The organism is Gammaproteobacteria bacterium, assembly GCA_015709635.1.
Taxonomy (GTDB): domain Bacteria; phylum Pseudomonadota; class Gammaproteobacteria; order Burkholderiales; family Nitrosomonadaceae; genus Nitrosomonas.
The window spans coordinates 3,113,208-3,216,784 of record CP054180.1 but is presented as its reverse complement, the minus strand read 5'-3'; the positions used below and the strand labels follow the sequence as shown (position 1 = coordinate 3,216,784).

Below are 103,577 nucleotides of genomic sequence, written 5' to 3'. Positions count from 1 at the left end.
CATTTTTTGTTCTTCGTCTGTCTGGTTTGGAAAGGCGGTCATCATGCAATGCGAGTTAAAAAAATTGTTGCTAAATTTCCAGATTATCGATTAATCGCGTGTTACCGAGCCAGGCTGCGGCTAAAACGACCAAATCCTGGTCCGGGGGTTGTGCAAGCCGTAAGGAATTACGTTCATGCACACTGATGTAATCAACGTTCCAGCCGCGTTGCGCTAGGTTGCGCGAGGCGTTTTCCTGTAACGTCTGAAAGTCCTGGCAGCCGGAGATGATTTCCTGCTTGATCTGTTGCAATGTTTGGTAAAGATGGCAAGCTTCCGCACGTTGTGCGCTGTTCAGGTATTGGTTGCGCGAGCTTAATGCCAACCCATCCGCGGCGCGGACAGTCTCGCCGGCCACAATGTTAATGGGTAAGTTTAATTGCCGCACCATTTCACGCACTATATGCAACTGCTGATAATCCTTTTTGCCAAAGACAGCGAGGTCAGGTTGAATAATATTGAATAATTTCAATACGATTGTTGCAACACCACGAAAAAAACCCGGACGAAATTTTCCTTCCAGGGTATCTGCTACAGGCGGTAATGCTAACAAGAATTCTTGCGGTGTTGGGAAAAGAATTTTTTCATTGGGTGCGAAAACGGTCTTGACATTCAGCGCAGACAGCGCCTGGCAATCTTCTTCCAAAGTGCGCGGATAGCGGTCGAAATCCTCATGTGGCAGGAATTGCAAGCGGTTGACAAAAATGCTGACCACCATGCAGTCGGATAACTGCTTTGCTTGCTTTATCAGCGCGAGATGACCTTCATGCAGATTGCCCATGGTGGGAACGAACGCAATGTTTTTTTCGCCGCGGAGACTTTCCCGTACGGCGGCAATGTCGCTCAGTGTGTTCATAAACTTCCGGGTATCAGAATACGTGTTCGTTACCGGGAAACTGCCCGGATTTTACAGCTTGAACATATTGAGCCACCGCTTCCGGGATGCTTTTGGCGTCTTGCATAAAATCCTTGACGAAGCGGGGTTTTTTACCTTGGGATATTCCCAGCATGTCGTGCAGCACCAGAACCTGCCCCGAGCAATCAGGGCCTGCGCCGATGCCGATGGTCGGAATGGATAACGCTTGGGTGATCTTTTTCGCCAACTTGGCTGGTACTACTTCCATGACCAGCATGCCAGCGCCGGATTTTTCCAGACTTTTTGCGTCATCGAGCAATTGTTTCGCCGATTTTTCCGTATCACCTTGTAATTTGTATCCGCCGAGCTGATGAACCGATTGCGGCGTCAAGCCAATATGCGCGCACACCGGAATGCCACGTTGTGTCAGGAACTGAATTGTGTCCGCCATGATGTGGCCACCCTCGATTTTAACCATCTGCGCACCGGCGGCAATGATCCTGGCGGCATTTTCAAACGCCTGTTCGGGAGAAACCTGATAACTGCCGAACGGCATATCGGTGATGATGAACGCCTTGTTGGCGCTGCGCGCCACGCAACGTGTGTGGTAAATCATCTCATCCAATGTCACGGTCAAGGTCGTATCGCCGCCCTGCAATACATTGCCTAGTGAATCACCCACCAGCAGCATATCCACCCCGGCATTTTCCAGCACGGCTGCAAAAGTTGCATCGTAACAAGTCAGAACTGCAAGTTTCTCATGATTTTCAATCATTTTTTGCAGTGTGGTTCGGGTAATTTTCATATTTCCTTGCATCGATTTCTGATCGGGACTTTTGCCGTTGCGCAACCATGATAGCGCATTTGGCTCATTCCAATGGACGTTTCAAGGCGCATAACAGATGTGCGTGCAAGTGGTTTCTTGGCATTGCTAGGACCTAATTTGAACTTGAAATTCCCTGTGATCTTGCCGCGGAGTTGTTTATTCTAAATTTGTTCCAGTTTTTGTTCATGACATGCCGCAAGCAGTGGCGCAATGTCGCCGTGACCCGGGATGTTACATTCCGGGGCGATTTCCAGCAGCGGCATCAATACGAACGCGCGTTGCGTCATACGCGGGTGCGGCAAAGTTAAATCCGCATCCTGAAAGTGCAGTGTATCGTACAGCAGAATGTCGAGGTCCAGCGTGCGCGGCGCATTCAGCGATTCGCGCACACGTCCGTGGCGTTGTTCGATCGCCAATAAGGCCTTCAGCAAATCGTGCGGCGCCAGATGGGTTTCGATCAGTGCCACCGCGTTGACGAAATCGGGCTGATCCAATTTTCCGACCGGCGCGCTGCGGTAAAGCGACGAGCGGCGGATCAATTGCGTGCCGGGCAGTTGTTTCAATTCGTCGAATGCTTGCTGAACCTGAGAAACAGGGTTTTCCAGATTGCTGCCCAGAGCGATGAAGGCCTGGCTTGGTTTTTTACTCATGCAGTGAGGGAATTAAAAACTTTCCGGGTTGTTTGAATTGTCCGGCTGCGCTGTAGAACCGGGCGACGGTTTTTTGCGGCTGCGTCTTCTCCTGGGTTTCTTGCCGGCAGTCTGCTTCGGCAGCATTTTTTCCCGTTCCTCGCTGCCGGCGGAAAGAAAAGCTTTCCACCATTCACCCAATTCCGGGCTTAATTCGCCGCTCTCGCAGCGCAGCAGCATGAAATCGAAAGCCGCGCGGAAACGCGGGTGGGAAATCAGGCGAAACGGTTTGCGTCCGCTGCGCACTTCAAAGCGCGGCTGCATTGACCATATTTCCTGGATGACCGCATCGAAGCGGCGCGGGATAGCGAGTTTTTCATGCTGCAGCGAGAGCACTTGATCCATCGCCCTGAATAAAGCGGGCATGGGTTTTTCTCCCGATGCCTGCAAGCTGCTCCAGTTTGATAGCACTTCATGCCACAACAAAATGGCAAACAGAAATCCGGGTGAAACCGGTTTGTTTTGTTGGATCCGATCGTCGGTATTTTTCAGTGCGATGGTGATAAAACGCTCGCCCAGCGGCTGCTCCAGGATCACATCGAGCATCGGCAGAAGGCCGTGGTGCAGCCCGCGTGCACGCAATTCCACGACGCAGGACAGCGAATGCCCCGATAGCAGCAGCTTGAGCATTTCATCGAATAAGCGGGACGGCGGGACGTTTTGCAATAAAGAAGCCAGATCGCCGATCGGTTGCGCGGTTTGCGCATCGATTTGCATGCCGAGTTTCGACGCCAGCCGCACCGCGCGCAACAAACGCACCGGATCTTCGCGGTAGCGCTGCACCGGATCACCGATGATCCGCAGTTTTTTTTCTTTGATATCCTCGTAACCGTTCAGGTAGTCCAGAATTTCTTCCTTGACCGGATCGTAAAACAGCGCATTCACGGTGAAGTCGCGCCGCACGGCGTCTTCTTCCTGGCTGCCGAACACATTATCGTGCAACAGGCGGCCATGCGCATCGGTTGATGGCGTTACTGCGGAATCTTCCTCATCGTCCGGTGAAGGGCCGCGGAAAGTGGATACTTCCACGGTTTCTGCCCCGCACATCACATGCACCAAGCGGAAACGGCGTCCGATGATGCGGGAACGGCGGAACAGCTTGTGGATTTCTTCCGGAGTGGCGTTGGTCGCCACGTCGAAATCCTTCGGCGTCAGTCCCAGCAGTAAATCGCGTACCGCGCCGCCGACGATGTAGGCGGAAAACCCGGCCTGTTGCAGATTGGTGGCGATTTTTAATGCGCATGGGTTAATCAGGTTACGCCGGATGCCATGGCGCGTATTCGGAATAGTATTCAACTGTGCAGTCGATTTGGAAACAGGGGTTTTGCGGCTGAATACCTTGCGGAGAAATTTACGGATCATTGCGGATTACATAAGGTATTAAACGCTCGTTATGTTTTTTCACGATGATTGCAATTAAATCCGGATCAGTCAAATTAAAATTTTGTGAAGCCAGCCGGTAAGCCGGGTTCTGTCGTGGACAGTCATTCCTCTAGATGCACGGTTACCCGTGCATTCAAGCAACCTACCCGCAGGCTCTGCGAGCAACATCATCGCCTGCCTATTTGGTCTTGCTCCGGATGGAGGTTACCGCGTTTCACCGTAACTGAATACGCTCGTCTCTGTGGCCCTATTCCTCGCCTCACGGCGGACGGCCGTTAACCGTCATCCTGCTCTGTGGAGCCCGGACTTTCCTCTCCCTGTGTTCATTGAGAACACAGGCAGCGACTGCCTGGCCAACTTCGCCGGGTATTCTATCAACATATTTTATGGTAAGAAGGATAAATTTATGAGTTACGCCTGATACACCCATAAATTTTGGTGTAATGGGTGACTGATACAACTCTCTGTCATTGGCATTGGTACTGATATTCACCGGAAAGCCGGAAATGCAAGTGTGAGTAATGCACTGAAGTGTGCTAAGTTCTCACAACCCGATCCTAAAGTCTGTATTCATTTTTACCATCACAATTTATCCCATGTTGCATATGTTCCGGTTCAATGACAAAGCGCTGCTTTTTTTCTTTTGGTTCAATTGCATCCTGGCGCTCGTACTGCTGCCGGGTACCGCATACCCGAAAGGCGAGCCATCGGTATTCAAGGCCATCGATACTGCACGTGCGGCGATCGATCGCAGCAAAATGGGCGACAGTCAGCGGCAGGCGGCGCTGGACTATCTGGAGGCCGCCCGCGCGGACGAGCGCGAAGTACAGACTTTGAAAGAGCGCCTGATCGAGCTGCGGGCTGAAACGGCCGATCACCCGAAACGCATGGATCAGCTACAAAAAGCGTTGGCGGTGAACCATGAACAGGAATTGCACGAATGGTCCAAGCGTTTGCCGACCAATGCCGACGGTGAAACACTGGAACAAATTCTGGAGCGGGAGCGCACCATCATTGCCGATCTGCGTGTGCAAATCCAATCGACCGGTGAAGATCTGGCACTGACCTTATCGCGGCCGGCCCAGGCCGAAGAGGAGATTGCCACACTGCATCGCCGCATCGAAGAATTATCCGTGCCATTGGTCGTGTCCAAGGATGAGCCTGCGGCATTGCATGAAGCACGAAGCTTGCGCCGCAGCAGCGAGCAGCGGCGGTTGCAGGCATTGCTGGAATTGCGTTTGGCCGAACAGGACACAGCCACGCAGCGGCAAAGCCAGAATGAACTGGTATTGCACGAATTGCGTTATCGCGCCGGATTGCACGAAAAGCGTGTGGAACTTCTGCAACAGCGCATAACCAGCCGGGGCCGGCGCGAGCTGGAGGTGTTGAATGAACAGTTGTTGCAACGGGAACAGGAATTGGCGCAAGCGGGCATGGTCTTTTCTTCGGCGGCAAAGGCCAATCGCGCTATCGGTGAAGAGTTGATCCAGCACAACGAGCTGTTGGCGCGCGACCGGGAAGCCCTGACTGTCAACGAACAGGACCGGGAGCAGATCGCGGTCAATTTGCAGGACAGCCGTACCCGGCTGGATATGGGAAGTGCCAATGAGCGTATTGGCCGGTGGCTTTGGAGCGAGCGGCGGCGGTTGAAACCGATTGCCCATTTTCAGCAGCGCTTGAAGCTGATTCGCACTGATCTGGCTGAGCTGCGCTTGGAACGGATCGTGCTCAACGAGCAGCAGAGGGATTTGCTGGATATCGACACGGTCTCGCAGGCGCTGATCGATGCGCATTTCGATGCCGCGCATGAACGCCAGACTGAAGAAAGCGTTAAGAAGCAGTTGTTGCCGTTGCTGCAGAAACGTGTCGAATTGCTGTTTCTGCTGGAATCCCTGTTGCAGCGGCGGATTGCAACCCTGGAGAGAAGCGAGCAGGCCATACAGGAGCAGATCCAGTTTTCTCAGGAATTGCAACAACTGCTGGACCGCCGTTTATTGTGGATTCCGGGTCATAGCGTCGTCAATGGCGATTGGTTGCAGCGTTTGCCGGATGGTATGCAGGATTTGATCAAATTCTCGCGCTTTGTCAACTTGGGTGAGCTGGGTTTGCAAAATTTCTCGCAGCAACCCGTGCCGTGGTTGATCAGCTTATTGTTCGTAGTGGTCATGCTGCAACTGCGCTATCGCGCTCGTGCACGCATCGAGGCACTGGCGATGGATACCTACCAGATCCGCAAGGATAGCTATCAGATGACGGTGAAAGCTTTGGGATGGACTTTTTTGGCAGCGCTACCTCTGCCGGCTTTGTTCGCTTTATCCGGGCAATTGCTGCAGCAAGTGGGCAGCCCGGGACGATTCAGTCATTCTTTCGGTGAGGTCTGCCTGCTCATGGTATTGCCGCTACTGGCGGTGCAATTTCTGCGCTGGACCTGTATCGAGCGAGGTCTGGGGCACGCGCATTTCCGTTGGACCAAGCAGCGCCGCACGGCACTGCGCCATTGGCTGTCCATTGCGATGAGCGTATTGCCGTTGTATTTCATCAGTTCTCTGGCATTCATCCGCAAGCATGATCTGGCCGTCGATGTGCAGGCGCGATTGGCCATCGTGCTCAGTTGCGTAATTTTGGCCTGGGTGCTGTGGCGATTGCTGGATGTGGGGCGATTGTGGGTGATTCGCGGCATAGCAAGTGAACCGTCACTGCTGCGTAAAGCCCTGCGTTTCACGCTGCCGGCTATGTTGCTGACGGTGGCTGGGCTGGCGTTGGCGGGCTATGTTTTTTCCGCAGGCATGATTCTGCAATCGATGCTGGCCAGCTTCATTGTGATTGTCGTGGTGGCGATTGCCATGGGCATGCTGGGACGCTGGTTTTTACTCGGGGAACGGCGTCTGGCGTTGCGCCGGTTGGAAGAACACCGGCAGGCCGAAGTGCAGGCTGCCGGTGAGTCCGGAGAAGTGATGCTCGAGCCCGACGAAAATATCACCCTGGAGCAGGTCAATACCCAGACGCAGCGGTTGTTGCGGGCTTTGCGCCTGAGTCTGCTGGCCGTGGGATTGATCGCGGTATGGGTAACCCTATTGCCGGCCATGACGCGTCTCGATGAAATCGTGTTATGGCATATCAGCGATACCGGTGCCGATGGCGCCACCACGCAGCAGCCGGTGACGCTGATGGTCGTGCTGCTGGGTATTTTTACCCTGGCACTGACAACGGCTGCGGCGCGCAACCTGCCCGGATTGATCGAAATCAGCCTGTTGTCGCATATCCGTATCGATGCAGCGTCGCGTTACGCCATCACCAGCGTGCTGCGGTACGCGATCGTGATCGGCGGCACCTTGGTGGGGCTGAGTTTGCTCGGCATGCGCTGGTCGCAACTGCAATGGATGGCGGCCGCTTTGTCGGTGGGATTGGGATTTGGTTTGCAGGAAATTTTTGCCAATTTTGTGTCCGGCATCATTTTGTTATTCGAGCGCCCCTTCCGGGTCGGCGATGTGATTACCGTCGGAGGCTTTTCCGGCCGCGTCACGAAGATTCGTACCCGTGCCACAACGGTGCTGGATTTTGACAACAAGGAAATCGTCATCCCCAACAAAACTTTCATTACCGGGCAATTGACCAATTGGACCCTGACCGACACGATCACGCGCATCGTCATCAAGGTGGGGGTAGCCTATGGCACCGATGCCGATACCGTGCGCACACTGTTGCTGCAGGCGGCCAAAAAGGATCAGCGGGTATTGGCGGAACCGGAGCCTTCGTGCTGGTTCGTGGCTTTCGGCAAGGAATCGCTGGAGTTTGAGTTGCGGGTTTATGTGGGCACAGTGGGCGAGCGCATGGAAGTTCAAAATGCGCTCAATACGCGGATCACCGCGCTCTTTGCCGAGCATGGCATCGAAATGGGAGTAGTTGCCAACAGCTGATCAACTGGTGCTGACGTCAAGCAGCCGGTTTGTTTAGCACACGATCATTTGATCAGCATCGCATTGATTTCCGTCAGCGTGTCTTCATCCAGCTCACCGGCTTCCGCGCTCAAACGCAACCGGGACATCAAATAACTGTGGTAAGCCTTGGCCAGATCACGCTTGGCAGCGAACATTTGCTGCTGGGCATTGAGCACGTCGACCTCGGTGCGCACACCGATGTGGATTGTGATAAGCACTGGATTAATTATTGCTGGCGTTGATTTGTTGTTCGGTGCGGTTGGCCGGTAGCGTCACATTCGAGAGAAAACCAGCGCTATCTTGCCCAGTTTTTCCTGCATGGCTTGATAAGCCGCACGTGCCGGACGGTTATTTATCGATATTCCACGGTGGAGAAGAGAATAATTTGAGATCGAAAGAATTTATGAGACTAAAAATAGCGAGGATGCCTTGCAATTCCCATGAGGAAATTGCAAGACAAACAATGTCGATCCAATGAAAGAAGGACACTAATTTTTTGTATCTGACGTTCCTAGTAGCGGAGTGTATTCGGTCATTTCGGTTATTGTAAGACAGATGACCGAAGAACCCAATGGAGGCTGTAGTACAGAATTTCCGATTTCCCAAATAAGGTTAAACCGGTTACTGCTCAGCATTTCGTCGAAGGATACCTGCGCCGTTTCCGACTCGGACCGTAAGCCATAGCCGACCCATAATTCTCCGTCTCCCACATACGGACTGACATCAATAGGTTGAGGGGAGATTGAAATCGGAATCACCGGCTGGAGTTGGCCGAATGGAATTTGTGCAAAATTATAAAAGAATTCCGGTATTTTTTCTTTTTCTTGCTTGATCCAGCTTACCCCTCCGTTATAGAGCCACAATACATCCGGTTGGCTCTTCAAACGGAAGCTGACAAACACATCGCCGGTTTTGAAATGATCTTCCTTGCGGACGATCAGATAGTGATTCAGCATGACACTCTTGAAATTGTCGGTTTCAGCGTATAAGTAGGTCTGTAGGAAACATATTTTTCCCGGTGAGGCGAATTTGGTATTAATTTCAGAATCATTTGCTAATACTGTTGATGTAAAAAGCAGACCAATACCGGTAAGAAATGATATAAAAATGTAGCGTTTCATAGGGTTTTCTCCTGTCAAGAGTTAGAAGTTCGGTGCGCGAACGCGGCGAAAGACTTGATTACCAACTGGCAATGGCAAGTTGATCGTGACCGGAATGCTGCCGACGGTAGCGATCCAGGCCGTGGCGTTCGCGACTGAGGTGCCGGGCGTTGCGGCCTTGATGGCGGCATAAAAGCCCGCTACATGTGGGGCTGCTTGAGAGGTTCCTGACATTGGAACAGTCGCAATGGTATTTGCGAAATGTGCGGAAACAACCCCGGTTCCGCCGTCTTCGCCGCCCGGTGCAAGCAGAATCGGCCCCGAAAAAGTGGATTGACTGATGATGTTTGCAAAATTACTCAACGTCGTGCCCGTTGAATCGTTTTTAACCGAGCTTACTTTAATAACGAGAGGGGTGCATGCGGGTGAGCTGATAGCTCCTTTGTTAGAATTATTTCCTGTCGAAGCAATGACCGGAATCCCTTTAGAGTTAAGATTACTCACCTGAGAGTTATAAAAAGCAGGACAACTAGAACTATAAAGTGTCGGACTACTTATGCTCAGGTTTACAGTGTGTGGACTGTATGTTCCAACTGTATTCTGGTCGATTGCACCAAGTGCGGCTTGTATGTCGCTAGTAAATGCCGATCCTTGCGGAGGATTAGCACTGTAAGAAAAAATCTGAACTGAAATGATCGAGGCATCCGGTGCCACTCCTTGCAAGTTTGATGGGGACAAAACAGGATTTTGGCGCCCGGCGGCGATTCCGGCAACGTGCGTGCCGTGCGAACAATCATGATTAGGTGCAGAGTTGCAGACGGTGAGGTTGGAATAAGGCGCTCCCGATCCGGCAAGACCTAACGGACTGTCGCCAAAGCTGTCGGGGCTAGGGCAGATCGACGAATAGGTGACTCCACCGGGACCTACTCCATTCGTGCCAAAACAGGCTTCATAGGTAACCCGGGAGGTGCTGCCGGTGGTGAAAAAGGCGTGGTTTTTGCGCACGCCGGTATCGATAATAACGATATTTTGCCCCGCGGCGCGATAACCTTTATTCCATGCTTGCGGCAGATTCATCAAATTCGTGCTGTTGGTCAGCGAAGTCCAGGCAACGGGTTTATTCAATTCAACGCTGAGAATCCTTTCGTCCTTGCTGTCGTACAATTTGGCCAAAGCCTCGAAAGGCAGCCGCATGTGCAATACGCCGATATTCGCGCCCGATAGCGATTCCTCGGCGGGATCAAGCGCGCCGGTCTGGGCGATGATATCTTTTAAAGCCCGTTTGATTGGCTGCAACTTGGGATTTGATAGCTGTTTCCGATAGGTAGCCGGTTTTGGGCGTAAATAAATCCCCGCCACGTAAGGTAATCATTACTTCCGCTTCGCCAAATTGCTTGGCGGCTTCCAGGACTTCGTCCGGCCATTGCGCAACGCGCGGATCCGCATAGTTAATGGGACGGATCGCGCGAATGTCGTCGCGCTCGATCAAGGCATGGAAAGCGGTCCGGTCGATATTCGCACGCATGACCGGCCGCGCCGAAAAATCATCTTCCAGGTTTTTGATTCCGTTTGCATGATTCTCCTTGAGGATAGCGCTTTTGATTGTTTGCGCCTGCGTTGACATTGCCGCGGAAGGACTTAGCACGGTTTTTCCTGAACGGTCGATGTCGTAATCAACTGCATCGACGTTGAGAAAAATTTCAACATCCGCGGAGCCGTTGGCGATGATCATCTTTTCAACAGCATCAAGACTACCATCGGCATCAGCCGCTTTGATACGGTATGGATGCGTGATGTCGCGGACAAAAGAAATTGCTTGATCGCTTGCGGCTAAAATATGGAGGCCGCTTTCGTTAACGTACGCGCCCATTTGGCCGATGCCGTTGTTCCAGTAGCCGGATGGCAGGGCATTTTGTCCCAGTTCCGAGAGAACTTTTTGAGCTTTTTCTTCCAGTATCGTGCTTAATGAATCCTGCTCATCTGTCATGCGTTCGAGCGTGACGGTATCATCCAGTAAAATTAATACCCGGACAAAGCCTTTTGAATTAGCTTCGCCAAGCAAATTTTCGTAGTCGTTCGCCTCATACCGGGCTGCCCATGGCGATGTGGATAAAAAGAGAATCGAAACAAGAAAGATTAGAATTAATTGATGCTTGATGCTTGATGCCTGATGCCTGATTTTGTTGTTTCATTATTATTCCTTCATAAGGAGTTAAGGAAACGCTGATTAATTCGGCGAACGAGATGAAGCACGAGGCGCGCGGAACACAGCAACCGGGACATATCAACAAGATAGGCGAGGAAGCGAGTGCCGAGCAACGAAGTGATCCGCTCGTATAGTCAATTAACCAGTGCTTCCTTAAGAATCCGGGATTTTAAACACTTACTTTGTTCAGGAACTGCGATTGCTTGCGCAAGGAAAGGGTTAGTAGGATGAAATTAATCTGCTAAAGGACATTTCATTGCTGATGAAATTATCTTTCAAATAATATTGGTTTGCAATGTGATCGTGCAAGAAAAATGCACTACCTCTTTTTAGCAAAGAGATACTTGGTATCGACTACTTAACCAGCATCGCATTGATTTCCGTCAGCGTGTCTTCATCCAGCTCGCCGGCTTCCGCGCTCAAACGCAACCGGGACATCAGATAGCTGTGGTAGGCCTTGGCCAGGTCACGCTTGGCGGCATACATCTGCTGCTGGGCGTTGAGTACATCGACTTCGGTTCTGACGCCTACTTGTAACCCTAGAATGGTGGAATCCAGTTGGCTTTGACTGGAAACCAAGGCTTGCTTCAGCGCTTTGACCTGGGCAATACCGTTGGTTACGTTCAGATACTGCTGGCGTGCCTGTATCGTGATGTTACGGCGGGTGTTTTCCAGATCGTGCAACGCCTTGTTTTGCAGCGCCATCGCCTCGCGCACTTGGGATTGCACGGAAAAGCCCTGAAATAGGGGCATGTTGAGCTGCAAACCGATGGATTGGGAAGTGAGATCGATCCCGCGGCCGGTAATCGTCGCACCGACACCGGTCTGCGTACTATGCTGGGCTACCAGATCCAGTGTCGGGTAATGCTGCGCCCAGATTTTTTTAACGTTTTGATGCGCTGATTCATAAGCGGCTTGCTGGGTTTTCAGTGTAAAGTTTTTGTCTTCCGCGGCATGTACCCATTCATCCATGCTGCCGTATTTTAATGTGGCCAAGTTGTTGGCAATTTCCCTGGCGCCGGTAAGATTCTCCGGGAGGCGATCAATAATGCCTTGCAAGGCACGCCGTTTGATTTCCAATACATTACGTGCGGCGATTTCCTGCGACAGCGTCAGATCATAGCGCGCTTGTGCTTCATTGGTATCGATGATGGTCGAAACACCCACTTCAAAGTTGCGCTTGGCTTGCTCGAGCTGGATCAGAATGGCCTTTTTCTGCGCTTCGTTGACTTCGACATCGATCTGCGCGTCCAGCACGTCGAAATAGGCTTGCGCCACGCGCAAAATGAGATCCTGCCCGGCAACGATGAATTGTGATTCGGCTTTGCTGACTTCAATTTTCGATTGCTGATAAATGACGATATTTTGCATGCGGAAGATCGGTTGCGTTGCGGTTATCGTTACACCGCCGCTTTGGATGGTATGCGGCGAAGGATTGGTTGTTATGCCGGCACTGGTTGTTTTTCCTACATCAACTTCCTGCACCTGACGCGTGGCGGCCAAGGTGATGTTTGGCAAAAAACCGGCCCTGCCTTGCGGTACTTTCTCCTGCGCCGCTTCATAGGCGGCTCGCGCAGACTTGAACTGGGCATCTTGTGCCAGCGCTTCCTGATAGATACCCATCAGATCGGCAGCCTGCAACACGGAATGCGCGAGCATGCCGACACTCACAGCAATAACGAATGGCACGAATTTCATAGTGATTTCCGGCAATAGCCCGGAGCCGGTGATGCTTCAGCTATACGTTGATTGCTGCGGGAAATGACACGCGGACTTGCTTGAATACTCAAAAGGTAAACCTTACCGGTTGCTGCGCATTGATGAGTGGCGCCGTGCTGGTTTCAAACAGCGTGGTGGTGGTGAATTCGCCGGGTGCTGTGCAGGTGACCAATACCGCTTCCATGACGGGATCTTCACCGACTATGGCGAACAAACGGCCGCCCGGATTCAGGCTGTTTTGGAAAGCATCCGGCAAAACCGGTGTCGATGCGGTCAACACGATTACGTCGTATGGTTCATGCTTGGCCCAGCCGCGCGCGGCATCGCCTTGTTCGATGGTGACATTGGTAATGTTATGCGCTTTCAGATTGTTTTCCGCCATGGTTTTCAGTTCGGGTATGATTTCGACGCTGTACACATGCGCGCCGCGATCGGCCAGCAACGCGGTCATGTAGCCGCTGCCGCTGCCGACTTCAAGAATTTTGTCGGTCTTTTTGATATGAAGTTCCTGCAGAATGCGCGCTTCCATTTTCGGCGTCAGCATCACTTGATCGTGACCGAGCGGAATCTCCATATCGACAAAAGCCACCGTGCGGTTTTCTGCGAGCACGAATTCTTCACGTTTTACTTTGTATAATAAATCCAGCACGTTATCATCCAATACATACCATGTCCGAATTTGCTGTGCCACCATATTAAACCGGGTTTGTTCAATATTCATTTCCAATCCATATTCCTAATTGAAGTTAGACTTGCAATTATTTCACATTTCCATTAGCTTCACAGCATCAGCTAGGGGTCCGTTTTCAGAATTCTCTGATAATTTGGTGAGAAAGTCCCTTATTACCTGACGCGGATAATCCCGCCGTAGGGAAGCTGGGATTCATCCTCCCGCTCTTTATGGCATTTATTTAAGGAGCACTCTATGAGTATTACAGTTTTAAACCAGAAAAGTTTTTCCAGTGCCACAGCCGAAGTCGATGCCGCCGCGATAAAGCCGCTGCCGAATTCGCGCAAAATCTACGTGCAAGGCTCGCGCCCCGATATCCGCGTGCCGATGCGCGAAATTGCTCAGACCGATACCCATACCCGTTCGGGCGGCGAAAAGAATCCACCGATCTGGGTGTACGATACTTCCGGTCCCTATACCGACCCTGCGGTCAAAATCGACATCCGTTCTGGTTTGCCAGCGTTGCGCGAACAGTGGATTGCCGAGCGCAATGATACTGAAATCCTGGCGAGCCATAACTCCGCTTACAGCCAAGCACGTCTGAATGATCCAAAATTAGCCGACATGCGCTTCAACTTGCAGCGCCAGCCGCGCCGCGCCAAGGCCGGACTGAATGTCTCGCAAATGCACTATGCCCGCCGTGGCATCATCACGCCGGAAATGGAATACATCGCCATCCGGGAAAATCAGCGCGCGGAAGCGTTGGGTGCGCAGCATCATGAGTTGCTGACGCGCCAGCACCCGGGGCAGGATTTCGGTGCTGCATTGCCGCGGATGATCACGCCGGAATTCGTGCGCGACGAAGTGGCGCGCGGGCGCGCCATCATCCCGGCCAACATCAATCACCCGGAATCGGAACCGATGATCATCGGACGCAATTTCCTGGTGAAAATCAACGCCAATATCGGCAATTCCGCGTTGGGATCGAGCATCCAGGAAGAAGTGGAAAAAATGACCTGGGCGATCCGCTGGGGCGGCGATACGGTGATGGATTTATCCACGGGTAAAAACATTCATGAAACGCGCGAATGGATCATCCGTAACAGCCCGGTGCCGATCGGCACCGTGCCGATTTATCAGGCATTGGAAAAAGTCGACGGTAAGTCGGAAGAACTGACTTGGGAAATTTTCCGTGACACGCTGATCGAGCAAGCCGAACAAGGCGTGGATTACTTCACCATTCATGCCGGTGTGCGTCTGGCGTACGTGCCGATGACCGCGAAGCGCATGACCGGCATCGTGTCGCGCGGCGGTTCGATCATGGCGAAATGGTGCCTGGCGCACCACAAGGAAAGTTTCCTGTATACGCATTTCGAAGAAATCTGCGAGATCATGAAGGCGTACGATGTCAGCTTCTCGCTCGGCGATGGGCTGCGCCCCGGCTCGATCTATGACGCCAACGACGAAGCGCAATTTGCCGAACTGAGAACACTCGGCGAATTAACGAAAATTGCCTGGAAACACGATGTGCAGACGATGATCGAAGGCCCGGGCCATGTGCCGATGCACCTGATCAAGGAAAACATGGAATTGCAGTTGAAACATTGCGACGAAGCGCCTTTTTATACATTAGGGCCGCTGACCACCGACATCGCGCCGGGTTACGATCACATCACTTCTGCCATCGGCGCGGCAATGATCGGCTGGTACGGCACGGCGATGCTGTGTTATGTGACGCCGAAGGAACACTTGGGATTGCCGGACAAGGACGATGTCAAGGACGGCATCATCACATATAAGATTGCCGCGCATGCCGCCGATCTGGCGAAAGGCCATCCCGGTGCACAGATCCGCGATAACGCGTTATCCAAGGCACGCTTCGAATTCCGCTGGGAGGATCAGTTCAACCTGAGTCTCGATCCCGACAAAGCGCAGCAATTCCACGATGAAACCCTGCCGCAGGAAGGTGCCAAGGTGGCGCATTTTTGTTCCATGTGTGGCCCGCACTTCTGTTCGATGAAAATTACCCAGGATGTGCGCGACTATGCCGCCAATCAAGGGGTTGCCGAGGATGAAGCGCTGACCGTGGGCATGGCGCAGAAATCGGCGGAATTCAAGGAAAAGGGTGCCGAGATCTACAGCAAGTTGTGATTTTCAATTTTATAAAGACTTAACAAGAACGCTATGGATTTGGTTCTACTGCTAAAAGCGCTGATCCTCGGCGTTGTTGAGGGATTGACCGAGTTTCTGCCGGTTTCATCCACCGGACATTTGATTTTATTCGGTGATTTGCTCGGTTTCACCGGCGAGCGCGCCAAGGTTTTCACCATTGCGATTCAGCTCGGTGCAATCCTGGCGGTTTGCTGGGAATATCGTGGCAAGGTGGTGGAAGTGGTTCGTGGCATTGGCCGCAGTGCGGCTGCGAACCGCTTCGTCGTTAACTTGATGATCGCATTCCTGCCGGCTGCAATTCTCGGTTTGCTGTTCATCAAGACGATCAAGTCCTATTTGTTTCATCCCATACCGGTGGCGCTGGCGCTGATCATCGGCGGTTTGCTGATTTTATGGGCGGAGCGCAGAGCGCATGTTGTCGAAGTTGAACGAGTCGATGACATGGATTGGAAACACGCACTGAAGATTGGATTGGCGCAATGCCTGGCCCTGATTCCGGGCACTTCGCGCTCGGGTGCCACGATCATCGGCGGTTTGTTTTTCGGTCTGTCGCGCAAAGCGGCTGCGGAATTTTCGTTTTTTCTGGCGATACCGACCATGTTCGCCGCCACTTTTTACGATCTCTATAAAAACCGTGAATTGCTGGATTGGAATGATTTGACGCTCATTGCGGCAGGTTTCATTGCCGCCTTCTTTAGCGCTCTACTGGCCGTGCGCGGTTTGCTGCGATTCGTCAGCAATCATGATTTCACCGTTTTTGCCTGGTACCGGATTGTTTTTGGCGTGGTAATTTTGGTCACGGCGTATACCGGCGTGATCGGCTGGTCGGAGATGTGAGTAAAAATTCATTCTTAAAATTAACCGGTTAAATTCTTTTATTTGCTCTCATCGAGTACCAGCCCGGCGATGTTGAAATCACCGGACAATTCGTTTGACTGCCTATTTGACTTTCAGTACATTTCTCCTTGGGAAAATATATTTTTTCCTATAACTCGGAGATAAAAATCATGAATATCCATAAATTACTTTTAGGCTTCTTTGTTTTTATCAGTGCAACGCTACCGGTTGCAGCACACGAGGCGAAATATGCCGCACCTTTGCTCGGTAGCAGTGAGGTGCCCGCGAATGCGTCACCCGCAACCGGCTCGGTGCTGGTTACGATCGACTTTGACTTGGTGACGATGCGGGTCGAGGCCAATTTCAGCGGTCTGCTGGGAAATGTGACAGCGGCGCATATCCACTGCTGCACGGATCCGGGAACCAATGTCGGTGTTGCAACCCAACTGCCATCCTTCATCGGTTTTCCTTTGGGCGTAACAGCGGGCGCATACGATCATACCTTCGATATGGCGTTAGCTTCCAGTTACAATCCGGCTTTTATCACCAACCATGGCGGCACCGTCAGTTCGGCGTTCAACGATCTGGTGCTCGGTCTTGATGCGGGAAAGGCTTACTTTAACATTCATACCAATTTGTTCCCGGGAGGCGAGATACGTGGATTGTTGAGCCCGGTGCCGGAGCCCGAAAGCTATGCATTATTGCTGGTCGGTCTGGGCGTTTTGACAATCTTTGCGCGTCGCACCCGGCGTGAAACCGTTTGAACTTGCGATTCCCCGTGGTCTTGCCACGGGGAGCATTATAGTTTTTGTGTTTTTGAAGTCAGCGTAGCGCGCCGTTTTTGGTTTTCTGCGCCGTAATACCCCGCGGTCTTGCCGCGGGGATAGGTGCAGGGCGCGTGGAGCAAATTTATTGAATATAGGCAAGAGCCTCTCATGAGGCTCTTGTTTTATCGCCGTTACTAACTTTGCACCCACGGCAAACCGGCGACCTTCCAGCCGGATGCTTTACCGCGATGGCCCTGTTCATCGCGATCGCCTTCAAATCCTTCCAGAATGTTGTAGCACTCGGCAAAGTCCATGTCCGTGGCCATTGCCGCTGCTTGGTTTGAGCGCGCGCCGCTGCGGCAGATAAACAAAACAGGCAGGTTTTTGTCGACTTGCTCCGAGAGTTGATCGAGGAAATCAGGGTTGGGTTGCATGCCGGGGTACGAGCGCAGTTCGATTTCCGCTGCACCGGGAATACGTCCGACCCAATCCAGCTCGGCGCGTGAGCGCACATCGACCAATTGTGCTTGCGAGTGTTCCTGTAACATACGGTAAGCTTCCATCGGCAGCAGTGCGCCTTTGTACGGAAGCCCCAATTCTTGCGCGCGTTGCTGCGCTTTTTCCAGTATTGCTGCGAGTGTTTCCATAAATAGTCCTAACGATGTAATTTTAAACGATCGGGCGATTACCTTTATAATGCCGGTAATGCCTCCTTCTCATCCCTTTTCTTTCCAATATTATAGCGCTTCATGGAAAAAATCCGCTTATCCAAACTGATGTCGGAACAAGGCATCTGCTCGCGCCGCGAAGCGGACCGGTTTATCGAGCTCGGCTGGGTGTTCGTCGACGGCGAGCGGATTTCCGAGCTCGGCACCAAAATTTTTCCGACGCAGAAAATCACGCTGAATAAAGCCGCGCAAATACAACAGACCGGCTTGGTGACGATCCTGCTCAACAAACCGGTCGGTTACGTGTCCGGGCAGCCGGAGCCGGGCTATCAACCCGCCGTGGTGCTGATCAAACCGGAAAACCTGTTTTCTTCCAAGCAGCCGGGCAAGCGTTTTCAACCGTCACACCTGAAAAATCTGGCACCTGCCGGCCGCCTCGACATCGATTCGCAAGGCTTGCTGGTATTGACGCAGGATGGCCGCATCGCCAAGCAATTGATCGGCGAGGATTCCAATATTGAAAAGGAATATCTGGTGCGAGTCGAAGGCGGTTTACCACCCACCAAACTGGCGTTGCTGAACCATGGCCTGAGCCTCGACGGTCAGGCATTGAAACCGGCGCAGGTAAGCTGGCAAAACCGCGATCAATTGCGCTTTATTCTGCGCGAAGGTAAAAAACGCCAAATCCGCCGCATGTGTGAATTGGTCGATCTTAAAGTGACCGGTCTGAAGCGCGTGCGCATCGGCAAAGTGAAATTGGGCAATCTGCTCGAAGGGCAATGGCGTTATCTGGAAGAAGGCGAGAAGTTTTAATGGCGTTTTGAGGTCATCGCATGCATCAACGCGTCCATGTCGTGCTGAAAATCCCGGCGCACCGGTTAGAGTTTTATTACCAAGGTGTTGTCGATACGGTGGCTGCGGAAACCACCGATGGCCGCATCGTGCATTTTCCAGCCAATGTGCTGCGCTCGGTGGTGCAGAGTCATGGTGTGTACGGCACGTTTGAACTGGTGTTCGATGAAAACAATAAGTTCGTGTCGATCACGCGTACCGGCAATTGAGCAAATTCCTGCCCCCCGGCTTTCATTGCCAGGTGGCGTACGATAAACTTTCCATCTATTCATTTTTTCCAATCAAACAAAAAGTAAACTCATGGCTCAATATGTAATGTCGATGCTCCGCGTGAGCAAAATGGTTCCACCGAAACGTCAGATTATCAAAGACATATCGCTCAGCTTCTTTCCCGGCGCCAAGATCGGCCTGCTCGGTTTGAACGGTTCCGGCAAATCCACCGTGCTGCGCATCATGGCCGGTGCCGACAAGGATTTTGACGGCGAAGTACAGCGTTTGCCGAATATCCGCATTGGTTACTTGCCGCAAGAGCCGCAACTGAATCCCGAGCACACCGTGCGCCAGGAAGTCGAGGAAGGCATGGGCGAAGTGATGCAGGCGCAGAAAAAGCTGGAGGAAGTGTACGCGGCGTATGCCGAAGAAGGCGCCGATTTCGATGCGTTGGCGGAAGAGCAAGCGCGGCTGGAAGCGATCATCGCCACTTCGGGCAGCGACACCGCCAATCAAATGGAAATCGCCGCCGACGCGTTGCGTTTACCACCATGGGATGCCGTGGTTAAAAACCTGTCCGGCGGGGAAAAACGCCGCGTGGCATTGTGTAAGCTGCTGCTGGAAAAGCCGGACATGTTGCTGCTCGACGAGCCGACCAACCATTTGGACGCCGAATCGGTCGAATGGCTGGAGCAATTCCTGGTGCGCTTCCCCGGCACTGTCGTCGCGGTGACGCATGACCGCTACTTCCTCGACAACGCCGCCGAGTGGATTCTCGAGCTCGATCGCGGTCACGGCATCCCGTGGAAGGGCAATTATTCGAACTGGCTAGAGCAAAAAGAAGCGCGTCTGGAGCAGGAGCAAAAACAAATCGACGCGCACATGAAGTCGATGAAGCAGGAACTGGAATGGGTGCGGCAAAATCCCAAAGGCCGCCAAGCCAAGTCGAAAGCGCGTCTGGCCCGTTTTGAGGAACTCAGTTCGCAGGAATACCAGAAACGCAACGAAACGCAGGAAATTTTTATCCCGGTCGGCGACCGGCTCGGTAACGACGTCATCGATTTCGACGGCGTATCGAAATCCTACGGCGACCGGCTGCTGATCGACAATCTCAGCTTCAAAATCCCGCCAGGTGCGATCGTCGGTATCATCGGTCCGAACGGCGCCGGTAAGTCGACGCTGTTCAAGCTGATCACCGGCAAGGAGCAGCCCGATACCGGTAATGTCAAAATAGGCCCGACCGTCAAAATCGCCCATGTCGACCAGGCGCGCGACACACTGGAAAACGACAAGACCGTGTTCGATGCCATTTCCGGCGGTAACGATCTGCTCGCCGTGGGCAAATACACCACCCCGGCGCGCGCGTATCTTGGTCGATTCAACTTCAAGGGCAGCGACCAGCAAAAAGTCGTCGGCCAGCTCTCCGGTGGCGAGCGTGGCCGCTTGCATCTGGCGCAAACGCTGATTGCCGGTGGCAATGTACTGTTGCTGGATGAGCCGTCCAACGACCTCGACGTGGAAACGCTGCGAGCGCTGGAAGATGCGCTGCTGGAATTTGCCGGTTGCGTACTCGTTATCTCGCACGACCGCTGGTTCTTAGACCGCATCGCCACCCACATCCTCGCCGCCGAAGGCGACTCGCAATGGACCTTCTTCAACGGCAATTACCAGGAATACGAAGCCGACAAGAAAAAACGCTTGGGTGAAGAAGGCGCCAAACCGAAACGGATACGGTTTAGGCCGATTAGCCGGTAACTAAAAACTTTCTTCCGCACAGGAACAGTATGCCGATGATCAGTCAGTTTTTTTGGAATCGTGATTCAAATGTTCTGGCGCGAACATGCGCCACCATATTTTCATGCACTGTACGCGGAATATGAAGCTTTAATCGATCCGGACTTTGGAAATTATAAAAGGAAGTTTGCCGAAACGAACTCTGGCAATGGTGTTGGAATGGACAGTACAGCATCGCACTGAATTGAGTGTGCTGACATGGCCGAATGGTACGGATATCGATCCGGCTTGGTTGTATGAGGAAATTGGGAAAACTGGTATTTGGCGTATTCCGATATAGATATGAATGAATAATGACAAAAGAAAATTTTCCTATCGAAAGTTGGTTGCTTCAACTCCCATTGTACAAACCTGTAACAACAATAAACACGGAAATTGAGAACGCAATTCGAGCTATCCTTCTGTTTGAGGGAATACTAGATAGTCATCCCTGCAAAACACTTAGAGCCTGCATGAACTGCAGGAATCATCAAATTTTAGACGGCATTGATCCCTGAGAATTTATACTATTCGCATCAAAACACTGAGAGAATCAAGAGGAACTGAAATGCCGACCGATGATTTTTTCCGAGCGCGTCTCGATCAGATAATTGATCTGCGTCATCCCCTGGCAGTGCTGTCGAATCGACTGCCGTGGGCTGATATTGAAGCAGCACTTGTCCCTGCTTTTGAGCGTAAAAACCGTCAGGGTGAAGTGTTGGAGATCAACGATCTTTTTGGCACAACATTGGCGATTGCCAGTGGGGGCGTGAGCACTGCGGGTCGCCCCCGCTTGCCGATCCGGTTGATGGCATCGTTGCTGTATCTGAAGCATGCGTTCAACCTCAGTGACGAAGAGCTGGTGGTTCGCTGGTCGGAGAATGTGGTGTGGCAGTATTTCAGCGGCGAGGAATATTACACATCGAAGTTGCCGTGTGATGCCACCCAGATTGGCCGTTTCCGCACCGCCATTGGTGAAGCTGGTGTTGAGAAGCTGCTGAAGGCAACGATTGACACTGCGGTGCACACCAAGGCGGTCAAACCGGCTGAATTCAAACGAGTGATTGTTGACACGACAATTCAGGAAAAGGCAATTGCGCATCCGGTGGATAGCCGGTTACTGGAAATTGCTCGCGGCAAGATTGTGCAAGCAGCCAGACGGGCTGGCATCACCTTGAAGCAAACCTACGCCAAAGAAGGCAAGGCGCTGCGCCGAAGGGCAGGCGGCTATGCCCACGCCAGGCAATTGCGGCGTCTGCACAAAACCGTTAAACGCCAACGCACGATCCTTGGTATCGTGCTGCGGGAGATCCAGCGCAAACTGGCAACCGTGACGACGGTCTGTGCCGCATCGCTGCAGCAATTGACCACGCTATTGGAACGGGCAGGACGGATTCATAAGCAGCAACCCAAGGACAACAACAAACTCTATGCATTGCACGCACCGGAAGCCGAATGCATCGGCAAGGGCAAAGCACGCAAACCTTACGAGTTCGGAGTTAAAGCCGGCATTGCTGTTACGCACAAAAGCGGCCTGATAGTCGGTGCCAGAACCTTTCCTGGCAATCCCTACGATGGTCATATTCTCCACCAACAGCTCGAACAAACGCACAGGCTACTCGAAGATACCGGATCAATACCGAAGCAGGTTATTGCCGATCTCGGGTTCCGGGGAGTGGATGCTGACAATCCGGCAGTGGAAATCATCCATCGCGGCAAGTACAAGTCGCTGACGAAACCGCAGCGGCGCTGGCTCAAGCGCCGGCAGGCCGTGGAACCTGCAATCGGGCATCTGAAGTCGGATCACCGAATGGATCGCTGCTGGTTACCAGGTCAGTTGGGTGATGCACTGCACGCTGTGTTATGTGCGGCTGGCTACAATCTGCGCTGGCTGATGAGAGCTATACACCGTTTGGGCATCAAGAATTCTTTATTGCGACTTGCGCTGCTGCAACTGATCAACACCTTTTACACAAAACGTTCGTTTGTCGGCATGACTGTGTGAATTTTGCAGGGGCGACTAGATAGCTTTTGTCCTAAATGCCAGCAAAGCGCAACATTTCATGCTGAAATTTCAGGATCTTCCCAAAAACTTATGAGAGAAATGATCCTTAGTAGAGCAGTCGTTGCTCCAGTAAAAAATACAGGGTTTTCATCTACGAAAAGCAATCCGTGGAAATTGCCCGTATTTTCGAATAGCATCGGTGGCAAGACACCAGCTTTACTACTCGCCGGCAAATCCGATTTAAATCGTACCGGAGAGAAACTTATTTCCGATTGGTGACTCTGTGGAGTAGCACGCCATTGCTGCCTTCAGCATGGCCAATAAGTTTGACATCACCCCAAAATCTATGTGATTCTGATCGTTCTCGATTCTTTGGGAAGTGCAGACCGATTTCCCGTACGCATATGAAACACTATCATCCTTGGTTACGTAAAATTCTAGTCCTGCCTATTCTGCTGCTGACGGCCTGCGCGGTGGGGCCGGATTATATCCGTCCGCCCGTCGATGTCGCCGAGAAATTCCGCATGGAGCCGATGGAGGGGGAATCGGTTGCTAATTTGCGCTGGTGGGAATTGTTGCAGGATGAGACGCTGCAGCAACTGATCCGGCAGGCATTGCAGGAAAATAAGAACCTCAAGCAAGCGGTGGCTACCGTGGAGGAGTTTGAAGCGCGCCTAAATAGTGCACGCATGGGATTTATTCCCAATATGGGGGCCGATGCCAACGCACCGGCTTTCGGCACGCTGGGCGGTTTCTTGCGTCCCGGATTTGCCACGCCGTTCAATTATTACGGGCAAACCTCGCTGAATTGGGAGTTGGACATCTGGGGTAGAATCCGCCGTTCCAACGAAGCGGCGCGCGCCGATTTGCTGGCGCAGGAGGAAAACCGGCATGCCGTGATTTTGACGCTGGTCAGTGCAGTGGCGCAGTCTTATTTCGATCTGCTGCAACTGGATATGCAGCGTGAGATTGCGCAACGCGCATTGAATTCCTGGGAGGAGTCGGTCGCCATTGCGCAGGCGCAGCTGCAAGGCGGCATTATTCCCCGCCTTGACTTTGATCAATTCCACGCTGAACGCGCCAATGCCGCCGCCCGTATTGCCGAGCTGGAACGGCAAATGCGGCAAAAGGAAAACGAACTCAGCGTGCTACTAGGAAGAAATCCGGCGCTGGTTGCGCGCGGCCAAACCTTGATCGAGCAACTGATGCCGCCGGAAGTACCTGCCGGATTGCCGTCGGAATTGCTGCAACGGCGTCCCGATATTGTGCGTTCCGAGCACATGCTGGCTGCAGCGACGGCAAAAATCGGCGTGGCCAAAGCGGCGCGCTTTCCTAAGATTTCGATTACCGGTTTTCTCGGCGTGGCCAGTCCGGCGCTCTCCAATCTGCTGCTTTCCGGCAGCGAATTCGGCGCCGGCGGACTGGGTTTGGCCGTGCCTTTGCTGAACGCGCAAAGCCTGGGATTTGAACAGCGCGCAGCGGAAGCGCAAGCGCGGCAAGCGTTGGCGCAATACGAACAGACCATTCTGGTGGCATTCCAGGAAGTTGAGGATGCGCTGGTGGCGGTGCGGACTGCTAACGATCAGCGCAAGGCGCAACAAGAACAAGTGGATGCGCTGCGTTCCGCCTTGCAAGTGGCGGATCTGCGTTATCATGGCGGCATTACCAGCTATGTCGACGTGCTGCTCGCCAAACGCAACTTGTTCGACGCGGAATTCGCGCTGATGGCGACACACCGTCTGCATTTGGTGTCGATCGTGCAGCTCTACAAAGCGTTGGGCGGCGGATGGACGCAGTTGTAGCACCGGTGTGCAGGGACAGGCGCTCTTGCGCAGCCTGTCGATGGCGTGAGGTCATAGTTGGAACTTACGTACGCGCCGGTTGACTTATGCTTTGGAATTCCGGCAGCGATGATTAGGGAAGCTCTGAAAAAGGTAGTGAGTGATGGCCAAACAAGGCGAAATCAGGTGAAAAAGCGCAGTTTACAAGGTGTAAATGAGCATTTTGAACGTGATTTCAACGCAGTATGGCCGAGCGCAGCTGTTTTTCAGAGCTTCCTTAGGATATTTTTCCTGACTACCATCCCCTTTCAATAATCAGAATAACCCAGAGTCGAAGCTATGCAGAGAATATTTCAATGGATCATTGCCGATGCGGCTTACCGTTTACCGGTTTTGTTGCTGGCACTGCTCGCGGCCTGCTCAGGCCAACCGCCGGAAAGTCCGGTACCGCCGCCACCGCAAGTCGAAGTCATCACCGTGACGCCGCAAACGGTTGACGATCAGCCGGAGTTCATCGGACAGACCGAGGCTTTCCGTCCGGTCGAGATTCGTCCGCAAGTCAGCGGCATTATCAAAAAAATTCATTTCACCGAAGGGCGTAACGTCAAAAAAGGCGACAAGCTGTACCTGATCGATCCGGTGCCCTTCAAGGCCATTTACCTCAGCAGCAAAGCGAAAGTTGCGCAATCCCAAGCACGCCTGACTCAAGCTAAGCAGGACCTGGCGCGTGTCAAACCGTTGCTGGAAAAGCAAGCGGTCAGCAAGAAAGACGTCGATGACGCCGAAGCCGGAATGCTGGCCGCCCAAGCGACGCTGGAAGCGGCGCAGAACGATCTGATCAAGGCCAAATTCGATCTCGATAACACACTGATCACCGCGCCGGTCAACGGCCGCATCGGCCGCAGCCAATTTTACGAGGGCCGGCTGGTTTCCGCGCAGGAATCGCTGCTGGCGACCATCGACCAGCTCGATCCGATGTATGTCAATGTCAATGTACCGGAAAGCTATTTGCTGCGCCGCCGCCGCGAGTTAGCCGCGAATAAAGTGGAACGCCCCGACATCTTCAAATTGCGCGGTGTGATGACGTTCTCCGACGGCAGCGTGTATCCGCACGAAGGCATACTGGATTTCGCCGATGTCACGATACGACCGCAAAGCGGATCGTTGCAAGGGCGTTTCAAATTTCCCAATCCGGAAGGCGGCATGGCGCCGGGGGATTCTTACTTTTATCCCGGCCAGTTTGTCAGAGTCCGCATCAAGGGTTATATCCGCAATAATGCCGTGCTGATTCCGCAACGCGCGGTGCAACAAGGTCCCAGCGGTTCGTTCGTGTACGTGATCGACGCGCAGGAAACCGCGCAACTGCGTCCGGTGCAAGCCAGCGCCTGGCGCGGCACGGAGTGGCTGATCGAAAGCGGTTTGCAACCGGGAGAACGCGTGGTGGTGGAAGGATTCTTCCGCATCCTGCCGGGGGTAAAAGTACATGCGGTTGCGCAACAGCAGCAGGAAAACGCTGCCGCTCAGCCATCCGATGAACCGGTTCAGCAGGTTGCGCCATGAAGTCGCATTTTTTTATTGACCGGCCTATTTTCGCATCGGTACTGTCGATCATCATCGTCGTTCTTGGCTTGGTTGCATTACAGAAATTGCCGGTTGCGCAATTCCCGCAAATTACCCCGCCGATGGTGCAGATCGATGCGGATTATCCCGGCGCCAGCGCGGAAGTCGTCGCCGAAGCGGTGGCGCGTCCGATCGAAGTGCAGCTGCCCGGTATCGACAATCTGTTGTATTACGAATCGGTCAGCACTAATGATGGTCACATGATGCTGCGTTTAACCTTCGAGATCGGCACGGATATCGATATCGCGCAAGTGCAGACACAGAACCGCCAGCGCCTGGCAGAACCACAGCTGCCGGATGAGGTGATACGCCAAGGCGTGACGGTGAAAAAAACCTCACCCGATTTGCTGGCCGTGGTCATCTTGAGTTCGACCGATCCCAAACATGACAACGTTTTTCTGTCGAATTACGCGCTGCTGCGTATCCTCGATAATGTCAAACGCCTGCCCGGCGTAGGCGATGCCGTCATTTTCGGCGGCCAGAACTATTCAATGCGGCTTATTCTCGATCCTGTGCGTATGGCGCAACTGAACCTGACGCCGAGCGAAATCGCCGCGGTGGTGCGTGAACAAAACCGCGATTTTCCGGCCGGAAGGATTGGGCGCGAGCCCACGCCGGGGGGCACGGAAATGACCATTCCGGTGATTACGCATGGGCGCATGAGCGAAGTCGAGGAATTCGAGAACATGATCGTGCGTGCTTATCCGGATGGCTCAATGGTGCGGCTGCGCGACGTAGCGCGCATCGAACTGGGCGCACAATCGTACGATCTGGAGGGACGCTGGAATGGGAAGCCAAATACCTTCTTGCTGACTTTTCTGTCACCCGGTGCCAATGCGCTCGAGACCGTGCGGGGTATCCGCGCCGAAATGCAGCGTTTGAGCAAGAGCTTCCCGGCCGGGGTATCGTACGATATCCCATACGACACGACCACGTTCATCGACGTTTCCATTAAAGAGGTGTTGAAAACGCTGGTGGAAGCGACCTTGCTGGTGATTCTGGTGGTTTTTTTGTTTTTGCAAAGCTGGCGCGCTACCTTGATTCCCGCCGTGGCTGTTCCGGTTTCCTTGATCGGCACGCTGATCGGAATGGAAGTGCTGGGATTTTCCATCAATACGCTGACACTGTTTGGCATGGTGCTGGCGATTGGCATCGTCGTCGACGATGCCATCGTGGTAGTGGAGAACGTCGAGCGGCACATGACCCAGGGCGGTTTATCTCCCAAGGATGCGGCAAAACGCGCCATGGAAGAAGTATCCGGACCGGTGATCGCAATCGTGCTGGTGCTGGCTGCGGTGTTTTTGCCAGTGGCTTTCCTCGGTGGCATTACCGGCGAATTGTACAAGCAATTTGCCATCACCATTGCGCTGTCGGTCGCGATATCCGGTTTCGTCGCGCTGACCTTGAGCCCCGCTTTGTGCGCGCTGGTGCTGAAACCCGCTCATCAAGCGCCGAAAGGATTCTGGCTGCTGTTTAATCGCTCGTTTGACTGGATGCAGACTCGCTATACCGGCGCTGTTGCAACGATCATACGGCGCTCGGTGATTGCGCTGATACTTTTTGCGGTACTAATTGCCGGTATTATCGGCTTGTTCAAAATTCTGCCGGGCAGCTTTCTGCCGGAAGAAGATCAAGGTTATTTCATCACCGTGGTGCAGCTGCCGGACGGTGCTTCGATGACGCGCACGCGGGAAGTGTTGAGAAAAATCGAACAATATTTTCTAGCGAACCCGGCCGTGCACTCCACCGATGCGCTGGCGGGTCAGAATTTTGTATTCAATACGCGCGGCGCCAATCAGGCCACCATGTTCGTTCCACTGGATCACTGGGATACGCGCCCGAATCCCGAACAGAAAGTGCAAGGCTTGATAGGTGCGGCTTTTCAGGAGTTTGCCAAAATTCCTGAAGCGCTGATTCTGGCATTCAATGCCCCTACGATCAGCGGACTAGGGTCTACCGGTGGATTTTCAGCACAGATACAAGATCCCAGCGGCGGCGATTTCGCCGAGTTTGCCGCGGTTGCGCAGGAATTTACCGCCAAGGCCATGGAGAATCCGGCGATTGCCATGGCCAGCACCAATTTCCGGGTCAGCGCACCGAGGTTGTATGCCACGGTAGATCGCGAACGCGCCAAAGCACTGGGAGTACCGATTTCGGAAATTTTCGATACCATGCAGGCCTATTTCGGCAATCTATATATCAACGATTTCGTCAAGTTCGGCCGCGTTTATCGGGTGCAAACCGAAGCGTTACCGGAATACCGATCCAATCCCGACGATATCAGCAAAATTTATGTGCGCGCGCAGAGTGGCGCGACGTCGACCATGATTCCGCTGGATTCTGTCGTTAATACAGTATTCAACAGCGGCCCCGATCCGGTGACGCACTTCAACGGCGCCAATTCCGCTCTAGTGTTGGGAGGTGCAGCGCCAGGATACAGCTCAGGAGAGGCCTTGGCGGCATTGGAGCAAACCGCCGATGAAATTTTGCTACCGCGCGGCTACGCACTCGATTGGAGTGGTATTTCGCTGCAGGAGCGCAAAGCGGGTGGGCAATCGGTGATAGCGTTTGCATTTGCGATGCTGATGGTGTTTCTGGTACTGGCAGCCTTGTATGAGAGCTGGTCGATTCCGATGGCGGTGATTCTGGCGATTCCTTTCGGCATACTCGGCGCGCTGCTGGCGATATGGGCGCGCGGTTTGAGCAACGACATTTATTTCCAGATCGGCCTGGTGACTTTGATTGGCCTGGCGGCTAAAAATGCCATCTTGATCGTCGAATTCGCCAATCAGCGCCACGCCGCCGGTGAAACGCTCACCGATGCCGCGCTGGATGCGGCGCGGCTGCGTTTCCGGCCGATCATCATGACCTCGATGGCATTCATACTCGGCGTGTTTCCCTTGGTGGTCGCATCCGGCGCCGGTGCCGCCAGCCGCCACTCGATCGGCACCGGTGTATTCGGCGGTATGCTGGCGGCGACATTCCTGGCAATCTTTTTCGTGCCGCTGTTTTTTGTGCTGATCGGCAAGTTTACGCAGCGCACCAGGCAAGCGGCAGCCCAAACTGTGCCATCCGGCGCAAAGCAACTCGCTGCGTCGGCGGAACAACAGGACGGTAACACACCTAGCGCTGAGCAGCCAAAAGAATGAGCGGTAATCCCGTCATTCATTGGTACGAGACAGGCATAGAAAAATCCGCCCGCTGGCGAAACGAAAAGGGTTTGCCGCCGCCGCAGCGGGTTCAGATCACCGACGATCGCATGCCTGCCGATACGGCTTACCGCTTGGCGTGCGAAGGAACCGCATTGCTGTGGCGCGGTGATTTTCAGAACGCCAAATTGTTGCTGCAAGCGATTGCGCGGCGCATCGACAAAAAACCGGAACGTAGAAAAAAGCCGGAAGACCTATCGCCTGCGGAAGTATTTCACCGGCACCGCTTGGCGCAATCGCAGCGCGCTCGCACGCTGGAAAAATTGCTGATTCCGTTCAATCCCGATCACACGATTCCATTGCGCCGCGCGCCGGATGTGTACGCGGCTTGCTTGGAAGCATACGGCGCTTGTACCGAACCTTATGTCGCTGCGCTGCGTGGGTTGCTGGGATTGATCGGTGCGCATGAATGGCGCAAAAACGGAATCGAAATTCCGGCATTGGATATTACGATACATCCGCATTACGGCGTGTTTGCACCGGTCCGCAGCGAGTATATAAAACTGGCCGCGCAAGCACCGCCGCCCAAGCTGCTGGCGGAACAATCCATCGCTTTCGATATCGGCACCGGTACCGGTGTTTTGGCTGCTGCATTGGCATTCCGTGGTATCCAGCATATTGTTGCGACCGATCACGATCCGCGCGCGCTGGCTTGCGCACGCGATAACTTAACCCGATTGAATTTGATCCATCAGGTGGAATTGGTGCAAGCCGATCTCTTTCCCGAAGGGCAAGCGGCATTGATCGTATGCAATCCGCCGTGGATTCCGGCGCGCCCCAGTTCGCCGCTGGAGCATGCCATTTTCGATCCGGAAAGCCGCATGCTGCGCGGATTTCTGCATGGGCTGAGTACCCATCTGCTGCCCGACGGCGAAGGCTGGCTGATTTTGTCCGATTTGGCCGAGCATCTGGGATTACGCACCCGGGAGCAGTTGCTGCAGATGATCGAAGCTGCCGGTTTGAAGGTACTGAGCAAGATCGATACCAAACCGCACCATCCGCGTGTTTCGGACGTCAGCGATGCGCTGCACGCCGCTCGCGCGGCGGAGTCGACGTCATTGTGGCGCTTAGCAGTAAAGTGACGAAAACATTTCCAGATGTATACCGTTACAACTCGGTATATTTTTTTGGGTTGCCTTTGGCTTTTTCGACCGGATACTTCAACGCATTTTTTTGCATTTTCTCCAGCACGATCTGCTTCACATCCAAATCGTATTTTTCCGCCAACAGTAAAGCAAACGTGAATACATCAGCCAGTTCCTCCTTGATCTTGCCGGTATCCGCCTGCTCCGGAGATTTCCACAGAAAAATTTCGAGCAGCTCGCCGGCTTCGATATTCAACGCCAGCGCAAGGTCCTTGGCATTATGAAATTGCGCCCAATCCCGCTCATCGCGGAATTTGCGCAAAGCCTGGGTAATTTCTTCAATATCGTTCACGTACACTAAGTTCTGATCGTTGGTATTTAGGGAAACTCTGAAAAACTACTGTGCTCGACCATTCTACGTTGAAATCAGGTTCAAAATGCTTATTTACCCCTTGTAGATTACGCTTTTCACTTGATTCCGCCTTGCCTGGCCGTCGCTCGCTACCTTTTTCAGAGCTTCCTTAGAGAATGATTTTTGGGTTTTTAATCGCATGGCAGCATAGCACCTTTTCGTGAGGAAATGCGTCATGCCCGGCTGAGATGGATTTGCGTTATATTAATGACTGTTGCTCCTGGAAACGCTAATTAATTCGGCGGACGAGATGAAGCACGAGTCGTACGGAACGTAGCAACCGGGACCTATCAACAAGATAGGCGAGAGCGGGTACCGCGTAACGAAGTGATTCGCTCGTATCGTCAATTAATCAGCGTTTCCCTAATCCCAGTTAGACCATACTTTAATCATCAACAGAGGCGTTAAATGACAAAACCATATAAAAAACCGCGAGTGATCATCTCGTCACTCGACACCGAGCGGCTTGAGCAGCTTATTGAATCGCTATCGAGCATGTCCTTTCCCGGCAAGGACGATCTTGAAGCCGAACTGGCCCGGGCGGAAATCGTAGAACCGGAGGATGTTCCCGCGACGGTAGTCACGATGAATTCCACGGTGAGATTTGAAGTCGATTCTTCACACGAGGAGTTTTGCCTTACGCTCGTATATCCCTGGAATGTGGATGCTTCCGGTGAAAAGATTTCGATTCTTGCACCGGTTGGCAGCGCGCTGCTCGGGCTTTCCCAGGGGGACGAAATTGAATGGCCCAAGCCGGGCGGCGGCATGTTGCGAGTGCGGATCAAGGAAGTCACTTATCAGCCCGAACGTTCCGGCGAATACCACCGGTAAGCGGCGTATCAGTCGCCATGAAGCCGCGCGGAATACCATCGAACAACGCGGCTGGATAGGCTGATTACAATCAGCCGGCAAGTTCTCCGTTGCGCAGTAATTGCGGTTATCATTCATAACGTACAGAAAACTATTTAGAAGGCAGTCAGCGCCATGGATAAAAAAGGAATTAATTGCAGAAGCGGTGAAATTACCTCCAGCCGAGCGTTTTGCAATGATCGATGAGCTTCTGCATAGCCTCAGGCTGGATCCCGAGCTGGATCGAAGAGGCCGAGCGTCGCTTGCAAGCTTATCGCGAAGGCAAAGTTAAAGGTATTCCGGCCAGCGATGTAATCGGTGAATTCTGATGCATGTCGAGTTCTCACTCGAAGTCAAGGTGGAATTTGAAGGCGGTGAACGTTACTACGAATGCCAGGTGCAAGAGCTGTGCGTGCAATTTTGCATCGCGCACCGGATTATTGGATCAATCGTAGCAAATGACAAATATTCGCCTTGAATCGATGCTGCAATAGGATTGGGTTAGACCGCTTACTGACACTTTCGTCGAATGTGTTATATTGAAAATATTGTTGACGTATTTTTAGAAAGCAAATGCAAATAGTGTTCTGTTTTTATTTGTTAATTTTTACTTTGACGTATTATATTGCGTCATTTCGGACGTCTAATTCTAGTTAGCGTTTACAAAGGAACATCAATGAGCATCAAGAGAAGCATTATTTCGTTTTTTTTATCCCGACTATGTGTGCAGCGGAGACCTCGCCAGCCGTAACTTCGAATACCTATGAGCTAGATATGTTCTCATTAATTTCATTTGGTTTGGCAATAGCCGCCCTAGCTTTGTCGTTTTTTATGGCATGGCTATCATGGCAGTTTTATGTCAAATCAACACAAGCCACGGACAAAACGAACGAAACCGTCACAAGAATTGAGACTCTCGTCGGCGGAATTCAAACTAACATTACAGAGATAGTTCAGCGCGCAGTAGGTTATTGGATTGAGAGCGGGGGCGGCGATGGTCAAGTGACCCAGAGCAAACGAGAGGTCTATGAAAAGCTCAACGAACTCGAACAAGCTATCCAGAATACGGCTGCTGGTACCGGTGATAATGCAAACCTCCTTAAAGAAGTATCCGCTTTAAAAGCGCAACTTGATGAGCTTGGGCGCGGAATAAGAGAGTCTCAGATTAAGACTTTGTTCCCAAATATTGAACCAGAATCACAAGTGCTCAAGTATACACAAGAAACAACAAATTCCGACGGATCAGAACAGGCAGGTGTAATCAGAATTCATGTATTACGGCCAACAAAGATTGCCACCGCCACGATCAAATTTAACCCGCCCTTTGAAGCAACACCTGAGTTAACGGTCAACTTAATTAGGGCCTGTTAACACTACCTAAGTGCTTCGACGATGAGAGCGAAATGGATGAATGAGAGAAAAATGACATCCAGTTTGTCGAATCTGGAGAATATTCGACGGAATCCCTTGAGTCTGCGGAATAATCTTTCGATCTCATTGCGTTTTTTGTACATGGCGCGGTCATATTCCCAGAGCTCCAGCCGATTAGTTTTGGGTGGGACAACCGGGATATAACCGAGCTCCAATGCAAGCTGTCTGGTTTGATCACCCTCATAAGCGCGATCCATCAGCAGATGAGTAGGAGAAGAGACGGGGCCGAGTGCTAACAGGAGTTGTCGTCCTTCCGGTGCGTCATGTGTATGCCCCGGAGATAAGGAAAAAGTTATGGCTGTTCTGGTATCTGCGGCAACCAGATGAATTTTAGTGGTCCAGCCACCTCGGGATTTGCCGATGGATTGCGGGCCGTTTTTTTTAATGCACCAGTACCATCAGGGTGCACTTTGATGCTGGTGCTATCCATCGAAACGGCTTCAATCTTGATGCGAATGATTTGTTGATGCTGCAGCTGCTCAAAAACTTTTTGAAGCACGCCGCTTTTCGCCCATCGATTCATTCGAGTGTAGATGGTATGCCAATTACCGAAACGCTTGGGTAGTCCGCGCCACTTGCAACCATGCTCGGTAACATACAGAATAGCATTGAGAATTTGTAGATTGGAATGACTGACATTGCCACGCTGGCGCGGCATGCAGTGTTCGATCTGTTGATATTGAGTTTCGGTGATTTCCATCACCGTATTATATCAAATAGTGTTAACAGGCCCTAATAACCCAAAAAATTTACCATTCGAACTTGATCCACTTTTAATTCAGCATGCCGTCCATGTCTCTCGATATTTCTTCTTTAACGAATGCAATTACCCGATTGGCGGAAGGCTGGGTGCGCCATCAATCCGATACCGGTGACACGCAAATCCGCGATGGCTTGATTCAGCGCTTTAAAATTACTTACGAGCTTGCGCATAAAATGCTCAAGCGCTTCCTGGAAGCATCGGCAGCCAATCCGGCGGAGTTTGATCAAGCCGATTTTCATTATTTGATTCGTTCAGCCAATGAGTAGGGCTTGCTGCTCGGAGATTGGGCGCAATGGCGGCGGTATCGCGATATGCGGGCAAAAACCAGTCATACCTACGATGAAGCTATTGTTCGCGAGGTGGTGGATGCGATTCCAGGTTTTTTGAAAGAAGCGCAATATCTGCATCAGCAATTGATGCAACGCTTGTCGAAATGAGCGACCGGCTACCGATTGCCGTATCCGAGGCCGATTGGCTGATCATACGGAACATTTTACGTGCACATGTTCCGGATTGTATCGTGTGGGCTTTCGGTTCGCGTGCTACCGGCCGTGCCAAGCCATACTCCGATCTGGATTTGGCGATCAACGGAGGAAAACCGCTTGGAATAGATTTGATTGCGCAATTGGTGGAAGTGTTTGCGGAATCGGATCTGCCTTACAAAGTGGATATCGTCGATTGGTCAACAGCGAGCGAGCGCTTCAGAAAAGCGATCGAACGGGATAGAGTGGTTGTGCTGGCAGGTATAACAGCGTAGCTCCAAACATCATTTCTTTGTAACTTCGGCTTGCTTTCATTGTTTCCTGCCACCTATAATTGCATCCAAAATTTCGACCTTTTCGCTAACCATGCAGAAAGGTTTCACGTGAAACATTTCAACGGATTTTCTTTCGTATCGCTCGGATTTTCAATGGCTTTAAAACAATGAATCATCATTCGGATTTTGACATTATCGTGGTCGGTGGCGGACATGCCGGAACAGAGGCGGCGCTGGCGGCGGCACGCATGGGGTGCAAGACGTTGTTGCTGACGCACAATATCGAAACCATCGGGCAGATGTCGTGCAATCCGTCGATTGGCGGCATCGGCAAGAGCCATTTAGTGAAGGAAATCGATGCGCTCGGTGGTACGATGGGGTTGGCGGCGGATGAAGCGGGTATTCAGTTTCGCGTGTTGAATTCGAGCAAAGGCCCGGCGGTCAGGGCGACGCGCGCGCAGGCCGACCGGGTGTTGTATAAGCAAGCGATCCGCGGTCGGGTTGAGAACCAACCGAATCTGCGGGTGATGCAGCAAGCAGTCGATGATTTGATCATCGAGCAGGATCGTGTGGTTGGCGTGGTGACGCAATTGCAGCTCAAAATCCGTGCGCGCGCGGTGATTCTGACGGTCGGTACGTTCCTGGCCGGATTGGCGCATATCGGCAAAACCCACTTCAAAGCGGGTCGTGCGGGTGATCCGCCGACGTTGACACTGGCGCAGCGCTTGCGCGACATGGAGTTTCCAGCGGGACGGCTGAAGACCGGCACACCACCGCGCATCGATGGCCGCAGCATGGATTATTCCAAACTGCTGGAGCAACCCGGCGATCAACCAGCGCCGTTTTTCTCGCTGATCGATACCGGCATCCAGCATCCGCGCCAGATTTCATGTTGGATTACCCATACCAATAGCGATACGCACGACATCATTCGCGATGGCTTGGTCGATTCGCCGCTGTTTACCGGAAAAATCGAAGGCGTCGGGCCGCGCTACTGTCCGTCGATCGAGGACAAAGTGGTGCGTTTTTCGGCGCGCGAATCGCATCAGATTTTTCTCGAACCGGAAGGCTTGGGCACGCACGAAATCTACCCGAACGGCATTTCCACCAGTTTGTCGTTTGAGGTGCAGGTCAAGCTGATTCATTCGATCGCCGGATTGGAAAACGCGCATATCACACGCCCCGGTTACGCCATCGAATACGATTATTTCGATCCGCGCAATTTGAAGCATACGCTCGAAACCAAAACCATCGAGCATCTGTTTTTCGCCGGGCAAATCAACGGTACCACCGGTTACGAAGAAGCCGCCGCGCAAGGCTTGCTGTCGGGCGTCAATGCCGCGCTGAAGATTCAAGAAAAAGAGGCTTGGTCGCCGCAGCGCCACGAAGCCTATCTCGGCGTGTTGGTCGACGATCTGGTGACGTCCGGCGTCACCGAGCCGTATCGCATGTTCACCAGCCGCGCCGAATATCGCTTGCAACTGCGCGAAGATAATGCCGATTTGCGCTTGACCGAAACCGGCAGGAAGTTAGGGTTGATCGACGATCAGCGTTGGGAAGCGTTTTCCAATAAACAGGAAGCGATCATCAACGAGCAGCAACGGCTCGATTCGATTCGCGTATTGCCCGGCACATTGCCGGAACAGGACGCTGTTCGTGTGCTCGGCAAAGGTATCGAGCGCGAATACACGCTGACCGAATTGCTGAAGCGCCCCGATGTCACGTATGAAACGTTGATGACCTTGCCCGGCGCGGGCGAACCGGTGGCGAGCGCGCAAGTCGCCGAACAAGTTGAAATCCAAGCCAAATATCACGGTTATATCCAGCGCCAGCAGGAAGAAGTGTCGCGTCAGGCACAGTATGAAAACACCTTGCTGCCGAAGGAGATCGATTATTGCGTGGTGAAAGGATTATCCAACGAAGTGCAGCAAAAACTCAATCAGCACAAACCGGAAACCATCGGCCAGGCGTCGCGTATTTCCGGCGTGACACCGGCGGCGATTTCGTTGCTGCTGGTGCATTTGAAACGCGGCTTTGCGGTCAATGACAAAAAACAAAGCGCATGAGCCTGCTGCCGCAGATTACGCGCAGCTTGCAAGCGCTGGATATAGACCTTATTGCCGCGCCCGAGCAGCTTGCTAAAAGCATCGAGCATTATTTATCGCTGATCGAAAAATGGAACAAAGTCCATAACTTGACCGCGATCCGCAATCCGCATGACATGCTGACTCAGCATGTGGCGGATAGCTTGGCGGTATTGCCGCATATCCAGGGCCCGCACATCATCGATGTCGGTACCGGCGCAGGGTTGCCGGGCATACCGGTTGCTCTGGCAAGGCCGGATTGGCAAGTGGTTTTGGTGGAAAGCAATCAGAAAAAAACCGCTTTTTTACAGCAGGTAAAAATCGAAATGGGGTTGCAGAATGTTGAAATCATGGCGCAGCGTATCGAGGATGTCCGTCCCGATGGAATGGTGAATACCGTCATTTCGCGCGCATTTTCCGAGCTCGGCGAATTCATCGCGTTAACGCGACACTTGGCCGGGGAAAATGCTGCCAGCTGCCGCTGGGTTGCGATGAAAGCCAATTGCCCGGAACAAGAACGCCAGCAAATCCGCGCGCCGTTTGCGATTGAAAAGACGGTCACGCTGCATGTGCCTGGATTGGATGCCGCCCGGCAACTGATTATCATCCAACAGAACAGCTTTGATTCCGCGTCATGAATACAGGAGCTAAGCCCGTGACCAAAATTCTAGCCATTACCAATCAAAAAGGCGGTGTCGGCAAAACCACTACCAGCGTGAATCTGGCCGCAAGCTTGGCGGCTGCCGATAAATGCGTACTGTTGATCGATCTCGATCCGCAAGGGAACGCCACGATGGGCAGCGGCACCAACAAGCAAACGCTGAAAACCACGATCTATCACGTGTTGCTCGGCCATACGGGCATACAGCAAGCGTTGGTGAGCAGTACGCAAGGAAAATACGATTTGATTCCCGCCAACCGCGATCTGGCGGGTGCGGAAGTCGAAATGGTCGATTTTGCGCAACGCGAAGCGCGGCTAAAGACTGCACTGGAAGAGATTCAGGACGAATACGATTACATTTTGATCGATTGCCCGCCCGCGCTGAACTTGCTGACGTTGAACGGTTTATGCGCGGCGCACGCGGTGATGATCCCGATGCAGTGCGAATACTATGCGCTGGAAGGCTTGAGCGATCTGGTCAATACCATCAAGCGGGTGCGCAGTTCGTTCAATCCCACGTTGCGCATCGAAGGACTGCTGCGCACTATGTTCGATCCGCGCAATATTCTGGCGCAGCAGGTTTCCGATCAGTTGCAGAAGCATTTCGGCGACAAGGTCTACCGCACCGTGATACCGCGCAATGTGCGCCTGGCCGAGGCGCCCGGCTTCGGTTTGCCGGTTTTGTACCACGACGGCCAATCGAAGGGGGCGCAGGCGTATTTGGAATTGGCCAGGGAAATACTCAACGCGTAACCGCAACGGAAGGAAACCGGTGATATGACAAAACAGAAAGGATTGGGGCGCGGATTGGATGCATTATTGTCGGGCGACGGCAGTGCCGCGCTGGCGGAAGAATCATTGCAGAATCTCGCCACCGCCAAATTGCAGCCCGGCAAATATCAGCCCAGAACCAACATGGATCAAGTGGCCTTGGCCGAGCTGGCCGAGTCGATCAAAGCGCAAGGCGTGATGCAGCCGATTCTGGCGCGCCCATTGAATGCGGATAGTTTCGAGATCATCGCCGGTGAACGCCGCTGGCGCGCTGCGCAGTTGGCCGGATTGGGCGAAGTGCCGGTTTTGATCCGCAAAGTTCCGGACGAATCGGCGCTGGCCATGTCATTGATCGAAAACATCCAACGGGAAAATCTGAATCCGCTCGAAGAAGCGATGGGAATCCAGCGTTTGATCAACGAATTCGGCATGACGCACCAGACTGCCGGGGAAGCGCTCGGCAATTCGCGCAGCACCATTTCCAATTTGCTGCGCCTGCTGAATCTGTCCGCGCCGGTGCAGGAATTGATGATGCAGGGTAAAATCGATATGGGACACGGCCGCGCCCTGCTGCCGCTGGCGCCCGCGCAGCAGATGAAAATCGCCAACGCGATCGTGCAAAAACAATTGTCGGTGCGCGAAACCGAAAAGCTGGTCAATCAGCTCGAACACCCAATGCCGAAAAAGGTGAAAAAACCCGACCGCGATTTGCTGCGGTTGCAAGAGGATGTTTCCGAACGCTTGGGGGCGCAAGTGGCGATCAAACCGAAAAAGAACGGCCAGGGCAATATCGTGATTCACTATACCAGCCTGGATCAATTGGACGATATTCTCAGCAAATTTTGAAATGACCGAATAAGGAAAACTATGGACGCACGATTATTGGATATTCTGGTTTGCCCGTTGTGCAAAGGGCCGCTGATTTACAAAAAAGACGACAAGGAATTGATTTGCAAGCCTGATCGGCTGGCGTTTGCGATCAAGGACGGCATCCCGGTGATGCTGGCGGACGAAGCGCGCCGGATACCGGACGACATTGAAATTAAATAATACCGCACAGCACCATGAATTCATGTATGACGCTTGAGCCGCGCGTTGCGGCTATCCTGGGCGCACTGGTTGCCGATGCCGCCGCGCTCGGTTTGCACTGGCTGTACGATCCTGAACGCATCGCGCACATCGAGAAAGCCAAAGGATTGGTTTTTCTGCAACCGGATGCTGACGATTACGCCGGTGTCAGCGGCTACTTCGCGCATGGTCAGAAAACTGCGGGCGATTCGTCCGCATACGGCGAGTTATGTTTGCTGATGCTGCAGCATTTCGCGCAGCATGGGCAGTTCGATCGTGTCGCCTATCAGACCGAGTATCGCAGTTATTTCGGCCCCGGCGGCGCTTATGTGGGTTATGTCGATTCGCCGACACGGCAAACCTTGCAAACGCTGTTGCCGCTGAAGCCGGAAGAATTCCCGGAAATTTCCGGTGCCGACGATGATCAATTTGCCGCGCTGGCCACATTGCCGGTTGTGGTTGCCACGCATAGCGGATCGCTGCCAGCATTAAAAGCCAAAATCGATCAGGTGGTACGGCTGACCAATCATAACGATACGGCGGTTGCGGCGGCGCAGTATGCCGGGTGCGTGTTGCTGGATTTGCTGCACGGACAATCGATCCGGCACGCGCTCAACCGTGCGTTGCCGCACGCCGGCGAGAAACTCGCGCCGCTGCTGGAAGAAGCGCTGCAAACCGGCGCGTTTGACGGCAAAGCTGCAGCCAAACGCTTCGGCTCGGCTTGTCATGTTCCGGAAGGGATGCCGGTCATTGCGCATATCGCCCGGCACGCTCCCGATTACCGCACCGCGATTGAAGAAAATATCCGTATCGGCGGCGATAGCTGCGGGCGCGCCATCACACTCGGTGCGATCATGGCGGCCAGTACCGCACAGCAAAATGGATCAGCTGCTGCAATTCCGCTCGAATGGGCGGCGCGCTACCGGAAGCTATTAGCGGCGGCCAGTGGATGCGCACGGCTCTGACGGCCGCGGTAATTTGCAGTCCGCGCGATTATTGATGAACCAATAAATGGTGGCCCGAAAGCAAATCTCCGGTCGCTGTCATTTGATTCAGAGGAAGCGGCATGGCTCGTTTTAGAAATGATCTTTTCATCAGCTACTCGCACATCGACAATCAACCGCTAAGGCCGGAAGATAAAGGCTGGATCAGCCGTTTTCACGCTTCGCTGGAAGCGCTCTTAAGCATGCGGATGGGGCAGGCGGCGAAAATCTGGCGCGACGATAAGCTGCAAGGGAACGACATATTTTCCGACGAAATCATTCAGCAATTCGCCCAAACGGCGGTATTTTTATCGATCCTGACACCGCGTTATCTCAAATCCGAGTGGTGCACCCGGGAAGTCCGCGAATTTTGCGAACAGGCGAAGCAAAGCGGTGGGGTCGTTATCGATAATAAAGCCCGGGTTTTCAAGATAATGAAAACGCCGGTAGATGCCCAGGAATTTTTACCTCCGGCGATAAAAGATATTCTCGGCTATGAATTTTTCAGTTTGGAAGATGGTACGCCGCTCGAACTCGACCCGGCTTACGGCGATAAGTTTGCCCAGGATTTCAACCGCAAGGTAGGAAAATTAGCATGGGATATTTCACAGCTGCTGAAACAATTGGCAGCCGATGCGGAGGTCAGCGGTAAGGATGCGGCTACGCCAACGGCGCTCAAACCAACGGTTTATCTGGCGGAATGCAGTTATGACCGGAAAGGAATCCGGGAAATTCTGGAAGGCGACTTGCGTTGTCACGGTTACACGGTGTTGCCGGATCAGCAGTTGCCGCGCGATGAAGCAGGCTATGTCGCGGCGGTTGAGGTGCTATTGGCGCGCAGCAAATTTTCCATCCACCTCATCGGGGAAAGCTACGGCGCGGTTCCCGACGGACTCAGCCAGAAGTCCGTGATCGTTTTGCAAAACGAGGTTGCCGTCAATAAGAGTAAAAATAGTGTATTTCCCCGCATCATCTGGTTGTCCGAGGGAACTTCCTCGACGCAGCTAGCGCAGCATTTGTTTATCGAGGCGCTGCACCAAGACGCTGAAGTGCAGTTTGGAGCGGATCTGATCACGGGCGATCTCGAGGCGCTGAAAGCTTCGATTCATGCCACCTTAAAGAAACTGGAGCAGCCGGAACCGGTGCTGCATGAGGCTCAAGCTGATTCTGCCAATGCCACCAATCTAGGGCCTGTTAACACTACCTAAGTGCTTCGACGATGAGAGCGAAATGGATGAATGAGAGAAAAATGACATCCAGTTTGTCGAATCTGGAGAATATTCGACGGAATCCCTTGAGTCTGCGGAATAATCTTTCGATCTCATTGCGTTTTTTGTACATGGCGCGGTCATATTCCCAGAGCTCCAGCCGATTAGTTTTGGGTGGGACAACCGGGATATAACCGAGCTCCAATGCAAGCTGTCTGGTTTGATCACCCTCATAAGCGCGATCCATCAGCAGATGAGTAGGAGAAGAGACGGGGCCGAGTGCTAACAGGAGTTGTCGTCCTTCCGGTGCGTCATGTGTATGCCCCGGAGATAAGGAAAAAGTTATGGCTGTTCTGGTATCTGCGGCAACCAGATGAATTTTAGTGGTCCAGCCACCTCGGGATTTGCCGATGGATTGCGGGCCGTTTTTTTTAATGCACCAGTACCATCAGGGTGCACTTTGATGCTGGTGCTATCCATCGAAACGGCTTCAATCTTGATGCGAATGATTTGTTGATGCTGCAGCTGCTCAAAAACTTTTTGAAGCACGCCGCTTTTCGCCCATCGATTCATTCGAGTGTAGATGGTATGCCAATTACCGAAACGCTTGGGTAGTCCGCGCCACTTGCAACCATGCTCGGTAACATACAGAATAGCATTGAGAATTTGTAGATTGGAATGACTGACATTGCCACGCTGGCGCGGCATGCAGTGTTCGATCTGTTGATATTGAGTTTCGGTGATTTCCATCACCATATTATATCAAATAGTGTTAACAGGCCCTAGTCTATCTGATTTGTAACGAAAATGATCGCAAAGCGACGGTCCCCGTGCGCAAGTATTTACGCGAACAAGGATGCGAAGTCTCCCTGCCGGCTTTTGAAGGGGATGCCACCGCAGTGCGCGAAGCGCACCGTCAGCTCATGAGCAATTGCGATGCTGTCATTCTTTTTTATGGATCCGGTAGTGAGGCGTGGAAGCGTACCATCGATAGCGAGCTGAAAAAGATGCCGGGCTACCGGATTGGCAAGCCGCTGCCGCCGTGCTTTACCTATTTGGCCGAACCTGCCACCGTGGATAAAGAAGATCTCATCGATATGGAAGAGCCGTATCTGATCAATGGCATGACGGGTTTTCCGGAGGCGGAAATGGCGGTTTTTCTGCAGACCATGAAGCCGGGCGGAGCAAAGCCATGAGCGCGCCAGCCGCTCCAGCCGGTTTGCAGAATCCCTTTCCGGGTTTGCGCCCGTTCCGCGAAGATGAAGAACATTTGTTTTTTGGTCGCGAGAATCAGGTCGATGCCATGGTCAACAAGCTGGCGGCCACCCATTTCCTGGCGGTTGTCGGTAATTCGGGCAGCGGCAAGTCCTCGCTGGTCAATTGCGGTTTGCGTCCGGCTTTGTACGGCGGGCTCATGGCGTCCGCCGGCACCAACTGGCGCATGGCGCAGTTCCGCCCCGGCAACAATCCGATAAGAGCGTTAGTCAATGCATTGGCCAAGGATGGCGTCTTGTTTAGCAACTATGCGGGCAAAGGCTTGACGCTTGCGGAGATTATCGACACCACGTTGCGCATGAGCAAATTGGGATTGATTGATATCGTCGAGCAGGCGCAGTTGAGCAAGGATGTCAATTTGCTGATCGTGGTAGACCAGTTTGAAGAGCTATTCCGCTACCGGCAATTGCGCGTCGCTCAACCCGAGAATATTCAGGGCATGAGCGAAGAAGCGGTTGCTTTTGTCAATCTGTTATTGGAAGCAAAGCAACAAACTACCTACCCGATTTATGTCGTTCTAACGATGCGTTCGGACTTTCTAGGGGATTGCGCGCAATTTCCCGGTTTGGCCGAGATGATCAGCACCGGACAGTATTTGGTTCCGCGCATGACCCGTGAGGAGCGCCGTGCCGCTATCAGCGGGCCGGTCAGTGTCAGCGGCGCGGCTATTTCGCCGCTGCTTTTGACAAGACTCGTCAACGATGTCGGCGACAATCCCGATCAATTATCGATTCTGCAGCACGCGCTCAACCGTACCTGGGGGTATTGGCAAAGCCATGGCGATTCCACCAAGCCACTCGATTTGGCGGACTACGAAGCCATTGGAACCATGACCTACGCATTGGATAAGCATGCGGAAAATGCTTATGCCGGACTGGATAGCGAAAGAAAAAAACAGCTCTGCGAGAAAATCTTCCAGGCGCTCACCGACAAAGCCACGGATTTGCGCGGTGTAAGGCGGCCGACGACCGTGGATACTTTGTGCGCATTGGCTGATGCCACGCTGGAGGAAGTGACTGCGGTCATCGATGAATTCCGCAAACCGAGCCGTTCATTCTTGATGCCGCCGGCAGGCGAAATACTGGACGCGGATACGGTCATCGACATCTCGCACGAGAGCCTGATGCGCGTATGGCAGCGGCTCAGCGCTTGGGCCGATGCCGAAGCGGCATCGGTGCAAATTTACCACCGCTTAGTGGAAACTTCGATGCTGCACCAGGAAGGCCGGGCGGGGCTTTGGCAGGATCCCGACTTGCAAGTGGCGCTCGATTGGCGGGTCAAGGAGAAACCCAATGAAATCTGGGCGCATCGCTATTATCCCAACTTTGCTCAAGCCATGCGCTTTCTGGATGCCAGTGTCGCGTATCGCGATAATGAGATACGGGAGCAGGAGGTCCAACGGCAACATGCTTTGGAACAAGAGCGGATATTAGCCGAGCAGCAGCGGATAGCCGAGACCGAGCGGCGGCGGGCGAGAGAGCAAGCGCGGTCGATCCGGCGGTTCCGTAAATTCACCGTCACGCTCATTGCTACGCTGATTGTTGCCGTAGGCGCCGCCGTATGGGCGATTCAGCAAACGAACATTGCGGCTTTACGCAGTCTGGAGGCTTCCGCCTTCAGTCATATCAGAGAATTGGATCTGTCGCTGCTACTCAGTGTTGAAGCGCTGGAAATCGATGACCGGCCTGATAACGAGAGCATACTGCTCAATGCGTTGCAGCAAACCCCGCATCTCCTAACTTTTTTACGCGGTCATGTTGGTACTGTACGTAGCGTGGCATTGAATGCCAACGGCAAGATTTTAGCCTCCGGCGGCACGGATAATACAGTCATTTTATGGGATGTGGCCGCCCGCGAACAGATCGGAACGCCTTTTACCGGCCATACTGGTACCGTATGGAGCGTTGTCCTTAGTCCTGATGGAAAAACGCTGATTTCCGGCAGCGGGGATAATACCATCATGTTGTGGGATGTGCTTACTCACCAGCCGCTCGGATCGCCGCTTACCGGCCATACCGGTCCCATCGTGAGTATGGCGTTAAGTCCCGATGAAACAATTCTGGCCTCCGGCAGTGAAGATAACACCGTCATTCTGTGGGATGTCGCCACCCGTCAACCGCTCGGGCCGCCGCTCACCGGGCATACCGGTCCGGTACGCAGCGTTGCCTTGAGTACCGATGGCAAGATTTTGGTTTCCGGCAGTGCGGACAATACCATCATTTTATGGGATGTCGCCACTCGCCAGCCGCTTGGGCCACCGCTTAAAGGGCATACCGGCCCCGTACGCAGCGTGGTGTTGAGTGCTGATGGAAAAATTCTGGCATCAGGCAGCAAGGACAAGACTATCATGTTGTGGGACGTTGCCACGCAGCAGCCGATCGGATCGCCCATTGCTGAGCATACCGGCACCGTCTTGAGCATTGCCCTCAGCGCTGACGGTAAAACCTTGGTTTCCGGCGGCGGCGATAATACCGTTCGCTTGTGGGATGTCGCCACCGGTCAGCCGCTTGAAGCGCCTCTGACCGGTCATACCAGCAGCGTGTGGAGCGTGGCTTTGAGCGCCGATGGAACCGTTCTGACCTCCGGCAGTGAAGATAGCAATATCATTGTATGGGATGTCTCTACCCGCCAGCCATTGGGATTATCTCTTACCGGCCATACCAGCAGCGTGTTGAGCGTGGCATTGAGCGCCGACGGTGAAACCCTGGTTTCCGGTGGTGATGACAAGACTATCCAGGTGCGCGATGTTGCGACGCACCAACTATTCGAATCGCTGCTGAATAACCATAACGGACCGGTGTCAAGCGTGGCACTGAGCGCCGATGGTAAAACCCTGGCTTCCGGCAGTGAAGATAGAACGATTATTCTATGGGATGTGACTACTCGTCAGCCGCTCGGGCCGGCCCTGACGGGTCATACCAGTCCTGTGCTGAGCGTGGCCATGAATGCGGATGGCAAGATCATGGCAACAAGCGGGGACGACAATACCATTCTTCTGTGGGACGTGGCTACCCGTCAGCCGCTTGAAGCGCCTCTGACCGGTCATACCAGCAGCGTGTGGAGCGTGGCTTTGAGCGCGGACGGCAAAATCTTGGCTAGCGGTAGCGGAGATAAAACGATTCGGCTTTGGGATGTAACCACCCACCGCCCAATCGGATCTCCGCTGACGGGTCATTCCGGTGTGGTGCGCAGTGTGGCGTTGAGTTCCGATGGCAAAATTCTGGCTTCCGGCAGCGTCGATAAAACAATCCGTTTATGGAATGTCGCCACCCAACAACCACTCGGACCGCCACTTGTCGGTCATATCAGCGCAGTGCGAAGCGTCGCTTTAAGTGCGGATGGTAAGATCCTGGCTTCCGGCAGCGATGACAACACTGTGCGCCTGTGGGATGTGGCAACGCACCAGCCGCTTGGAGCGCCGCTGATCGGTCATAGTGATGCTGTGCTAAGCGTATCCTTGAGTGCCGACGGTAAGACCTTGGTCTCGGGCAGCGACGACAACACCATCCGGCTGTGGGATATAGCGGCCGGCACATTGCTGCATCCTTCCTCTGACCCATGGAAAGTCCGAGCTTGCCGCATCGCCAATCGCAATCTAACCCGGACGGAGTGGCAGAAGTACATGGGAAATAGACCCTATCGAGCGACCTGCCCAGAATTGCCGCTTGCCAAAGACTGATAATAACCGGCTGATAGCGCTGGCGATTTGTTTTATTCCTGTGGATCGTCTTGCCGGATTGCGGTTTGATCCAGAATCGAAAGGTTATAACTCATTTCATAGGCGGAAAAGCGGTGAGTAGATAAATTCCCGTGGAATGGATATAATTTGCTGAAAAATTAGTCTTTAAAACAAAAAGCATAAAACACTCTATCCATTCATCTCTGCACGATTGCCTGCGTTGTTAAATCACGAACCCCAGTATGTCTTAAAAACCCGCCGCTGCCATTCGCCGCGGATCACATGAAAGACACCAAGAAAACAAACAACTGACCTGGCCTATTCGTCTATTCGCGTTATCTTTAAAAATTTATCAATTCTGGAGGAAAAATGAGTCATACGCTTTATGAAACCACCGTTCAGCGGGTACAACGCTGTGAACTGGCTGTTCCGGGTTCCAGTCCGGGCATGTTTGAGAAGGCACTGAACAGCGGCGTTGACTTTGTTTTTCTCGATTTGGAAGACGCGGTTGCGCCGGATGATAAAGTTCAGGCGCGCAAGAACATCATCCAGGCACTTAACGATCTGGATTGGAAAGGTCACGGCATCACGGTTTCGGTACGCATCAACGGTCTTGATACGCAATACATGGTGCGCGATGTGGTCGATCTGGTGGAACAGGCCGGAAGCAAGATCGACACGCTACTGATTCCCAAAGCTGGTGTGTATGCGGATATTTATATGGTACAAGCCATGGTTACCCAGCTCGAAATGCAGCAAGGGCTGAAAAACCGCATCGGTCTGGAAGCATTGATCGAAACTGCGCTCGGTATGGCCAACGTGGAAGACATCGCACGCAACGGTGCAGCCGGACGATTGGAAGCATTGCACTTCGGCGTGGCTGACTACGCCGCCAGTAACCGCGCCAGAACCACCAACATCGGCGGTTTGAATCCGGATTATCCCGGCGATCAATGGCATTTTGCCATCAGCCGCATGATCGTAGCGTGCCGCGCGTACGGTCTGCGCCCTATCGACGGACCGTTCGGCGACATCAAAGATCCCGACGGTTACGTGCTGGCGGCCAAGCGCGCTGCCGCACTGGGTTGTGAAGGCAAATGGGCGATCCATCCGACGCAGATTCCGCTGGCCAACGATGTGTTCACACCGCCCGAGCGGGAAATTGAAAAAGCCAAACGTATTCTGGCCGCGCTTAAGGAAGCCGCCGCGCAAGGCAAAGGCGCTGCTGCGCTGGATGGCCGCTTGATCGACGCAGCTTCGGAAAGAATGGCCAATAATGTGGTGAAAGTCGCGGAAGCGATTGCAGCAAAAAACGGTTAATGACTGAAGGCCGCGCGATGCGGCCTTTGTCTTTGGGGCCCTATGTTTGAAATGATAAAAAAATTGACGCATCAATGCGATTGTTGAGGAAACTGAAGTGAATATTCACGAATATCAAGCAAAAGAAATACTGGCCGAATACGGCGTCAAGATTGCGCAAGGCGGCTTGGCCTACAGCGTAGTGGAAGCCGTGCAACGCGCCAGGGAAATCGATGGCGACGTCTGGGTGGTGAAAGCGCAGATTCATTCCGGCGCGCGCGGCAAAGCGGGTGGTATCAAAGTGTGTAAAACGCACACCGAAGTCGAGCAAGCCGCTGAATCGCTGCTCGGCAAAAAACTGGTAACGCATCAAACCGGCCCGGCGGGAAAAATCTGCTCGCGGTTATACATCGAAGCGGGTACCAAAATCGCCAAGGAAATGTATCTGTCGTTCATGATCGACCGTGTCAGCGAGCGTGTGATCATGATCGGCTCCGCCGAAGGCGGCATGGAAATCGAAAAACTGGCGGTGACCAATCCGGAAGCGATCATCAAGATTTACGTCGAACCGGCGGTCGGTTTGCAGGATTTCCAGGCGCGCAAAATGGCGTTCGCGCTGGGGATCGACCCGGCGCAACTGAACAGTGCGGTGAAAACCATCAAAGGCTGTTACCGCGCATTGCGCGATCTCGACGCCAACATCCTGGAAATCAATCCGCTGGTGATTACCGCCAGCAACGACATCGTGGCGCTTGACGCCAAAATGGTGTTCGACGAAAACGCATTGTTCCGCCGCCACCGCATCGCCGAATTGCGCGACAACACGCAGGTCGATCCGCGTGAAGTTGCCGCGGCTGAAGCCGGCTTAAGCTATGTCGGCCTGGATGGTGACATCGGCTGTATGATCAACGGCGCCGGTCTGGCGATGGCAACGATGGACATGATCAAACTGGCAGGCGGTGAACCCGCCAACTTCCTCGACGTCGGCGGTGGCGCATCCGCCGAGCGCACCGAGAAAGCATTCCGTCTGGTGCTGGCCGATGCCAATGTCAAAGCGATGCTGGTGAATATTTTCGCTGGTATCAACCGCTGTGACTGGATCGCCGAAGGCGTGGTGCAAGCCGTCAGAAACATCGATATGAAAATCCCGCTGGTGGTCCGCTTGTCCGGCACCAACGTAGAAGAAGGCCGCCGCATCATTGCCAACAGCGGCCTGCCGATCATCACCGCCGATACGTTAGCGGAGGCCGCGGAAAAAGTCGTGCGCGTCCGCAACGAAGTCGTCGCGAAAGCTTAGGAGTATAAAGTGGCGATATTAATCAACGAAAAAACACGCATCATCGTTCAAGGGTTTACCGGCAGAATCGGTACTTTTCACGCGCAGGAAATGATCGACTACGGCTCCAACGTGGTCGGCGGCGTCACGCCGGGCAAAGGCGGACAAACGCATCTGGGATTGCCGGTATTCAATACGGTTAAGGAAGCGGTCGAGCAAGCCGGTGCGGAAGCCAGCATCGTCTTTGTGCCGCCCGCATTTGCTGCGGATTCGATCATGGAAGCCGCCGACGCCGGGATCAAATACTGTGTCTCGATCACCGACGGTATTCCGACGCAAGACATGATGACGGTGAAGAATTTCCTGCGCCGTTTTCCGAAAGAAGAACGCATGCTGCTGACCGGCCCGAACTGTGCTGGAACCATCAGCCCGGGCCGTGCGATGCTCGGCATCATGCCCGGCCATATTTACATCCGCGGCAATATCGGCGTGGTTGGCCGCTCCGGTACCTTGGGCTATGAAGCCGCCGACCAGATGCGCGCACTCGGCATTGGCATCTCCACCTCGGTCGGCATCGGCGGTGACCCGATCCCCGGCAGCTCGCACCGCGACATCCTGGAACGGCTGGAACAAGATCCAGAAACCAAAGTCGCGCTGATGATCGGCGAAATCGGCGGCCCGCAAGAAGTCGAAGCCGGTAAATTCGCCAAAGAAAACATGAGCAAACCGCTGGTCGCTTACATCGCTGGCTTAACAGCACCGGAAGGCCGCCGCATGGGCCACGCCGGTGCGATCATCTCCTCCGCCGGTGAAAGCGCTGCGGAGAAAGTCGCGATGCTGAAAGAACTCGGCGTCACGATCTGCCCTACCCCGTCACTGATGGGACAAACGGTGGCGGAAGTGCTGGCGAAGCTGTAATTCTGTAATCGTAGCTGTTGTTAAAATAAAAACCCGGCAAATTGGTGTTGCCGGGTTTTTATTTTTTTAGGGCCTGTTAACACTACCTAAGTGCTTCGACGATGAGAGCGAAATGGATGAATGAGAGAAAAATGACATCCAGTTTGTCGAATCTGGAGAATATTCGACGGAATCCCTTGAGTCTGCGGAATAATCTTTCGATCTCATTGCGTTTTTTGTACATGGCGCGGTCATATTCCCAGAGCTCCAGCCGATTAGTTTTGGGTGGGACAACCGGGATATAACCGAGCTCCAATGCAAGCTGTCTGGTTTGATCACCCTCATAAGCGCGATCCATCAGCAGATGAGTAGGAGAAGAGACGGGGCCGAGTGCTAACAGGAGTTGTCGTCCTTCCGGTGCGTCATGTGTATGCCCCGGAGATAAGGAAAAAGTTATGGCTGTTCTGGTATCTGCGGCAACCAGATGAATTTTAGTGGTCCAGCCACCTCGGGATTTGCCGATGGATTGCGGGCCGTTTTTTTTAATGCACCAGTACCATCAGGGTGCACTTTGATGCTGGTGCTATCCATCGAAACGGCTTCAATCTTGATGCGAATGATTTGTTGATGCTGCAGCTGCTCAAAAACTTTTTGAAGCACGCCGCTTTTCGCCCATCGATTCATTCGAGTGTAGATGGTATGCCAATTACCGAAACGCTTGGGTAGTCCGCGCCACTTGCAACCATGCTCGGTAACATACAGAATAGCATTGAGAATTTGTAGATTGGAATGACTGACATTGCCACGCTGGCGCGGCATGCAGTGTTCGATCTGTTGATATTGAGTTTCGGTGATTTCCATCACCATATTATATCAAATAGTGTTAACAGGCCCTAGTTTAAAATACAGATAAGCTTCATGGCCAATAGCAGATTGGATTTTGTTTTTGACGTAATATTTTGTGTTATTTTGAAAGTCTTATTTTAGTTACACGGTAAGCTCCGATTCATTTTTCGTGTGACTTTGCAAAACGAAAAGATATTTTCTTAATGGAAATTATGGAGGAATTTATTATTAGCGAAACCGAATTTCAAGCCTTGGCTAGCTGGGCTTCTATAATATCATTGGTGCTAAGTCTAATATCTTTGTATCTGATAGGCTCAGTAAGAGCCAATGTAATAGCATCTAAGAGAAAAGCAAGATTCCGTCAATTAATCCACGATATTAATACCATTCCTAATGACGCAATTCCTTTATCAAAAGCATCTAAGAGCAAGCTTGAATCGTTAAAACGAAACTTACCAAATGGTTATATTCCATTCTTCTGGAGTGCAAAATGCAAGATGATTAGGTATGTTAATTCAGCAATTGATCAAGAAAATTTGGAGAATATTAAGGAGGGTGTTGATGACTATATTTCACTCTCGGAGGACTTATGAATAAATACGAAAAACTATTTGCCGAGATCGCTAAGAAAACTGAAAAAAATGAAATTGAGTGGAAACAAGTAAAAAAGTCTGCGCATGCAGATCTGATATTTAACCCTGACATGGTTTTTCGACAATATTCTGGTGAGCTAAAAAAAGGCAATGATACTTACGAGGTTGTTTTCTTGGAGAAAAAAACAGATGATCCTGTTCACGACTTTGCTTACCAAAGATACATACCAGAGATAATGATAATCGACGATAAAAATGAATTGTTGGTGACAATAACAGATTCTGTTATAGAAAAGGATGACATGTTAGGTTTGTTGCAAGATATAGAAGAAAAGAATGATCGAGTTAAAAAGTTGTTCGACTAAACCATGTAAAAAGCCAGGTAGGATGTGCCGACTGCAAGGAGGCGCATCAATCAAAAAACGTTTGAAAACACGAAAGCAAACGAAATGACAGAATACCGGCGTGTCTATGTTCCCGGAGGTTCCTGGTTTTTTACGGTCAATCTTGCCGAGCGCAAGACCAATCGGCTATTAATTGAAAAAATAGATTTACTACGTAGCGCATTTGAATACACCAAACAGCGCCACCCTTTTCGCATGGATGCCATCGTTATTTTGCCGGATCATTTACACTGTAGCTGGACGCTGCCGCAGACCGATGCAGATTTTTCAACCCGATGGAATTTGCTGAAAGGTTACTTTTCCCGTCACATGGCAACAGGGGAAAGAATTTCTACCAGCCGTAAATCCCGCCGGGAAAGAGGAATATGGCAACGCCGATTCTGGGAGCATCTTTTACGTGACCAAAATGATTTTAACCGGCACGTCGATTATATTCATTGGAATCCATGTTAAATATGGCTGGGCAAAAAGCGTCGGTGATTGGCCTTATTCCAGTTTTCATCGTTATGTTGAACAAGGTGTTTATCCCGAGAATTGGGGAGGTCATGGAGACTGTGAGATCGAGGGAGCTGAATGATATGTAGGATGCGCCTCCTGCGGTCGGCACATCCTACAGGGCTAAAAAATCAGTTTTAACCTTCCAATGCAGTTGTAACATGTAACCTGATCGATTACATTAAGGCGATGATCAAAAGTTTTCGTCATCCTGGATTAGAGCATTATTTTTTGAAAGGAATAAGATCGGGAATTCTGGTCGCGCATGAGCGTCGGATTCAATTGATTCTGTCACGATTGCATGCGGCTACTTCCCCTCAGGATATGAATCTACCGGGGTTGCGGCTACATAAATTGACCGGAAAGAGGAAGGAAACTTGGTCAGTCAGTGTCAGCGGAAACTGGAGAATTACGTTTGAATTCGATGGAAAAGACGTAACGGCGGTTAACTATGAAGATTATCACTGAATAAAATTATGAAAATGCACAATCCACCCCATCCTGGGGAAGTTATCAAAGAATTATGTCTGGAGCCACTCGGGCTTTCCGTTACCGATGCGGCGAAAGCCTTGGGGGTCAGCCGTAAAACCTTATCGGCCCTATTGAATGGCCGATCTGGTATCAGCCCTGAAATGGCATTGAGATTAGCAAAGGCATTCGATACATCGCCGGAAAGCTGGCTCAACCAGCAAATGCAATATGATTTGTGGATTGCCGAACGGAACTTGGGCGAATTGAAGGTAGAAAAGCTTGTTCATGTTGTATAGCAATGAAGAGTGCAACGCATATTGCACCGGATGAAAATTTCAGCGTCACATCAGGGCACGCTAGAATCACCCCATGTTGACCACCAATTTCTCATTTCTCGAGATAATCTGTTCCAACATCTAAGTGAGTAAAAACCGGTAACTTTTTTGCAGTTCCCAGGCTATTGAAATTTATGGCTTGCAACATCAAATTCGTGCTGAATGTTTATAACAAAGCCGAATTTTTTTAATCGTTGCTGTGTTATTCTTGCGGCATTTTTTTAACTTTGTAGGAAAATATGGAACAGAAAGATAGTCCTCGAAAAACACCACTGCAGAGAATTCCCGTCATCGCGCATTTTCTTTTTTTCACCCGCTGGTTGCAGTTGCCATTGTATATCGGATTGGTGCTAGCGCAGTGCGTGTATGTGTTTCATTTCTGGGTTGAGCTGACCGATTTGATCGGTGCCGTGATGGGCAATAAAGACGCGCTCGATCATATTCTCGACATCGTCACCATCGAAGGTGCGACCCGGCCGGACCGGCTGACGGAAACCACCATTATGCTGGTGGTGCTAGGTTTGATCGACGTGGTGATGATTTCGAATCTGCTGATCATGGTCATTATCGGCGGGTATGAAACCTTCGTCTCGCGCATGAATCTGGAAGGACATCCGGATCAGCCGGAGTGGTTGTCGCATGTCAATGCGTCGGTGTTGAAAGTCAAATTGGCCACGGCGATCATCGGGATTTCGTCGATTCATCTGCTGAAAACATTCATCAATGCCAGCGCGTACGACGTCAAAACGCTGCTGGCGCAAACCGGCATTCACATGGCATTCTTGCTGTCGGCCATCGCAATCGCTTACTGCGACCGCATCATTACGCAGACCAGCATGCAGTCGGGCGAACACTGATTTCAATCGCTTGTCATTTCAGGCTACGGCGGCTGCATGGTTCAAAAGGGTCAGTATGCCTTGCAGGGCTGTAGCTACCGCCTGGCGCCGGATGGATTCGCGGTCGCCGGTAAAATAATGCGTTTCCTGTCGCACTAGACCATCCTGCGTCGCCCAGGCAAAGCACACCATGCCGACCGGTTTGGTGGCTGTGCCGCCATCGGGGCCGGCGATTCCGGTAATCGATACACTGATTTGCGCATGGCTGCGGTTGAGTGCGCCGATGGCCATTTCTTGCGCGGTTTGCGGCGAGACAGCGCCATGCTGGTCCAAGGTGGCTTGCTGCACGCCGAGCATTTCGCGTTTGGCGGTGTTGCTGTAAGTAATATAGCCGCGTTCGTACCAGCCCGAGCTGCCGGAAACCGCCGTGACCGCCTGGCCGACCCAGCCGCCGGTGCACGATTCCGCTGTCACCAGCATCCAGCCGCGTTGCGATAACCGGTCTCCGACGGTTTTTGCTAAATCGAGCGTGCTTTGATGTGTGTCGGAAATTTTAAGACTCCCATTAATCATGGTATAAAGCAGCAGGTTGCGCGGCCAAGCGGGCTGCCGCTTGCGTCATTATATTGGACTGTTGTTACTTTTCGTACTGTTTCATGCACGGGATATGCCTACCGACCATCGCGCCAGAATACCGCTGATCGATGCCTTGAAAGCGCTTTGCTGCCTGCTGATCGTTGCGCACCATCTGGCGATTTACGGACCCATGCCGGAAATCGCTTATCCGTTGATTCCGGGATTGATCGACTGGTTGCGCGCATACGGCAGAATTGCGGTGCAGCTGTTTTTTGTCAGTGCAGGATTTCTTTGCGCGGCAAAATACGCACCGCAGGGTTTGTCGCTGGTCACGAATCCGGTTTCGCATATCCGGCGGCGCTACTGGCGGTTGATCACACCTTATCTTGCGGCGTTAACCTTGGCGGTCGTTTCCGCTGCCATAGCGAGAATCTGGATGCAGCATGAATCAATTCCGGGTGTGCCCAATTTGTTTCAATTGCTTGCGCATATTTTTTTGCTGCACAATCTGCTCAATCAGGAGGTTTTGTCGGCCGGCATTTGGTACGTAGCCATTGATTTCCAGTTATTCGCACTGATGATCCTTATGCTGTGGATTGCCAATTGCATACAGGATCGCTATCCGGGTTTGAAAACGCCTGGTCTGATTTTGATCTTCAGCTTAACAACCGTTTCGCTGTTCTTTTTTAACCGGGATAGTCACTGGGACAATACCGCGCTGTATTTTTTCGGCAGCTACGGCCTGGGTGTTCTGATTTACTGGGTAGCGGCCAGTGAGCACAGGGTGGTTGGATTCTTCGTGCTGATCGTGTTGATTCTTGCCGCGCTGACGATCGAATTCCGTTCCCGCATTGCCGTAGCGGGTGGTGCTATGCTGGTGCTGGGGGCGGCGCAGCATTTCGACTTTTTGCACAGCAAACTCATTCCCGGCTGGTTTACCTATCTTGGGCGCGCTTCCTATTCGATTTTCCTGATTCATTTTCCAATATTGCTCATCGTCAATGCGGCATTTTTCAAATTCTTGCCGCATCAAGCCAGCACGCAATTGGCCGGTTTGTTGTTGGCGCTGAGTCTCAGCATCGGTGCGGGTATCGCGATTTCTTGCTGGCTCGAAGTCCGCCCGGTCAGCAATCGGGTGCGACTCCTGTTGCCCGTCGGGTTCGTTACTTGCGGTGTATTGGCTATGTTTGCGGGCGGATAGCAGCGGTATATTTCGTTGTCTCATGTAGCAAACCGGGAAAAAAAGAAGACGGAGGCCGGACATCTCGTTTATGATCGCTATCGGTTTTGATATTCATGAAGGTTATCGATATGCATTATTTCTTATTCGCAGCAGCACTGTTAATCGCTCCGGCATCCGCGCCGGCAAGTGATGTGGGGGTTACCATCAGCATCGGCCAGCCCGGTTTTTATGGCCAGATCACCTTGGGTAATCAGTATCCAACGCCGCGGTTGATTTACCCGAATCCTATTCTGGCTCTACCGCCCGCTGCCGCTGTCGTCCAGCCGCCGCCGATTTATCTCTATGTGCCGCCGGGTCACGCCAAACGCTGGGACAAATACTGCCATCGTTACAACGCCTGCTATCAGCCGGTCTATTTTGTAGAAAAAGACTGGTATAACAATGTATACGTGCCGCATTATCATAGTCAAGGCGGTTATCCCGGCGGCTACAACGATGCTGGACATCATCATGACGACGACCGGGTTGAACGCCGCGACCATAACAATCGTCCCGGGCGCGGCAATGGTGGAAACTATGACCGGGACGATCGTGGAGATCATGGTAGAAAAGAACACCACGAACGGGGTAACCGGAGGGATTGACGGTTTTTTTAACCATCCCCGTTTAAATTACTGCGCATTCAGGTTTTTGTCCATGAATGTGCCCAATGATTTTATCCAGACCGGTTGCATAAAAATGAAACCGGTATTGTGACCGCCTTCCAACGGGAGAAATTGTTTCGGTTCCGGGGCGGCTTGAAACAGCCGCTGACCATGCCGGAACGGCACGATGTCATCCTCCGGGCTGTGCGCAATGAAAACCGGACAGGACACCGATTGCAGCGATTCCAGTGTGTTGTACTCAAACCGGCTGATCCAGCGCACCGGCAGGAACGGGTAAATTTCCGCCGCCAGCTCGGGGACGGAGGTAAAAGTGGAAGCCAAAACCAGCAGGCCGGGTTTCTCACGCGCCGCCAACCAGCTTGCTACCGCTCCGCCCAGCGATTCGCCGAACAAAACGATCCGTGCTGCGGCGATGCCTTGGGTTCCGGTCAGGTAACGCCAGGCGGCCTGCGCGTCCAAGTAGGTGCCGGATTCCGACGGTGTGCCGCTGCTTTGACCGTAGCCGCGGTAATCGAACAACAAGGTGCTGTAACCGAGCCGCTTAAACATCGTCAGATAATTGATGCGATGGGAAATATTGCCGGCATTGCCGTGAAAAAACAGCACCGCGCCTTTGGCATCCGGCACGGGCATCCACCAGCCGTGCAGTGTTTCACCGTCGCTGACCGGGATGGTGACGGCGGAATAATTCAGGCCGATTGCGTCCGGTGTGTTGCTGAGTTGCTTTTCCGGGAAATAAATCAGGCGCGCTTGACCGAAATACACCAGCAGGACGAAAACCAGATAGACGGCGCATAACGCCATCGACAGATTGACCAGCGTCTGCACGGTTATGGCTTGGGCGGCTGCTGCAGATTGATGACGATATCGGCACCCAGCTTGCCGGTGGTAAATGCGGAATCGCTGAATTTGGGAAAGCCGGTTTGTTGCTTGGGATTATTGGATAAGCCGAAAGGCTCCTCGGGCAGCAAGTTCCAGCGTTTCTTTAGTTTACGGTCGGCATCGATGTCGTGATAGACCGCTACCGCAAATGTGCCCGGTTGTTCAAGATTCATACAAACCTTTTGCTGCCCGTCCGCCGCCGGAATGCGAACCTTACGTTTACGTCCCTTTTTGAAAAGAAAATTATCCGGATCATCGTACAACTCGACGTTCAAAACACCGCCGGCTTTCATATTATTCACCGTTACCCTGACTTGCGCGCTGCGCGTATTGCAGGCGTCGGGCGTTTCCCCCGGTCTGATATTGAGTGTTTCAGTAGCATGTGCCGGTATCGGGCTTAGAAGGCCCAGGGCAATAATCAAAAGTGGCCAGGTCAATTTTTTTTCAAGCAAGAGTTTCATATTTTTCGTAGAGTCGGGATATGTTACGTGTATTAAGGTGTGCCAATCACATTCGGTGTTTTGAGCAGGAGCGAAGAGTAACTGCTATTTCAACAGGAACTCCGCTTTGCTGCCTTTCTTTTTATCAGCATCTTCGCTTTCATGGAAACCGGTGACAAAAATGCGCTCGCTGGAAATTCCGCCGTTTTCGACCAGCCAATTGCGTGCCGCGGTCGCACGGTTTTCCGCCAGCGCTTGCAAGTCACTGTCGGTAATTACCGCATGCGCCAGCATGAGTTGTTCCATCTCGGTATCGGGAAGGCTTTTGGCTAGTCCCACGGCATTTTTGGGCTTTTCAAAAGACTCTTTTTTGTACGCGATTTCAAGATACTTGCTGTATTCCTTCGGAGTCAGCGTGATATTGGCCAGCGTGCCGCTGGCGATGCCTTTTTTGGTATCTTCGGCGATTTTTTGCGCTTTTACCTTGCTTTGCAGCATGGCTTGCTTCAATCCTTCGTAATCCGTCTCCGGATCGATATGGCCGGAAATTTCCAGTTTCAGCGACGGGCGGTCGGCCAAAATATCGGCCAAGGCTTTTAAGCGCGGCGCTGAGTCGGCTGCGATATCGGCAAAACCGGGTGCAAAGGAAATCTCGGACAATTCTTCGCTGCCCTCAAATACCGAGCCCAGCAAAGCGAAAGGCGATGTGATCGCCTTGGAGATCATGTTGATAAATGCATTAAAGACGATGTCGCCGAGATTGAAGTCGGGGTCGTCGATCGATCCCTTGAGCGGCAGATGAAGATTGATTTCACCGCGGCGGTTTTTCAGCAGCGTGATGGCGAGATCGAGCGGGAGCGATACCGCATTCTCGCTTTCGACTTTTTCGCCGAGGGTGAATTGATCGAGAAAGATTTTGTTGTCCGCCGTCAACGCGCCATTTTCGACCTGGTAATTCACATCGGCCGACAGTTTCCCCTTTTCAATTTCGTAGCCGATATATTTTCCGGAATAAGGGCTGAACGGCGGCAGATCGATATCTTTAACCTGTGCTACGAGGTCCATCAGCAACTGTGCGCTGAACGGATCAATCGTGCCGTGAATATGCAAAGGCGCGGTTTTACCCACCATGCCGCGAACATCGATTTTTCCCGATTTGCCGGGATAGAGTGGGCCAATTTGCCCTGCCAGCGCGGTCAGATTGGCGCGGTAATTCGGTTTGATGAAACGGTCGTTGAAATTGATGTTGCCTTGTTGCAAGTAAATCTTGCCGATATGCACCGGCGTTTCGCTCTTTGCACCGGCTGAGTTCTGAGCTTTGGATTCCGCAGTGGCAATCGCCGTAACCGGTTCTGCCGGCTTTCCGGTTTGAATAATTTGTTTCAGATTGAGACTGCCATCCGGCAGGATGGTCATGCGCGCAAAAAAATCGCTTAAATACAGCGCACTGATATCCACCAGCAGCGGCTCATTGGTGAAGTTGAGGCGGCCGATTTCCAGCTTTTTCCAATGCAGCAGATCATAGGCATTCTTGCTGTCGAAAATATTGAAATTCGCCAGCTTTCCTTCACCGTTCAATTGAATTTTCAACGGATCGCCACTGGCTTTGAAGTTTCCCGCGAAAGAAATGTCGCCGCTGGTGAGCAGCGCGGTCAGCTTGTCGCCCAACCAGCCTTGCAGCGATACCAGATCGACCGCTGTGAGGTTCAGCAGCAAATCCGCTGAAAACGGTGCCCACGCCAGCGTGCCGCTGGCTTTGATGTTGCCGTGTTGGTTGACTCGTCCCTGCAATGTCAATTGCAGCGGTTCGATACCGTCCAGATCGATATCTTCCAGCGCCAAATTGAGAGAGTCGATAATCATCGGGGTGACTTTGGCCAACGACAAGTCTTCATAGCGCAACTTGGCGGCTTTGAGTTGAATGCTTTTAAGCTGCGGCGTCCAAGGCTTACCGGCATTCGTGGGTTGATCTTGGTCGCTATCCGCACGCGCAGCCTCGCGCGGTTTCACCTCTTTTCCGGCAGTTTGGATTGGATTGGCGGGATACGGCGGTTTTCGTGCCGGGATCGGGATATGTGCTGCTCGTTGCGTGGGCTGTGCCGGTTGCGCTGAGGCGTCAGTTGAGCTAAAAAGCCGGGAAAGATCGAGATTACCCTGCGCATCGCGGCGCAGGGTCGTGGTTAAGCCTTCCAACGTGATTGCGCCCAGGGCGATCTTTTGTGCCGCGGTATTGACGGTGATATCGGGGATCGCCAATTTGGCGAATGACAAGGCCGGTTCTTTTTCGCCAGCGCGCGTCAGCGCTGCTTGGTCGATGTGCAGTTTGATGCGTGCCGGTTTTTTGCCGTCCAGGTCGACATTGGCCAGTACGATATTCAGCTTTTTCAAGCTGGTTTGATACGGTGTGGCTACCGCACTATTCTTAAGCGCCAGCTGGCGCAGCGACGTGGTGCCGCTGACCGTGATTTCCGGCGCTTTGTCCGGTTCTTGCGTGAAGCTCAGATTCAGGTCGCTGTCGTAAAAACCGGAGAGCAGATGAATTCCTTCGGGCAGAGTTACATAGCGGTTATAACGCATTAGATCGGCGTTATTAAACTTGATGGTCAGTGCCGCTTGCTGAGCGGCAGCGAAAAGACGCAATTTACCATCGACAGAAAAGGGTGCATCGTTGATTTTTGCACTGAAGTGCGGTTCTATCCAGTTTTCTTGCGTGCTGTTGATATTGGCGGCAACGGGAATACCGAGATTGATTTCGCTGATAACATGCTCGGTATTTTCGTGTTGATCGATAAATTCGACATGACCACCCTGGATCGCGATATTGCTGACGGAAAATGGAATATTCTGGTCTTGCGGCGTGCTTTCCTTATCGGAGGGTTGCTGGAGCCGCTCCAGGATGTCGGAAACGTTCAGTTGATCTTTACTCTTCCGTACCAACCGCATGTGCGGTTCGGTCAGTGAAACGGTGGTAACGATAGGCGCACGCTGCTTGAGCGACTCAAAACTGACGCCGATGTGCAGCTTGTTAAAGGAAAACAGCGTGGCGGAGGCTTCCGCCGTATCCGTTTTTTCGCCAATGCGAAACCCTTGCACGGTCAGCTCCAGTGTGCGGGGTTTTAATTCGACGGATGCCACGGTGACCGGGCGCTGTAAAAATTCCGACAAGTGTATTTCGAGCTGGGATTTTGCGTACCCAGGCAGCCAAAATGTGCTGAGCGCGAATAAAGCGACCAGCAGAACAGTAATGACACCGAGCACAATGCCCAGGCGTTTATATCGAGTAGAACGTTGCTGTGAGGTCGGAGTCATATCGATGCCCTGTCAATTTCTACAGCGGGTTAGCGAAGCGTTCAAAACATTTTAGACGATGGGACGCGCTGGTGGTGACAAAATTTCTAACCGGGAGAGCAAATTGAGCTGCTCAGAAGCGGTTGTGCAGCCGGTCTGATAGCTCAATTTACAAAATTTACCGGAACTCCGGATGAGCAGCATATTTTAATGATAGGCGCCCGCTTTCAGATTGATCAGCTCAACATCGAAAATCAAAGTTGCATCCGGCGGGATAATGTTACCAGCACCGCGCGAGCCATAAGCCATTGATGGCGGAATAATCAGTGTGCGTTGCCCGCCTACTTTCATGCCTTGAACACCTTGATCCCAGCCTTTGATCACACGCCCTGCACCGAGCATGAAAGAGAAATATTCTTTACGATCATAGGAACTGTCAAATTTTCTGCCTTTTTTGTCCGGTGCGTTTTCATCATAGAGCCAGCCGGTGTAATGCACATTGACGGTTTTTCCAATCTCCGCTTCTTCGCCGCTACCGACTTTGGTGTCAATTTTCTGCAGCGTTGCTCCATCGGCGGTGGCCATTTCTTTATAAGCAAAGACTGCCGCCGGCAACATCACGAATGCCAGGAGGATGAAACTTAGATGAAACAGTGTTTTCATATTACGCATGGTTTCCTCGAGAAAAAATTAAATCCGGTTGATTTTAACAATCAATGTTTGGGTATTATAACTGGTAACATCAATTCTTTTTATCGTTGACCAGCCGAATTGATTACTGATTTTTTATACTTAGCGGTAAGTTTACTGACGGTATCGGACAATGTATCCATCTGAACATCGTGAAACGGGGCGGAATGAGCAGCAGATTGCGGATCAGCAAACGGTTGATTTGTTATGCCTGCATGATTCACCGCTGGTGCGCGCCTTATATTTGGGTGCCGGTTTTCTGGCATTATTTTTGGCGGTATTGGGGGCGGTTTTACCGGTGTTGCCGACAACGCCTTTTGTGCTGTTGGCGGCTGCTTGTTTTGCCCGTGGCTCCGAGTATTTTCATTGTAAATTGCTGGAAAACCGCATTGCGGGACCGATTATTCGCGAATGGGCGCTTTATCGCAGCATTCCGCGCCGTGTTAAGCGCTGGGTCTATTTTTTGATGGCGTTATCGTTTGGCAGTTCGATATTCATCGTGCCCGAGCTGTGGCAGAAGATCATGTTGGTTGTGATCGGTTGCATTCTGGCTGCATACGTCTGGCGCATTCCTGTCAGAGAAATTGAATCGCGCTGAATCAGTCAGGAAATGAAAATTACGGCTGCAAAATTCCTCATTCAGTAATCTCGTCTGCTATTGCTTCAATCTCACAATTTGTTGATGATGTTTATCAAAATATTAATTGCTTGAATGAATTAATGATGAAGAAGCAGTTAATGTAATCTTTGTTATAAAGAAGCCTTTCTATCCCCTTATTCTTAAAATTGATTTTTTATGTCTTTGTGTGATATCACAAAAAAATTAAAGCTATAGAAATTTTTGTCGTAAGAAAACTCCTACTTCTTATCAATCACTATAGTGAGTAAGCACAATGAGAGTTAATGAGCCGGTTACCCAGCGTGATATGGGTATGAATAATGACTGTGTGATCATTTCGACCACCAATATGAAGGGTATTCTCACATCCGCCAACGAAGATTTTATCAAGATGAGCGGTTTTTCCTGGGAAGAGCTCGAGAATAAAAATCACAATATCATCCGCCATCCCGATGTTCCGCCAGAAGCCTACGCAATGCTGTGGGAAGCGCTGAAAGCGGGTAATCCGTGGATGGGTTTGGTAAAAAACCGTAACAAAAATGGTGATCATTATTGGGTGGATGCCTTCGCCAGTCCGCAATATGAAGACGGTAAAATTATGGGCTACCAGTCGGTGCGGGTGAAACCTGAAAAAATCTGGGTTGATCGTGCGGAAGCTTTGTATAGCAAGATTATGTCAAAGAAATCCGCCGATGATAAACGGCGTTCAAAGCTGGATGAGGTTAAATTAACTCGATTCCCACTCAGCGTATCGACCAAAATCGCGTTAGCGGTATGCGGTGTTTTCGCAGCGCTTTTTTCGGGTTTGGCGCTGGCCGGGCAAATTTCAGTACTTTTTGCTCTTTCGGGGTTTGCGATCGGCAGTTTGATCAGTTCCGCTGTTATTCATCAAATGCTGGGCGCACTTCGTGAGTTAGCGGCAAAATCAGAAAAAATTGCGAATGATCCGGTAGCGCGCTATGTTTATACCGGAAGAACCGATGAGATCGGTCAATTGGAATATGCGCAAATATTCCAGACGGCAAAACTCCGCACTGCGATTGATCGTGTCAAAGAATCATCTCAAGTATTGGAAAACGCAGCTGCTGAAATCGCAACGGGCAGCGTGGATCTGTCAAGCCGTACGGAAAATCAGGCCTCCAGTCTGGAGGAAACAGCGTCCAGCATGGAAGAGATCACCTCGACCGTGCAGCAAAATGCCGATAACGCCAAGCAAGCCAATGTTTTGGTTATGGAAGCACGCAAGCAAGCGGAAAGAAGCGGATCAGTGGTTTCCAGCACCATGCAAGCGATGTCGCAAATTAACGAAAGTAGCAAGAAAATTGCGGACATTACCAATGTCATCGATGAGATTGCATTTCAGACCAATTTGCTGGCGCTGAATGCGGCGGTCGAAGCTGCCCGTGCTGGAGAACAAGGACGCGGTTTTGCCGTGGTGGCCAATGAAGTGCGCAGTCTGGCCGGTCGCAGTGCCGAATCGGCAAAACAGATCAAAGAACTCATCAGCGATAGTGTCGCCAAAGTGGAAAGCGGTACCGAGTTGGTGGGTCAATCTGCAAATTCATTAAAAATGATCACTGAGAGTGTCAAAAAAATCTCCGATATCGTTGGCGAAATTTCTCAATCTTCTCAGGAACAAGCAAACGGAATCGAACAGATTAATCAAGCTATTTCGCAAATCGATGAAGTGACGCAGCAAAATGGTCAGCTGGTTGAGAAATTATCCTCGTCCAGCCGCGCAATGACAGAGAAAGTCAAAATGATGTCCGGTCTGGCGGATCAATTTAAGTAAGAAAGCAGAGAAAGTTGGATTAACAACCAACAAGCCGGAATTGACGCGATGCTGATTCCGGCTTTTTTATTTTACCAAGCGTGTAAACTTAGCTTTCTCACGAACATAAATACTGTTGGAAATTGGCTCATTACCAAGGCTCCTTGAATTTAATGGCCCCACATTCCAAATTTTTCAGTTCTCAGTGTCAGGGTGAAATTGACTAAAATTGCGAGTGAGCGCAATTTTGATTGCAGCTATTCGCGTTGATAGCAAGTTCATCACTCGCAAGTTCCGACAGCGGAGTGCTAGAATACTTTCATGAACGAAGAAGAAAAGACACCGGATTTTGATTTTGACCAATGGTGCAGGATTGCGCAGAGCGAACCTGAAAGGTTTGAAGCCATGCGTCAACAAATGATCAATGATTTGATTGCGCGAGCGCCGTCTCATCTCAAGCCTCGCATGACAGGCTTGCAATGGCAAGTTGACCAAATCCGTAACCAGGCCGCCAACCCGATGGCTGCTTGTGTGCAGATTTCACAGAAAATGTGGGCCAATGTGCTGGGAGAAAATGGCTTATTGAAAGCGTTGCAAGAGCCTAAAGAATTACTGAATTCGTTGGAAAAGGCTCCGGTTGCCAAGGTATTGTCGTTTGAACGGCCAAAACCGGATAAGTAAATTCGTTTTGAAGCTTTGTCTCAAAGGTGAGTTCTATGCACAAACCGCACTGTCATCCTCGCTGCACGTTGTTAGCCGTGAGTTGCATCGTATTGTTCGGTTACGCGGCAACTGTGGTTGCCGGTAGTGAACAACTGAGCACATTGAAAGATCAGAAATCCGTTGCGGTCACCATCTATAACAATGACTTAGCACTGATAAAAGATGTGCGTAGCCTTTTCTTGATCAATGGTGATTTCAATCTGGCATGGCGCGATGTCAGCGGGCTTATGCGGCCGGAGACCGCTTCGTTGAGGAGTATCGCGCATCCGGGCAGCATCGCAATCGTGGAGCAAAACTTTAATTTTGATTTGCTGACGCCGCAAAGTTTGCTGAATAAGTATGTCGGACAAATGGTGTCGGTTGTTAAAATCAATCCTGCCACCGGTGTGGAAAGCAGGGAGAGTGCTGTTGTGCTGGCGGCTGGTGACGGTGTGGTGCTCAAAATGGATGATCGCATCGAAACTGGTTTGCCTGGCCGTATTACCTTTGAGAATGTACCTGGCAATTTGCGTGACCGCCCTACTCTGGTAATCGAAGGAAATCACAAAGGCCAGGTGGCGGAAGAATTGGAATTGAGTTATTTGACCGGCGGCTTGTCCTGGAAAGCGGATTATGTCGCCGAGTTGAATGATGCGGAAAATCAGCTGGACTTGTCCGCTTGGGTAACATTGACGAATACCAGCGGCACGCGCTACGCCAATGCAAAGTTACAACTGGTGGCAGGCGATATACACCGGGTGCAACAGGAATTTGCTGCACCGCTAGCGCAGCGAGCCAAGATGGCTGCAGCTGCCGTTGCCGAACCGATGCGTCAGGAATCGCTGATGGATTATCATCTCTACACTCTGGATAGGTTAACGACCATCGCCGAAAATCAAACCAAGCAAGTTGCGCTGCTGAATGCTGCCGGCGTGCCGGCCCGTAAAGAGCTGGTGCTGATGGGCGGTGATTACTACTATGCTTCCAGCTACGGTGACCTGGGACAGAAACTGAAAGTGAATGTTTGGATGCAATTTGATAATAGTGAGTCAGCCCGATTGGGCATACCGCTACCCAAGGGCATTTTACGTGCCTATAAACGCGATAAAGCCGGTAACGCCCAATTTGTCGGTGAGGATCAGATCGATCACACGCCAAAGAATGAGTCGGTACGCGTGAAATTGGGGCAGTCATTTGACGTGACAGCGAACAAAAAACAAATCGATTTCAAACAATTGAGCACCGGTAATACCGGCAACAGCGGCGCCAACCGCTTTGAAAGCGCTTATGAAATCACGCTCAAGAATGCCAAAAAGGAAACGGCGACGGTTATGGTGCAAGAACCCATACCGGGTGATTGGAAAATCGTCGAGGAAAGTCATCCGCACGATAAACCTGCCAGCAACACAGCGATATGGAAAGTGGATATACCTGCGGAAGGGTCAGCTACGCTTAAGTACCGTGTGCAAGTGAAGTTTTGAGATGCCTATTACTTTTTAAGGATTTAATTACTGCTGAGCAATAGAGCTTTTTGCGGGTGTGCCATTCTGCTTTGAAATAAAAATCCTGCTCAATATCATCCCGGCAATCCCACCCGCCACATCAATAAAAAAATCGCTCACTAGCGGGGTTCGCCCCTCAATATAAAGTTGCGCGATTTCAGTGCTTCCGGCTAGTAGCAGCACCATGGCAATCCCTTGCAAAGTTAATTCTTTTTCCAGCATGGTCAATAAAATCAAACCGAACAGGAAGAAAAAGCAAAAATGCCAGACCTTGGATAAATCCCACGGGATGGCGGTTTTGAATAATTCGCTTTCGGCATCCAGCTGAATTTTAACTTCATTCGATACTTGCATTTTCATGTCACCCGGCAAGGTTATGCCGGCGATGATGGAGATCAAAATGGCAATCAGCAGTAAGCGGATAAGAAAATTCTTCTTGTTCATGAAAAGAAATGAACCGGCAAACAGCAGAAAATAAGCACCCCATGCAAGCAAAATGATGTCTCGCGCCCATAGATACTCCGGATTCTCGTAGACCGGGTAAACATGGATATTTTTTATCTGCAGCGATCCAGTAGTTTGGCTGAGTTGTGCAAGCAACCAGATTTTCTCAGTGTCCGATGCAATCGTGAAAGCCTTGCGGTAATTTTTCCAATCATGGTTTCCTGTCAGAGTGATAGTCGCGTGTGGCAGATCCCAGCGGTCTTTTTTTCCATCATTTTGCGCCAATAGCAATCTCGCTGTATTCCAGGGGTGCTTGCCCGCCCTCACGTTAGCGCACTTTACATCGGCGGATACCAATAAAACAGTGCCGGGTTTTACCATTGGAAGATCCTGATGCGCACTGGCACCGGTTTTTGCATCGCTGGAAAAAAGAGTTAAACCCTCATCCGTAACATCAATCCGGCTGTTTTCAGCTATCTGGAATTTCCAGTGTCCGGTCAACAGTTCTGGTCCGGTTTGCTGATACTGGTCAAAGCGGTGGTAGGATACCAAGGTGGCAATGACCAGCAGGATGAAAAGCAAGCAGTTTGTTTTAAATAAAGGCATACATTAATCCGGTGTGCTCAGCCTGACTGGGAAATCACTGTGCACTCAGGAAAGACCGCGCACTTTTTTCCTGGCCATTGTATGCCTCGGCGTACAAGTAATAATTTGTGCGATTGTTTTTTCAAAAATATTGAACCATCAAGCTAATGTATCCGACGGCAAATATAACGAGGACAATGATAATGAGCTTTTTCATCGCGATTCCTTTCAAGTGAGTACGGATTAATCGGTATTGCGCTACTTCAGCATAAGTAAATCGCATCCCGTGCTTCGCCGTCAAGGGTTCGTCTTGTTTTTAGCGCGGATATCAGGATTAAAAGGCGGAACGGAGCATGTCATGCCAAGCTCTGCATTTGTCGTCAAATGAGAAGCAGGCATTGGCGGGGCTGGTGGACGGTAAACGTGCGCATATCAAGTTAAGACCGCATCCCGGTAATACATAACGTTTAAAACTGGCCTCGGCAGTTCCACCGTTAAAAAACACATGGGTAATTTTTCGGTGAGTAGAAAAAAAGGATTGAAAGTCGTTGCTGATCTGTGAGCCGCTTTCGATCATCGAATCCAGGCTGCCGACGCGTTTGCAGGATTTAAGAACATCCCATAGCGCAATCGGCGATGATTGCAGCGCAGTGATTCTTTCTTGGTACGAAGCTTGCGGGTCGATTTGCAGCAATTGCGTCATAATCGGCCAGAAAGCGTTGCGTTGATGCGCATAATATTGTTGGGCTGCCAACGATGCTTCCCCTGGCATGCTGCCGAGGATCAGAATTTTCGCTTGGTTGCCCGCAATGGGCGGGAAGCTGTAAATGGTCGGCATGGCCGGTTGCAGCCGATTAGTCCACGTAATAATGGCGTACTGTCTTGCAGTGCCGATCCAGTTCGTAAACCAAAGGCCGTGCCGTGGCGAGCCTTGTTTTTATGACGATTACGGACGACAGCTGATCCAACAGCATGGTGAATACCCGCAAGGTATTGCGATGGGAAACGATGAGCAGCCGTTTTCCTTGCTGAATTTCCGGCCGGATCGTTTCTTCCCAATAAGGTTGTATGCGTGTCAACGTGTGCTGCAAACTTTCTCCGCGGGGAATCTCATTTTTGTCGATAGCGGCGTAACCGGGTTGATTGCCGGGAAAACGGGGGTCTTGCGGATTCAGGTACGGCGGCGTTGCATCAAATTTGATCTGACAACCCAGAATAGGCCAGATACCGAATTTTTTGATCGCTTCCCAGCGCTCCATACCTTCCAGCGCGCCGTAATGGCGCTCGTTCAAATGCCAGTTCTCATATACCGGTATATCCAGGTTCATCGCCGACAAAACGATGCGCGCCGTGGCTTTGGCGCGCTGCAGTGTCGAGGTAAAGCACATATCGAATGTGAATCCTGCCTGCTTCAGTAAATACCCGGCTTGTTGCGCTTCACGCTCGCCCTCGGGGCTCAACGGAATATCGCTCCAACCGGTAAATCGCTTTTCCCGGTTCCAGATGCTCTGGCCGTGTCGCAGCAATACCAGTTTGGTCATAGGCGGTTGCAAATTTTCTGCGGTTGGAATGGTTTTCAGCACTCGGACTATTGTTGCGGCGCTTTCGCCGCGGCTTCGGACGATTCGTGCCAGATTTGCTTCAGTGCCGGCCATAAACCGCTGCGCAGCGTTTTGATGTACTGCGAATTGTCGGTCAGATTATTGACCAGGCGGCGTTGCGCCCGGCCTAAATTATGATAAGGCATGCTCATGAACAAATGGTGCGTGGCATGGTAACGCAAGCCGACCGGTGCCCATAGTGGTGTAATCAGAAAATTGCCGGGAATGTTGACTGAATCCAGATACTGTTCCGGCAAGGTCATTTTGCGGTCGCCGGGATTGCGGTAAGCGTGCGCCGCCAGTGTGCGCAGCGAATTGAGGATAAAAATAGCCACTGCGATCAGATACCACAATATCAGCACCGAAACCGGAAACACACCCAGCCAAACCAGTGCGATTACACTGGAACCGAATAAACAGGCGCCGAGTTCTTGTTGCTGCCAGTTGAGATCGTTGCGGATGGCATCCGGCGCGCGCCGGTAAGCGGGATCGATGGTCAGCGATGACGCGCGTTCCCAGACAATTTTACGCAACGGCGGGATCAGATACGAAATCGGTGTCAGGAGCACGAAGCGCGCCGCCAATGCAATTGGGATCAGAAGCGACAGCAACACATAAACCACCATTTCCGCCGGTTTACGTGTCGCGAACGGCAGATATTCGCCATCCGCGCTGGTGCCGTACACATCCGGCTTGTGGTGGTCGTTGTGAACGCCGTCGTATGTAAACGACGGGATCATGAACGGCACGCCGCAGATGATATTCCATACCAGGCGGAAGTTTTGGAACGTGCCCTTTTTCAAGTGCGCCAGCTCATGCACAAAAATCGCCGAGCGGTATAAAGCCAAGACGGCGACCACAAAACTGCCCAATTGCCATAGCGAAAACAGCGGGGAAAGCAGCGCGGTAAAATACGCCGCCCAGCCGAGCGTGATATGAAACAGAAAATCGCTCCAATAAATCCAGGGATTCGGTGTCATCAGGTCGCGCACCAGATGATGCGCTTCGCGTAGCGGAAATTCTTTGACGTAAGGGGCTTTTTCTTCGGTCACGTGTCGTCTCGCAGGTTTCGCTTAAGACCAGCAGGATTGTATATGATTCATGATGCGCTGATTGATTGCCGCATCGGTAGCGTTGATTTGTCCCAGATTCGGCACCGCCGGCCAGCCTGCGTCGATAAATTCCAGCCCGGCAAACGATTTCGGCTGAGCATAGCGCGGCAGCACATGAAAATGCACGTCTGGGTCGACCATCATCAGCATCAGGTAATTGATTTTGTCGTAGTGAAACGCTTGGGTCAGCGCCGTTTCGATATCGCCGGTGACTTCCTGCAACTCGGTGAAGCTTGCCGGGCTTAATTCCGCAAAGGCTTTTGCCGGTTCGTGTGCAGCCAGCACCAACGCACCAAGAGTCGCTTGTGCCGGGCGCAGCAGCACCGACCAGTACCGATACGAGCGGATAATCGTTTGCGGTGCGCCGAACTTGCGCATCGTCGCGTTAAATTCTGATGGAATCGACAACTGTGTCATGCCAAATCATTGACTAAAAATAATGCCCGCACGCGATAAATCTTCGATGAAATCGATTTCGCACCAGCGCAATCCTTGGATCGAACAGGAATTAACCAAACGTTGTTTGGCGAGCCGGTCGATGATCGACAAATACCACGATTTCAACTCCGCCGGGTGGCGTAACGCTTCTTCCACGGCTTGCCGGAATAGTTGTACGCCTTCGCCGCGGAAATAAATCAAGCCGATCGATTCCGCATTAACCTCATGCGGCGGTACGATTTTGCTGACTTGCTGTACCCAACCCTTGGTATCCAGTTGCACTTTCATATCGTCGGCATCGTAACTGTCCTTGAAATCCACGCTGAGTGTAATGGGCGCGGCCTGCGAATTCAAGACCTTGTTCAGCAGCGCGGATTCGATCACGGTATCGCCGTTCATAATTAGAAAATCGCTATCCATTTCACCGCGTGCAATCCAGCAACTGGCGAGATTATCCGCCACTTCATAAAACGGGTTGAACAGGATTTTGATGCCCGGATACTGCGCATAACGCTGCCGCAGCAAGTCTTCGATCAATCCCACCTGGAAACCGGTGATGACGGTAATGTCGGTCACGCCAACAGCCAGCAGCGCCTCGAGTTGCCATGCCAGTACCGGTTTGTCGGCAACCGGCAGCAGGCATTTCGGTGTGTTTTCGGTCAACGGCAGCAGTCGCCGTCCTTGTCCGGCGCTCAGGATAATCGCTTTGATCGGTTTCTCGGTTTGATGGGTCATGTCGGGATTGATTGCGCGGGGCGGTTTGATCAATCCGGCATTGTAGCGAAGTTTGCTCGCTGCAATGCGCTTTTAAAATGAAATACTGCTTGTTTGCCGCAATTCCGCGACAATGCGTTGCGTCGCACGCAAAAAACCATCGACTTGTTCCGGTGTATTGTCCCGGCCAAGACTGACACGCACCGCACAACGCGCCAGCAGCGGATCGATCCCCATCGCCGCGAGCACGTGACTTTGCCCCGGATTCACGCTGGAGCACGCCGCCCCGGCGGCAACGGCAAAACCGGCTTTGTCGAGCTTCACGACCAACGTGTCACCCTCGATATCCGGCAGCGCAAAATAGCAAGTATTGGGAATGCGTGCAGCATTACTGCCGAAAATCGCCGCACCCATACTAAGCAATCCTGTTTCCAGTTGTTCGCGCAAGCGGACGGTGTGCTGTGCGGTTTCCGCCAGGCGCGCCACGGCCAATTCGCACGCCACGCCGAAACCGGCAATCGCCGGAACGTTTTCGGTGCCGGAGCGCAGGCCGTTTTCGTGTCCGCCGCCGTAAATCAACGGTTTCAGCAGCAGGCGCTTGTCGACGATCAACGCCGCCGCACCTTTCGGGCCGTAAATCTTGTGCGCGGATAACGTCATTGCATGCACGTTGAGCGCTGAAAAATCCACCGGGATTTTACCCAATCCCTGAATCGCATCGGTATGCACATAGGCGCCGTGCGAACGCGCCAGCTCAGCAACTGCGGCGACATCCTGAATCACGCCGGTTTCGTTATTCGCCAGCATGACCGACACCACACCCGGTTTGTTGGCTTGCATTGCTACCTCGGCGGCAGCGGCATCGACTTGCCCTTCCGCATTCACCGTCAGCTGATGCATCGCCCAAGGATCGCAACTGCGCCGCGCGATCGCTTGCGCCGGTTTCAGCACGCACGGATGCTCGATCGCACTGATGAACAGATTGCCCGGCTTCAAGCTGTCGACCGCGCCGCGCACAAACAAATTATTCGCCTCCGAACCGCCGCTGGTGAAAATCACCTGCACCGGCTGCACCCCGACCGCCTCCGCCACCTGCTTGCGTGCTTTATCGATCGCCCGCCGGGCATTGATGCCGTAGCTATGACGGCTAGACGCGTTGCCAAATTCCTGCTGGAAATACGGCAGCATGGCTTCCAGCACGGCATCGTCGAGGCGGGTGGTGGCGTTGTGGTCGAAGTAGGTTGGTTCCATGAATCTCGTGGACAGTTAATTGTAAAAACTGAATGATAAACCTTAAAAGTCTGTTATGACGAACGCGGATTGACCAAAACCACATGCGCCTGCTGAATATTTTCGCGAAACTGTGCTGGGATTTCATCCCAAACAAACAAATCGACCCGGAACGGCAGCTGACTTTCTTCCAATGCTTCTTTCAACGCGGCGACTGCCCGCTTCTGCTCCGCGGATGCAAAAACCGCCAAATCCAAATCGGATTGCGGGCGCGCCGTTCCTTTGATGCGTGAACCGTAAACCCAGACCGTCACGTCCGGCAGATAGTCATTCAGCAGATCGAGCAGGATTTTGCGCTGATCCGGCGTAATATCAAGATTTTGCATTATCGCCCTGTCTATTTACTCTGGATTGCCCATGTACTTGTTACGCCAGCGGTTGGCATGCGCGAGAAAATCCGTCTTCTCCAAAAGCAGAGGCGGTTCGACGTTTTCGAAGTGATCCATGAATATCGTGGCACCATGAACAAGGAACTTTACCATTTCTTCCAGCCACGTCCTTAAGTACTTTTCACTCAAGAACGGGCCGATTTTGCCGAGCCTTTCGGGCGCCAAGAGCTGAAAGCTTGGTGCCGTGGCATGAGAGGCGTACTCAGATAAGCGGTCGTACATCTCCTTCCGTTTGTTGCCAGAGAGCTGATCCCGGCTATTGAGTGCATTCCGAATAGCGCCCGGTCCAAACTTCGCGATTCTCTGCTTTTTGTCACTTGTCTTCCACACGGCGATTTGGTTTGGATTCGTTTGCAAATAGTCGAGCAGTGCCACGGTTTCGAAGATATCCCGCATGAGAGCAAAGGCCGACTGGTAGTAGCCGGAGAGGCCAAGCTTTATCGACGATGCCGTAGAATTAAAAAGCCTCAGACCAAGATACTGAACAGTTAGTTCGTCGTCGGTTGCGTTGGCATGGTCGTGCGCCAGAGCGTAGATGACCGTCATCGATCCGTGGATCATGGCCAAGTGATCGCTGAGGTTTTGTTGAGCTTCGATCAGACGGAAGCTATCTTCGCGGATCTTTTCCTCATGCTTGTGCAAGGAAATGAGATTTTTGGGGAGCATCGCGTCGAAGCAACCTAGCGTTTAAGGCGAGGGGCGCGGAGCGGGTGGGCTAAATCCGCTGGCGTAGCGTCCCTCTCGATCGCAATGTTAAGCACTGTGATCATTCTGGGAGAACACAACGGTAATAGTCTGTTTCTTTGGGGGCGCCATTTATTGCCACCGTAAATTCTTTATCGGCTTCCCCGCGATTTTTCAGCTTTGCAACGCACAGAAACGCTTTTGAGTTGTATAACGTATTCATAATGTAAAGAACATATTTGTTATCTGAGCCAACGTACATACAACCGACTGGCTTGGTGTACCATTGGGCATGGACGGATGAGGTGAGATCGTATTTCACGCTTTTCAAGCAGTCATCACGATTGTCGTGATTTGACCACCATATCTCTAGCTTGTTGCTTTTCTTATTCGTGGCATATACCTGCCATGGTTTTTCATGGAAGTCTGATTTTTCAGAATTGCCGACTTTGACCTTGATCTCAACTTCACAGCCAGCAAGAAGAAAAAGTATGGGTAGTAAGACGATGCGCAGGAGAGTCATAGCTATACCTAACTCGAATTGGAAAGATAGCTAAAAAAGCAAAATATCTGCATAAATTCGTTAACAGAGATGCTATTGTAATTGAATACTCTATAACTGAACTCCTTCAATACGCCACCGGCAGCGGATCCAAGCTGCGCCATAAGTACCAGGTTGCGACCGAGCGCCAGGGCTGCCATGGCTTGGCGAGTTCGAGCATGGTTTTTTTGTCGACCGGTTGTTTTTCAAGGTAGTGCAGGCTCATTGCGCGTTGCAGGCCGATGTCGTCCAGCGGCAGCACATCCGGGCGGTGTAGGTGGAAAATCAGGAACATTTCCGCCGTCCAGCGGCCGATGCCTTTGACTTGAATCAGTTGTTTGATGATGCTTTCATCGTCCAGATCTTCCCACGCCGTTTCATTCAAATCCCCTTCGCGGAAGTGCCGCGATAAATCGTGCAGGTAGATGACCTTTCTCGCGGACAATCCGCACGATCTCAGTAATTCCTCCTCGGCAGCGGCAATGGTGTGCGGCGTGATGTCCGGGATTGCGCCGATCACTTTTTGCCAGACGCTTTCGGCGGCTTTGACGGAGATTTGCTGCCCGACGATGGAGCGTGCCAGCGTGGTGAATGCGCAGCCGCGCGAGACCAGCGTGGCATCGGGAAACTGTCCGATCAATTGCTGCATGACGGTATCGCGGGCGGCCAGTTCTTGAGTGGCTTGAGTCCAATAAGCGGGTGTCATCGGCGGTTAAAGTGGGAAATTGAAACCGCGAAGTGTGCATTTTTTTGCTTCTTAAAACAATCCTGTCCGGTGCATTCCTGTGGCCGAATTAACATTCTTCCTCTGATTCTTCTCCTATCTATCTTATTTATTTGAATATTTTATTGCCTTCTTGGCGCTAATCCGCTGTGGCTTTAAGTCTTTGTCACATAACTATAAAAGCCCAATTTCTTGCTTGACTAGCAGGGTTTTTTTGATTAAAGTGGGAAGTGGTGGGGGAATGTGGGAAAATTTGGTGGGCCTCGATAAATTTTTCCAAAATTTGAGGAGACAGCATGTTTCGTGGCGTCACGCAACTCAGTCTGGATGCAAAAGGTAGGCTTGCGATACCCGCAAGATACCGTGGCGAGCTGATGTCTTCTTGCACAGGACACTTGATTGTGACTGTTGATCCTTCCAAGTGTCTGCTGATTTATCCTCAGCCGGCTTGGGAGCCGATAGAACAAAAACTCAATAATCTTTCCAGTTTTGATTCGAAGACCCGCAATTTGCAGCGGCTGCTGGTGGGTAACGCCAGTGATGTCGAAATGGATGCTGCTGGCCGCATTTTGCTGCCGCCGCCGCTGCGTATTTTTGCCGGTTTGTCCAAGGATGTGGTTTTGGTCGGTCAAGGGACAAAGTTCGAGTTGTGGAATGAAGAGCAATGGAATTTGCAGATTGAAGAAGCGCTGGCATTCAAGGATGGCGATATACCGCCTGAATTGGATGGTTTTTCGTTGTAACTGAGACCGGAAAAGCAGTAGATGCACATTCCGGTTTTGCTGCATGAAGCGGTCGATGCATTGGCGATCAAACCGGATGGCGTGTATGTCGATGCGACATTCGGGCGCGGCGGCCATAGCCGCCAGATCTTGATGCGATTGGGTGAGCATGGGCGGCTTATTGCGTTGGATCGGGATCCGGCGGCGGTCGTTTCGGCTGAGGCAATTGCCGACGAGCGGTTTTGTATCCGACATGGCAGTTTCGCGCACATGCAACGGATATTGCAGCAGCTTGGGATTGCCAAGATTGACGGCGTATTGCTGGATTTAGGGGTGTCGTCGCCGCAATTGGAGGAAGTTTCGCGCGGATTCAGTTTCCGCGCTGGTGGGCCGCTCGATATGCGCATGGATATAACGCAGGGGCAAACGGCGGCTGAATGGCTGGCGACTGTTGCGGAAGAGCAACTGGAACGAGTGATCAAGGACTATGGAGAAGAGCGGTTTGCCCGGCAGATTGCAAAAGCGATAGTTGTGGCAAGAGCGCGGCAGCCGATTGTTACCACATCGCAACTTGCGGAAATTGTTTCAGGGGTTGTGCGCCCGCGTCAGCGGGAAAGCATGCGGCATCCGGCGACGCGCACTTTTCAGGCGATACGGATTTTTCTCAATCAGGAGCTTGAAGAATTATCGCTTGTTTTGCCGCAATGCGTGGAGTTGTTGAATCCGGGCGGCAGGTTGGTGGTGATCAGTTTTCATTCGTTGGAGGATCGTATGGTCAAACAATTTATGCGTAAGGCTGCCAGTACCGACGAATTGCCGCGCGGTGTACCGCTGCGGGAAAAAGATGTGCAAAAGTTGAGCAAACAGACTTTGCGTGTGATTGGCCGGGCGGTGCGGCCAGGCGAGCTAGAAGTGGATGAAAATGTGCGGGCGAGAAGCGCGGTAATGCGTGTGGCTGAGAAAGTAACCCTAAACGGATGACGGGATGTTCAAGCTGAACATTTTTCTGGTTTTTATATTGATCGCATGTGCGTTGGGTGTGGTGACCTCGCAGCATATGGTGCGCAAGCTGTTTATGGCGCTGGAAAATGAAAAGGAAATCGAGCGTAAGCTGGATGTGGAATGGGGCAGATTGCAACTGGAACAGAGCACATTGATTATGCATGGCCGGATCGAGCACATCGCGAGAGAACATCTGAAAATGACCGTGCCGGCCGCGGCCAGCATGCAAATCGTATCGATCAATGAGGCCGAGGATCGGCTGGATGCGAAAGGGTTAAAACCATGATCAAACCCGAATTACGGCAAATCAAGCTATCGACGTGGCGCTCGCTGCTGCTGTTCGGTTTGCTGGTGCTGGGGTTGATCAGTTTGGCGGGACGTGCGGCGTATTTGCAAGGCATGCACCATGATTTTTTGCAGGAGAAAGGCGAGTCGCGTTACAGCCGCGTCGTGGAAATGAATGCCGACCGCGGCATGATTACCGACCGCAATGGTCATATCCTGGCGATCAGTTCACCGGTTGCCTCGATTTACGCCGATCCGAAAATGATCGATATCAAGCCGGAACAATTGAAGCAATTGGCGGGTTTGCTCGAGATGGATAGCGCCGAGATCGATGCCCGCCTCAACCGGGAAAATAGCCGATTTGTTTATTTGAAGCGGCAAGTGGTGCCGGATACCGCTGAAAAAATCATGAAGATGAAAATCAAAGGGATTCATTTAACCAGCGAATCCAAGCGCTATTATCCGGAAAGCGAGTTTGCCGCGCATGTGCTGGGATTTACCGATATCAACGACGAAGGCCAGGAAGGCGTGGAGCGCGGCTGGCAAGACACGCTCGCGGGTGAGCTAGGACGGCGCCGCGTGCTCAAGGATAACAAAGGGCAGATTATCGAGGATGTGGAGAACATCCGTCCGCCCAAGCCGGGTCATGATTTGGTGTTGTCCATCGATAGAAGAATTCAGTATCGCGCGCATGCGGAATTGAAAGATGCGGTGCTGGCCAATAACGCCAAAGCCGGCAGCATCGTCGTGCTGGACGCGCAAACCGGCGAAATTCTGGCTCTGACCAATTTACCGGCGTATAACCCGAACAGACGCTCATCCATTACCAATGAAAGACTGCGCAACCGGGCGTTGATCGATACGTTCGAACCGGGCTCGACATTAAAACCATTTACCGTGGCGATTGCGATGGAAATCGGTAAAGTCAATGCCAATACGGTACTGCAAACCGCGCCGGGGACGTGGCAAGTAGGTAAAAAAACCATACGCGATGTCAGCAATAAAGGTGAATTGACGGTGGCTCAAATCATCCAGCAATCGAGTAATGTCGGAACGTCAAAAATCGCCTTGTCGCTGGAATCGCAAACCATGTGGGAAATGTTTAACCGCTCCGGATTCGGCACGCTGACGAATTCCGGTTTTCCCGGTGAAGCCAGCGGCATATTGCGCCCCTACAATAAATGGCGGCCGATTGAACAAGCCACGATGTCGTACGGCCACGGCATCTCAACCAGTCTGATGCAACTGGCGCGCGCCTATACGATTTTCGCCAGCGGCGGCGAGTTGAAACCGATCTCGTTGTTGAAACAAAACATGCCGGTGATGGGGCAGCGTGTCATCTCGCGCGATACTGCGCAGGCGATGAGTCGCATGCTGGAGATGGCCACCAAGCCCGGCGGTACGGCTCCGCTGGCGCAGATCAGCGGCTACCGAGTCGCCGGTAAAACGGGCACGGCACATAAGCTGGTCGACGGCCAGTACGCCAATAAACGCTATATCTCCACGTTTGTCGGCTACGCACCGGCATCGAATCCGCGCTTGATCATCGCCGTGATGATCGACGAGCCTTCCGCCGGTAAATATTTCGGTGGCGCCGTGGCGGCACCGGTGTTCAGTAAAGTCATGTCCGGCGCGCTGCGCATCCTGAATATTCCGCCGGATGCGCCGGCCAATAATGTCATTACCTTTACCGCAACCCCTGAAATGGGTGACGAAGGATAAATGGGATGACGATTAAAAAGAAAACACTGAAGCTGTTCAATCATCATCTGCTGGATGAGCTGGGTGTTCCGATTAAAAATCTGGTCACGGATAGCCGGCAGATACAACCCGGTGACACGTTTCTGGCGTATGCCGGGGAAAAGGCGGATGGGCGCGATTTCATTCCGCAGGCGATTGCCGCCGGTGCCAACGCCGTGCTGTGGGATCCGAAAAACTTCACCTGGAATCCGGAATGGCGGATTCCGGCCTTGGCGATTGATGAGCTGAAAATGAAGGCGGGTTTGATTGCCAGTCATGTTTACGACTACCCGTCGGAAAAATTATGGATGGTCGGAATCACCGGAACCAATGGCAAAACATCGTGCAGCCACTGGTACGCGCAAGCGATGACAAGCTTGGGCAAAAAAACCGCCGTGCTGGGAACGCTCGGTAACGGTTTTTGCGGCGAGTTGGCAATGGCGGAGAATACGACGCCCGATGCCGCCGTATTGCAGCGCTCGCTGGCCGGATTTGTCGAGCGGGATGCGCACGGTGTGGTGATGGAAGTGTCGTCGCACGGTTTAGTGCAGGGGCGGGTTAACGGTACTGCCTTTGCAGTTGCGGTGCTGACCAACTTGTCACGCGACCATCTGGATTATCACCAGGATATGGATGCCTATGCCGCCGCCAAGGCGCGCTTGTTCTTCTGGCCGGGATTGCAGTATGCGGTCGTCAATATGGACGATGTGCTGGGTGTCGAATTGTCGCGGCAGCTGGCCAATAAGGCGACACAATTAATCGGCTATGGCTTTCGTTATCCGGAAGAGCATCATCCCGGCGAATTTAAAATGGTGTACGGCTCGAATTTAAAAGTTGATCTCCATGGACTGGAGTTTGATATCGAATTTGAGGATAATCGCGAACATTTGAGAATCGGCTTGCTGGGTAAATTCAACGCATCAAACTTGCTCGCCGTGGTTGCCACCATGCTGGCAAGCGGGATTCGATTGCCGGATGCAGTCCGGTCGCTGCAGAGTGTGCAACCCATTCCGGGGCGGATGGAAAAATACCAGGGGGTTGACCAGCCGATTATTATCGTCGATTACGCCCATACCCCCGATGCACTGGAGAAAGTGCTATGCACGTTACGTGAGCTTTTGCGCAGTGCTCAGTCGAAAAAACGGGCATCCGGGCGGAATGCGCGGTTGTTCTGCGTTGTCGGTTGCGGCGGCGACCGGGATAAAGGCAAACGTGCGATAGTGGGCGAAGTCGCGACGCGTTTGGCGGATGAAGTCATTTTTACCAGCGATAACCCGCGCACGGAAAATCCCCTGGACATTATTAAAGATATCGTTGCTGGTGCAGGCGCGGACAATTATCAGATTGAAACCGATCGCGCACTGGCTATTTATCAAGCCATTGCCAATGCGCACAGCAGCGATATTGTGCTGATTGCCGGCAAGGGTCATGAACGGCTCCAGGAAATACAAGGCAAGAAAATTTCTTTCAGTGATGTTGAAGTAGTGCAACAGGTGCTGAAGGATTTGGCCAGAAAAGTGCGGGTTCAATCATGATGACGGTTCAGGAAGCGGCACAAGTATTGCACGCCGAATGGAGCGGCCACGATGTGTTGTTTACCGGGGTGAGTACGGACAGCCGCACGCTCAAGGAAGGCGATCTGTTCGTGGCTTTAAGCGGTGAACGATTCGATGGCAGTAAGTTTGTCGGTAGCGCCAAGGAAAAAGGCGCGGTCGCGGCGATGATTCCGCACACAGCGAGCGGCGATGCCTTGGCCGCCGGAATTCCCCTGTTGCATGTCGAGGATGCGCGATTAGCACTAGGACAACTGGCGGCGCACTGGCGCAGCCGGTTTGTGCTACCGCTGATCGGTGTTACCGGCAGCAACGGCAAAACTACCGTCAAAGAAATGATCGCGGCGATATTGCGGCACACTGCCGCTGGCGGTGAGGACAAAATACGCACCGATCAGGTTCTGGCGACCGAAGGAAATCTGAATAACGATATCGGCGTGCCGCAGATGTTATTGCGTTTACGGCCGCAGCATCGCTACGCGGTGATCGAGATGGGCATGAACCATATCGGCGAGATCGGTTATCTGGCCGGGCTGGCAAAACCGGATGTCGCTGTCATTACCAATGCCGGCGCAGCGCATATTGAGGGGCTGGGTTCCGTGGAAGCGGTGGCGCGCGCCAAGGCGGAAATTATTACCGGGCTGGGTTTGCAAGGGATTGCTGTGATCAATGCGGATGACCGTTACGCCGCTTTATGGCGGGAATACGCCGGTGCTCGCAGAATAGTCGATTTCGGTTTGCGCAACAAAGCGCAAGTGCACGCCGGATTTCAAGCTGACCGGTTGAGCAGCAGGATTCAGCTGCAGTTACCGGATGGCAGCGTGGAAGTCGTGTTACAGGCACCGGGCGTGCATAACGTCTATAACGCACTGGCCGCTGCCGCCGCAGTCACGGCGTTGGGAATCGGCAAGGAAGCGATTGTTGCCGGTCTCACATCGTTCCAGGGGGTAAAAGGCCGGTTGCAGAAAAAATCCGGCTTGCATCATGCGCTGCTGATCGACGATACCTACAACGCCAATCCGGAATCGGTGCGCGCCGCCCTTGCAGTGCTGGCTGCCACGACAGGGAAAAAAATACTGGTGCTCGGCGACATGGGGGAATTGGGTAAATCCGCCATCGACCTGCATCGCACGATCGGGCGCGAAGCGCGCAAAGCCGGGCTTGACCGGTTATTGACGTTGGGTGAGCTGAGCGCGTACGCAACGGAAGAATTCGGTAAAGGCGCGCGGCATTTCAATGATATTGACGAGTTGCTGCACGAGACCGAGAACTTGCTGGCGGGTGATGTGACTTTGCTGGTGAAAGGATCGCGTTTCATGCACATGGAGCGGGTGGTGCAGCAATTGGAACAGCCGGTGGAGTCATCATGCTGCTGACACTCGCGCAATGGCTGGCGCAGGACATACGCGCATTCAATGTGTTCAGTTATATCACGTTGCGTACCGTACTGGCCGCACTAACAGCATTAGCAATTTCTTTTGTCATCGGTCCGCTGATGATCCGTAAACTGACCGCGTACAAAATCGGACAAGCGGTGCGCGACGATGGTCCGCAAACGCATCTCGTCAAAGTCGGCACACCGACGATGGGCGGTGCCCTGATCTTGATGTCGATCATTCTGACGACGCTGCTATGGTCCGATTTGAACAACCGCTATATCTGGGTGGTGCTGGCGACCACGCTGGGATTCGGTGTGATCGGCTGGGTCGACGATTATCGCAAAGTCGTCCATCGCAATCCGAAGGGACTTTCCGCGCGCGCTAAATTTTTCTGGCAATCGCTAATCGCATTCGCGGTTGCGCTATACCTGGCGTCGACTGCCGAAATCCCGGCACAAACCGACATGATCGTGCCCTTTTTCAAGGAGGTCGCGATTCCTCTGGGAGCAACGGGGTTTGTCGTGCTGGCTTATTTTGTCATCGTCGGCACCAGCAATGCGGTGAATCTGACTGACGGCCTGGACGGTTTGGCCATCATGCCGACGGTCATGATCAGCAGTGCGCTTGCGGTTTTTGCTTACGCAGCGGGTCACGTGGTCTTTGCCAAGTATCTCGGTATTCCCTATATCCCGAACGCCGGGGAATTGGCCGTGTTTTGCGGCGCCATGGCGGGTGCCGGGCTTGCCTTTTTATGGTTCAACGCCTACCCCGCCGAAGTATTCATGGGCGATGTCGGCGCATTGGCACTGGGTGCTGCTTTGGGAATCGTTACCGTGATCGTGCGCCAGGAAATCGTACTGGTCATCATGGGCGGGGTTTTTGTCGTGGAAGCGCTATCCGTGATGCTGCAGGTGGCGTCATTCAAGTTGCTGGGCAAACGGATTTTTCGCATGGCACCGCTGCATCATCATTTTGAATTGAAAGGCTGGAAAGAAAATCAGGTGGTCGTCAGATTCTGGATTATCACCTTCATCTTGGTATTGGTTGGGTTGTCGACATTAAAATTACGATGAATGTGCAAGGGAAAACAATTTTGGTGCTGGGGATGGGTGAAACCGGTTTGTCCATGGTGAAATGGCTGTTACGTCAGGGCGCCACGGTGCGTGTTGCCGACAGCCGCCTGGAGCCGCCCAACTGGCAGCAAATCGCAGCCGAATTTCCAGCCGTGCAATTGCATAAAGGCAAATTCACAGCGACGGTTTTTGACGGGATCGACATGATTGCGATCAGTCCCGGCGTGCCGCTCGCGGATCCCGGCGTGCAGCAAGCAATGCAGCGCGGAATACCGGTGATTGGCGACATGGTGCTTTTTTCCTGGGCGCTCGCGCAGAGTCATTTGCCAAGACCGAAGGTCGTGGCAATTTCCGGTTCCAACGGCAAAACAACGGTCACTGCGATGACCGGCGCCATGCTGAAGAAATGCGGCTGGAATGTGGAAGTGGCGGGCAATATCGGTCCCGCCGTGCTGAATGCGCTGATGCAGCGCATCGATGCGGGCGACTGGCCGCAAGCCTGGGTGTTGGAAACTTCCAGTTTCCAATTGGAAACGACGCACAATTTGAATGCCGATGTCGCGACCGTGTTGAACTTGAGCGAGGATCATCTGGATCGCTACAGCGGCATGCGCGATTACGCCACGGCCAAGGCCAGGGTGTTTCTGCATGAACAGGCCGGTAAAGGTGTACAAGTTCTGAACCGCAACGATCCCGGTGTTTGCGCCATGGCTTTGCCCGGCAGAAAACAAATCACGTTCGGTGTGGATGAGCCGCCTACTGAAGCGGATTACGGTTTGCGCCACGACGGTGATGATTTGTGGTTGCTGGAAGGCGGCCGGGCATTGATGAAAGCTTCCGAGCTGAATGTTTACGGCTTGCACAATGCGATCAATGCACTCGCGGCGCTGGCAATGTGCCGCGCGCTCGGCGTCGCCATCGATCCGCTCTTGGCGGCGCTGCGGGAATTCCGCGGTTTGCCTCACCGCATGGAGAAAGTCGCGGCGTTTAACGGTGTCACATTTTACGATGACTCCAAGAGCACCAATGTCGGTGCCACCGTGGCCGCTTTGAGCGGTATGAAACAAAACGTCATTTTAATCGCCGGCGGCGACGGCAAGGGACAGGATTTTTCCTATCTGCGGGAAGCGGTTGCCAATAATGCCCGCGCCGTCGTGTTGATCGGTCGGGATGCGGGCATCATCGCAGGCGAGTTGAAAGATTGCGGCGTGCCGTTGCATTTCGCCGTGACCATGGAAGAAGCCATGCAAAAGAGTTTTTTACTGGCGCAGCCCGGTGATGTGGTCTTGCTGTCGCCGGCATGCGCCAGTTTCGATATGTTCAGGAATTATATCCATCGCGCGGAAGTATTCGTTGCCGCGGTCAAGGATATGGAAAACAAATTTTTCAGTTTCGGACAGAAAAAACATTAACCGATGATTTATCAGGCAAGCAATCAGAAACAAAGAATCATGGCCGATTTTGACCAGGCGCTAGTATGGTCGGCGTTGCTGCTGCTGAGCATCGGTTTGGTGATGATTTATTCCGCTTCGATCGCCATCGCCGAAGCGCAATTCGGCGCTGACCGCGCCGGCCATTATTTACTGCGGCATAGTGCGTATCTGGGTATCGGATTGCTGCTGGGATTGATCGCTTTTCAAGTGCCGATGCAGTTGTGGCAAAAATATGTGACCTATTTGCTGATGTTGAGCATTTTGCTGCTGGTGCTGGTACTGGTGCCCGGTATCGGCCATGAAGTGAACGGCAGTCAGCGCTGGATTTCGCTGTACGTGGTGAATATCCAGCCGTCCGAGTTCATGAAGTTTTGCATGGTGTTGTACGCTGCCGACTACGTCAATCGCAAGGCAGCCGATCTGAATTCTTTCTTCAAGGGGTTTGTGCCGATCGCGATCATATTGTCCATCGTCGGTGCTTTATTGCTGCTCGAACCGGATTTCGGCGCTTTCTTCGTGGTGGCCGCGCTGGCGATGTCGATTTTGTTTCTCGGCGGTGTCAGTTTGAAAATATTTATCAGCCTGATCGCTATCTTGGCGTTCGGTTTGTACGAGCTGATTTTGAGTTCGCCGTACCGGCTGAATCGCGTGGTTGCTTTCATGGATCCTTGGGCCGATCCGTATGGCAAAGGTTATCAGTTGAGCCATGCATTGATTGCATTCGGGCGCGGCGAATGGTTGGGCGTAGGTCTGGGCGGCAGTGTGGAGAAATTGTTTTATTTGCCGGAAGCGCACACCGACTTTTTGCTTTCGGTGCTGGCCGAAGAGCTCGGTTTTGTCGGTGTGATGACCGTGATCGTATTGTTCATCTGGCTGATCACGCGCGCGTTTGTCATCGGCCGCCTGGCGGCGAAGCTGGGCAGCCCTTTTGCGGCGCTGGTGGCACAAGGCATCGGTATCTGGATCGGTGTGCAGGCGTTGATTAATATGGGCGTCAACATGGGTGTGTTGCCGACTAAAGGATTGACGTTGCCGCTGCTGAGTTTCGGCGGCAGCAGCATCACGGCGAATTGCATCGCGTTGGCGGTATTGCTGCGGATCGATTGGGAGAACCGGCAGCGGTTGCGGGGGTTGAACGTATGAGCGCGCCTACGATTTTGATCATGGCAGGCGGTACCGGCGGGCATGTGTTTCCGGGATTGGCGGTGGCCGATTATCTCAGACAGGCCGGCTGGCACGTGGTTTGGCTGGGAACCGAGGCCGGCATGGAATTAAAGCTGGTGCCGCAACACGGCTATACAACCGAAGTGATCCGTTTTTCCGGATTGCGCGGCAAACGGCTGGTGACCTGGTTGATGTTGCCGGTGCGATTACTCAAGGCATTCTGGCAGAGCCTGCGCATCATTCAGCGCGTGCAGCCGGATGTGGTGCTAGGTATGGGCGGTTATCCGGCTTTTCCCGGCGGCATGATGGCATCGCTGCTGAATAAGCCGCTGGTGATTCACGAACAGAACTCGGTTGCCGGGTTGACCAATAAAATTCTGGCGAAACTGGCGGATAAGATTTTTCTCGGCTTTCCGGATGCCATTCGCGGTAATCCGCAAACAACGGTATGTTCGGGTAATCCGGTACGTGCTGAGATTGCGCAAATTGAGCTGCCGGAAAAACGCTTCCAAGGACGGCAAGGCTCATTGAAATTACTCGTGGTGGGCGGCAGTCTCGGTGCGCAAATCTTGAATACCGTGGTGCCGCAAGCGCTTAAATTGATACCGGAGAATGCGCGCCCCTTGGTTATACACCAAGCAGGCACGGCGCATTGGGAGTCGGTAAAAAAGGCGTATGAAGAATTGCAACTGGGCGGTGAAGTGATCGCATTTATCGACGACATGGCCAAACGCTACACGGATTGCGACTTGGTGATCTGCCGCGCCGGTGCGCTAACCGTCGCGGAATTAAGCGCGGCCGGGGTTGCCAGCATCCTGGTGCCGTATCCGCACGCCGTCGACGATCATCAAACCGGTAATGCGCAATTTCTTGCTCAGCACGGCGCTGCCCTATTGCTGCCGCAACGCGAGCTGACTGCGCAAAAGCTGGCGGATTTGCTGACGGATTTAACCCGTGAAAAATTGCTGAGTATGGCCATGGCCGCGCGCAGCCAGGCAAAACCGGAAGCCACCAGAATCGTGGCTGAAGCCTGTATCGAATTGAGTGGAGCGCTGCATGAAGCATAAAGTCAAACATATTCATTTCGTTGGCATCGGTGGTGCGGGCATGAGCGGTATCGCCGAAGTTTTCGTCAATCTGGGTTATCAAGTCAGCGGCTCCGATTTGATGGATAACCCGGTGACGCAACGCCTTGCCAAGCTTGGAATCAAGGTTTATGCCGGGCATGACGGAGAGCAGATTGTAGGGGCGGATGTGGTGGTTACCTCGACTGCCGTGAAACCGGACAACCCGGAAGTGATCGCCGCCAAAAACAGAAATATTCCCGTCGTGCCGCGCGCCATGATGCTGGCGGAGCTGCTGCGGCTGCGCAGCGGTATCGCGATTGCCGGCACGCACGGCAAAACCACGACCACCAGCTTGATCGCGAGCATTTTGGCGGCGGCGGATATGGATCCGACGTTCGTCATCGGTGGAAAACTGGAGGCGGCGGGTTGTCATGCCAAGCTGGGCAGCGGCGAGTTCATCGTGGTCGAAGCGGATGAATCGGATGCGTCATTTTTGTATTTGCAACCGGTGTTGGCGGTGGTGACCAATATCGACGCGGATCATATGGAAACTTACGGTCACGACTTCAGCCGGTTAAAGCAAACCTTCGTCGATTTCGTGCAGCACTTGCCTTTTTACGGTATGGCGGTGGTTTGTCTGGATGACGCCAATATCCGCGAAGTCATGCCGGCGATTACCAAACCGATCACGACGTACGGCTTATCCGAGGAGGCGCAAGTGCGCGCCGTTGACATCCGGCAAGAGCATCACCGCATGAAATTTACCGCGATTGTCGGTGTCAACGGCTCCGCCCGCAAACTCGGGATCACGCTGAATATTCCCGGTTTGCATAATATCCAGAATGCGCTGGCGGCCATTGCCGTCGCTAATGAGATCGGCGTGCCGGATAGCGCCATTGTCAAAGCATTGTCGGAATTCAAGGGTGTCGAGCGGCGTTTCCAGCAGTACGGCGACATCCGTTTGTCGGCGCAGAAAAGTTTTACTTTGGTCGACGATTACGGCCACCATCCGGCGGAAATGGAAGCCACGATCAAAGCGGCGCGCGGCGCATTTCCAGGCCGCCGCCTGGTGGTGGTTTTTCAGCCGCATCGTTACACGCGCACGCGGGATGTATTCGAGGATTTTGCCCGGGTTTTGTCACACGCCGACGTGCTGTTGCTTACCGAGGTTTATCCGGCTGGTGAAGAACCCATCGTTGCGGCGGACAGCAAATCGTTGGCGCGTGCGATCCGGGTGCAGGGCAAGGTGGAGCCGATTTATATCGAGGAAGTGGATGATTTGCCGGTTGCGATCCTGAATATCGTGCAGGATGGCGATGTGGTGCTGGTGATGGGCGCGGGTTCGGTGGCCAGAGTGGCGCCGCACATTGCGCAGATGAATAACAAGTTGACCGTTGTGAACGGTTATGAGTGTTGAGGGTTGATGGGAAGTGATTGCGTTGCTGCAAAATACGAGGACAACCATGCCGGTTACGGACCAGACAAGCGATAAGATTGATATCGCTGCGCTGCGGGGAGAAATGCGCATGAATGAGCCGATGAGCAAGCATGTTTCCTGGCGTGCCGGCGGTTGCGCTGATCGTTATTATGTGCCGGCGGATCTGGATGATTTGGCGGATTTCCTGCGGCAATCGCCGTGCGAAGTGATTCATGTCATCGGCTTGGGCAGCAATTTGCTGGTTAGAGACGGCGGTTTGCGCGGCACTGCCGTGGCGCTGCATGCGCGCTTGAATGATGTGCGCTTGATCGAGCAGAACCCATCCGGCGGATTGATTTATGCGGGCGCCGGGGTAGCTTGCGCCAAGGTGGCGCGCTTTGCCGCCAAGCACCAGCTCGCCGGTGCGGAGTTCCTGGCCGGGATACCGGGTACGGTCGGCGGTGCGCTGGCCATGAATGCCGGATGCTACGGCTCGGAAACTTGGGAAATCGTGGAACAAGTGCAGATCATCAACCGCCGCGGACAAATCATGATGCGCCAGCCAAGCGAATACGCGATCGGCTATCGCAGTGTGCAACGGCAAACCGGACCAGCCGGAGCGATCGAGACGGAATGGTTTGCTGGCGGGTATTTGCGATTGCCTCCGGGCGATCCGGTGCAGTCGCGGGAGCGGATCAAGCAATTGCTGGCGCAACGGGTGGCCAGCCAGCCGCTCAATCAGCCGAACGCCGGTTCGGTATTCCGCAATCCGCCGGGAGATTATGCGGCGCGCCTGATCGAAGCCTGCGGTTTGAAGGGATGCCCTATCGGCGGCGCCATGGTGTCGCCCAAGCATGCCAATTTCATCGTCAATACCGGTAATGCCAGCGCGGCGGATATCGAGGCTTTGATCATGATGGTGCAAAGCAGAGTGAAGAAAGCAACGGGTATCGGGCTGGTTCCGGAAATCCGGATCATTGGTGACGCCAGGAGATTGACGTAGTGACAGTGCATAACGTTGGCAAAGTAGCCGTGCTAATGGGTGGCCGTTCCGCCGAACGGGAAATATCGCTGCAAAGCGGGCAGGCTGTGCTGGATGCGTTACTGCGTTGCGGTGTCGATGCACATCCCTTCGATCCGGCGCAGCAAGCGATGGAAAAGCTGCAGCAGCAAGGTTTTGACCGGGTCTTTATCGCATTGCACGGACGTTTCGGTGAGGATGGCACGATTCAGGGTGCGCTGGAATTGATGGGATTGCCGTATACCGGCAGCGGTGTCATGGCCAGTGCGCTGGCGATGGACAAATGGCGCACCAAATTGATCTGGCAATCCGTGGATATTCTGTCGCCACGCTATGCCTTGCTGCATGCTGACAGTGATTGGCAGCAGATTGCTGAGACACTGGGGTTGCCGTTGATCGTCAAACCGGCGCGCGAAGGTTCGACGATCGGCTTGACCAAAGTGAAGCGCGTCGAGGATCTGGCAGAAGCATACCGGCTGGCTGCCCGGCATGATGCCTTGGTGCTGGCGGAAGAATTCATCGCCGGTAAGGAATTGACCGTGGCGATTCTGGGTGAAACGCCACTACCGGTAGTGCGAATCGAAATTGCCGGTGAGCTTTACGATTATCAAGCCAAGTATTTTTCCAATGAAACGCAATACTTTTGCCCGAGCGGTTTGCCGGCGGAATTGGAAGCGGCGATCCAGAAACAAGCAGTAAAAGCGTACCAGGTGCTGGGCTGTCAGGGCTGGGGAAGGGTTGATTTGATCTTGAGTTCAACCAATCAATTTTACTTTCTCGAAGCGAATACTTCGCCCGGCATGACCGGCCACAGTTTGGTGCCGATGGCGGCCAGAGCGGCAGGGATTTCGTTTGACGATCTGGTTTTGAAAATATTGGATTTGGCTCATGTGGAATAACCATCACGCCTTGAATCTGTTGTCCGGAACATTGCTCACTGCGGTGGCGCTGGCGGTTTTATACGCCATCAGCCTGCAGCTGATCCAGCCGCCATTGTTTCCGATCAAGGAAATTAATGTGCAAGTCGTTCAAGGTGCGAAAAAAAACAAAGCCGGGCTGGAACATGTGACGCGCGATCAAATCGAGCAACTGGTGAGAAATGAAATCGAAGGAAATTTTATTTCGGTAAATCTTACTGAAGTGCGCGAAGCTTTTGTAAAATTACCGTGGGTGCGGGAAGCGAGGGTGAAAAGAGAATGGCCGCACGGGTTGAACGTGACACTTGAAGAGCATCAGGCATTGGCCTACTGGGGTAGTCATGCACTGGTGAATACCTACGGCGAGGTGTTCCGGGTAACTGCGGATACCGAGCTGCCGGTGTTTACCGGGCCGAATGAAGCCAGCGCGCACGAAGTGGCGCAGCAATTCCGGCGCTTCAATCAGATTTTGGCGCCATTGCAACAGCGAATCGCGGAAATAAGCCTGACCGCGCGCTACGCTTGGCGTATTCAGCTCAACACCGGAACAGTGCTGGAACTGGGACGGAATGAGATTGAGGAGCGGCTGGCTCGTTATGTTTTGGTTTATAACCACAGTATTGCGCGGCTAAGTCAGCAAGCGCCATTGGCCTATGTCGATTTGCGCTATCCCAACGGTTTTGCCATCCGCATGCCCGAAGTAACGCAACAAGCACCCCGTAAATCCGGCGCGAGGAGAGAAACGTAAGACCATGGAGATGGGATTAGATGAATAAAGCTCGAGAAAATAGAAATCTGGTTGTCGGTCTCGATATTGGCACATCAAAAATTGTCGCCATTGTCGCAGAGGTCATCCCGGATGGCGGCGGTTTTGAGGTGATTGGCTTGGGCAGCCATCCTTCGCGCGGATTGAAGAAAGGCGTGGTGGCGAATATCGAGACGACGGTGAATGCCATTCAGCGTGCATTGGAAGAAGCGGAGCTGATGGCGGATTGCAAGATTCATGAGGTGTACACCGGAATAGCCGGCAGCCATATCAAAGGTTTCAATTCCGACGGCATGGTACCCATCAAAGACAAGGAAGTTACCGAAAAAGACGTCGAGCGTGTGATGGAAGCGGCAAAAGCGGTGAATATACCCGCCGATCAGCAGATTCTGCATATTTTGAATCAGGAATTCATCATCGACGGCCAGGAGGATGTGCGCGAACCGGTAGGCATGAGCGGTATACGGCTGGAAGTGAAAGTGCACATTGTCACGGGCGCCGTTTCGGCCGCGCAGAATATCGTCAAGTGCGTGCATCGCTGCGGTCTGGAAGTCCGCGATCTGATACTGCAACCGTTGGCTTCGGCGATGGCGGTGCTGTCCGAGGATGAGAAGGATTTAGGTGTCTGCTTGGTGGATATCGGCGGCGGAACGACGGATATCGCGGTGTTCACTCATGGCGCCATCCGCCATACCGCGGTGATTCCGATCGCGGGAGACCAAATCACCAACGACATTGCGATGGCGTTACGCACGCCGACCAAGAGCGCGGAAGACATCAAGTGCCGCTACGGTTGTGCCTTGCGGAGTCTCACCGATACCCATGAAATGGTGGAAGTGCCGGATGTCGGTAACCGCGGTTCGCGCCAGCTTTCCAAGCAAACCCTGGCGGAAGTGATCGAGCCTCGCGCCGAGGAGCTCTATTGCATGGTGCAAGCCGAATTGCGCCGCAGCGGGTTTGAAGAATTGCTGTCATCGGGCATCGTGATTACCGGCGGATCGGCTTCGTTACGCGGCATGGTGGAATTGGGCGAGGAAATCTTTCACATGCCGGTGCGGTTGGGCTTGCCCAATTATCACGGCAATTTGAAAGACGTGATCCATACGCCGCGTTATTCGACGGGGATCGGCTTGATTCTGGCCGGTATCGAACAAATGCAGCATCAACATGGTTCAAGATTACAAGGAGGCTCTGCCAAGCAGATTTTCTCCAGAATGAAGGGGTGGTTCCAAAGAAATTTTTAATGCGGAATTTCACGGGTGGTATAGCAGTCAAGCGGCTTTAATTTCAATGTACTAAAGGAGAAACACTATGTTCGAAATCATGAATAACGAAACTCAAGAAGCAGTCATCAAAGTTGTCGGTGTTGGTGGGTGCGGCAGCAATGCGGTGGATCATATGATCCAGAACGGCATGCAAGGCGTTGAGTTCATCAGTATGAACACTGATGCCCAGGCATTGAAAAGCAATAAAGCGCCAACGGTACTGCAACTGGGTACGGGTATTACCAAAGGGCTGGGCGCCGGAGCAAATCCGGAAATCGGCCGCGAAGCCGCGCTGGAAGATCGTGACCGCATCGCCGAATTGATTCAAGGCGCGGATATGTTGTTTATCACCGCCGGCATGGGTGGCGGTACCGGCACCGGTGCGGCGCCGGTGGTGGCTCAAGTGGCCAAGGAAATGGGCATTTTAACCGTGGCTGTCGTCAGCAAGCCCTTCGCTTTTGAAGGCAAACGCTTGGCGGCTGCAAAGGCAGGGATGGAAGCGCTGTCGCAGCATGTGGATTCGCTGATCGTGATCCCGAACGACAAGCTCATGATGGTCCTGGGTAACGATATTTCCATGCTGGATGCATTCAAAGCCGCCAACGACGTGCTGTACGGCGCGGTAGCCGGTATCGCCGAAGTGATCAATTGCCCCGGCTTGGTCAACGTCGATTTTGCCGACGTCAGAACGGTCATGTCGGAAATGGGCATGGCGATGATGGGCTCGGCCATTGCCATGGGTGTCGATCGCGCCCGGGTTGCGGCGGAACGTGCGGTATCAAGCCCGCTGCTCGAGGATATCTCCTTGGCCGGAGCGCGTGGCATTCTGGTGAATATTACCGCCAGCTCGTCGCTGAAAATGCGCGAAGTGCATGAAGTGATGAACACCATTAAAGATCTGACCGCTGAAGATGCCACGATTATTGTCGGTACCGTCATCGATGAAAATATGACCGATAATCTGCGCGTTACCATGGTCGCAACCGGTCTTGGCAGCATGGTCGGCCAGAACCAAAATCAGAATTCTCCGTTAACCGTGGTGCATACGCGTACCGGCACAGACGACCGGGATTCCGTTTTTTCCGCTGAAGAACCTGCTGTCATCCGCACAGGCAGAAGAGGCAACGCCACCGTGGCCGCGATGCGTCAATCCGGTGTGGATCCGATGGATATACCAGCTTTCTTGAGAAGACAAGCCGATTGACATCGTTTAATTTCTGAAGATTTAATTTTTTCATTTTTTAGGAGTGAAAAATTGGAGATCAGAGAATTAATAGAAGCACTCCATACCCCACCGCTTGTGGTGGGGGTTGCGAACTGAAAAAGCTTGTCGGAATCACTGAAGTTGTTGGCGGTTTTACGGAAAAAGGGCGATTTGCAGAATTGATGGTCAACTCATAAATCATCAGTCGGAATAGCAACTGAGATAGCACACGGAATGCGTTGCAAATGTCATTGTGGTGCTTAAAAGAGGTTAGGAACTGATCTAGCCTGCTGATTCTTTGTGGATCCGATTGGGTTGGAGTCGACGATCAAAGGGTTATGAGTCCGCGCAAATTGGTATTTCTTAGTGTTGATCGATTCCGTTATCTTGATATTAAAGTGCAAACCGGATGTAAAGCAAAATATCTGTCGGGATGGGAAAACACCCGGTTCAGGATTGCGATCACTGCCGCGGTGCAAAATCTTACATATTCCAAACAAATCCACGCGGCAAAACTACCCGCATAACTATACTATAGCGATCAACGCGCATGGAGCATTTCAGGCGCGCGATCGGCAGCAGCCCGGCTTAAGGTCATGATCGATCAAGACAGCGATCCGCGCCGAGTAGCAGCAGAAAAGAAAGCTGCGCGTGAAGCTGCCGAAGTATCCAACAAAGTGCACAGGAAATACGCGAAGCCATAGCGCTGATAAGGTATGGCGTGGCCATATTGAAGCCATGCATAATCCACGCGGGAAAAGCTTCATTGGCACGATCACATGCATGTGATGCAATCGGACGATGAGAAAAGAGCTGGAAGCAATAAATTAATCGAACCGGATACATTTGCATCACGAACAGAGGTTCGGTTTGCCGATCGTTACTAACGAAAGGTTGATTGCATGCAAAGAATAAACAATCTCGTGGTCTTGTCACGGAGTTGTTTATTCAATAAGAAAGGAATACACCCATTTGGAATTTCTGAGCTCTCTCTTTCAGCAATAGTGTATGTTCTCAGTAGAGGAAAATTATGAATCAATTAGTTAAATATATCGTCTGGATAATTCTATCGTTCGCGGGTGCATCCGCTTTTGGCGTCATCGCGCTCAATCGCGGCGAATCCATCGGTGCGATCTGGATCGTCATCGCGGCGGTGTGTGTTTACCTGATCGCTTTCCGTTTTTACAGTCTGTTCATAGCGAGCCGGGTATTGAAACTGGATGAAAGGCGCATGACACCCGCGTACAAGCACAACGACGGATTGGATCATGTGCCGACCAATAAGTACGTGTTGTTCGGCCACCATTTCGCGGCGATTGCCGGTGCCGGGCCGCTGGTGGGGCCGATACTGGCGGCGCAGATGGGTTATTTGCCCAGCATGCTATGGCTCCTGGCCGGTGTGGTATTCGCCGGCGCCGTGCAGGATTTCATCGTGCTGTTCATTTCCACGCGGCGCAACGGCCGGTCGCTGGGTGATCTGATCAAGTCCGAATTGGGACAATTGCCCGGCATGATTGCGATGTTTGGCACATTCTTCATCATGCTTATTTTGCTGGCGGTCTTGTCATTGATCGTGGTGAAGGCGCTGGCCGAGTCGCCTTGGGGAACGTTTACCGTCGCCGCGACCATCCCGATTGCTCTGTTCATGGGAATTTATGCGCGTTATTTCCGCCCTTGCGCCATCGGTGAAGTATCGCTGATCGGTTTTGTATTGCTGATGCTGTCGATTGTCGCCGGACAGTATGTGCAGGAAGACCCGGTGTGGGCGGCCATGTTCACCTTTACCGGTGAGCAACTGACCTGGTTGCTGATCGGCTACGGCTTCATTGCGGCAGTATTGCCGGTTTGGCTGCTGCTCGCGCCGCGCGATTATTTGTCGACTTTTCTGAAGATCGGTACCATCGTTGGTCTGGCCATCGGTGTCGTTGTGATTTCGCCGGAACTGAAAATGCCGGCGCTGACGCAGTTCGTCGACGGCTCCGGTCCGGTCTGGTCGGGCGATTTGTTTCCTTTTCTGTTTGTCACGGTGGCCTGCGGTGCGATTTCCGGTTTTCATTCATTGATCGCATCAGGCACCACCCCGAAGATGATCCAATCGGAAACCGATGCGCGTTTCATCGGTTATGGTGCGATGCTGATGGAGTCATTTGTCGCAATCATGGCGCTGGTCGCTGCCGCGACCCTGGAACCGGGTGTGTACTTTGCCATGAACAGTCCGGCGGCGATCATCGGCACGACGGCGGAATCGGCAACGCAGACGATCGCGCAATGGGGTTTCCATATCACGCCGGAAATGATCACGCAAACCGCACAGAATGTCGGCGAGCATAGCATCATTTCACGCACCGGCGGCGCGCCGACGCTGGCGGTCGGCATGGCGCAGATTTTGTCGGAAGTGGTCGGCGGCACGGCCATGATGGCGTTCTGGTATCACTTTGCGATTTTGTTCGAGGCCTTATTCATTCTCACGGCAGTGGACGCCGGAACGCGCGCCGGACGTTTCATGCTGCAGGACTTGCTCGGTTCGTTCATTCCGGCGATGAAACGCACCGATTCGTTGGCGGCCAATCTGGCCGCCACCGCTCTGTGCGTTGCCGGTTGGGGTTATTTCCTCTACCAAGGCGTGGTTGACCCATTGGGCGGCATCAATACGCTCTGGCCATTGTTCGGAATCGCCAATCAGATGCTGGCCGGAATCGCGTTGATTCTGGCGACTTGCGTGTTGTTCAAGATGAAGCAGGATCGTTTTGCCTGGGTGACCGCCATTCCGGTGGCGTGGGTCAGCGTCTGCACGCTGACTGCCGCGTGGCAAAAGATTTTTCACGATAATCCGCGCATCGGTTTTCTCGCGCATGCGGAAAAATACCAGGAGGCGGTGGCGCAAGGCATCGTGTTAGCGCCGGCGAAGTCGATCGAACAGATGCAGCAGGTGATCTTTAACGATTATGTCAATACGTCGCTGGCTGCCTTGTTCATGGCGGTGTTGATCAGCATGCTGTTTTTTGGCGTCCGGACGGTGTTGCAAGCACGCATCGTTCATCACCCGACAGCGCAGGAAGCGCCGTTTGAGTTATTACCCGTTTACGCGACAAATGACAATAAATAATGGAGATTTAACCATGTATAACAAAATTACCCTGACTCTGCGCCATTTCTCCCAAAGCCTGCGCTTGATGGTTGGTGTGCCGGAATACAGCACGTATGTCGAGCACATGAAAGCGGCGCATCCGCAACAATCCATCATGACCTACGAGGAATTCTTCCGCGAGCGCCAGGAAGCGCGCTATGGTGGCAAAGGCCGGTTGAATCGATGCTGTTGAAGTGATGCTGGGGAAGAAGCCCTGAAAAAGTAGCGAGCGATGGCCGGGCAAAGCGGAATCAAGTGAAAAAGCGCAGCGGTTTTTCAAGATTTTCCTAGAAATAGGTTTCTGATAAAACCCAAGCTTTCCACCCGGCTAAGCAAAGCAGGGTAAAGAAAGCCGCCACCATATCGTCGAACATCACGCCAAACCCGCCGGTCAGGTGGTTATCGTAATACCGGATCGGTTGCGGTTTGGCGATGTCGAAGAAGCGGAACAAAATAAACGCCGCTAATTGCCAAGTCCAATGATCCGGTGTGAAATACAGCACCAGCAGGAATGCCACGGTCTCGTCCCATACCATGCCGCCGTGATCCGGATTTTCCAATGCTTTGCCGCACAGGCCGCAGGCCCAAATGCCGGCGATGAACATGATGTCGATCAGCAAGAGAAAATAAATCGGGCTCAGGTAATGATTGAGCAGCCAGAATAACGGAAAAGCAGCTATGGTACCCATTGTGCCCGGAGCGACGGGACTGAGTCCCACGCCGCCGGAGAACGCAAGGAAAGAAGCCGGATGACTGTAGACAAAATAGATATCCGGCCGGAATTGCGGCGCTGGGGGGCTAGGCAAGTCGTGGGTTTCAGGCAGGGAAGTGGTCATATCCTTTGATATCCAGTGTCATTGCATTTTCTTGTTCGTCTGTCACCGTCAATCCCTTTCCGGCAGAAATTTCACCGATACGGGTCAGCGGGATGGCCAATTCAGCGGCTATATTTTCAATGTCGCGGCGGTTTGCTTGCGCTGTCGTAAAACATAATTCGTAATCGTCGCCGCCGGCCAGCAAACAATCGACGGCAATTGTCCGCCGCCCGTATTTCTTTAATACCGCTGAACAGGGTATGTCTGCTATGTTGATATTAGCAGCTTTTTCCGAGGCGGCGAGAATATGCCCCAAATCCGCCATCAAGCCATCGGAAATATCAATAGCGCTATGCGCCAGGCCGGTCAGACGTTGTCCTAATTTCACTCTGGCTGACGGTGTCAGCAATGACGGCAGGCACTGCGCGATTTCATCGGATGCCAACGTGATCTGTTGCAATTCATGCCGTAACGCCAAAGCGGCATCGCCCAGTTTACCGGAAACCCAGATATCGTCGCCCAATTGTGCGCCACTGCGGCGCAAAGCCTTGCCTGCCGCAACTTCGCCGATAATCTGGATACCGATGTTCAGGGGCCCGGCGGTGGTGTCGCCGCCGATTAATTCGACGTGATACTGATCGGCCAGTGCAAAAAAACCTGCACTGAATTCCGTTAACCAGGTTTTATTTTGGCTTGCCAGTGCTTCCGGCAGTGTCAATGCCAGCAAAGCCCAGCGGGGTTTGGCGCCCATTGCCGCCATGTCGGACAGATTAACCGCCAAGGATTTGTAGCCGAGTTTGTAAGGATCAACATCGGCGAAGAAATGCTTGCCGCTTACCAGCGTGTCTGTCGAGACTGCCAGCTCGGTTCCGGCTGGAACGGTAATGAGTGCCGCATCGTCACCGATTCCAAGTACCGCACCGGTTACAGGCCGACTAAAATAGCGGCGGATAATATCGAATTCCGAGGTCACGCCGGAATGGCCTTACAGGCGATGCTTTACCTGCCTCGGCATTGCCGCTTCAACGGGACGAAGCTGAACCGCCAATTTATCCAGTACACCGTTGACATACTTATAGCCATCGCTGCCGCCGTAGGTTCTGGTCAATTCAATCGCTTCGTTGATGATGGCGCGATAGGGAATTTCCGGGTGATGGATCAATTCAAAAGTGCTTAATAGCAAAACTGCCGATTCCACCGGGCTGAGTTCATTCAAAGCGCGATCCAAATGCGGCTGGATGGTTTTTCCCAATTCTTCCGCATGCTGCAGCACACCTTGCAACACGTGAGCAAAATGCTTGTCGTCGACATGCTTGAATTCATCGGATTCACGCAACTGCTGCTCGATAAAGCTTGCCGTACCGCCGGCCACTTGCCATTGATAAATGCCCTGCAAGGCAAATTCGCGCGCGATGCGGCGGCGGCTTTTGTATTTGTCCGTTTTGTTGCCGGCGGTCGGGTCAGTTTCTGTCACGGCGCTGTTCATAAATCGATTTCATCAATTTTGATATGCAAATTGGCCATTTCCAGCGCAACCTGCGCGGATTCCATACCTTTGGTACTCATTCGGGCAATCGCCTGGTCTTCGTTATCAGTGGTTAATATGCCATTGGCAATGGGAATTTCCGCTTCCAGTTGCACATTCAGTAAGCCGCGCGCGGATTCGTTGGCGACGACTTCGAAGTGATACGTGTCGCCGCGAATTACGGCACCCAGCGCAATCAGGGCGTCGAATTGATCGGACATTGCCATTCTTTTCAACGTCAATGGAATTTCCAGTGCGCCGGGGACTGTCACGATCAGGATATTGGAAACCAGCACGCTGTTTTTTTTCAGTTCTGCGGTGCAGGCGCTGAGCAGTCCTTCACCGATATCGATATTGAAGCGGCTCATGGCAATACCGATGCGTAAATCCGATCCATCCAGGTTCGGCTCAAATTCAAGTATATCGTCATAGTAAGGCATATCTGACTCCTTTCTTTATCTATTAATCAATTGCGTATTTTTTAAGCGGTCAGAATATAAATTATAGCCTGGGTGCTTCCACGTAGCCGGTTACTTCCAAACCAAATCCCGTCACACTGGGCATTTTTCTTGGCGCTGCCATCAGCCGCATTTTACCGACGTTGAGATCCTTCAGTATTTGCGCACCGATACCGTGATCTCGTAAATCCGGTTTGGATGCGCCGGAAAAATGCGTTTCTTTCGATTGTACACGTTCAATCAGTTTTGCCGGACTTTCTTTGCGGTGCAGCAGCACGATGACACCGTGTCCGGTTTCGGCAATCAGTTTCATGGCGTCATGAATGCTCCAGGAGTGTGTATTGTCATGAATATCGAGCAGATCAATGGCTGACAGAGGCTCGTGCACGCGCACCAGGGTTTCGGTGGCGGGATCGATTGTTCCTTTCACCAGTGCCAAGTGAGTGGTATTGGCGATTTCGTCGCGAAAAGCGGCTAGCAGAAACTCGCCATGCGAAGTGCGGATGGTACGTTCCGCCACGCGTGTAACCAGGCTTTCGGTTTGACTGCGGTATTCGATCAAATCCGCGATGGCGCCGATTTTGAGTTGATGCTTTTGGGCAAATGCCATCAAGTCCGGCAAGCGTGCCATGCTGCCATCTTCTTTCAGAATCTCGCAAATCACCGCGGCTGCCGTCAAACCAGCCAGCCGGGCCAGATCACAACCGGCTTCGGTATGGCCGGCGCGTACCAATACACCGCCTTTTTGCGCCATCAGCGGAAAGATATGGCCGGGTTGCACGATATCGTGCGGTTTAGCGTCGGCTTTGACGGCGACTTGTATCGTCCGTGCGCGATCAGCGGCTGAAATGCCGGTCGTGACGCCACTGGCCGCTTCGATGGAAAGGGTGAAATTGGTGCCCAGCGGCGCGCGATTGGCCGACACCATCAGCGGTAAATCCAGCTGGTGGCAGCGTTCTTCGGTTAATGTCAAACAAATCAAGCCACGGCCATGCGTGGCCATGAAGTTGATCGCTTCCGGGGTTACAAAATCGGCGGCGAGAACCAGATCGCCTTCGTTCTCGCGATCTTCTTCATCGATCAGAATGACCATTTTGCCGGTTTTAAGATCGGCAATGATGTCTTGGATAGCGCTGATACTCATATGTCTGATAACTCCGACGAAGCTTAGATGTTCAATAATCTTGCCACATAACGGGCCAGCATATCAGTTTCCAGGTTCACACGCATGCCCGGGGCGAGTTCTTTCAGGTTCGTCATCGCCAAAGTATGCGGGATGAGATTGACAGAAAATGTATTAGCTTCGATCTGATTGATCGTCAGGCTGACACCATTGACGGTAATCGAGCCTTTATGCGTTAAAAACCGCATTATGGATTCCGGTGCCTGAATAACCAATACAAAGCTTTCGCCGGCCGGCTCGAACTTAACCACGGTGCCGATCGCATCCACATGCCCGCTGACCAGATGGCCGCCGAGCCGGTCGGACAAGCGCATGGCTTTTTCCAGATTGACACAAACGTTGGGTTGATCGAGTCCGTTGGTACAGCTCAATGTTTCCCCGGAAACATCGACCGAAAACGCATCATGCGTCAATGCGGTTGCCGTCAGACACACACCATTCACCGCAATGCTGTCGCCAGGCGTGACATCGCTCAGATCCAGTTGTTGCGCGGAAATGGCCAATGACAAACCGCCTTGACCTTTTTCACAGGGCTGGATACTGGCAATGACACCTACGGCTTCTATGATTCCGGTAAACAATTCAAATTTCCAGGTTGCATAATCCGATAAAACGCATAGTTTAACATTACCCGATGTCAAGAATCTGTCCGGATGACAGCTTAGGGAAGCTCTGAAAAAGGTAGCGAGCGATGATCAGGCAAAGCGAAATCAGGTGAAAAAGCGCAATTTACATTGAGTAAATGAGTATTTTGAACCTGATTTCAACGCAGCTTGGGCGAGCACAGTCGTTTTTCAGAGCTTCCTTAGCGTTGATTACCTGGCTTGATACCCAAAACGGGGTGCGGTCAGCGTCACATCGGCGCGTTCCCAGGCTTTTTTGAAGCGTGCTTCGATCAAAGCCGCTTGATCATCCTTTTTTTGTGCGCGCATGGCCTGCATTAAGCCGTAAAGCGCCCAGCCATTATTGCGATTGCGCCGCAGATCTTCCCAAAAAACTGTTTCTGCTTCCTCCGGCCGACCTGATTCCAGCAGGATAGCACCAAGCGATAACCGTGGCGGTTGATGAAATTCGGCCGGTTCGGTATAGATTAAAGCATCTTCCAGCCGAACCGCTTTTTCAAGATACGCAATGGCCTGATCGAATTGCCCTCGTGCGGCAGCGATTTCGCCTGCAAGTACTTCCGGAGCGATGCGAAGCACTGTACTCGAGGTGTTTTTCGACAATAAAGGGTGGTCTAGCCGTGGATCCGCCATGATTTTGCGCAGCGCCGTGAGTTCCTGCTCAGCCTGTTGCAACTGTTTCGTGGCTACCAGCGCGAGGCCGCGCACATAATGCCAGCTGCCGGTCAAGAAGGCATTGGTCGATGGCGGCGGAGCGAGATCAAGGATTTCCTGCCAATGCCCGAACCTCGCCAGTGCCCAATACGGCGTCACGCGGAAAACTGCCGTCAGCGGAATTGCTTTTAGCACGTCATCATCGATTTTCCGGGCGGTTTCTTTTGCCGATTCGATTGCAAGCTTGCTTTGTCCATCCGACGTCGCCGCAAACCAGAGAAAGTGAATATTGTGCGGATAGTAAACCATCGGATATAAACCGTGAGCATGATCTTGCGCGATGTAAGATTCATCCGCCGCAATCGCCATTTGATTGCTTTTGATCGAATCGGCATAGCGGCCGACACGTTGATAAATATGCGACGCCATGTGAATCATATGCCCTGCTTCCGGCATTAACTTGAGCAGCGTGTCAGCCGCTTTTTCTGCGCGCTCCGGCGTAGACGTCGGTTCGATCAGATGAATGTACATATGCAAGGCGCCCGGGTGTTCCGGGTAGCGCCGCAATACGTCTTCTGTCAGCGCAACAATTTCGGCAGTGCCCTCATAGGGCGTGCCGTCCAGCATCCAGTAGCCCCACGGACGCAGATCCATCATCGACTCGACATACAGCATCGCAATGTCCGGATCATCCGGAAAGCGTTGATGCACATCACGCATCGCCGCCGCATAGGCCTTGTCATTCGTTGTTCTGTGCTCGGCTTTGCCCGAGTAACGTTTCTCCAGTGCGTTGATGAGTGCTTGCTCCTTTTCGGAAGCTCGTATCATCAGGAATTTGGCTTGTTGCATGATTTCCAGCGCCTGGGGCTCTTCGTTCGGTTCCATCATGGCGTTAATATTCGGGCCGAGCACCAGCGCTTGCCCCCAATATGCCATCGCAAGCCCGGGATCCAGCCGGGCTGCTTCACGGAATGCTTTGCGCGCTTCGGCATGATTGAATCCATACGCGAGATTGAGTCCTTGATTAATGTATTGCTGTGCTAATGGATTGCTTGTACTGACAGGGAATGCGTGCTTGCCGAGACTCTGTAAACGGGGCGCGTGCGATTCCTTCGAATCAAATTGTTGCACTGCGCCGGATGCCGGAGCATGTGATTGGCTGCTTTTTTTTTCAGCTGTAGCCCATGATGTGACAGAGCTTGCAACGGCCATAATCAAAAAGGGAAAAATAATAACTCGAGGGTGCATATCCGCCTCCGTAAAAAATGTTGATTATCAGGTTAACAAGAAATTTCTCGAGGCTATTCAGCCGTCGCGGGATCAATCACGGATCGAACTTGGGCAACGCGAGTGACTGGGAATCCGCCTTGTTCTGCGTGCGCTCGAATAGCAGCTTCGTCCGGCGCGATATAGAGACAATACACTTTATCGTCGGTTACGTAGCTTTCCAGCCACTGGATACGTGGCCCCATGCTGTTGAGAATGGCGCAAGATTTTTGCGAAATAGCCTGGAGATCTTGGGGTGTGAGCGAGCCTGCGGCAGGAATTTTACGTTCAATAATGTATTTGGGCATGTTTTTCTCCTTTAATTTTCATTAAAAATGACCGGTCGTATTTTTAAATGCCAAAAAAATAATCACCGGACAAAAAAATCATTCAATAAATCGTGACAGCATTGCTTGACCGGCGCGGATGATTTTTCTATTTGCATCCGCAACAGCGCGCCTTGCCATGTGTTGATCAATAAATCAGCCATTTCTGCCGCGCTTTTGTCCGTTCTGACAGATCCTTGTTGCTGCGCCTGGGCCAGACCCGATTGCAATAAATCCCGATAGCGCCCGATTGCCGATTGCAATGATTGCTGACATATGTCGCTGGTGCTGCCAATCTCTCCCATAAGGCTGCCCAGCAAACAACCTCCTTTGAATTTGTTTGCTTCAAGTTCCACAATAAGCTCGGCAAAATAGCGGCGGATGGCGCCCAGCGCATCGGAGCCGGATTGCTGGAGATGCGTGGATAACCGCGCAATGAACGGCTCGATATAATGCTGGATGACCGCCGCACCAAATTCTTCTTTGCTGTTGAAGTAATTGTAAAAAGAACCTTTGGGGACATTGACCGCATCGAGGACCTCCTGTAGGCCGGTACCGTGATAGCCTTGGTTCATGAAAAAAACAATGCCTTGATTCAGCAGACCTTCTCGATTAAATTCTTTTTTACTTGATTTTGACATGCAGGAATAATACGACCGATTGTCTCAAAAATCAAACTAACGTAAAGCAGGCATTTACATTTATAGTATGCTGTTCTTGTAATACTTTAGCGACACAATGATGGTTACACATTACGGAAATCGTGGGTTTGGAACAAACCCTTACACACAAAGAATGAGGAATGAGGAATGAAAATCCCTGAATATTTTAGAAAAGAAATTTCGCCAAAATTTGCACCAGACAGCAAAGAAGAATTACGGTTTATTCCTTTAATTAAATATGAGCGAACCAGTTCTAATTGTGAAGGTAGACGCCGCCGTCCCTTCGCCCGGA

General features: G+C 52.4%; 97 protein-coding genes, 1 other RNA gene, 5 pseudogenes and 1 riboswitch (1 of these 104 only partly in view). Of the genes and pseudogenes, 62 read left to right on the top strand and 41 right to left on the bottom strand.

Features of this window, described 5'->3' with window-relative positions; translation table 11 throughout:
* Positions 1-70: 70 nt before the first annotated feature.
* The 5 genes from HRU78_15305 to rnpB form a co-directional block, all read right to left on the bottom strand.
* Positions 71-895 (bottom strand): pantoate--beta-alanine ligase, encoded by an 825-nt coding sequence (locus HRU78_15305; GenBank protein ID QOJ24839.1) that lies wholly within the window; start codon positions 893-895, stop codon positions 71-73.
* 13 nt (positions 896-908) lie between these two features.
* Positions 909-1,700, bottom strand: a complete 792-nt coding sequence (panB, locus tag HRU78_15300; protein QOJ24838.1) for a 3-methyl-2-oxobutanoate hydroxymethyltransferase — start codon at positions 1,698-1,700, stop codon at positions 909-911.
* Positions 1,701-1,882: 182 nt separating this feature from the next.
* A complete protein-coding gene (gene folK / locus HRU78_15295) occupies positions 1,883-2,371 on the bottom strand; it encodes a 2-amino-4-hydroxy-6-hydroxymethyldihydropteridine diphosphokinase (GenBank protein ID QOJ24837.1) in 489 nt (162 codons plus the stop codon).
* Positions 2,372-2,383: 12 nt separating this feature from the next.
* Entirely contained in the window at positions 2,384-3,772 is a 1,389-nt protein-coding gene (gene pcnB / locus HRU78_15290; GenBank protein QOJ24836.1) for a polynucleotide adenylyltransferase PcnB, read from the bottom strand.
* A gap of 82 nt (positions 3,773-3,854) precedes the next feature.
* Positions 3,855-4,154, bottom strand: an RNA gene (rnpB, locus tag HRU78_15285) — RNase P RNA component class A.
* Between the two features lie 235 nt (positions 4,155-4,389).
* On the opposite strand from rnpB, the gene HRU78_15280 reads away from it, so the two are divergent.
* Positions 4,390-7,710 (top strand): mechanosensitive ion channel, encoded by a 3,321-nt coding sequence (locus HRU78_15280; protein QOJ24835.1) that lies wholly within the window; start codon positions 4,390-4,392, stop codon positions 7,708-7,710.
* A 44-nt stretch (positions 7,711-7,754) separates the two neighbouring features.
* On the opposite strand, the pseudogene HRU78_15275 reads toward HRU78_15280, so the two are convergent.
* The 6 genes and pseudogenes from HRU78_15275 to HRU78_15250 form a co-directional block, all read right to left on the bottom strand.
* Positions 7,755-7,931, bottom strand: a pseudogene (locus HRU78_15275) (channel protein TolC).
* Between the two features lie 288 nt (positions 7,932-8,219).
* A complete protein-coding gene (locus HRU78_15270) occupies positions 8,220-8,870 on the bottom strand; it encodes a hypothetical protein (protein ID QOJ24834.1) in 651 nt (216 codons plus the stop codon).
* Positions 8,871-8,873: 3 nt separating this feature from the next.
* Entirely contained in the window at positions 8,874-10,127 is a 1,254-nt protein-coding gene (locus tag HRU78_15265; GenBank protein ID QOJ24833.1) for a S8 family serine peptidase, read from the bottom strand.
* Positions 10,072-10,818, bottom strand: coding sequence for a hypothetical protein (locus HRU78_15260; protein ID QOJ24832.1), 747 nt, complete (start codon positions 10,816-10,818; stop codon positions 10,072-10,074). Before HRU78_15260 ends, HRU78_15265 begins: the two co-directional genes overlap by 56 nt.
* Before the next feature lie 573 nt (positions 10,819-11,391).
* Complete coding sequence (locus tag HRU78_15255; GenBank protein ID QOJ24831.1) at positions 11,392-12,735, bottom strand: TolC family outer membrane protein; 1,344 nt, start codon at positions 12,733-12,735, stop codon at positions 11,392-11,394.
* A gap of 88 nt (positions 12,736-12,823) precedes the next feature.
* Complete coding sequence (locus HRU78_15250) at positions 12,824-13,477, bottom strand: protein-L-isoaspartate O-methyltransferase (GenBank protein QOJ24830.1); 654 nt, start codon at positions 13,475-13,477, stop codon at positions 12,824-12,826.
* Between the two features lie 63 nt (positions 13,478-13,540).
* A riboswitch (TPP riboswitch) is annotated at positions 13,541-13,647 on the top strand.
* Between the two features lie 34 nt (positions 13,648-13,681).
* Between HRU78_15250 and thiC the strand changes: the two genes are divergently transcribed.
* From thiC to HRU78_15235, 3 genes are all read left to right on the top strand, one after another.
* Entirely contained in the window at positions 13,682-15,577 is a 1,896-nt protein-coding gene (thiC, locus tag HRU78_15245; GenBank protein QOJ24829.1) for a phosphomethylpyrimidine synthase ThiC, read from the top strand.
* A gap of 33 nt (positions 15,578-15,610) precedes the next feature.
* Entirely contained in the window at positions 15,611-16,435 is an 825-nt protein-coding gene (locus HRU78_15240; protein QOJ24828.1) for an undecaprenyl-diphosphate phosphatase, read from the top strand.
* 170 nt (positions 16,436-16,605) lie between these two features.
* Positions 16,606-17,199: a CHRD domain-containing protein gene (locus HRU78_15235; protein QOJ24827.1), complete on the top strand. Its 594-nt coding sequence runs from the start codon at positions 16,606-16,608 to the stop codon at positions 17,197-17,199.
* A gap of 197 nt (positions 17,200-17,396) precedes the next feature.
* Here HRU78_15235 and HRU78_15230 read toward each other — a convergent pair whose 3' ends face one another.
* Positions 17,397-17,849, bottom strand: a complete 453-nt coding sequence (locus HRU78_15230; GenBank protein QOJ24826.1) for a rhodanese-like domain-containing protein — start codon at positions 17,847-17,849, stop codon at positions 17,397-17,399.
* A 102-nt stretch (positions 17,850-17,951) separates the two neighbouring features.
* Here HRU78_15230 and HRU78_15225 point away from each other — a divergent pair, with 102 nt between their 5' ends.
* The 9 genes and pseudogenes from HRU78_15225 to HRU78_15185 all read left to right on the top strand — a co-directional run bounded on the left by HRU78_15225 (position 17,952) and on the right by HRU78_15185 (position 30,402).
* Positions 17,952-18,683 carry a pseudouridine synthase gene (locus tag HRU78_15225; protein ID QOJ24825.1) on the top strand — a complete coding sequence of 244 codons (732 nt, stop codon included), beginning with the start codon at positions 17,952-17,954 and terminating at the stop codon, positions 18,681-18,683.
* Between the two features lie 20 nt (positions 18,684-18,703).
* Entirely contained in the window at positions 18,704-18,931 is a 228-nt protein-coding gene (locus HRU78_15220) for a DUF2835 domain-containing protein (protein ID QOJ24824.1), read from the top strand.
* A 91-nt stretch (positions 18,932-19,022) separates the two neighbouring features.
* Entirely contained in the window at positions 19,023-20,687 is a 1,665-nt protein-coding gene (gene ettA / locus HRU78_15215) for an energy-dependent translational throttle protein EttA (protein ID QOJ24823.1), read from the top strand.
* 69 nt (positions 20,688-20,756) lie between these two features.
* Positions 20,757-21,006: pseudogene (locus tag HRU78_15210) on the top strand (DUF4160 domain-containing protein).
* A gap of 267 nt (positions 21,007-21,273) precedes the next feature.
* Complete coding sequence (locus HRU78_15205; protein ID QOJ24822.1) at positions 21,274-22,710, top strand: IS5 family transposase; 1,437 nt, start codon at positions 21,274-21,276, stop codon at positions 22,708-22,710.
* A 404-nt stretch (positions 22,711-23,114) separates the two neighbouring features.
* Entirely contained in the window at positions 23,115-24,512 is a 1,398-nt protein-coding gene (locus tag HRU78_15200; protein ID QOJ24821.1) for an efflux transporter outer membrane subunit, read from the top strand.
* A 318-nt stretch (positions 24,513-24,830) separates the two neighbouring features.
* Positions 24,831-26,051 (top strand): efflux RND transporter periplasmic adaptor subunit, encoded by a 1,221-nt coding sequence (locus tag HRU78_15195; protein ID QOJ24820.1) that lies wholly within the window; start codon positions 24,831-24,833, stop codon positions 26,049-26,051.
* Complete coding sequence (locus HRU78_15190; GenBank protein QOJ24819.1) at positions 26,048-29,260, top strand: multidrug efflux RND transporter permease subunit; 3,213 nt, start codon at positions 26,048-26,050, stop codon at positions 29,258-29,260. The genes HRU78_15195 and HRU78_15190 overlap by 4 nt, the downstream gene beginning before the upstream one ends.
* A complete protein-coding gene (locus HRU78_15185; protein QOJ24818.1) occupies positions 29,257-30,402 on the top strand; it encodes a class I SAM-dependent methyltransferase in 1,146 nt (381 codons plus the stop codon). The genes HRU78_15190 and HRU78_15185 overlap by 4 nt, the downstream gene beginning before the upstream one ends.
* A 25-nt stretch (positions 30,403-30,427) precedes the next feature.
* Here the strand turns inward: HRU78_15185 and HRU78_15180 are convergent, their stop codons facing one another.
* Entirely contained in the window at positions 30,428-30,757 is a 330-nt protein-coding gene (locus HRU78_15180) for a nucleotide pyrophosphohydrolase (protein ID QOJ24817.1), read from the bottom strand.
* Positions 30,758-31,225: 468 nt separating this feature from the next.
* On the opposite strand from HRU78_15180, the gene rnk reads away from it, so the two are divergent.
* The 4 genes and pseudogenes from rnk to HRU78_15160 all read left to right on the top strand — a co-directional run bounded on the left by rnk (position 31,226) and on the right by HRU78_15160 (position 33,037).
* A complete protein-coding gene (gene rnk, locus HRU78_15175; protein ID QOJ24816.1) occupies positions 31,226-31,648 on the top strand; it encodes a nucleoside diphosphate kinase regulator in 423 nt (140 codons plus the stop codon).
* A 214-nt stretch (positions 31,649-31,862) separates the two neighbouring features.
* A pseudogene (locus HRU78_15170) lies at positions 31,863-31,995 on the top strand (addiction module protein).
* Entirely contained in the window at positions 31,995-32,144 is a 150-nt protein-coding gene (locus tag HRU78_15165; GenBank protein ID QOJ24815.1) for a hypothetical protein, read from the top strand. Before HRU78_15170 ends, HRU78_15165 begins: the two are co-directional and overlap by 1 nt.
* Positions 32,145-32,440: 296 nt before the next feature.
* Positions 32,441-33,037, top strand: coding sequence for a hypothetical protein (locus HRU78_15160; protein QOJ24814.1), 597 nt, complete (start codon positions 32,441-32,443; stop codon positions 33,035-33,037).
* A gap of 2 nt (positions 33,038-33,039) precedes the next feature.
* Here HRU78_15160 and HRU78_15155 read toward each other — a convergent pair.
* Positions 33,040-33,797 (bottom strand): IS5 family transposase gene (locus tag HRU78_15155; GenBank protein QOJ25096.1). Its coding sequence is split into 2 segments (ribosomal slippage): positions 33,040-33,482 and positions 33,482-33,797, totalling 759 coding nucleotides; the frame shifts between segments, so codons are not numbered across the junction.
* A gap of 83 nt (positions 33,798-33,880) precedes the next feature.
* Here HRU78_15155 and HRU78_15150 point away from each other — a divergent pair.
* From HRU78_15150 to HRU78_15110, 9 genes and pseudogenes are all read left to right on the top strand, one after another.
* Positions 33,881-34,297: pseudogene (locus HRU78_15150) on the top strand (nucleotidyltransferase substrate binding protein).
* Entirely contained in the window at positions 34,294-34,617 is a 324-nt protein-coding gene (locus tag HRU78_15145; protein ID QOJ24813.1) for a nucleotidyltransferase domain-containing protein, read from the top strand. Before HRU78_15150 ends, HRU78_15145 begins: the two are co-directional and overlap by 4 nt.
* Before the next feature lie 167 nt (positions 34,618-34,784).
* Positions 34,785-36,683, top strand: coding sequence for a tRNA uridine-5-carboxymethylaminomethyl(34) synthesis enzyme MnmG (gene mnmG, locus HRU78_15140; GenBank protein ID QOJ24812.1), 1,899 nt, complete (start codon positions 34,785-34,787; stop codon positions 36,681-36,683).
* Positions 36,680-37,339: a 16S rRNA (guanine(527)-N(7))-methyltransferase RsmG gene (gene rsmG / locus HRU78_15135; protein ID QOJ24811.1), complete on the top strand. Its 660-nt coding sequence runs from the start codon at positions 36,680-36,682 to the stop codon at positions 37,337-37,339. Before mnmG ends, rsmG begins: the two co-directional genes overlap by 4 nt.
* Before the next feature lie 17 nt (positions 37,340-37,356).
* Entirely contained in the window at positions 37,357-38,115 is a 759-nt protein-coding gene (locus HRU78_15130; protein ID QOJ24810.1) for a ParA family protein, read from the top strand.
* 24 nt (positions 38,116-38,139) lie between these two features.
* A complete protein-coding gene (locus HRU78_15125; protein ID QOJ24809.1) occupies positions 38,140-38,979 on the top strand; it encodes a ParB/RepB/Spo0J family partition protein in 840 nt (279 codons plus the stop codon).
* 21 nt (positions 38,980-39,000) lie between these two features.
* Positions 39,001-39,183 carry a Trm112 family protein gene (locus HRU78_15120; protein ID QOJ24808.1) on the top strand — a complete coding sequence of 61 codons (183 nt, stop codon included), beginning with the start codon at positions 39,001-39,003 and terminating at the stop codon, positions 39,181-39,183.
* A 14-nt stretch (positions 39,184-39,197) separates the two neighbouring features.
* Entirely contained in the window at positions 39,198-40,166 is a 969-nt protein-coding gene (locus HRU78_15115; GenBank protein QOJ24807.1) for an ADP-ribosylglycohydrolase family protein, read from the top strand.
* A gap of 101 nt (positions 40,167-40,267) precedes the next feature.
* Positions 40,268-41,392, top strand: a complete 1,125-nt coding sequence (locus HRU78_15110) for a toll/interleukin-1 receptor domain-containing protein (GenBank protein QOJ24806.1) — start codon at positions 40,268-40,270, stop codon at positions 41,390-41,392.
* Here HRU78_15110 and HRU78_15105 read toward each other — a convergent pair.
* Positions 41,385-42,142, bottom strand: a protein-coding gene (locus HRU78_15105; GenBank protein QOJ25095.1) for an IS5 family transposase whose coding sequence is annotated in 2 segments (ribosomal slippage) — positions 41,385-41,827 and positions 41,827-42,142 — 759 coding nt in all. Because the reading frame shifts where the segments join, the coding sequence is not laid out codon by codon here. The genes HRU78_15110 and HRU78_15105 overlap by 8 nt on opposite strands.
* A gap of 80 nt (positions 42,143-42,222) precedes the next feature.
* On the opposite strand from HRU78_15105, the gene HRU78_15100 reads away from it, so the two are divergent.
* The 5 genes from HRU78_15100 (at position 42,223) to sucD (ending at position 49,839) form a co-directional block, all read left to right on the top strand.
* Entirely contained in the window at positions 42,223-42,588 is a 366-nt protein-coding gene (locus HRU78_15100) for a hypothetical protein (GenBank protein QOJ24805.1), read from the top strand.
* Complete coding sequence (locus tag HRU78_15095; GenBank protein QOJ24804.1) at positions 42,585-46,346, top strand: hypothetical protein; 3,762 nt, start codon at positions 42,585-42,587, stop codon at positions 46,344-46,346. The genes HRU78_15100 and HRU78_15095 overlap by 4 nt, the downstream gene beginning before the upstream one ends.
* A gap of 369 nt (positions 46,347-46,715) precedes the next feature.
* Complete coding sequence (locus HRU78_15090) at positions 46,716-47,666, top strand: CoA ester lyase (GenBank protein QOJ24803.1); 951 nt, start codon at positions 46,716-46,718, stop codon at positions 47,664-47,666.
* Between the two features lie 97 nt (positions 47,667-47,763).
* Positions 47,764-48,942: a malate--CoA ligase subunit beta gene (locus HRU78_15085; GenBank protein QOJ24802.1), complete on the top strand. Its 1,179-nt coding sequence runs from the start codon at positions 47,764-47,766 to the stop codon at positions 48,940-48,942.
* Positions 48,943-48,951: 9 nt separating this feature from the next.
* Complete coding sequence (gene sucD / locus HRU78_15080) at positions 48,952-49,839, top strand: succinate--CoA ligase subunit alpha (protein QOJ24801.1); 888 nt, start codon at positions 48,952-48,954, stop codon at positions 49,837-49,839.
* Positions 49,840-49,921: 82 nt separating this feature from the next.
* Here the strand turns inward: sucD and HRU78_15075 are convergent.
* A protein-coding gene (locus tag HRU78_15075; GenBank protein ID QOJ25094.1) for an IS5 family transposase occupies positions 49,922-50,679 on the bottom strand; the annotation gives its coding sequence in 2 pieces (ribosomal slippage) (positions 49,922-50,364 and positions 50,364-50,679; 759 coding nt in all).
* Positions 50,680-50,867: 188 nt separating this feature from the next.
* Here HRU78_15075 and HRU78_15070 point away from each other — a divergent pair.
* The 6 genes and pseudogenes from HRU78_15070 to HRU78_15045 all read left to right on the top strand — a co-directional run bounded on the left by HRU78_15070 (position 50,868) and on the right by HRU78_15045 (position 53,819).
* A complete protein-coding gene (locus tag HRU78_15070) occupies positions 50,868-51,257 on the top strand; it encodes a hypothetical protein (GenBank protein ID QOJ24800.1) in 390 nt (129 codons plus the stop codon).
* Positions 51,254-51,622: a hypothetical protein gene (locus tag HRU78_15065; protein QOJ24799.1), complete on the top strand. Its 369-nt coding sequence runs from the start codon at positions 51,254-51,256 to the stop codon at positions 51,620-51,622. The genes HRU78_15070 and HRU78_15065 overlap by 4 nt, the downstream gene beginning before the upstream one ends.
* A gap of 84 nt (positions 51,623-51,706) precedes the next feature.
* Positions 51,707-52,238: pseudogene (locus tag HRU78_15060) on the top strand (transposase).
* A gap of 107 nt (positions 52,239-52,345) precedes the next feature.
* Positions 52,346-52,624, top strand: a complete 279-nt coding sequence (locus tag HRU78_15055; protein ID QOJ24798.1) for a type II toxin-antitoxin system RelE/ParE family toxin — start codon at positions 52,346-52,348, stop codon at positions 52,622-52,624.
* An 8-nt stretch (positions 52,625-52,632) separates the two neighbouring features.
* A complete protein-coding gene (locus tag HRU78_15050) occupies positions 52,633-52,923 on the top strand; it encodes a HigA family addiction module antidote protein (GenBank protein QOJ24797.1) in 291 nt (96 codons plus the stop codon).
* Positions 52,924-53,201: 278 nt separating this feature from the next.
* Positions 53,202-53,819, top strand: coding sequence for a YqhA family protein (locus tag HRU78_15045; protein QOJ24796.1), 618 nt, complete (start codon positions 53,202-53,204; stop codon positions 53,817-53,819).
* Between the two features lie 18 nt (positions 53,820-53,837).
* Here HRU78_15045 and HRU78_15040 read toward each other — a convergent pair whose 3' ends face one another.
* Positions 53,838-54,371 (bottom strand): CinA family protein, encoded by a 534-nt coding sequence (locus tag HRU78_15040; GenBank protein ID QOJ24795.1) that lies wholly within the window; start codon positions 54,369-54,371, stop codon positions 53,838-53,840.
* Between the two features lie 94 nt (positions 54,372-54,465).
* Between HRU78_15040 and HRU78_15035 the strand changes: the two genes are divergently transcribed.
* Both HRU78_15035 and HRU78_15030 read left to right on the top strand, forming a co-directional pair.
* A complete protein-coding gene (locus HRU78_15035) occupies positions 54,466-55,575 on the top strand; it encodes an acyltransferase (GenBank protein ID QOJ24794.1) in 1,110 nt (369 codons plus the stop codon).
* Between the two features lie 110 nt (positions 55,576-55,685).
* Positions 55,686-56,201, top strand: a complete 516-nt coding sequence (locus tag HRU78_15030) for a hypothetical protein (protein QOJ25093.1) — start codon at positions 55,686-55,688, stop codon at positions 56,199-56,201.
* Between the two features lie 27 nt (positions 56,202-56,228).
* Here HRU78_15030 and HRU78_15025 read toward each other — a convergent pair whose 3' ends face one another.
* The 4 genes from HRU78_15025 to HRU78_15010 form a co-directional block, all read right to left on the bottom strand.
* Positions 56,229-57,050, bottom strand: coding sequence for an alpha/beta hydrolase (locus HRU78_15025; GenBank protein QOJ24793.1), 822 nt, complete (start codon positions 57,048-57,050; stop codon positions 56,229-56,231).
* A 2-nt stretch (positions 57,051-57,052) separates the two neighbouring features.
* Positions 57,053-57,565 (bottom strand): DUF2141 domain-containing protein, encoded by a 513-nt coding sequence (locus tag HRU78_15020; protein QOJ24792.1) that lies wholly within the window; start codon positions 57,563-57,565, stop codon positions 57,053-57,055.
* Positions 57,566-57,649: 84 nt separating this feature from the next.
* Positions 57,650-60,853 (bottom strand): DUF748 domain-containing protein, encoded by a 3,204-nt coding sequence (locus HRU78_15015; protein ID QOJ24791.1) that lies wholly within the window; start codon positions 60,851-60,853, stop codon positions 57,650-57,652.
* 186 nt (positions 60,854-61,039) lie between these two features.
* Positions 61,040-61,504 carry an FKBP-type peptidyl-prolyl cis-trans isomerase gene (locus HRU78_15010; GenBank protein QOJ24790.1) on the bottom strand — a complete coding sequence of 155 codons (465 nt, stop codon included), beginning with the start codon at positions 61,502-61,504 and terminating at the stop codon, positions 61,040-61,042.
* A gap of 151 nt (positions 61,505-61,655) precedes the next feature.
* Between HRU78_15010 and HRU78_15005 the strand changes: the two genes are divergently transcribed.
* The 4 genes from HRU78_15005 (at position 61,656) to HRU78_14990 (ending at position 66,095) form a co-directional block, all read left to right on the top strand.
* Positions 61,656-62,120, top strand: a complete 465-nt coding sequence (locus HRU78_15005; protein QOJ24789.1) for a YbaN family protein — start codon at positions 61,656-61,658, stop codon at positions 62,118-62,120.
* A 295-nt stretch (positions 62,121-62,415) separates the two neighbouring features.
* Positions 62,416-63,933: a PAS domain-containing protein gene (locus HRU78_15000; protein QOJ24788.1), complete on the top strand. Its 1,518-nt coding sequence runs from the start codon at positions 62,416-62,418 to the stop codon at positions 63,931-63,933.
* 300 nt (positions 63,934-64,233) lie between these two features.
* Positions 64,234-64,593, top strand: coding sequence for a DUF3135 domain-containing protein (locus HRU78_14995; protein QOJ24787.1), 360 nt, complete (start codon positions 64,234-64,236; stop codon positions 64,591-64,593).
* 35 nt (positions 64,594-64,628) lie between these two features.
* Positions 64,629-66,095, top strand: a complete 1,467-nt coding sequence (locus HRU78_14990; protein QOJ24786.1) for a DUF4139 domain-containing protein — start codon at positions 64,629-64,631, stop codon at positions 66,093-66,095.
* A 27-nt stretch (positions 66,096-66,122) separates the two neighbouring features.
* On the opposite strand, the gene HRU78_14985 is transcribed toward HRU78_14990, so the two are convergent.
* From HRU78_14985 to HRU78_14935, 11 genes are all read right to left on the bottom strand, one after another.
* Positions 66,123-67,166: a VanZ family protein gene (locus HRU78_14985; GenBank protein QOJ24785.1), complete on the bottom strand. Its 1,044-nt coding sequence runs from the start codon at positions 67,164-67,166 to the stop codon at positions 66,123-66,125.
* Positions 67,167-67,479: 313 nt separating this feature from the next.
* The gene (locus HRU78_14980; protein QOJ24784.1) at positions 67,480-67,983 is read right to left on the bottom strand and encodes a DNA-deoxyinosine glycosylase; all 504 of its coding nucleotides are present in this window, start codon (positions 67,981-67,983) and stop codon (positions 67,480-67,482) included.
* 16 nt (positions 67,984-67,999) lie between these two features.
* Positions 68,000-68,686 (bottom strand): 2,3-bisphosphoglycerate-dependent phosphoglycerate mutase, encoded by a 687-nt coding sequence (locus tag HRU78_14975; protein ID QOJ24783.1) that lies wholly within the window; start codon positions 68,684-68,686, stop codon positions 68,000-68,002.
* A 47-nt stretch (positions 68,687-68,733) separates the two neighbouring features.
* Entirely contained in the window at positions 68,734-69,798 is a 1,065-nt protein-coding gene (locus HRU78_14970) for a fatty acid desaturase (GenBank protein ID QOJ24782.1), read from the bottom strand.
* A gap of 21 nt (positions 69,799-69,819) precedes the next feature.
* Positions 69,820-70,275, bottom strand: a complete 456-nt coding sequence (locus HRU78_14965; protein QOJ24781.1) for an HIT family protein — start codon at positions 70,273-70,275, stop codon at positions 69,820-69,822.
* A 6-nt stretch (positions 70,276-70,281) separates the two neighbouring features.
* A complete protein-coding gene (locus HRU78_14960; protein QOJ24780.1) occupies positions 70,282-71,031 on the bottom strand; it encodes a phosphocholine cytidylyltransferase family protein in 750 nt (249 codons plus the stop codon).
* 72 nt (positions 71,032-71,103) lie between these two features.
* Complete coding sequence (locus HRU78_14955; GenBank protein ID QOJ24779.1) at positions 71,104-72,261, bottom strand: cysteine desulfurase; 1,158 nt, start codon at positions 72,259-72,261, stop codon at positions 71,104-71,106.
* 53 nt (positions 72,262-72,314) lie between these two features.
* Entirely contained in the window at positions 72,315-72,626 is a 312-nt protein-coding gene (locus tag HRU78_14950; GenBank protein QOJ24778.1) for a nucleotidyltransferase domain-containing protein, read from the bottom strand.
* Positions 72,627-72,641: 15 nt separating this feature from the next.
* A complete protein-coding gene (locus HRU78_14945; GenBank protein ID QOJ24777.1) occupies positions 72,642-73,355 on the bottom strand; it encodes a hypothetical protein in 714 nt (237 codons plus the stop codon).
* Between the two features lie 100 nt (positions 73,356-73,455).
* Positions 73,456-73,896, bottom strand: a complete 441-nt coding sequence (locus tag HRU78_14940) for a hypothetical protein (GenBank protein QOJ24776.1) — start codon at positions 73,894-73,896, stop codon at positions 73,456-73,458.
* Between the two features lie 106 nt (positions 73,897-74,002).
* On the bottom strand, positions 74,003-74,620 hold the full coding sequence (locus HRU78_14935; protein ID QOJ24775.1) for a DNA-3-methyladenine glycosylase 2 family protein: 618 nt from the start codon (positions 74,618-74,620) through the stop codon (positions 74,003-74,005).
* A 314-nt stretch (positions 74,621-74,934) separates the two neighbouring features.
* Here HRU78_14935 and mraZ point away from each other — a divergent pair, with 314 nt between their 5' ends.
* The 18 genes from mraZ to HRU78_14845 all read left to right on the top strand — a co-directional run bounded on the left by mraZ (position 74,935) and on the right by HRU78_14845 (position 95,966).
* Positions 74,935-75,381 (top strand): division/cell wall cluster transcriptional repressor MraZ, encoded by a 447-nt coding sequence (gene mraZ, locus HRU78_14930; protein QOJ24774.1) that lies wholly within the window; start codon positions 74,935-74,937, stop codon positions 75,379-75,381.
* A 21-nt stretch (positions 75,382-75,402) separates the two neighbouring features.
* Positions 75,403-76,341 carry a 16S rRNA (cytosine(1402)-N(4))-methyltransferase RsmH gene (gene rsmH, locus HRU78_14925; GenBank protein QOJ24773.1) on the top strand — a complete coding sequence of 313 codons (939 nt, stop codon included), beginning with the start codon at positions 75,403-75,405 and terminating at the stop codon, positions 76,339-76,341.
* A gap of 4 nt (positions 76,342-76,345) precedes the next feature.
* Positions 76,346-76,648, top strand: a complete 303-nt coding sequence (gene ftsL / locus HRU78_14920; protein ID QOJ24772.1) for a cell division protein FtsL — start codon at positions 76,346-76,348, stop codon at positions 76,646-76,648.
* On the top strand, positions 76,645-78,369 hold the full coding sequence (locus HRU78_14915) for a penicillin-binding protein 2 (GenBank protein QOJ24771.1): 1,725 nt from the start codon (positions 76,645-76,647) through the stop codon (positions 78,367-78,369). Before ftsL ends, HRU78_14915 begins: the two co-directional genes overlap by 4 nt.
* 5 nt (positions 78,370-78,374) lie before the next feature.
* Positions 78,375-79,922, top strand: coding sequence for a UDP-N-acetylmuramoyl-L-alanyl-D-glutamate--2,6-diaminopimelate ligase (locus HRU78_14910; GenBank protein QOJ24770.1), 1,548 nt, complete (start codon positions 78,375-78,377; stop codon positions 79,920-79,922).
* Positions 79,919-81,316 carry a UDP-N-acetylmuramoyl-tripeptide--D-alanyl-D-alanine ligase gene (locus HRU78_14905; protein ID QOJ24769.1) on the top strand — a complete coding sequence of 466 codons (1,398 nt, stop codon included), beginning with the start codon at positions 79,919-79,921 and terminating at the stop codon, positions 81,314-81,316. Before HRU78_14910 ends, HRU78_14905 begins: the two co-directional genes overlap by 4 nt.
* The gene (locus tag HRU78_14900; protein QOJ24768.1) at positions 81,307-82,392 is read left to right on the top strand and encodes a phospho-N-acetylmuramoyl-pentapeptide-transferase; all 1,086 of its coding nucleotides are present in this window, start codon (positions 81,307-81,309) and stop codon (positions 82,390-82,392) included. The genes HRU78_14905 and HRU78_14900 overlap by 10 nt, the downstream gene beginning before the upstream one ends.
* Positions 82,389-83,804: a UDP-N-acetylmuramoyl-L-alanine--D-glutamate ligase gene (murD, locus tag HRU78_14895; GenBank protein QOJ24767.1), complete on the top strand. Its 1,416-nt coding sequence runs from the start codon at positions 82,389-82,391 to the stop codon at positions 83,802-83,804. Before HRU78_14900 ends, murD begins: the two co-directional genes overlap by 4 nt.
* A gap of 3 nt (positions 83,805-83,807) precedes the next feature.
* Positions 83,808-84,968 carry a putative lipid II flippase FtsW gene (gene ftsW, locus HRU78_14890; GenBank protein ID QOJ24766.1) on the top strand — a complete coding sequence of 387 codons (1,161 nt, stop codon included), beginning with the start codon at positions 83,808-83,810 and terminating at the stop codon, positions 84,966-84,968.
* Complete coding sequence (gene murG / locus HRU78_14885; GenBank protein QOJ24765.1) at positions 84,965-86,056, top strand: undecaprenyldiphospho-muramoylpentapeptide beta-N-acetylglucosaminyltransferase; 1,092 nt, start codon at positions 84,965-84,967, stop codon at positions 86,054-86,056. Before ftsW ends, murG begins: the two co-directional genes overlap by 4 nt.
* Positions 86,046-87,473 (top strand): UDP-N-acetylmuramate--L-alanine ligase, encoded by a 1,428-nt coding sequence (locus tag HRU78_14880; protein ID QOJ24764.1) that lies wholly within the window; start codon positions 86,046-86,048, stop codon positions 87,471-87,473. Before murG ends, HRU78_14880 begins: the two co-directional genes overlap by 11 nt.
* Positions 87,474-87,519: 46 nt before the next feature.
* Complete coding sequence (gene murB / locus HRU78_14875; protein QOJ24763.1) at positions 87,520-88,476, top strand: UDP-N-acetylmuramate dehydrogenase; 957 nt, start codon at positions 87,520-87,522, stop codon at positions 88,474-88,476.
* Positions 88,476-89,393, top strand: a complete 918-nt coding sequence (locus tag HRU78_14870) for a D-alanine--D-alanine ligase (GenBank protein QOJ24762.1) — start codon at positions 88,476-88,478, stop codon at positions 89,391-89,393. The genes murB and HRU78_14870 overlap by 1 nt, the downstream gene beginning before the upstream one ends.
* Positions 89,383-90,159, top strand: coding sequence for an FtsQ-type POTRA domain-containing protein (locus HRU78_14865; GenBank protein QOJ24761.1), 777 nt, complete (start codon positions 89,383-89,385; stop codon positions 90,157-90,159). Before HRU78_14870 ends, HRU78_14865 begins: the two co-directional genes overlap by 11 nt.
* A gap of 20 nt (positions 90,160-90,179) precedes the next feature.
* On the top strand, positions 90,180-91,421 hold the full coding sequence (gene ftsA / locus HRU78_14860; GenBank protein ID QOJ24760.1) for a cell division protein FtsA: 1,242 nt from the start codon (positions 90,180-90,182) through the stop codon (positions 91,419-91,421).
* Between the two features lie 67 nt (positions 91,422-91,488).
* A complete protein-coding gene (gene ftsZ / locus HRU78_14855) occupies positions 91,489-92,646 on the top strand; it encodes a cell division protein FtsZ (GenBank protein ID QOJ24759.1) in 1,158 nt (385 codons plus the stop codon).
* Positions 92,647-93,676: 1,030 nt separating this feature from the next.
* A complete protein-coding gene (locus HRU78_14850; protein ID QOJ24758.1) occupies positions 93,677-95,752 on the top strand; it encodes a carbon starvation protein A in 2,076 nt (691 codons plus the stop codon).
* Positions 95,753-95,765: 13 nt separating this feature from the next.
* Entirely contained in the window at positions 95,766-95,966 is a 201-nt protein-coding gene (locus HRU78_14845; protein QOJ24757.1) for a YbdD/YjiX family protein, read from the top strand.
* A 94-nt stretch (positions 95,967-96,060) separates the two neighbouring features.
* Here HRU78_14845 and HRU78_14840 read toward each other — a convergent pair whose 3' ends face one another.
* The 9 genes from HRU78_14840 to HRU78_14800 form a co-directional block, all read right to left on the bottom strand.
* The gene (locus HRU78_14840; protein ID QOJ24756.1) at positions 96,061-96,609 is read right to left on the bottom strand and encodes a phosphatidylglycerophosphatase A; all 549 of its coding nucleotides are present in this window, start codon (positions 96,607-96,609) and stop codon (positions 96,061-96,063) included.
* Entirely contained in the window at positions 96,590-97,561 is a 972-nt protein-coding gene (gene thiL / locus HRU78_14835; GenBank protein ID QOJ24755.1) for a thiamine-phosphate kinase, read from the bottom strand. Before thiL ends, HRU78_14840 begins: the two co-directional genes overlap by 20 nt.
* 12 nt (positions 97,562-97,573) lie before the next feature.
* Positions 97,574-98,074 carry a transcription antitermination factor NusB gene (gene nusB / locus HRU78_14830; GenBank protein ID QOJ24754.1) on the bottom strand — a complete coding sequence of 167 codons (501 nt, stop codon included), beginning with the start codon at positions 98,072-98,074 and terminating at the stop codon, positions 97,574-97,576.
* Entirely contained in the window at positions 98,071-98,553 is a 483-nt protein-coding gene (locus tag HRU78_14825) for a 6,7-dimethyl-8-ribityllumazine synthase (GenBank protein QOJ24753.1), read from the bottom strand. Before HRU78_14825 ends, nusB begins: the two co-directional genes overlap by 4 nt.
* 61 nt (positions 98,554-98,614) lie before the next feature.
* The gene (ribB, locus tag HRU78_14820; protein ID QOJ24752.1) at positions 98,615-99,715 is read right to left on the bottom strand and encodes a 3,4-dihydroxy-2-butanone-4-phosphate synthase; all 1,101 of its coding nucleotides are present in this window, start codon (positions 99,713-99,715) and stop codon (positions 98,615-98,617) included.
* 23 nt (positions 99,716-99,738) lie between these two features.
* Complete coding sequence (locus tag HRU78_14815; protein ID QOJ24751.1) at positions 99,739-100,335, bottom strand: riboflavin synthase; 597 nt, start codon at positions 100,333-100,335, stop codon at positions 99,739-99,741.
* Positions 100,336-100,569: 234 nt separating this feature from the next.
* Positions 100,570-102,279: a hypothetical protein gene (locus tag HRU78_14810; GenBank protein ID QOJ24750.1), complete on the bottom strand. Its 1,710-nt coding sequence runs from the start codon at positions 102,277-102,279 to the stop codon at positions 100,570-100,572.
* Between the two features lie 53 nt (positions 102,280-102,332).
* A complete protein-coding gene (locus tag HRU78_14805; GenBank protein ID QOJ24749.1) occupies positions 102,333-102,605 on the bottom strand; it encodes a DUF4242 domain-containing protein in 273 nt (90 codons plus the stop codon).
* A 62-nt stretch (positions 102,606-102,667) separates the two neighbouring features.
* Positions 102,668-103,264 (bottom strand): TetR family transcriptional regulator C-terminal domain-containing protein, encoded by a 597-nt coding sequence (locus HRU78_14800; GenBank protein ID QOJ24748.1) that lies wholly within the window; start codon positions 103,262-103,264, stop codon positions 102,668-102,670.
* Between the two features lie 168 nt (positions 103,265-103,432).
* Between HRU78_14800 and HRU78_14795 the strand changes: the two genes are divergently transcribed.
* Positions 103,433-103,577: the start of an autotransporter-associated beta strand repeat-containing protein gene (locus HRU78_14795; GenBank protein ID QOJ24747.1), read on the top strand. The gene runs 2,609 nt beyond the window's last position; only the first 145 of its 2,754 coding nucleotides appear in the window; its start codon is at positions 103,433-103,435; the stop codon falls past the right edge of the window.

What these genes read in the sequence shown, in the direction of transcription:
- ettA (QOJ24823.1), top strand. Translation starts at nt 19,023, where the DNA reads ATGGCTCAATATGTAATGTCGATGCTCCGCGTGAGCAAAATGGTTCCA.
- HRU78_15165 (QOJ24815.1), top strand. Translation starts at nt 31,995, where the DNA reads ATGCATGTCGAGTTCTCACTCGAAGTCAAGGTGGAATTTGAAGGCGGT.
- HRU78_14935 (QOJ24775.1), bottom strand. Translation starts at nt 74,620, where the DNA reads ATGACACCCGCTTATTGGACTCAAGCCACTCAAGAACTGGCCGCCCGC.
- HRU78_15115 (QOJ24807.1), top strand. Translation starts at nt 39,198, where the DNA reads ATGAATTCATGTATGACGCTTGAGCCGCGCGTTGCGGCTATCCTGGGC.
- HRU78_14825 (QOJ24753.1), bottom strand. Translation starts at nt 98,553, where the DNA reads ATGCCTTACTATGACGATATACTTGAATTTGAGCCGAACCTGGATGGA.
- HRU78_14980 (QOJ24784.1), bottom strand. Translation starts at nt 67,983, where the DNA reads ATGCCGACCATTTACAGCTTCCCGCCCATTGCGGGCAACCAAGCGAAA.
- HRU78_15200 (QOJ24821.1), top strand. Translation starts at nt 23,115, where the DNA reads ATGAAACACTATCATCCTTGGTTACGTAAAATTCTAGTCCTGCCTATT.
- HRU78_14940 (QOJ24776.1), bottom strand. Translation starts at nt 73,896, where the DNA reads ATGACTCTCCTGCGCATCGTCTTACTACCCATACTTTTTCTTCTTGCT.
- ftsW (QOJ24766.1), top strand. Translation starts at nt 83,808, where the DNA reads ATGATTTATCAGGCAAGCAATCAGAAACAAAGAATCATGGCCGATTTT.
- HRU78_15260 (QOJ24832.1), bottom strand. Translation starts at nt 10,818, where the DNA reads ATGACAGATGAGCAGGATTCATTAAGCACGATACTGGAAGAAAAAGCT.
- HRU78_14960 (QOJ24780.1), bottom strand. Translation starts at nt 71,031, where the DNA reads ATGACCCATCAAACCGAGAAACCGATCAAAGCGATTATCCTGAGCGCC.
- HRU78_15220 (QOJ24824.1), top strand. Translation starts at nt 18,704, where the DNA reads ATGCATCAACGCGTCCATGTCGTGCTGAAAATCCCGGCGCACCGGTTA.
- HRU78_14915 (QOJ24771.1), top strand. Translation starts at nt 76,645, where the DNA reads ATGATCAAACCCGAATTACGGCAAATCAAGCTATCGACGTGGCGCTCG.
- ftsA (QOJ24760.1), top strand. Translation starts at nt 90,180, where the DNA reads ATGAATAAAGCTCGAGAAAATAGAAATCTGGTTGTCGGTCTCGATATT.
- HRU78_15030 (QOJ25093.1), top strand. Translation starts at nt 55,686, where the DNA reads ATGCATTATTTCTTATTCGCAGCAGCACTGTTAATCGCTCCGGCATCC.
- rsmH (QOJ24773.1), top strand. Translation starts at nt 75,403, where the DNA reads ATGCACATTCCGGTTTTGCTGCATGAAGCGGTCGATGCATTGGCGATC.
- HRU78_14900 (QOJ24768.1), top strand. Translation starts at nt 81,307, where the DNA reads ATGCTGCTGACACTCGCGCAATGGCTGGCGCAGGACATACGCGCATTC.
- murG (QOJ24765.1), top strand. Translation starts at nt 84,965, where the DNA reads ATGAGCGCGCCTACGATTTTGATCATGGCAGGCGGTACCGGCGGGCAT.
- HRU78_14810 (QOJ24750.1), bottom strand. Translation starts at nt 102,279, where the DNA reads ATGCACCCTCGAGTTATTATTTTTCCCTTTTTGATTATGGCCGTTGCA.
- HRU78_14865 (QOJ24761.1), top strand. Translation starts at nt 89,383, where the DNA reads ATGTGGAATAACCATCACGCCTTGAATCTGTTGTCCGGAACATTGCTC.
- HRU78_15225 (QOJ24825.1), top strand. Translation starts at nt 17,952, where the DNA reads ATGGAAAAAATCCGCTTATCCAAACTGATGTCGGAACAAGGCATCTGC.
- folK (QOJ24837.1), bottom strand. Translation starts at nt 2,371, where the DNA reads ATGAGTAAAAAACCAAGCCAGGCCTTCATCGCTCTGGGCAGCAATCTG.
- HRU78_15305 (QOJ24839.1), bottom strand. Translation starts at nt 895, where the DNA reads ATGAACACACTGAGCGACATTGCCGCCGTACGGGAAAGTCTCCGCGGC.
- ftsZ (QOJ24759.1), top strand. Translation starts at nt 91,489, where the DNA reads ATGTTCGAAATCATGAATAACGAAACTCAAGAAGCAGTCATCAAAGTT.
- HRU78_15255 (QOJ24831.1), bottom strand. Translation starts at nt 12,735, where the DNA reads ATGAAATTCGTGCCATTCGTTATTGCTGTGAGTGTCGGCATGCTCGCG.
- thiC (QOJ24829.1), top strand. Translation starts at nt 13,682, where the DNA reads ATGAGTATTACAGTTTTAAACCAGAAAAGTTTTTCCAGTGCCACAGCC.
- mnmG (QOJ24812.1), top strand. Translation starts at nt 34,785, where the DNA reads ATGAATCATCATTCGGATTTTGACATTATCGTGGTCGGTGGCGGACAT.
- HRU78_14955 (QOJ24779.1), bottom strand. Translation starts at nt 72,261, where the DNA reads ATGGAACCAACCTACTTCGACCACAACGCCACCACCCGCCTCGACGAT.
- HRU78_14905 (QOJ24769.1), top strand. Translation starts at nt 79,919, where the DNA reads ATGATGACGGTTCAGGAAGCGGCACAAGTATTGCACGCCGAATGGAGC.
- HRU78_15125 (QOJ24809.1), top strand. Translation starts at nt 38,140, where the DNA reads ATGACAAAACAGAAAGGATTGGGGCGCGGATTGGATGCATTATTGTCG.
- rsmG (QOJ24811.1), top strand. Translation starts at nt 36,680, where the DNA reads ATGAGCCTGCTGCCGCAGATTACGCGCAGCTTGCAAGCGCTGGATATA.
- HRU78_14805 (QOJ24749.1), bottom strand. Translation starts at nt 102,605, where the DNA reads ATGCCCAAATACATTATTGAACGTAAAATTCCTGCCGCAGGCTCGCTC.
- HRU78_15145 (QOJ24813.1), top strand. Translation starts at nt 34,294, where the DNA reads ATGAGCGACCGGCTACCGATTGCCGTATCCGAGGCCGATTGGCTGATC.
- murB (QOJ24763.1), top strand. Translation starts at nt 87,520, where the DNA reads ATGCCGGTTACGGACCAGACAAGCGATAAGATTGATATCGCTGCGCTG.
- HRU78_14840 (QOJ24756.1), bottom strand. Translation starts at nt 96,609, where the DNA reads ATGACCACTTCCCTGCCTGAAACCCACGACTTGCCTAGCCCCCCAGCG.
- HRU78_14950 (QOJ24778.1), bottom strand. Translation starts at nt 72,626, where the DNA reads ATGCAAAATCTTGATATTACGCCGGATCAGCGCAAAATCCTGCTCGAT.
- ftsL (QOJ24772.1), top strand. Translation starts at nt 76,346, where the DNA reads ATGTTCAAGCTGAACATTTTTCTGGTTTTTATATTGATCGCATGTGCG.
- HRU78_14910 (QOJ24770.1), top strand. Translation starts at nt 78,375, where the DNA reads ATGACGATTAAAAAGAAAACACTGAAGCTGTTCAATCATCATCTGCTG.
- HRU78_14850 (QOJ24758.1), top strand. Translation starts at nt 93,677, where the DNA reads ATGAATCAATTAGTTAAATATATCGTCTGGATAATTCTATCGTTCGCG.
- HRU78_15035 (QOJ24794.1), top strand. Translation starts at nt 54,466, where the DNA reads ATGCCTACCGACCATCGCGCCAGAATACCGCTGATCGATGCCTTGAAA.
- HRU78_15095 (QOJ24804.1), top strand. Translation starts at nt 42,585, where the DNA reads ATGAGCGCGCCAGCCGCTCCAGCCGGTTTGCAGAATCCCTTTCCGGGT.
- HRU78_15020 (QOJ24792.1), bottom strand. Translation starts at nt 57,565, where the DNA reads ATGAAACTCTTGCTTGAAAAAAAATTGACCTGGCCACTTTTGATTATT.
- HRU78_15230 (QOJ24826.1), bottom strand. Translation starts at nt 17,849, where the DNA reads ATGGAAACACTCGCAGCAATACTGGAAAAAGCGCAGCAACGCGCGCAA.
- HRU78_14990 (QOJ24786.1), top strand. Translation starts at nt 64,629, where the DNA reads ATGCACAAACCGCACTGTCATCCTCGCTGCACGTTGTTAGCCGTGAGT.
- HRU78_15120 (QOJ24808.1), top strand. Translation starts at nt 39,001, where the DNA reads ATGGACGCACGATTATTGGATATTCTGGTTTGCCCGTTGTGCAAAGGG.
- HRU78_15045 (QOJ24796.1), top strand. Translation starts at nt 53,202, where the DNA reads ATGGAACAGAAAGATAGTCCTCGAAAAACACCACTGCAGAGAATTCCC.
- HRU78_14975 (QOJ24783.1), bottom strand. Translation starts at nt 68,686, where the DNA reads ATGACCAAACTGGTATTGCTGCGACACGGCCAGAGCATCTGGAACCGG.
- HRU78_14880 (QOJ24764.1), top strand. Translation starts at nt 86,046, where the DNA reads ATGAAGCATAAAGTCAAACATATTCATTTCGTTGGCATCGGTGGTGCG.
- pcnB (QOJ24836.1), bottom strand. Translation starts at nt 3,772, where the DNA reads ATGATCCGTAAATTTCTCCGCAAGGTATTCAGCCGCAAAACCCCTGTT.
- HRU78_15065 (QOJ24799.1), top strand. Translation starts at nt 51,254, where the DNA reads ATGAATAAATACGAAAAACTATTTGCCGAGATCGCTAAGAAAACTGAA.
- rnk (QOJ24816.1), top strand. Translation starts at nt 31,226, where the DNA reads ATGACAAAACCATATAAAAAACCGCGAGTGATCATCTCGTCACTCGAC.
- HRU78_15160 (QOJ24814.1), top strand. Translation starts at nt 32,441, where the DNA reads ATGTTCTCATTAATTTCATTTGGTTTGGCAATAGCCGCCCTAGCTTTG.
- HRU78_15195 (QOJ24820.1), top strand. Translation starts at nt 24,831, where the DNA reads ATGCAGAGAATATTTCAATGGATCATTGCCGATGCGGCTTACCGTTTA.
- HRU78_15050 (QOJ24797.1), top strand. Translation starts at nt 52,633, where the DNA reads ATGAAAATGCACAATCCACCCCATCCTGGGGAAGTTATCAAAGAATTA.
- HRU78_14945 (QOJ24777.1), bottom strand. Translation starts at nt 73,355, where the DNA reads ATGCTCCCCAAAAATCTCATTTCCTTGCACAAGCATGAGGAAAAGATC.
- ribB (QOJ24752.1), bottom strand. Translation starts at nt 99,715, where the DNA reads ATGAGTATCAGCGCTATCCAAGACATCATTGCCGATCTTAAAACCGGC.
- HRU78_15190 (QOJ24819.1), top strand. Translation starts at nt 26,048, where the DNA reads ATGAAGTCGCATTTTTTTATTGACCGGCCTATTTTCGCATCGGTACTG.
- HRU78_14965 (QOJ24781.1), bottom strand. Translation starts at nt 70,275, where the DNA reads ATGACACAGTTGTCGATTCCATCAGAATTTAACGCGACGATGCGCAAG.
- HRU78_14800 (QOJ24748.1), bottom strand. Translation starts at nt 103,264, where the DNA reads ATGTCAAAATCAAGTAAAAAAGAATTTAATCGAGAAGGTCTGCTGAAT.
- nusB (QOJ24754.1), bottom strand. Translation starts at nt 98,074, where the DNA reads ATGAACAGCGCCGTGACAGAAACTGACCCGACCGCCGGCAACAAAACG.
- mraZ (QOJ24774.1), top strand. Translation starts at nt 74,935, where the DNA reads ATGTTTCGTGGCGTCACGCAACTCAGTCTGGATGCAAAAGGTAGGCTT.
- HRU78_15055 (QOJ24798.1), top strand. Translation starts at nt 52,346, where the DNA reads ATGATCAAAAGTTTTCGTCATCCTGGATTAGAGCATTATTTTTTGAAA.
- HRU78_15240 (QOJ24828.1), top strand. Translation starts at nt 15,611, where the DNA reads ATGGATTTGGTTCTACTGCTAAAAGCGCTGATCCTCGGCGTTGTTGAG.
- HRU78_15010 (QOJ24790.1), bottom strand. Translation starts at nt 61,504, where the DNA reads ATGCGTAATATGAAAACACTGTTTCATCTAAGTTTCATCCTCCTGGCA.
- HRU78_15000 (QOJ24788.1), top strand. Translation starts at nt 62,416, where the DNA reads ATGAGAGTTAATGAGCCGGTTACCCAGCGTGATATGGGTATGAATAAT.
- murD (QOJ24767.1), top strand. Translation starts at nt 82,389, where the DNA reads ATGAATGTGCAAGGGAAAACAATTTTGGTGCTGGGGATGGGTGAAACC.
- HRU78_15070 (QOJ24800.1), top strand. Translation starts at nt 50,868, where the DNA reads ATGGAAATTATGGAGGAATTTATTATTAGCGAAACCGAATTTCAAGCC.
- panB (QOJ24838.1), bottom strand. Translation starts at nt 1,700, where the DNA reads ATGAAAATTACCCGAACCACACTGCAAAAAATGATTGAAAATCATGAG.
- HRU78_15040 (QOJ24795.1), bottom strand. Translation starts at nt 54,371, where the DNA reads ATGATTAATGGGAGTCTTAAAATTTCCGACACACATCAAAGCACGCTC.
- HRU78_14995 (QOJ24787.1), top strand. Translation starts at nt 64,234, where the DNA reads ATGAACGAAGAAGAAAAGACACCGGATTTTGATTTTGACCAATGGTGC.
- HRU78_15185 (QOJ24818.1), top strand. Translation starts at nt 29,257, where the DNA reads ATGAGCGGTAATCCCGTCATTCATTGGTACGAGACAGGCATAGAAAAA.
- HRU78_14845 (QOJ24757.1), top strand. Translation starts at nt 95,766, where the DNA reads ATGTATAACAAAATTACCCTGACTCTGCGCCATTTCTCCCAAAGCCTG.
- HRU78_15005 (QOJ24789.1), top strand. Translation starts at nt 61,656, where the DNA reads ATGTATCCATCTGAACATCGTGAAACGGGGCGGAATGAGCAGCAGATT.
- HRU78_15205 (QOJ24822.1), top strand. Translation starts at nt 21,274, where the DNA reads ATGCCGACCGATGATTTTTTCCGAGCGCGTCTCGATCAGATAATTGAT.
- HRU78_15110 (QOJ24806.1), top strand. Translation starts at nt 40,268, where the DNA reads ATGGCTCGTTTTAGAAATGATCTTTTCATCAGCTACTCGCACATCGAC.
- HRU78_15280 (QOJ24835.1), top strand. Translation starts at nt 4,390, where the DNA reads ATGTTGCATATGTTCCGGTTCAATGACAAAGCGCTGCTTTTTTTCTTT.
- HRU78_15015 (QOJ24791.1), bottom strand. Translation starts at nt 60,853, where the DNA reads ATGACTCCGACCTCACAGCAACGTTCTACTCGATATAAACGCCTGGGC.
- HRU78_14985 (QOJ24785.1), bottom strand. Translation starts at nt 67,166, where the DNA reads ATGCCTTTATTTAAAACAAACTGCTTGCTTTTCATCCTGCTGGTCATT.
- HRU78_15235 (QOJ24827.1), top strand. Translation starts at nt 16,606, where the DNA reads ATGAATATCCATAAATTACTTTTAGGCTTCTTTGTTTTTATCAGTGCA.
- HRU78_15090 (QOJ24803.1), top strand. Translation starts at nt 46,716, where the DNA reads ATGAGTCATACGCTTTATGAAACCACCGTTCAGCGGGTACAACGCTGT.
- HRU78_15250 (QOJ24830.1), bottom strand. Translation starts at nt 13,477, where the DNA reads ATGAATATTGAACAAACCCGGTTTAATATGGTGGCACAGCAAATTCGG.